119 protein-coding genes, 4 tRNA genes and 1 pseudogene (2 of these 124 running past the window's edge) are annotated in these 111,478 nt (G+C 67.7%); 85 read left to right on the plus strand and 39 right to left on the minus strand.

The features are described from left to right. From EV138_RS21500 to EV138_RS21535, 8 genes and pseudogenes are all read left to right on the plus strand, one after another. Positions 1–598 carry the 3' end of an RNA polymerase sigma factor gene (locus EV138_RS21500; RefSeq protein WP_133980635.1) on the plus strand. It extends 623 nt beyond the left edge of the window, so 598 of the gene's 1,221 nt are visible here — the last part of the coding sequence; its start codon lies off the left edge, out of view; its stop codon occupies positions 596–598. Positions 599–687: 89 nt separating this feature from the next. Then, on the plus strand, positions 688–1,449 hold the full coding sequence (locus EV138_RS21505; RefSeq protein WP_133980636.1) for a methylenetetrahydrofolate reductase: 762 nt from the start codon (positions 688–690) through the stop codon (positions 1,447–1,449). 340 nt (positions 1,450–1,789) lie between these two features. Beyond that, positions 1,790–2,005 (plus strand): annotated as a pseudogene (locus EV138_RS38150) (4Fe-4S binding protein); the annotation flags it as partial. Between the two features lie 179 nt (positions 2,006–2,184). Beyond that, complete coding sequence (locus EV138_RS21515) at positions 2,185–2,724, plus strand: NADH-quinone oxidoreductase subunit J family protein (RefSeq protein ID WP_133980638.1); 540 nt, start codon at positions 2,185–2,187, stop codon at positions 2,722–2,724. Continuing rightward, a complete protein-coding gene (nuoK, locus tag EV138_RS21520) occupies positions 2,724–3,056 on the plus strand; it encodes an NADH-quinone oxidoreductase subunit NuoK (protein ID WP_133980639.1) in 333 nt (110 codons plus the stop codon). The genes EV138_RS21515 and nuoK overlap by 1 nt, the downstream gene beginning before the upstream one ends. Further along, the gene (locus tag EV138_RS21525; RefSeq protein ID WP_133980640.1) at positions 3,053–4,819 is read left to right on the plus strand and encodes an NADH-quinone oxidoreductase subunit 5 family protein; all 1,767 of its coding nucleotides are present in this window, start codon (positions 3,053–3,055) and stop codon (positions 4,817–4,819) included. The genes nuoK and EV138_RS21525 overlap by 4 nt, the downstream gene beginning before the upstream one ends. Next, positions 4,816–6,354 (plus strand): complex I subunit 4 family protein, encoded by a 1,539-nt coding sequence (locus tag EV138_RS21530; protein ID WP_133980641.1) that lies wholly within the window; start codon positions 4,816–4,818, stop codon positions 6,352–6,354. Before EV138_RS21525 ends, EV138_RS21530 begins: the two co-directional genes overlap by 4 nt. Beyond that, entirely contained in the window at positions 6,351–7,802 is a 1,452-nt protein-coding gene (locus EV138_RS21535) for an NADH-quinone oxidoreductase subunit N (RefSeq protein ID WP_133980642.1), read from the plus strand. Before EV138_RS21530 ends, EV138_RS21535 begins: the two co-directional genes overlap by 4 nt. Here EV138_RS21535 and EV138_RS21540 read toward each other — a convergent pair. Next, the gene (locus EV138_RS21540; protein ID WP_202866785.1) at positions 7,795–8,295 is read right to left on the minus strand and encodes a nitroreductase/quinone reductase family protein; all 501 of its coding nucleotides are present in this window, start codon (positions 8,293–8,295) and stop codon (positions 7,795–7,797) included. The genes EV138_RS21535 and EV138_RS21540 overlap by 8 nt on opposite strands. Before the next feature lie 103 nt (positions 8,296–8,398). Beyond that, positions 8,399–9,016, minus strand: a complete 618-nt coding sequence (locus EV138_RS21545; RefSeq protein ID WP_133980643.1) for a hypothetical protein — start codon at positions 9,014–9,016, stop codon at positions 8,399–8,401. A gap of 93 nt (positions 9,017–9,109) precedes the next feature. On the opposite strand from EV138_RS21545, the gene EV138_RS21550 reads away from it, so the two are divergent. After that, positions 9,110–10,129 carry a lactonase family protein gene (locus EV138_RS21550; RefSeq protein ID WP_133980644.1) on the plus strand — a complete coding sequence of 340 codons (1,020 nt, stop codon included), beginning with the start codon at positions 9,110–9,112 and terminating at the stop codon, positions 10,127–10,129. 8 nt (positions 10,130–10,137) lie between these two features. On the opposite strand, the gene EV138_RS21555 is transcribed toward EV138_RS21550, so the two are convergent. Further along, positions 10,138–10,425, minus strand: coding sequence for a hypothetical protein (locus tag EV138_RS21555; protein WP_133980645.1), 288 nt, complete (start codon positions 10,423–10,425; stop codon positions 10,138–10,140). After that, positions 10,422–11,285: a phytanoyl-CoA dioxygenase family protein gene (locus EV138_RS21560; RefSeq protein WP_202866786.1), complete on the minus strand. Its 864-nt coding sequence runs from the start codon at positions 11,283–11,285 to the stop codon at positions 10,422–10,424. Before EV138_RS21560 ends, EV138_RS21555 begins: the two co-directional genes overlap by 4 nt. A gap of 111 nt (positions 11,286–11,396) precedes the next feature. Between EV138_RS21560 and EV138_RS21565 the strand changes: the two genes are divergently transcribed. Further along, positions 11,397–12,164 (plus strand): AraC family transcriptional regulator, encoded by a 768-nt coding sequence (locus EV138_RS21565; protein ID WP_112249052.1) that lies wholly within the window; start codon positions 11,397–11,399, stop codon positions 12,162–12,164. Positions 12,165–12,205: 41 nt separating this feature from the next. Next, positions 12,206–13,150 (plus strand): phosphotransferase enzyme family protein, encoded by a 945-nt coding sequence (locus EV138_RS21570; RefSeq protein WP_166678652.1) that lies wholly within the window; start codon positions 12,206–12,208, stop codon positions 13,148–13,150. 3 nt (positions 13,151–13,153) lie between these two features. Here EV138_RS21570 and EV138_RS21575 read toward each other — a convergent pair whose 3' ends face one another. Then, positions 13,154–13,891, minus strand: coding sequence for a hypothetical protein (locus EV138_RS21575; protein WP_133980647.1), 738 nt, complete (start codon positions 13,889–13,891; stop codon positions 13,154–13,156). An 88-nt stretch (positions 13,892–13,979) separates the two neighbouring features. On the opposite strand from EV138_RS21575, the gene EV138_RS21580 reads away from it, so the two are divergent. After that, complete coding sequence (locus EV138_RS21580) at positions 13,980–15,530, plus strand: ArnT family glycosyltransferase (protein WP_166678653.1); 1,551 nt, start codon at positions 13,980–13,982, stop codon at positions 15,528–15,530. Between the two features lie 335 nt (positions 15,531–15,865). Here EV138_RS21580 and EV138_RS21585 read toward each other — a convergent pair whose 3' ends face one another. Then, a complete protein-coding gene (locus tag EV138_RS21585) occupies positions 15,866–16,357 on the minus strand; it encodes a YajQ family cyclic di-GMP-binding protein (protein ID WP_133980649.1) in 492 nt (163 codons plus the stop codon). Positions 16,358–16,439: 82 nt separating this feature from the next. Between EV138_RS21585 and EV138_RS21590 the strand changes: the two genes are divergently transcribed. From EV138_RS21590 to EV138_RS38670, 15 genes are all read left to right on the plus strand, one after another. Further along, positions 16,440–16,522, plus strand: a tRNA-Tyr gene (locus tag EV138_RS21590). Between the two features lie 76 nt (positions 16,523–16,598). Further along, entirely contained in the window at positions 16,599–17,624 is a 1,026-nt protein-coding gene (locus EV138_RS21595) for an alpha/beta fold hydrolase (RefSeq protein ID WP_202866787.1), read from the plus strand. A gap of 54 nt (positions 17,625–17,678) precedes the next feature. Then, the gene (locus EV138_RS21600; protein WP_133980651.1) at positions 17,679–18,335 is read left to right on the plus strand and encodes a class I SAM-dependent methyltransferase; all 657 of its coding nucleotides are present in this window, start codon (positions 17,679–17,681) and stop codon (positions 18,333–18,335) included. Between the two features lie 119 nt (positions 18,336–18,454). After that, a complete protein-coding gene (locus tag EV138_RS21605; RefSeq protein WP_133980652.1) occupies positions 18,455–19,549 on the plus strand; it encodes a hypothetical protein in 1,095 nt (364 codons plus the stop codon). 102 nt (positions 19,550–19,651) lie between these two features. Further along, on the plus strand, positions 19,652–21,181 hold the full coding sequence (locus tag EV138_RS21610) for a ferredoxin reductase family protein (protein WP_133980653.1): 1,530 nt from the start codon (positions 19,652–19,654) through the stop codon (positions 21,179–21,181). Between the two features lie 4 nt (positions 21,182–21,185). After that, positions 21,186–21,671: an FMN-binding protein gene (locus EV138_RS21615; protein ID WP_133980654.1), complete on the plus strand. Its 486-nt coding sequence runs from the start codon at positions 21,186–21,188 to the stop codon at positions 21,669–21,671. Further along, positions 21,668–22,459, plus strand: a complete 792-nt coding sequence (locus EV138_RS21620) for an FAD:protein FMN transferase (RefSeq protein WP_238158272.1) — start codon at positions 21,668–21,670, stop codon at positions 22,457–22,459. The genes EV138_RS21615 and EV138_RS21620 overlap by 4 nt, the downstream gene beginning before the upstream one ends. Positions 22,460–22,489: 30 nt before the next feature. Next, entirely contained in the window at positions 22,490–23,116 is a 627-nt protein-coding gene (locus EV138_RS21625; protein WP_133980655.1) for a class I SAM-dependent methyltransferase, read from the plus strand. A 196-nt stretch (positions 23,117–23,312) separates the two neighbouring features. Further along, positions 23,313–23,906, plus strand: a complete 594-nt coding sequence (locus EV138_RS21630; protein WP_133980656.1) for a PadR family transcriptional regulator — start codon at positions 23,313–23,315, stop codon at positions 23,904–23,906. Positions 23,907–24,010: 104 nt separating this feature from the next. Further along, positions 24,011–24,964 (plus strand): ATP-binding cassette domain-containing protein, encoded by a 954-nt coding sequence (locus EV138_RS21635; protein ID WP_133980657.1) that lies wholly within the window; start codon positions 24,011–24,013, stop codon positions 24,962–24,964. Next, positions 24,961–25,806 (plus strand): ABC transporter permease, encoded by an 846-nt coding sequence (locus tag EV138_RS21640; protein ID WP_133980658.1) that lies wholly within the window; start codon positions 24,961–24,963, stop codon positions 25,804–25,806. The genes EV138_RS21635 and EV138_RS21640 overlap by 4 nt, the downstream gene beginning before the upstream one ends. Positions 25,807–25,909: 103 nt before the next feature. Then, complete coding sequence (locus tag EV138_RS21645; RefSeq protein ID WP_133980659.1) at positions 25,910–26,332, plus strand: DoxX family protein; 423 nt, start codon at positions 25,910–25,912, stop codon at positions 26,330–26,332. Positions 26,333–26,380: 48 nt separating this feature from the next. After that, entirely contained in the window at positions 26,381–27,193 is an 813-nt protein-coding gene (locus EV138_RS21650) for an alpha/beta fold hydrolase (RefSeq protein ID WP_238158273.1), read from the plus strand. A 15-nt stretch (positions 27,194–27,208) separates the two neighbouring features. Next, the gene (locus tag EV138_RS21655) at positions 27,209–27,463 is read left to right on the plus strand and encodes a hypothetical protein (protein ID WP_133980661.1); all 255 of its coding nucleotides are present in this window, start codon (positions 27,209–27,211) and stop codon (positions 27,461–27,463) included. 28 nt (positions 27,464–27,491) lie between these two features. After that, positions 27,492–27,734 (plus strand): ATP-binding protein, encoded by a 243-nt coding sequence (locus EV138_RS38670; protein WP_439648996.1) that lies wholly within the window; start codon positions 27,492–27,494, stop codon positions 27,732–27,734. 286 nt (positions 27,735–28,020) lie between these two features. Here EV138_RS38670 and EV138_RS21665 read toward each other — a convergent pair whose 3' ends face one another. Next, positions 28,021–28,461, minus strand: coding sequence for a MarR family winged helix-turn-helix transcriptional regulator (locus tag EV138_RS21665; RefSeq protein WP_238158274.1), 441 nt, complete (start codon positions 28,459–28,461; stop codon positions 28,021–28,023). 97 nt (positions 28,462–28,558) lie between these two features. On the opposite strand from EV138_RS21665, the gene EV138_RS21670 reads away from it, so the two are divergent. Next, positions 28,559–29,452, plus strand: a complete 894-nt coding sequence (locus EV138_RS21670) for an LLM class flavin-dependent oxidoreductase (RefSeq protein WP_133980662.1) — start codon at positions 28,559–28,561, stop codon at positions 29,450–29,452. 198 nt (positions 29,453–29,650) lie between these two features. Here EV138_RS21670 and EV138_RS21680 read toward each other — a convergent pair whose 3' ends face one another. From EV138_RS21680 to EV138_RS21695, 4 genes are all read right to left on the minus strand, one after another. Then, entirely contained in the window at positions 29,651–30,190 is a 540-nt protein-coding gene (locus EV138_RS21680) for a hypothetical protein (protein WP_133980663.1), read from the minus strand. 287 nt (positions 30,191–30,477) lie between these two features. Continuing rightward, positions 30,478–31,365: an aldo/keto reductase gene (locus EV138_RS21685; protein WP_133980664.1), complete on the minus strand. Its 888-nt coding sequence runs from the start codon at positions 31,363–31,365 to the stop codon at positions 30,478–30,480. Positions 31,366–31,400: 35 nt separating this feature from the next. Then, on the minus strand, positions 31,401–32,093 hold the full coding sequence (locus tag EV138_RS21690; protein ID WP_133980665.1) for an RraA family protein: 693 nt from the start codon (positions 32,091–32,093) through the stop codon (positions 31,401–31,403). A gap of 98 nt (positions 32,094–32,191) precedes the next feature. After that, a complete protein-coding gene (locus tag EV138_RS21695) occupies positions 32,192–32,728 on the minus strand; it encodes a P-loop nucleotide/nucleoside kinase family protein (protein ID WP_238158275.1) in 537 nt (178 codons plus the stop codon). 130 nt (positions 32,729–32,858) lie between these two features. On the opposite strand from EV138_RS21695, the gene EV138_RS21700 reads away from it, so the two are divergent. Further along, positions 32,859–34,187, plus strand: coding sequence for an AlkA N-terminal domain-containing protein (locus tag EV138_RS21700; protein ID WP_133980666.1), 1,329 nt, complete (start codon positions 32,859–32,861; stop codon positions 34,185–34,187). Positions 34,188–34,237: 50 nt separating this feature from the next. On the opposite strand, the gene EV138_RS21705 is transcribed toward EV138_RS21700, so the two are convergent. Both EV138_RS21705 and EV138_RS21710 read right to left on the minus strand, forming a co-directional pair. Then, entirely contained in the window at positions 34,238–35,038 is an 801-nt protein-coding gene (locus tag EV138_RS21705) for an isocitrate lyase/PEP mutase family protein (RefSeq protein ID WP_133980667.1), read from the minus strand. Next, positions 35,035–35,331: a putative quinol monooxygenase gene (locus EV138_RS21710; RefSeq protein WP_166678654.1), complete on the minus strand. Its 297-nt coding sequence runs from the start codon at positions 35,329–35,331 to the stop codon at positions 35,035–35,037. The genes EV138_RS21705 and EV138_RS21710 overlap by 4 nt, the downstream gene beginning before the upstream one ends. Positions 35,332–35,504: 173 nt before the next feature. On the opposite strand from EV138_RS21710, the gene EV138_RS21715 reads away from it, so the two are divergent. Further along, on the plus strand, positions 35,505–36,299 hold the full coding sequence (locus EV138_RS21715) for a class I SAM-dependent methyltransferase (RefSeq protein ID WP_133980669.1): 795 nt from the start codon (positions 35,505–35,507) through the stop codon (positions 36,297–36,299). A gap of 5 nt (positions 36,300–36,304) precedes the next feature. On the opposite strand, the gene EV138_RS21720 is transcribed toward EV138_RS21715, so the two are convergent. The 4 genes from EV138_RS21720 to EV138_RS21735 form a co-directional block, all read right to left on the minus strand. Then, a complete protein-coding gene (locus EV138_RS21720; RefSeq protein WP_238158276.1) occupies positions 36,305–36,694 on the minus strand; it encodes a VOC family protein in 390 nt (129 codons plus the stop codon). 9 nt (positions 36,695–36,703) lie between these two features. After that, positions 36,704–37,537 carry an RNA methyltransferase gene (locus EV138_RS21725; protein WP_238158277.1) on the minus strand — a complete coding sequence of 278 codons (834 nt, stop codon included), beginning with the start codon at positions 37,535–37,537 and terminating at the stop codon, positions 36,704–36,706. Positions 37,538–37,663: 126 nt separating this feature from the next. After that, positions 37,664–38,056: a VOC family protein gene (locus EV138_RS21730; RefSeq protein ID WP_202866788.1), complete on the minus strand. Its 393-nt coding sequence runs from the start codon at positions 38,054–38,056 to the stop codon at positions 37,664–37,666. Positions 38,057–38,106: 50 nt separating this feature from the next. Beyond that, entirely contained in the window at positions 38,107–38,970 is an 864-nt protein-coding gene (locus EV138_RS21735) for an alpha/beta fold hydrolase (RefSeq protein ID WP_202866789.1), read from the minus strand. Between the two features lie 70 nt (positions 38,971–39,040). Here EV138_RS21735 and EV138_RS21740 point away from each other — a divergent pair, with 70 nt between their 5' ends. After that, the gene (locus EV138_RS21740) at positions 39,041–39,517 is read left to right on the plus strand and encodes a CGNR zinc finger domain-containing protein (protein WP_133980673.1); all 477 of its coding nucleotides are present in this window, start codon (positions 39,041–39,043) and stop codon (positions 39,515–39,517) included. 30 nt (positions 39,518–39,547) lie between these two features. Here EV138_RS21740 and EV138_RS21745 read toward each other — a convergent pair whose 3' ends face one another. Next, complete coding sequence (locus tag EV138_RS21745) at positions 39,548–40,756, minus strand: TerC family protein (protein WP_133980674.1); 1,209 nt, start codon at positions 40,754–40,756, stop codon at positions 39,548–39,550. Positions 40,757–40,906: 150 nt separating this feature from the next. Between EV138_RS21745 and EV138_RS21750 the strand changes: the two genes are divergently transcribed. After that, entirely contained in the window at positions 40,907–41,521 is a 615-nt protein-coding gene (locus tag EV138_RS21750) for a TetR/AcrR family transcriptional regulator (protein ID WP_133980675.1), read from the plus strand. Positions 41,522–41,598: 77 nt separating this feature from the next. Next, complete coding sequence (locus EV138_RS21755) at positions 41,599–43,155, plus strand: FAD-dependent monooxygenase (protein ID WP_133980676.1); 1,557 nt, start codon at positions 41,599–41,601, stop codon at positions 43,153–43,155. Here the strand turns inward: EV138_RS21755 and EV138_RS21760 are convergent. Continuing rightward, positions 43,122–43,688 (minus strand): helix-turn-helix domain-containing protein, encoded by a 567-nt coding sequence (locus tag EV138_RS21760; RefSeq protein WP_133980677.1) that lies wholly within the window; start codon positions 43,686–43,688, stop codon positions 43,122–43,124. The genes EV138_RS21755 and EV138_RS21760 overlap by 34 nt on opposite strands. Before the next feature lie 39 nt (positions 43,689–43,727). Here EV138_RS21760 and EV138_RS21765 point away from each other — a divergent pair, with 39 nt between their 5' ends. Then, entirely contained in the window at positions 43,728–44,255 is a 528-nt protein-coding gene (locus tag EV138_RS21765) for a GNAT family N-acetyltransferase (protein WP_133980678.1), read from the plus strand. Positions 44,256–44,288: 33 nt separating this feature from the next. Here EV138_RS21765 and EV138_RS21770 read toward each other — a convergent pair whose 3' ends face one another. Continuing rightward, positions 44,289–45,119, minus strand: coding sequence for a M23 family metallopeptidase (locus EV138_RS21770; protein ID WP_133980679.1), 831 nt, complete (start codon positions 45,117–45,119; stop codon positions 44,289–44,291). 467 nt (positions 45,120–45,586) lie between these two features. On the opposite strand from EV138_RS21770, the gene EV138_RS21775 reads away from it, so the two are divergent. The 3 genes from EV138_RS21775 (at position 45,587) to rpmG (ending at position 46,018) form a co-directional block, all read left to right on the plus strand. After that, positions 45,587–45,659: transfer RNA gene (locus EV138_RS21775), tRNA-Thr, on the plus strand. Between the two features lie 50 nt (positions 45,660–45,709). Beyond that, positions 45,710–45,783 (plus strand) — tRNA-Met (locus EV138_RS21780). A 67-nt stretch (positions 45,784–45,850) separates the two neighbouring features. Beyond that, entirely contained in the window at positions 45,851–46,018 is a 168-nt protein-coding gene (gene rpmG, locus EV138_RS21785) for a 50S ribosomal protein L33 (protein WP_112249091.1), read from the plus strand. A gap of 244 nt (positions 46,019–46,262) precedes the next feature. On the opposite strand, the gene EV138_RS21790 is transcribed toward rpmG, so the two are convergent. Further along, on the minus strand, positions 46,263–47,021 hold the full coding sequence (locus tag EV138_RS21790) for a hypothetical protein (RefSeq protein ID WP_238158278.1): 759 nt from the start codon (positions 47,019–47,021) through the stop codon (positions 46,263–46,265). An 81-nt stretch (positions 47,022–47,102) separates the two neighbouring features. Here EV138_RS21790 and EV138_RS21795 point away from each other — a divergent pair, with 81 nt between their 5' ends. The 3 genes from EV138_RS21795 to EV138_RS21805 are packed head-to-tail and all read left to right on the plus strand — an operon-like array spanning position 47,103 to position 48,951. Beyond that, positions 47,103–47,525 (plus strand): FAS1-like dehydratase domain-containing protein, encoded by a 423-nt coding sequence (locus EV138_RS21795; RefSeq protein WP_112243332.1) that lies wholly within the window; start codon positions 47,103–47,105, stop codon positions 47,523–47,525. Continuing rightward, the gene (locus EV138_RS21800; RefSeq protein ID WP_133980680.1) at positions 47,522–47,929 is read left to right on the plus strand and encodes a MaoC family dehydratase; all 408 of its coding nucleotides are present in this window, start codon (positions 47,522–47,524) and stop codon (positions 47,927–47,929) included. Before EV138_RS21795 ends, EV138_RS21800 begins: the two co-directional genes overlap by 4 nt. Beyond that, on the plus strand, positions 47,926–48,951 hold the full coding sequence (locus EV138_RS21805; protein ID WP_238158279.1) for a UDP-N-acetylmuramate dehydrogenase: 1,026 nt from the start codon (positions 47,926–47,928) through the stop codon (positions 48,949–48,951). The genes EV138_RS21800 and EV138_RS21805 overlap by 4 nt, the downstream gene beginning before the upstream one ends. A 25-nt stretch (positions 48,952–48,976) precedes the next feature. On the opposite strand, the gene EV138_RS21810 is transcribed toward EV138_RS21805, so the two are convergent. The 5 genes from EV138_RS21810 to EV138_RS21830 form a co-directional block, all read right to left on the minus strand. After that, on the minus strand, positions 48,977–50,065 hold the full coding sequence (locus EV138_RS21810) for a cation diffusion facilitator family transporter (protein ID WP_133980681.1): 1,089 nt from the start codon (positions 50,063–50,065) through the stop codon (positions 48,977–48,979). Next, entirely contained in the window at positions 50,062–50,427 is a 366-nt protein-coding gene (locus EV138_RS21815) for an ArsR/SmtB family transcription factor (protein WP_369410811.1), read from the minus strand. Before EV138_RS21815 ends, EV138_RS21810 begins: the two co-directional genes overlap by 4 nt. 191 nt (positions 50,428–50,618) lie before the next feature. Beyond that, on the minus strand, positions 50,619–50,867 hold the full coding sequence (locus EV138_RS21820; RefSeq protein ID WP_133980683.1) for a hypothetical protein: 249 nt from the start codon (positions 50,865–50,867) through the stop codon (positions 50,619–50,621). A 309-nt stretch (positions 50,868–51,176) separates the two neighbouring features. Next, on the minus strand, positions 51,177–51,791 hold the full coding sequence (locus EV138_RS21825; protein ID WP_133980684.1) for a 2'-5' RNA ligase family protein: 615 nt from the start codon (positions 51,789–51,791) through the stop codon (positions 51,177–51,179). Continuing rightward, the gene (locus tag EV138_RS21830; RefSeq protein ID WP_238158281.1) at positions 51,781–53,121 is read right to left on the minus strand and encodes an NsdA family TPR-like regulatory protein; all 1,341 of its coding nucleotides are present in this window, start codon (positions 53,119–53,121) and stop codon (positions 51,781–51,783) included. Before EV138_RS21830 ends, EV138_RS21825 begins: the two co-directional genes overlap by 11 nt. Before the next feature lie 137 nt (positions 53,122–53,258). Between EV138_RS21830 and EV138_RS21835 the strand changes: the two genes are divergently transcribed. After that, positions 53,259–53,765, plus strand: coding sequence for a hypothetical protein (locus tag EV138_RS21835; protein ID WP_133980685.1), 507 nt, complete (start codon positions 53,259–53,261; stop codon positions 53,763–53,765). Here the strand turns inward: EV138_RS21835 and EV138_RS21840 are convergent. The 3 genes from EV138_RS21840 to EV138_RS21850 all read right to left on the minus strand — a co-directional run bounded on the left by EV138_RS21840 (position 53,762) and on the right by EV138_RS21850 (position 57,526). Further along, positions 53,762–55,129 (minus strand): TrpB-like pyridoxal phosphate-dependent enzyme, encoded by a 1,368-nt coding sequence (locus tag EV138_RS21840; protein WP_133980686.1) that lies wholly within the window; start codon positions 55,127–55,129, stop codon positions 53,762–53,764. The genes EV138_RS21835 and EV138_RS21840 overlap by 4 nt on opposite strands. An 87-nt stretch (positions 55,130–55,216) precedes the next feature. Further along, positions 55,217–56,257, minus strand: coding sequence for an adenosine deaminase (locus tag EV138_RS21845; protein WP_133980687.1), 1,041 nt, complete (start codon positions 56,255–56,257; stop codon positions 55,217–55,219). A 75-nt stretch (positions 56,258–56,332) separates the two neighbouring features. Then, complete coding sequence (locus tag EV138_RS21850) at positions 56,333–57,526, minus strand: pyridoxal phosphate-dependent aminotransferase (RefSeq protein WP_202866790.1); 1,194 nt, start codon at positions 57,524–57,526, stop codon at positions 56,333–56,335. Positions 57,527–57,880: 354 nt separating this feature from the next. Between EV138_RS21850 and EV138_RS21855 the strand changes: the two genes are divergently transcribed. From EV138_RS21855 to rplA, 5 genes are all read left to right on the plus strand, one after another. After that, positions 57,881–57,953 (plus strand) — tRNA-Trp (locus EV138_RS21855). A 56-nt stretch (positions 57,954–58,009) separates the two neighbouring features. Next, the gene (gene secE, locus EV138_RS21860; RefSeq protein WP_112243312.1) at positions 58,010–58,252 is read left to right on the plus strand and encodes a preprotein translocase subunit SecE; all 243 of its coding nucleotides are present in this window, start codon (positions 58,010–58,012) and stop codon (positions 58,250–58,252) included. 47 nt (positions 58,253–58,299) lie between these two features. Beyond that, complete coding sequence (gene nusG, locus EV138_RS21865) at positions 58,300–59,424, plus strand: transcription termination/antitermination protein NusG (RefSeq protein ID WP_202866791.1); 1,125 nt, start codon at positions 58,300–58,302, stop codon at positions 59,422–59,424. A 12-nt stretch (positions 59,425–59,436) separates the two neighbouring features. After that, on the plus strand, positions 59,437–59,868 hold the full coding sequence (rplK, locus tag EV138_RS21870; RefSeq protein WP_112243308.1) for a 50S ribosomal protein L11: 432 nt from the start codon (positions 59,437–59,439) through the stop codon (positions 59,866–59,868). A gap of 94 nt (positions 59,869–59,962) precedes the next feature. After that, positions 59,963–60,685, plus strand: coding sequence for a 50S ribosomal protein L1 (rplA, locus tag EV138_RS21875; protein WP_112243305.1), 723 nt, complete (start codon positions 59,963–59,965; stop codon positions 60,683–60,685). Positions 60,686–61,073: 388 nt separating this feature from the next. Here rplA and EV138_RS21880 read toward each other — a convergent pair whose 3' ends face one another. Then, on the minus strand, positions 61,074–62,099 hold the full coding sequence (locus EV138_RS21880) for an alpha-hydroxy acid oxidase (protein ID WP_133980689.1): 1,026 nt from the start codon (positions 62,097–62,099) through the stop codon (positions 61,074–61,076). Between the two features lie 244 nt (positions 62,100–62,343). Between EV138_RS21880 and srmL the strand changes: the two genes are divergently transcribed. Continuing rightward, positions 62,344–63,465 carry a PheS-related mystery ligase SrmL gene (srmL, locus tag EV138_RS21885; protein WP_133980690.1) on the plus strand — a complete coding sequence of 374 codons (1,122 nt, stop codon included), beginning with the start codon at positions 62,344–62,346 and terminating at the stop codon, positions 63,463–63,465. Between the two features lie 18 nt (positions 63,466–63,483). Here srmL and EV138_RS21890 read toward each other — a convergent pair whose 3' ends face one another. The 3 genes from EV138_RS21890 to EV138_RS21900 form a co-directional block, all read right to left on the minus strand. Next, positions 63,484–64,767, minus strand: a complete 1,284-nt coding sequence (locus EV138_RS21890; protein WP_133980691.1) for an RNA polymerase sigma factor — start codon at positions 64,765–64,767, stop codon at positions 63,484–63,486. 1 nt (position 64,768) lies between these two features. Further along, on the minus strand, positions 64,769–65,128 hold the full coding sequence (locus EV138_RS21895) for a YciI family protein (protein WP_133980692.1): 360 nt from the start codon (positions 65,126–65,128) through the stop codon (positions 64,769–64,771). Between the two features lie 142 nt (positions 65,129–65,270). Next, positions 65,271–65,813 (minus strand): hypothetical protein, encoded by a 543-nt coding sequence (locus EV138_RS21900; protein WP_202866792.1) that lies wholly within the window; start codon positions 65,811–65,813, stop codon positions 65,271–65,273. 189 nt (positions 65,814–66,002) lie between these two features. Here EV138_RS21900 and EV138_RS21905 point away from each other — a divergent pair, with 189 nt between their 5' ends. The 3 genes from EV138_RS21905 to EV138_RS21915 are packed head-to-tail and all read left to right on the plus strand — an operon-like array spanning position 66,003 to position 68,625. Beyond that, positions 66,003–67,283: a sensor histidine kinase gene (locus EV138_RS21905; protein ID WP_133980693.1), complete on the plus strand. Its 1,281-nt coding sequence runs from the start codon at positions 66,003–66,005 to the stop codon at positions 67,281–67,283. Further along, positions 67,274–67,918 carry a response regulator transcription factor gene (locus EV138_RS21910; protein ID WP_133980694.1) on the plus strand — a complete coding sequence of 215 codons (645 nt, stop codon included), beginning with the start codon at positions 67,274–67,276 and terminating at the stop codon, positions 67,916–67,918. Before EV138_RS21905 ends, EV138_RS21910 begins: the two co-directional genes overlap by 10 nt. After that, complete coding sequence (locus EV138_RS21915) at positions 67,918–68,625, plus strand: DUF4097 family beta strand repeat-containing protein (protein WP_133980695.1); 708 nt, start codon at positions 67,918–67,920, stop codon at positions 68,623–68,625. The genes EV138_RS21910 and EV138_RS21915 overlap by 1 nt, the downstream gene beginning before the upstream one ends. Positions 68,626–68,630: 5 nt before the next feature. On the opposite strand, the gene EV138_RS21920 is transcribed toward EV138_RS21915, so the two are convergent. From EV138_RS21920 to EV138_RS21935, 4 genes are all read right to left on the minus strand, one after another. Then, positions 68,631–70,031 (minus strand): GntP family permease, encoded by a 1,401-nt coding sequence (locus EV138_RS21920; RefSeq protein WP_133980696.1) that lies wholly within the window; start codon positions 70,029–70,031, stop codon positions 68,631–68,633. Positions 70,032–70,108: 77 nt separating this feature from the next. Then, complete coding sequence (locus tag EV138_RS21925; RefSeq protein ID WP_133980697.1) at positions 70,109–70,741, minus strand: bifunctional 4-hydroxy-2-oxoglutarate aldolase/2-dehydro-3-deoxy-phosphogluconate aldolase; 633 nt, start codon at positions 70,739–70,741, stop codon at positions 70,109–70,111. Next, a complete protein-coding gene (locus EV138_RS21930; RefSeq protein WP_133980698.1) occupies positions 70,741–72,342 on the minus strand; it encodes an N-acyl-D-amino-acid deacylase family protein in 1,602 nt (533 codons plus the stop codon). The genes EV138_RS21925 and EV138_RS21930 overlap by 1 nt, the downstream gene beginning before the upstream one ends. Then, positions 72,342–73,652 carry a type III PLP-dependent enzyme domain-containing protein gene (locus tag EV138_RS21935; protein WP_133980699.1) on the minus strand — a complete coding sequence of 437 codons (1,311 nt, stop codon included), beginning with the start codon at positions 73,650–73,652 and terminating at the stop codon, positions 72,342–72,344. The genes EV138_RS21930 and EV138_RS21935 overlap by 1 nt, the downstream gene beginning before the upstream one ends. 129 nt (positions 73,653–73,781) lie before the next feature. Between EV138_RS21935 and EV138_RS21940 the strand changes: the two genes are divergently transcribed. From EV138_RS21940 to rplL, 6 genes are all read left to right on the plus strand, one after another. Further along, the gene (locus tag EV138_RS21940; protein WP_133980700.1) at positions 73,782–74,801 is read left to right on the plus strand and encodes a sugar kinase; all 1,020 of its coding nucleotides are present in this window, start codon (positions 73,782–73,784) and stop codon (positions 74,799–74,801) included. Beyond that, the gene (locus EV138_RS21945) at positions 74,798–75,532 is read left to right on the plus strand and encodes an IclR family transcriptional regulator (RefSeq protein ID WP_133980701.1); all 735 of its coding nucleotides are present in this window, start codon (positions 74,798–74,800) and stop codon (positions 75,530–75,532) included. The genes EV138_RS21940 and EV138_RS21945 overlap by 4 nt, the downstream gene beginning before the upstream one ends. Positions 75,533–75,560: 28 nt before the next feature. Next, positions 75,561–75,965 carry a RidA family protein gene (locus tag EV138_RS21950; RefSeq protein ID WP_133980702.1) on the plus strand — a complete coding sequence of 135 codons (405 nt, stop codon included), beginning with the start codon at positions 75,561–75,563 and terminating at the stop codon, positions 75,963–75,965. A 57-nt stretch (positions 75,966–76,022) separates the two neighbouring features. Further along, the gene (locus tag EV138_RS21955; protein WP_238158282.1) at positions 76,023–77,210 is read left to right on the plus strand and encodes an MFS transporter; all 1,188 of its coding nucleotides are present in this window, start codon (positions 76,023–76,025) and stop codon (positions 77,208–77,210) included. Positions 77,211–77,451: 241 nt separating this feature from the next. Then, on the plus strand, positions 77,452–78,078 hold the full coding sequence (gene rplJ, locus EV138_RS21960; RefSeq protein ID WP_112243267.1) for a 50S ribosomal protein L10: 627 nt from the start codon (positions 77,452–77,454) through the stop codon (positions 78,076–78,078). Positions 78,079–78,145: 67 nt separating this feature from the next. After that, positions 78,146–78,535 carry a 50S ribosomal protein L7/L12 gene (gene rplL / locus EV138_RS21965; protein WP_133980704.1) on the plus strand — a complete coding sequence of 130 codons (390 nt, stop codon included), beginning with the start codon at positions 78,146–78,148 and terminating at the stop codon, positions 78,533–78,535. 83 nt (positions 78,536–78,618) lie between these two features. Here rplL and EV138_RS21970 read toward each other — a convergent pair whose 3' ends face one another. Beyond that, positions 78,619–79,632, minus strand: coding sequence for an acyltransferase family protein (locus EV138_RS21970; RefSeq protein WP_133980705.1), 1,014 nt, complete (start codon positions 79,630–79,632; stop codon positions 78,619–78,621). Beyond that, complete coding sequence (locus tag EV138_RS21975) at positions 79,629–80,768, minus strand: acyltransferase family protein (RefSeq protein ID WP_166678655.1); 1,140 nt, start codon at positions 80,766–80,768, stop codon at positions 79,629–79,631. The genes EV138_RS21970 and EV138_RS21975 overlap by 4 nt, the downstream gene beginning before the upstream one ends. 393 nt (positions 80,769–81,161) lie before the next feature. On the opposite strand from EV138_RS21975, the gene EV138_RS21980 reads away from it, so the two are divergent. From EV138_RS21980 to rpsQ, 29 genes are all read left to right on the plus strand, one after another. Continuing rightward, positions 81,162–82,109, plus strand: a complete 948-nt coding sequence (locus EV138_RS21980) for an ABC transporter ATP-binding protein (protein ID WP_133980707.1) — start codon at positions 81,162–81,164, stop codon at positions 82,107–82,109. Continuing rightward, entirely contained in the window at positions 82,106–82,879 is a 774-nt protein-coding gene (locus tag EV138_RS21985; RefSeq protein ID WP_112243257.1) for an MlaE family ABC transporter permease, read from the plus strand. Before EV138_RS21980 ends, EV138_RS21985 begins: the two co-directional genes overlap by 4 nt. 1 nt (position 82,880) lies before the next feature. After that, entirely contained in the window at positions 82,881–83,708 is an 828-nt protein-coding gene (locus EV138_RS21990) for an MlaE family ABC transporter permease (RefSeq protein ID WP_133980708.1), read from the plus strand. 4 nt (positions 83,709–83,712) lie between these two features. Beyond that, positions 83,713–85,029, plus strand: coding sequence for an MCE family protein (locus EV138_RS21995; protein ID WP_133980709.1), 1,317 nt, complete (start codon positions 83,713–83,715; stop codon positions 85,027–85,029). Next, positions 85,026–86,057: an MCE family protein gene (locus EV138_RS22000; RefSeq protein ID WP_133980710.1), complete on the plus strand. Its 1,032-nt coding sequence runs from the start codon at positions 85,026–85,028 to the stop codon at positions 86,055–86,057. The genes EV138_RS21995 and EV138_RS22000 overlap by 4 nt, the downstream gene beginning before the upstream one ends. Then, positions 86,054–87,064 (plus strand): MCE family protein, encoded by a 1,011-nt coding sequence (locus tag EV138_RS22005; RefSeq protein WP_133980711.1) that lies wholly within the window; start codon positions 86,054–86,056, stop codon positions 87,062–87,064. The genes EV138_RS22000 and EV138_RS22005 overlap by 4 nt, the downstream gene beginning before the upstream one ends. After that, on the plus strand, positions 87,061–88,251 hold the full coding sequence (locus EV138_RS22010) for an MCE family protein (protein WP_133980712.1): 1,191 nt from the start codon (positions 87,061–87,063) through the stop codon (positions 88,249–88,251). Before EV138_RS22005 ends, EV138_RS22010 begins: the two co-directional genes overlap by 4 nt. Then, entirely contained in the window at positions 88,248–89,483 is a 1,236-nt protein-coding gene (locus tag EV138_RS22015) for an MCE family protein (RefSeq protein ID WP_133980713.1), read from the plus strand. Before EV138_RS22010 ends, EV138_RS22015 begins: the two co-directional genes overlap by 4 nt. Beyond that, positions 89,480–90,769 carry an MCE family protein gene (locus EV138_RS22020; protein ID WP_133980714.1) on the plus strand — a complete coding sequence of 430 codons (1,290 nt, stop codon included), beginning with the start codon at positions 89,480–89,482 and terminating at the stop codon, positions 90,767–90,769. The genes EV138_RS22015 and EV138_RS22020 overlap by 4 nt, the downstream gene beginning before the upstream one ends. After that, positions 90,766–91,266 (plus strand): Rv1363c family protein, encoded by a 501-nt coding sequence (locus EV138_RS22025; protein WP_133980715.1) that lies wholly within the window; start codon positions 90,766–90,768, stop codon positions 91,264–91,266. Before EV138_RS22020 ends, EV138_RS22025 begins: the two co-directional genes overlap by 4 nt. Then, a complete protein-coding gene (locus EV138_RS22030; protein WP_133980716.1) occupies positions 91,266–92,012 on the plus strand; it encodes a hypothetical protein in 747 nt (248 codons plus the stop codon). The genes EV138_RS22025 and EV138_RS22030 overlap by 1 nt, the downstream gene beginning before the upstream one ends. A 262-nt stretch (positions 92,013–92,274) precedes the next feature. Beyond that, the gene (gene rpoB / locus EV138_RS22035; protein ID WP_112243237.1) at positions 92,275–95,757 is read left to right on the plus strand and encodes a DNA-directed RNA polymerase subunit beta; all 3,483 of its coding nucleotides are present in this window, start codon (positions 92,275–92,277) and stop codon (positions 95,755–95,757) included. 68 nt (positions 95,758–95,825) lie between these two features. Continuing rightward, positions 95,826–99,686: a DNA-directed RNA polymerase subunit beta' gene (locus EV138_RS22040; RefSeq protein ID WP_112243235.1), complete on the plus strand. Its 3,861-nt coding sequence runs from the start codon at positions 95,826–95,828 to the stop codon at positions 99,684–99,686. A gap of 251 nt (positions 99,687–99,937) precedes the next feature. Beyond that, positions 99,938–101,146: a nuclear transport factor 2 family protein gene (locus EV138_RS22045; RefSeq protein WP_238158283.1), complete on the plus strand. Its 1,209-nt coding sequence runs from the start codon at positions 99,938–99,940 to the stop codon at positions 101,144–101,146. 374 nt (positions 101,147–101,520) lie between these two features. Then, positions 101,521–101,895, plus strand: coding sequence for a 30S ribosomal protein S12 (rpsL, locus tag EV138_RS22050; protein WP_012923692.1), 375 nt, complete (start codon positions 101,521–101,523; stop codon positions 101,893–101,895). Then, positions 101,895–102,365 carry a 30S ribosomal protein S7 gene (gene rpsG, locus EV138_RS22055; RefSeq protein ID WP_112243231.1) on the plus strand — a complete coding sequence of 157 codons (471 nt, stop codon included), beginning with the start codon at positions 101,895–101,897 and terminating at the stop codon, positions 102,363–102,365. Before rpsL ends, rpsG begins: the two co-directional genes overlap by 1 nt. 74 nt (positions 102,366–102,439) lie before the next feature. Beyond that, positions 102,440–104,551 (plus strand): elongation factor G, encoded by a 2,112-nt coding sequence (gene fusA / locus EV138_RS22060; RefSeq protein ID WP_133980717.1) that lies wholly within the window; start codon positions 102,440–102,442, stop codon positions 104,549–104,551. Between the two features lie 72 nt (positions 104,552–104,623). Beyond that, positions 104,624–105,817 (plus strand): elongation factor Tu, encoded by a 1,194-nt coding sequence (gene tuf / locus EV138_RS22065; protein ID WP_133980718.1) that lies wholly within the window; start codon positions 104,624–104,626, stop codon positions 105,815–105,817. Between the two features lie 378 nt (positions 105,818–106,195). After that, entirely contained in the window at positions 106,196–106,504 is a 309-nt protein-coding gene (rpsJ, locus tag EV138_RS22070) for a 30S ribosomal protein S10 (protein WP_012923688.1), read from the plus strand. Positions 106,505–106,520: 16 nt separating this feature from the next. Next, the gene (gene rplC / locus EV138_RS22075; RefSeq protein ID WP_112243225.1) at positions 106,521–107,177 is read left to right on the plus strand and encodes a 50S ribosomal protein L3; all 657 of its coding nucleotides are present in this window, start codon (positions 106,521–106,523) and stop codon (positions 107,175–107,177) included. After that, positions 107,174–107,869, plus strand: a complete 696-nt coding sequence (gene rplD, locus EV138_RS22080; protein ID WP_133980719.1) for a 50S ribosomal protein L4 — start codon at positions 107,174–107,176, stop codon at positions 107,867–107,869. The genes rplC and rplD overlap by 4 nt, the downstream gene beginning before the upstream one ends. Further along, entirely contained in the window at positions 107,866–108,171 is a 306-nt protein-coding gene (gene rplW / locus EV138_RS22085) for a 50S ribosomal protein L23 (RefSeq protein WP_112243217.1), read from the plus strand. The genes rplD and rplW overlap by 4 nt, the downstream gene beginning before the upstream one ends. Further along, a complete protein-coding gene (rplB, locus tag EV138_RS22090) occupies positions 108,171–109,004 on the plus strand; it encodes a 50S ribosomal protein L2 (RefSeq protein WP_112243215.1) in 834 nt (277 codons plus the stop codon). The genes rplW and rplB overlap by 1 nt, the downstream gene beginning before the upstream one ends. Positions 109,005–109,019: 15 nt before the next feature. Beyond that, a complete protein-coding gene (gene rpsS / locus EV138_RS22095; RefSeq protein ID WP_112243213.1) occupies positions 109,020–109,301 on the plus strand; it encodes a 30S ribosomal protein S19 in 282 nt (93 codons plus the stop codon). 59 nt (positions 109,302–109,360) lie between these two features. Continuing rightward, entirely contained in the window at positions 109,361–109,882 is a 522-nt protein-coding gene (gene rplV, locus EV138_RS22100) for a 50S ribosomal protein L22 (protein ID WP_439648997.1), read from the plus strand. Next, complete coding sequence (rpsC, locus tag EV138_RS22105) at positions 109,882–110,736, plus strand: 30S ribosomal protein S3 (RefSeq protein WP_133980721.1); 855 nt, start codon at positions 109,882–109,884, stop codon at positions 110,734–110,736. The genes rplV and rpsC overlap by 1 nt, the downstream gene beginning before the upstream one ends. 3 nt (positions 110,737–110,739) lie before the next feature. Beyond that, on the plus strand, positions 110,740–111,159 hold the full coding sequence (gene rplP / locus EV138_RS22110) for a 50S ribosomal protein L16 (RefSeq protein ID WP_112243207.1): 420 nt from the start codon (positions 110,740–110,742) through the stop codon (positions 111,157–111,159). Then, complete coding sequence (gene rpmC, locus EV138_RS22115; protein ID WP_133980722.1) at positions 111,159–111,452, plus strand: 50S ribosomal protein L29; 294 nt, start codon at positions 111,159–111,161, stop codon at positions 111,450–111,452. The genes rplP and rpmC overlap by 1 nt, the downstream gene beginning before the upstream one ends. After that, on the plus strand, positions 111,449–111,478 hold the 5' end (the start) of the coding sequence (rpsQ, locus tag EV138_RS22120; RefSeq protein ID WP_112243203.1) for a 30S ribosomal protein S17. 273 nt of this gene lie beyond the right edge of the window; the window shows 30 of its 303 coding nt (coding positions 1–30); the start codon lies at positions 111,449–111,451; the stop codon falls past the right edge of the window. The genes rpmC and rpsQ overlap by 4 nt, the downstream gene beginning before the upstream one ends.

Raw genomic sequence — 111,478 nt, forward strand, 5'->3', positions numbered from 1 at the left:
CCTCGAGGCGATCCGGCTCGGCCGGCTGCTCGTCTCGCTGATGCCAGACGAGCCTGAGGCGGTCGGTCTGCTCGCGCTCATGCTGCTGCAGGAATCCCGCCGGCCGGCGCGGGTCGGGCCGGACGGTTCGCTGATCCCGCTGCCGCAACAGGACCGCTCACTGTGGGACCGGGGCTTGGTCTCGGAGGGTCAGGATCTCGTACGCCGTTGCCTTCGCCGAGGCGCGCCAGGTCCGTACCAACTGCAGGCAGCCATCAATGCCGTCCACAGCGACGCGACTTCGGCCTCCGACACAGCGTGGGACCAGATCGTCCAGCTCTACGACCACCTGCTGGCCCTCACCCCCACCCCAATCGTCGCCCTCAACCGAGCAGTCGCCGTCGCCGAGCTCGACGGCCCCCTCGCGGCCCTCGCCCTCATCGACGACCTAGACCTCGGCAACTACTACCTCTTCCACGCCATCCGAGCCGACCTCCTGACCCGCCTCCACCGCCTCCCCGAAGCCGTCGCCGCCTACGACACAGCCATCACCCTGACCACGAACACCACCGAAAAGGCCTTCCTCACCCATCAACGCGCGCAGGTGACCAATCCGTAGCAGCCGGCTCACCCTGCCCTTCCATCGCCCGGATCAACAGCTGATATATCGCCATCGGTCGAAGGTACGGGTCGCTACAGTCCGGTGGCATGGGTGACGGGTTTGAGGTGGTTTGTGAGGTGGAGCCGCCGACGCGGCCGGATTTGCGGAAGGTTCGGCATCAGATCGGGGTGATGAGCCCGATCGCGGATGCGTTCTTGATTCCGGACAATCACATCGGGCGGGCGACGGTGTCCAGCGTGGCGGTGGCCAACGAGGTGCAGGCGATGGGTGCGCGCGGTATCGCTTGCTTGAACTCGCGGGACCGGAACCTGCTCGGGTTCCGGCGCGACCTGTTGACGGCGGCGGCGTACGGCGTGGAGCAGTTCCTGTTCGTCCACGGTGACGAGCCGACAGCGGGGGCGCGGACCAGCCAGTTGACCGTCCGGACGATGATCGAGGAGGCCCGAGCCACCTCCTTCCCCGGCATCGCGCCCTTCCAGGTCGGCGCCGCCACCCGCCTCCGCCCGATCCCCGCCTGGAAGGCGGAGGCCGACTTCCTGTACGTCCAGGTCAGCTACTCCCTCGACGACCTCCTGCGCTGGCGTGACACCGTCACCGCCGATATCCCGATCTACGCGGGCGTGATGGTCCTCGCCAGCGCCAAAATGGCCCACAACCTGGCCGCCCTCCCACAGCTCACCATCCCGGACCACCTGATCGCCGCGGTAGAACAAGACCCGGACGCCGGCGTCGAGGCGGCCTGCGACCACATCCTCCAGATCAAGGAATCGGGCGCCTTCGACGGCGTACACCTCGTCCCCGTCAGCCGCTACCGCCAGGTGGCCGCCCGCCTCGAGCGCGAGCTCTGACCGGACCGCCACACCATCAGTGCCGCAGTTCGGCGGCGCCGCCTACGCTCAGGGCGATCCGACTTCCACCCCACTGACGGCCTGTCACGCAGCACTGATGGCCTGGCGGTCCGCACCGTTTGGGCGGAGTACGCGCCTGTTCGTGCTCTCCCGGGGTGGGAGCGACTAGTCTCAGCGTGCAGAACCGACTGACGGAGGAGGAGGCGTGGCCGTACCTGGCAAGGGTCTGATCGATGGCTTGAAGGTCACCGCGAAGACGCTGTCCCGCCGCTCCGTCACCGAGCAGTATCCGGATGTCCAGCCGGAGCTCCCGCCGCGGTCGCGCGGAGTGATCGCGCTGATGGAGGAGAACTGCACCTCCTGCATGCTCTGCGCGCGCGAGTGCCCGAGCTGGTGCATCTACATCGACTCGCACACCGAGACCGCGCCGTCGGTCGGTGAGCAGGCGCGCGAGCGGAGCCGGAACGTGCTGGACCGGTTCGCGATCGACTTCTCGCTCTGCATGTACTGCGGGATCTGCATCGAGGCGTGCCCGTTCGACGCGCTGTTCTGGTCGCCCGAGTTCGAGTACGCCGAGACGGACCTGCGCAACCTCACCCACGAGAAGGATCGCCTCCGCGACTGGATGTGGACCGTCCCGGCACCCCAACCGATCGACCCGGGACCCTCGGTGATCGAGCCCATCGACCCCGGACCGGGCGACGCCGCGCGAGTGGATGAGCCGAGGAGCGACGGGTGACCACTGCGCTCTTCTCCATCGCGGGGGCGGTGGCAGTGGTCGCGGCCGTGGTGGTCGTCACCACGCGCCGGATCGTGCACGCCGCGCTCTGGCTGGTGGTCGCACTGGGCGCGGTAGCGGGCTGCTTCGGCGCCCTGCACGCCGAGTTCGTCGCGCTGGTGCAGATCCTGGTGTACGTCGGCGCGATCGTCGTACTGGTCCTCTTCGCCCTCATGCTGACCAAGGCACCCACCAACCCGCTGCCTGCGTTGACGACCCGCCGCAGCCCCTTCGCCGCCGCCGTCGCCGGCGTACTGTTCCTGCTCCTCGGCACCGGCATAGTGATTGCCTTCGGCAACGAGAAGATCAAGCCCGTGCCCGCCGGCGCCGCGGCGGATGTCGGTACTGCGGTGTTCCGCGTCTGGGTGTTGCCGTTCGAGGTCCTGTCGGTGTTGTTGCTCGCGGCATTGATCGGCGCGATCGTGCTTTCCCAGCGGTCCGGCAAACTGTCGGAGCCTGATGAGACGGTGTCGTCCTCGGGGAAGGGGGACGACTGATGCCGTTGGTCCTGCCGCTGCTGCTGGCGGTGCTGCTGTTCTGCCTGGGCGTGTACGGCGTGCTCGCGCGCCGGAACGCGATCACGATGCTGATGTCGTTCGAGCTGATGCTGAACGCGGTGAACCTGAACCTGGTCGCCTTCGACGCCTGGCGTCTCGACGGCCTGGCGACCGGCCAGACGCTCGCGGTCTTCGTGATCACCTTGGCGGCCGCCGAGATCGGCCTCGGTCTGGCGATCGTGTTGCTGCTGTTCCGTGGTCACGGCCATGTCGACGCCGACCTGGCCCGTGATCTACGCGAGCAGCCCGAGCTCCAGGAGAACGAGCTGTGATCGCGACCGCCTGGCGGGTGATCGGCGTCGGCTTCTCCCTGCTGGTCATCCTGACCGCCGCCCTGCTGTACGGCGTGGATCCTCAGCAGGCCGATCTCGCCGGCAGCTACGCCGGAATCCACACCTACTTCACTTTCGGTGTCCGGACCGACGACCTGACCGTGCTGATGCTCGCCGTGGTCGGCGTCGTCTCGGCCTGCGTGCAGGTCTACTCGATCGGCTACCTGGAGAAACGCGTCGCGTCGTACACGGCGCTCGTCACGCTGTTCACCGCGGCGATGGTGACGGTGGTCGTCTCGGACAGCCTGTTCCTGCTGCTGATCGGGTGGGAGGTGATGGGTGCCTGCTCGTACCTGTTGATCGGCCACTACTGGGAGCGCCAGGACGCGCGCGCGGGCGCGATGAAGGCCTTCCTGATGACCCGGCTCGGCGATGTCGGCTTCCTGTTCGGCATCTTCGTGCTCGGTGTCGCCGGCGATACGTTCAAGATCTCCGACCTGCGCGCCGACGAGATGTCGTCGCCCGCACTGACCGCCGGGACGTTGCTGCTGCTCGTCGGCGTGGTCGGCAAGTCGGCGCAAGTGCCCTTGCAGACCTGGCTTCCGGACGCGATGCCGGGTCCGAGCCCGGTCAGTGCGCTGATCCACGCCGCCACGATGGTTGCCGCCGGCGTCTTCGTGATCGCCCGGCTGTTCGACCTGTTCACCGCCGCCGACGCGACGCTCACGGTGCTTGCGATCGTTGCCTGCGTGACCATGGTCTTCGCCGCACTCTGCGCGATGGCCGCGGTCGAGGTGAAGCGGGTGCTCGCCTGGTCGACCGTGAGCCAGTTGGCGATCATGTTCGCGGGGCTCTCGCTCGGCACCAAGGACGGTCGGCACGCCGCCCTGTTCCACCTGCTCACTCACGCGGCCTTCAAGGGCCTCCTCTTCCTCTGCGCCGGCGTTCTGCTGCACCAGATCGGCAGCGCGGCCTTCGTCGTACTCCGGCGCTACACCCGCCGCGGTGTGCTCAGGAAGGCGATGCCGGTCACCTTCGTCACGATGACGATCGGCCTCGGCGCGCTCGCCGGCGTACCAGGGCTGGCCGGATTCTTCTCCAAGGACTCCGTGGTCGAAGCAGCCTGGGACCACGCCCGGGACGGATCCACCCTCGGCTGGGTCGTCCTGATCTCGGTCTGCCTCACCGCCGCGATGACCGCCTTCTACTGCGTGCGCCTGTGGCTCTGGGTCTTCTTCCGTACTCCGGCGCTCGCGGGCGCGCTGGGAGCGTTCGAGGCCGACGATCCGATGGCGGATCTGGAGGACCCGGACACGTCCAAGCTGCACGACGGTTCCTGGCTGATGCTCGCTCCGCTGATCCTGCTCGCCATCGGTGCCGCTGGGCTCGGTTACGCCGACGGGGTGCACATCGACTGGCCGATCGCTCTGGTGACGACTGTGCTGGCGCTGTTCGGCGCACTCCCGGCGTACTCGTTGTGGCAGCGGGGTGCGGATCCACGGCCGGTGCTGCTGGAACGTGAGTTCGGCGTCGACTCGGCGTACCAGCGGCTGTTCGTCGTACCGGTGCGGTGGTTCGCCAAGCTTGCTGTCGGTGGCGACCGGGATGTGATCGGTGGTTATGTGCGGGCGACCGGCAAGGCCGGAACGCTCGCCTCCGAAGGCTTCCGGCGGCTGCAGACCGGCAATGTGCAGACGTATCTGACCGCGGCCGTGGTCGGTGTGGTCGCGCTCGCGATTCTCGCGGGGGTGATCGGCTCGTGAGTTGGTTGCTGATCGCCCTGCTCGCAGTTCCCGCGTTGACCGCTGCGTTGTTGTGGGCCTTGCCCGCCGGGACCGGCGAGCGGGTCGCCGCCGTCGTCGGGTCGGTGATCTCGGGCCTCGTGCTGATCGGCTCGGGCGTGCTCTGGTGGAAACTGGTCACGCCGGACGGACCGTCTCTGCTGACGGCGGGGCCGCTACCTCGGACGCTGCCCGGCAAGGTCCATGGGTACGCCGAAACCGACGTCTCCTGGATCCCATCGCTCGATGTGCGGTTCCATCTCGGCATCGACACGATCTCGATGCCGTTGATCGCGCTGACCGCCCTGCTGGTCTTCCTCTGCTGTCTGTACTCCCTGCGCATCACGCCGCGCGCGGGCCGGATGCGGTCGCTGATCGCACTGCTACTGGTGATCGAGACCGGCGTGATCGGCACGTTCTCGGCGCTCGACCTGGTGTTGTTCTTCCTGTTCTTCGAGGTCGTGCTGATCCCGATGTGGCTGGTGATCGACATCTGGGGCGACGACCACGACCCGGCCGGGCGGCGGCGCGCGGCGACCACCTTCGTGCTGATGACGGTGCTCGGGTCGGCGCTGATGCTGCTCGGTTTCCTGCTGGTGCATCGGCTGACCGGGTCGTTCGACATCGAGTACCTGAGCAGCCATCCGTGGCGGAGCAGCGGCGGCACCGGTCTCAAGGCCGCGCTGCTGATCGCGGTCGGCCTGGCGGTGAAGATGCCGCTCTGGCCGCTGCACATCTGGTTGCCCGATGCGCACGCCAAGGCTCCCACGGTCGGCTCGGTGCTGCTGGCGGGCGTCCTGCTGAAGCTCGGCAGTTACGGGATGATCCGGATCCTGCTGCCGGTGCTGCCCGGCGACTCGGCCACCATCGCGCCGTACCTCGGCGGTCTCTCCACCGTGGCGATCATCGCCGGGTCGCTGGCGTGCTTGGCCCAGACCGATGTGAAGCGGCTGATCGCCTACTCCAGCGTCGGTCACATGGGCTTCATCGGGCTCGGCATCGCGACCATGTCGCCAGAAGGGCTGACCGGCGCGCTGTTCGCCAACATCGCGCACGGCATCATCACCGGCCTGCTGTTCTTCCTGGCCGGCGCGATCAAGGACCGGCACGACACCAGCGACCTGCGCGCGATCGGCCGCGCGCTGTACGCGCGACTGCCGCGCATCGGTGGGCTGCTCACGTTCGCCTGCCTCGCCTCGCTCGGCCTGCCCGGGCTGGCCGGGTTCTGGGGCGAGATGCTGGTCCTCCTCGGCGCCTACCATCCCGGTGATCTGTTGCCTCGGACAACGTTCCTGGTGTTCATGGTGATCGCCGGAATCGGTACGGTGCTCACCGCGGCGTACTTCCTCCGCCTGGTCCGCAACCTCTGCCAGGGTGACCCGGCCGAGCATCCGGCCGCCGCCTTCGCGGTGGACCTGAGCCGGATCGAACTGATCGCCTGGGCGCCGCTGATCCTGCTCACCGTCTTCCTCGGCCTCTGGCCCTGGTTCCTGCTGCAGTACTGGACGTTCCTATGACGATGACCTGGACCGACTGGCAGGCGATCGCCGTACCGCTGGTGCTCGCCCTCGGCGCCGTCACCGTGCTGCTGGCCGACGCCTTGTGGCGGACCGGCAGCAAGCAGGTCAGGCATACGGTGATCACGCTGATCACCGGAGCCGCGATCCTGTTCGGGCTCGCGTTCATCGCGGTGCAGCGCAACAGCCTCAAGCCCGCGTTCTGTCGGCCGGCGGTCGAAGGGCCGGCGCAGTGCAGCCTGGTCTTCGAGCCACTCACGGTCGGCTTGTGGGCGGTGCTGCTGTTTGGCGGGCTCGGAGTCGTCGGCCTGTCGGCGTACCGGTTGCTCGACGTCGACATCCCGGTGGGGGAGTACCACTTCCTCCTGCTCAGCGCGTTGACCGGGGCAACCGTTCTGGCCGGTGCGCGGGATCTCGCGACCGTCGTGATCGCGCTCGAGGTGGTCTCGCTGCCGAGCTTCGCGATGGTTGCCCTACGGCGCGACCGGCGAGGCTCCGAAGGTGCGTTGAAGGCGTTCCTGGTCTCGGTGCTGTCGACGGCCGTGATGCTGTTCGGGATCTCCTACCTGTACGGCGTGACGGGGTCGCTCTATCTCCAGACGATCGTCACCCGGCTGCCCGCGATCGATCCGGACCTGCGCCGGGTGGCGTTCGCGGCCGGGTTGTTCGTGATCGTCGGGTTCGGGTTCAAGATCGCCGCGGTGCCCTTCCACGGCTGGCTGCCCGACACGTACGCCGGTGCGCCGGTCGAGGTCGCCGCCTTCCTCGCGGTCGTGTCGAAGTCGGCCGGCGTCGCCGGACTCCTGGTCCTCGTCACTTTCGGCGTGGCGCCGAGCGGGTCGTCGTTGCGGACAGTGGTCTGCATCCTCGCGGCGGTCACGATGACGGTGGGCAATTTGGCCGCGCTACGCCAGGTCGAGGCCGTCCGGCTGCTCGCCTGGTCGTCGATCGGTCAGGTCGGCTTCCTGCTCGCCCCACTCGCGGTCGGCGACGCGCAAGCGGTCGTCGGCTACCTCGCGGCGTACGTCGTGGTCACGCTCGGCGCCTTCGGTGCAGTGGCAGTCGTCCAGCGGCATCGCCCGGCCGGTCTGCTCACCGACTACCGCGGCATGGTTCGCTCCGAGCCGGGCCTCGGTGTCGCGCTCGTCTTCTTCCTCGTCGTCCTGGCAGGTCTTCCACCAGGCCTGGCGGGTCTCTTCACCAAGTTCGCCGCGTTCCAGGCAGTCCTCGACGCCCACATCGGCTGGCTGGCCGCGGTGATGGCCGTCAACGTGATGATCGGCCTGGCCGTCTACCTCCGCTGGATCGCAGAACTCTTCCGCCTCCCCGCCGACGACCCGTTCTCCGTCGACATCGAAAACCCCGCGGTCGCCGTCATCAGCACCTGCGCCGGCGCCGCTGTAGTCCTCTCCGTCCTCCCCAGCACCCTCTTCGCCCTGGTCACGTAGGCACGGAAGTGATCCGGAAGACCGGGAACTGCCCGGCGATCCGTTCGAACTCCGTCAACGGCGCGTGCCGGTCGACCGGCAGATGAGCCCGAGCTCCCGGAGCGCACTCCAGGTAGCGGCGAAGAATGGGTGGTCGAGCGCCGACCTCGACCTCCTCCAGTTGGACAGTCTCGCGGCGGCCGTGGCGCAGGAGCACGCGCCCGTTGGCCGCCTGGACGTTGCGTACCCAGTTCGTGTTCTCTCCGAGCATCGAAACCAGATAGCGCTCGCCCTGGTAGTCCGCGACGACAAGCGGGAAGGAGACGACGCGGCCCGTACGCCGTCCGGGCACCTCCAGGGTGACCCAGCTGCTCGGCGCGAGGCCACTCGCGAAGTGGACGGCCGAGATGCGGTTCATCGTTCGCGCCAGGCGATTCGGCCGCCCGCCGCGGTACAGCCAACGGTCGAACCGGTGCAGGCCCTTCGCCTCACCGGCATTCTTCTGAGTGCTCACGAACTCACGCTGACACCGACCCTGCCGCCCAACCAGGGCCGAAGGTCACCTCCACCGTGGACCGGCGGACGAGGCGAGTCGTTGAGGAAGCGTGTCCGCAGTATCAGCTGAGGCGTGGCGCATCCGGATGATAGGCGCGTTGACGCTCGAGCGAGGCGTCGGCGAAGTCGCCGGAACCGTTCACGACCTCGCCCACTCCGACGCTCAGCCCTCGTGCCTTGCCGAAACCTTTGAGAACTGCGCCGCGATGGTCAGGGTCCGGATGAGACCAGTCGGCACCGCCGGACAGTTGTACCTGCTGCGCGGTGATCTGACCGAGTACCTGGCATCCGTCACCGAGGTCGGCAGGCGCGACGATCACGGGTGAACTGCTGATGCGGGTGCGGTCGCCGACGGTCAATCGCGAACCGGGTTGCCCGGCGACGAGGCGAGCGCCGCCTTCGCCGATGCGGTTGTGGTCGCCGATGACGATCGAGCCGCCGCCAGATGCGGCGATGAAGGTGCCCGGGAGCAGCGTGTTTCCCGAACCGAGCTCGCAGGAACTCTCTGGATCACACTCGATCACGACCCCCGGGTAAAGGACATTTCCGTCACCCAGACGCACGCGGGTGCCCACCAGGACGGAGTACGGGTCGAGGATGATCGTGCCCGCCTCGGCCAGTTCCAGTAGCTCAGCAACGGTCCGGAGGCCGCGGGCGGTGCGCTGGTCGTCGATGATCACCCGCCGACATTACCTATCCGCAAGACCCGAGCACTCGCCTGAATGGTGGATTGGTGGGTGCTGGGGGTGCGGGGACCTGGCAGGGTAGGGGGTATGACTTCGGAGCGGATCTATGTCGGTGGGTACACCAGTCAGGCGGGCGGCGGGGAAGGGATCGGGTTCGGTCCGCTCGACGCGATGGGGGTTGCCGCGGTGACCGAGGATCCGTCGTTCCTGACTCGGTCGGCCGACGGCAGGTTCCTGTACGCGGCGAACGAGCTCGACGCCGGTCGGGTCAGTGCGTTCCGGATTCAGGACGACGGCTCGCTGGAGTTCCTCAACGACCAGCCGACCGGTGGTGCGCATCCCTGCCATGTCGAGCTCGACCCGACCGGCGCGTTCCTGTTGTCGGCGAACTACAGCTCGGGGTCGGTCGCGATCCACCCGATCTCGGCCGACGGTTCGCTCGGCGAGGCGACCCAGTTCCTGCAGCGCGAGGGCACCGGGCCGAACCAGGAGCGCCAGGAAGGTCCGCATGCTCACCAAGTGACGTTCGACCCGGCCGGCCAGTACGCGTTCGACGTCGACCTCGGCTCGGACTCGGTACACGTGTCGACGCTGACCCCCAAAGGCCAACTGGAGGCAGTGGACCGTCTGGCGGTCCACCCCGGCGCCGGCCCGCGGCACATCGCGTTCCACCCGGGCGGCGGCGCGGCGTACGTGATCAACGAGCTGGACTCCACGCTGTCGGTCTGCAGCTACGCCGACGGCGGGCTGACCGTAGTACAGACGGTGTCGACCCGGCCTGAGGGTGCTGAGGGGGAGAACGCACCGGCCGAGGTGCTGGTGTCGGCCGACGGGCGGTTCGTGTACGGGTCGAACCGCGGCGACGACACCATCGCGGTGTTCGAGACCGGTGCCGACGGGATCGACGTGGAACTGATCCAGACGATCCCCTCCGGTGGTTCCGGGCCGCGGCACCTTGCCTTCAGCAAGAATGGGACCGAGCTGTATGCGGCGAACGAGAAGTCGGACACCATTGCCGTCTTCGCCGTCGACCAGAGCAGCGGCGCCCTCACCGCAACGGGGACGCCGCTGAGCTGGCCCAAGCCGGTCTGCGTGCTGCCTGCCTGACCGAGGTCTCAGACGAGCTTCTCGAAGAAGAACTCGTGCTTGAGGAACGACACGTCGTACTCGTGACCCGGCTGCGGCGGCAGCAGCTGCGCGGCCTGGAACAGCCGCCAGCCGTCCTTCAAGGCGTCCAGCCCGGTCCCGTACGGCGGTTCGTCGCTGTCACCCGTCGTCGGCGTGGTCGCCCCGGTGCCGTCGTACGTCGACCAGCCGACCACGCGCGAGTCCAGCGCGGACGAGGCCAGGTACAGCACGAGCACCTGCTGGCGAACGGTTTGCTGGGCAGTTGTCGTGGTCATGCCATCTCCTTCTTCGCGGCGTGCGGGTTGACGCTGCGCTGCGCGACCACCCGCTGCGGGCGGTTCGACACCCGGGTGACCCAGTAGTCCGGGTCGAACGTGTCGTCACCGGTCAGTGCCTGCCACAGCTTGACCCGGTTGTAGATCTCGAGCCGGGCGGTGGCGTTCTCGTACCAGGGGAAGTACTGACCGAGCTCGGCCGCCACCTGCTCGTCGTACAGGTCGTCGGTGTTCCACAGCTGGACCTGGCGGACGGTCGGGTTGAAGCGGATCTTGAACATGTAGCGGTCGATGTCGCTGTCGTTCCTGCGGCCGCCGTGCCAGATGCCGTGGTGCAGGAACACCACGGTGCCGGGCGGGCAGGTGAGCCGCGTCTGGCCGAGCAGGTTCTGGTACCGGCCGGTGTCGGACTCGTTGGTCTTGCGCAGATGGCTGCCGGGCACGCTGAGGGTGCCGCCCATCTCGAGCGTCACCTCCTGCGGGTAGTACATGAGCTGTACGTCGAACGCGTCCGGGCGGACGTCGATGATCGCGTCGCCGTGCAGGTCCTGCGCCTCGCCCTCGTTGGCCTTGCGGATGTGGACGGCGTGGTGGTCGACCGTGGGCTCGGGGCCGACCAGGCTGTGGATGGCGCCGGCGATCTCCGGCAGCTGCACCAGCTTCTGGACGAACTCGCTGCCCTCGAACGCCTCCGACAGCGGGGTGCCGTACGGGACGCCCGGGATGCCGGCCTTCAGTACGTCGATCGCTTCGCGGTTCATCTCGTCGGGTACGACGGCGTCCATCCGGAACGCTCCGGTGGCGACGAAATGCGCCATCTGGACCGAGGTGAGCAGGTTCTTGCGATGTGGATGGGGCATGTCTCTCCCTCTCGGGGCGACTGGTCCGTGGTGGTTGGTACTCGTCCAGGCTAGGTATGGCGAGACTTGTTTCGCGTGGGTTGAGATCACCACTGGTGGTAATTTCTCACCATGGTCTTGTTGCACCTGGCCGAGCCGCCCGAGCGGGTGCACGCCGGCGTCGGGGTTCACGGCGTGCGCGGCCGGCGAGACACCTACTTGCTGCCCGACCTGTGGCAGTTCCACCTCTACGGGTACTCGGCGGATCTGACGGTCGACGGCACGGCGTACGAGGTCTCGCCCGGCTCGGTCAGTCTGGTGCCGGCCGGAGTGCAGGTGGAGTTCGCATACCGCGGTCGCTCGGAGCACCTCTACGCGCACTTCCGCCCGCGCCTCGTCGGCGAGCCGTCGTACGTTCCGGTGGTGCAGGACTCCGGTACTGCGGCGCCCGTACTGTCCGATCTGCTCCGCCAGGCGATCGAGGCGACCCCGTCCGGCACGGCCCGAGTCGCCGCCGAGGTGTGGACCGCGCTCTGGCGAGTCGCCCAGCTCAGCGCAGCACTCGGCGAAGGCGGCGGTACTGCGGGCCACCCGGCCGTCGCCGCAGCCATCGCCTACATCGAAGCAAACCTGGCGCGGCCACTAACGGTCCCCGCGCTGGCCCGAGCCGCCGGTGTCTCGCACAACCACCTGACCCGCCTCTTCCGGTCGGAGACCGGAACGACGGTCGTCGCCTACATCCGCCAACGCCGGATGGCTCGCGCTCGCCACCTGCTGGTCTCCTCGACTCTGTCCATCCCAGCCGTCGCTGCCTCGGTCGGCATTCCCGACCTGCACGCCTTCAACAAGTCCTGCCACCGAGAACTGGGCGGCTCCCCACGCTCGGTCCGCGCCGGGTAAGTGGGCTGCGGCCGACGAGTGTGCAGGGCATCGTTGGATCCGTGACAGACAAGCTGCGGCGCTGGCTGGCCGAGGACTTCGGGCTCGACGTACTGGACCTGGTGCAGGTGCACGAGGGTGCTGACGTCGCCGCTGAGGTGTGGCGAGCTGTCGGCGACGCGTCGTACGCGGTGAAGTGGTCCGGTGGCGGCACGGACGCCGGACCCCGCGCAACGGCGTACCTGGCAAGCAGGGGCGTCCAGGAAGTGCCTGGGCCGGTCCGGACTCTCACTGGTGGCTTGTGGAGTGAGCGCGAGGGCCGGCGGCTCTCGGTGATGCCATGGATCGCAGGAGAGCGCGCCTCCGAGACAGGGCTCACTCTTGAGCAGTGGACGTCGTACGGCGGTCTGTTGGCGGACGTACATCGCGCAGAGCCGCCCGCTGAGCTACGAGCCGTGCTGCCGCGGATCAACCCCATCAACGCTCGCATGCCCGCCCTGGCCCGCTCTGTCCGAGCCAGGCTCGCTACACCGGCCGACACTGTCGAGGAGGAGCTAGCGGCTGTCTGGGAAGCTCACGACGACCTCATCACCGCAGTGTTCGATCAGTGCGCGGACCTTGCTGCCCGCGACCTCGGCGGCACTGCTGTGCTCTGCCACGCCGACCCCCATCTCGCCAACGTGCTGGTCACTGCCGAGCAGCTGTACCTCATCGACTGGGACGACGTAGTACTGGCGCCGCCCGAGCAAGACCTCCTGTTCTTCCTGGGCGGCATGGGCTCGATCGGCCCGACCAGCCCCGCCGAACAGGACGCCTTCTTCACCGGCTACGGCAGCGTCGAGCTGGACCCGACCCGCCTCGCCTACTACCGCTCAGCCCGAGCCATCGAAGACTTCACGGGCTGGTCCGACTACGTCCTCAGTGGAGCCCTCGACCGCACACAACGCCTCGAGGTCGTCCGCTTCATCCTCAGCCCCGAAGGCCTCGCAGTACGTGCTCTCGCCTGACGGTCAGGCGTGGCGGAGCCAGATGTTGGGTTCTTGGTAGTGGCCGGTGTCCGCGTCGCGGTCGATGGTGAGGGTCGTCAGGCCGTCGGGGATGACGTAGGTGCCGGTGGCTGGGAGCGCCATGCCGGTCCACTTCTCCCAGTCAGCGACTGAGCCGGTCATCGTCTGGCTCGCCGGAGCCGGGGCGAGCAGGGTGGCGCCGAGCCGGACGTGAGTGCGCAGCCAGGGGTCGAGCGGGAGCCCGTCGTCGCGGGTCCAGGTCATGAACTCGGCGATGTCGATCAGCGGGTACTGCGACTTCAAGGTCGGCCGGACCGGCGCGATCATCTTGGTGAGACCGCGCGCGAGCGCCTGCTCCTTCACTGCGGTGATCACCCGGCCGGCGTGTCCCTTGCCCTGCTCGTCGTTCCGCACGGCCGCCGCCATCAGCACGAACGTGTCCGGGACCACCCCGGCCTCGTACGACTCGACCGAGCGGGCCAGCGAGTCCGTGAAGCCACCCGGAAGATCCGCGACCGTGCCGTCCCAGGCGATCGGCACCCCCCAGCAGCCCGCGATCAACCGCCGGTCATCGGCGTCGACGAGGTAGAACTCCCAGTCGCGGAAGTATTCGATCCGGCGCTCGCGGTACGGCGTCACGCCCTCGTCGTGAAAGATGAACTCCGGCCAGTCCTCTACGAACCGCCGCTCGGCTTCCTCGTCCAGCTCAGGTGCGGTGGCGACCGGGATCAGCTCGTACATGCCGCGAACGCTAGTCGCGACCGCCGCCTCCCGCCACGGAGTTTCGCGGTATGACAGCGGTATAGGCCGGAGCGCGAATCTCGGAAGCATGAGCTCCCCGGCGAACACCTTCGAGGCGACCGCCTTCGGCAAGAAGGAGGCGACCGGACCCGACAAGGTCCCCGCGCCGGTGCGCCGCGAGCCCAGCCGCAATCGCCCCTTGCTGGCCCTGCTCGGCTCACTGGCGACCGTACTGACCCTGGTCAGCAACCGCTACGGCTACTACCACGACGAGCTGTACTTCCTGGTCTCGGGCAAGCACCCGGCCTGGGGGTACCCCGACCAACCGCCCCTGACGCCACTGCTGGCCCGCCTCGGCGACGCGCTGGCACCTGGCGAGGTCTGGGCGCTGCGGGTTCCTGCGACGATCTGCACGGTACTGACGGTGCTCTTCGTCGCACTGCTCGTCCGTGAGCTGGGTGGCTCGCTGCGAGCCGAGTTGATCGCTGCGGGCGCGTTCTCTTGCTCGACGATGGTGCTGATCACTGGGCACGTGCTGGGAACCAGTACGACTGATCTCACATTCGTAGCGGCTCTGAGCTGGCTGCTGTGCCGACTGATCCGCACTGGCAACGACCGGCTCTGGCTGATCATCGGACTGGTGCTGGGCGTCGGCCTGCTCAACAAGATGACGCTGGCTCTGTGGGTGTTCGCAGTACTGGTGGCTCTGGTACTGGTCGGCCCTCGGCGGATCATGTACAGCCGGTGGTTCGTCGTCGCCGCTCTGGTGTCGCTGGCGCTGTGGACGCCGTACCTGCTGTGGCAGGCTCGACATGACTGGCCTCAGCTGACCATGGCCTCGGTACTGCGAGAGCAGGCGGCGCAGGGCGGCTCGCTGGGCCTCCTGCCGTACCAGGTCGTCGTCGGCCCACTACTGCTACCGCTGTGCGTCGCCGGCGGCGTCTGGCTGTGGCGTAGCTTTCGTGTCTTCGCAGTGACCTTCATAGTGTTCGCTGCGTTGCTGATGATCACCGGCGGCAAAGCGACCTACCTCGCCAGCGCCTACCCAGCCGTCTTCGCCGGAGCCGGCATCGCCGCCGACCGCTGGCTCCACTCTCGCCAGCGAGCGATCACCCTGTACGGCGTACTCGCTCTGTCCCTCCTCATCGCAGCGCCGCTCGGCCTGCCCCTGCTGCCGGAGCGGACGGCGGTCGCATACGGCAAGGCTCTGACCGTCGACCAGGCCCGCAGCCAGATCGGCTGGCCAGAGCTCGCCGACTCGGTCGCTCGCGCTATGAACCAACTATCCCCGGCAGAGCGTTCCCGTGCGGTCGTCTACACCTACAGCTACGGCCAGGCCGCGGCCCTCGAGCGCTTCGGGCCGGCTCGCGGACTGCCTCGGGCGTACAGCGGCCACAACGGCTTCGCCAACTGGGGCCCGCCCCCGGACTCGGCCGACATCGCCGTCGTGGTGGACGGCTTCCGGCGTACCGGACCTTCAGACATCCCGGAATGGACCTGGCAGGCCTGCCAGACCCTCACCCAGGCCGGCGTGGTCGAGGCACCGGCCGCCACACGCGAGCGCGGCAAACCAATCTGGATCTGCCAACTCCGCGACCCTTGGTCAACCGTCTGGCCCCACCTAACCCGCCTCGGCTGACCCCGTACTGCGGGAGCCCTCACGGTGTCGAGGCTGGTGAGACGGACCCCTCACGGTGTCGGGGCTAGTGAGACGGACCCCTCACGGTGTCGGGGCTAGTGAGACGGACCCCTCACGGTGTCGGGGCTGGTGAGATCAGTCACCCCGCGCGCCAGAAGGCTGGCCGGCAGGAAGGTCGGAGTCGGAGACAGGGGTCGCGGCGACCAGCCGGGGTACGGCCGATGCGCCGAGGCGGCGCTGCACCGGCGCGGTGCGCCGGGGCGGCGGCTGCCGTGCGGCGGGCGCCGGTCGAGCGTCGCCGCCGGCTCGGGCGGCCGGCGCGACGTTCGGGTGGGTCAGCGGTAGTTGACGAACTGGACGGCGAAGTCGAGGTCCTCGCCCTTGATGAGCGCCTGGACCGTCTGGAGGTCGTCGCGGCTCTTGCTGGAGACGCGGAGTTCGTCGCCCTGGATCTGTGCCTTGACGCCCTTCGGGCCCTCGTCGCGGATCAGCTTCGACAGCTTCTTCGCGTTCTCCTGGGTGATCCCGGCGTTGATCGAGGCGGTGATCTTGTAGACCTTCCCGGACAGCTTCGGCTCGTCGGCGTCCAGGCCCTTCAGCGAGATCTGCCGCTTGACCAGTTTGTCCTTGAGCACGTCGAGGACGGCGTTGACCCGCTCCTCGGTGTTCGCCTGCATGTCGATCGTCTCGCCGGTCAGCTTGATGGCCGCGTCGACGTTCTTGAAGTCGAACCGCTGGCTGATCTCCTTCGCCGCCTGGTTCACGGCGTTGTCCACCTCCTGGTGATCGACCTTGTTCACGATGTCGAAGGAGGACTCCGAAGCCATGGGCAGTTCCTTTCCGATTTGCTGTCAGGGGCACTGTCTGTTGTATCGTCTCTCACGCCGGTCCACGGATCAGCAGCGCCCTGGCGGGTTGCCCGAGCGGCCAAAGGGAGCAGACTGTAAATCTGTCGGCTTATGCCTACGCAGGTTCGAACCCTGCACCCGCCACAGGAGCTAAACAGCCCCTGACCTGGAGAGATTCGGGTTGGGGGCTGTTTCGTGGTGGGGGTGTCAGACTCTTGGGGTGGAGCAGAGGCTCGGCTCGGTGGTGTTGGGGGACGGGACTGCGATTCGGTTCGCGGTGGCCGGGGTGGGGCCGGTCGTGGTTTGTGTGCCGGGGTGGGTGTCGCATCTCGAACTGGGGTGGGCGATGCCTGCGGAGCGCCTGTTCTACGAGAGTCTCGCCAATGGCCGCACGGTCGTGCGGTACGACCGGCCCGGCTGCGGGCTGTCCGGGGCGACGGATCGTTCGGACGTCGTCGAGCTTGAACTCGAGGTCATCGAGGCAGTGACCAAGGCGGTCCGTGCCGACAGGTTCGACCTGGTGGGTACGTCGTTCGGAGCGCCGCTGGCGGTGAAGTTCGCGGCCCGTCGTCCCGAGTCGGTCGACCGGCTGGTGCTGTACGGCGGTTGGGTGCAGGGCGATCAAGTCTCTCCGCCTGCTCTTCGCCAGCACTTGCTCGGGCTGGTCGAGCAGCACTGGGGATTCGCCTCCGATGTCCTGGTCGAGATCTTCGCACCCGATGCCGACGCCGGATTCCGGGCCACCTTCTCGACGTACCAACGTCAGTCGGCGTCCCCCGCGACGGCCCGGCGGCTGCTGGCCGCTTGCTACGAGATCGACGTGAGCGAGGACCTTGCCCGGATCGGCGGCGTGCAAACCACCGTGATCCACCGTGCTGACGATCGCGCGGCGCCCGTGGCGGAGGGCAAGCGATTGGCGGCCGGGATCGCCGGCGCGACCCTGAAGCTGTTGCCGGGCCGCACGCACGTGCCGTTCGCCGGCGACGTGGAGACTCTCGTCGATGCGATCCGCGCCGGCCTCGGACTACCGCGGCTGCCGCGGACGGCCCGTCCCTCGCTGACTCCGCGACAGGCAGAGGTCGCGGCCCTCGTCGTCCGCGGGTGGTCGAATCGGCAGATCGCCGAGGAACTGGTCATCACCGAACGCTCGGCCGAGTCGCACATCGAGCGGATCCTCGTGCGGATGGGCTTCCGGTCGCGCGCACAGATCGCCGCCTGGTACGCCGCGACGCACCCGACGGGCTGAAGTGCCGTATTTCCACGGCTGCCCTGGCGCTCGCCGTACCCGCAGGATGACAGCATGACCAAGACGGCGACTCAACGTGACGGGTTCACTCTGCATCCCCTCCGCGGCCGGTTCAACTCGATGTTCTTCGCGGCGCTGGGCGGCTACCTCGATCTGCAGTTGCGCAAACGGAAGACCGCGGTATTCGCCGAGCTGCCACAGACCGTGGTCGAGCTGGGCTCGGGCGTCGGTGCGAACCTGCGCTACCTGGCTCCGGGTACGCACCTCATCGCGATCGAACCGAACCGCTACATGCACCCCCGGCTCCGGCGTGCAGCCACCAGGCACGGTGTGGAGGTCGAGGTCCGCGACGTCGTCGCTGAGCGCATCGACCTGCCGGACGGGAGCGCGGACGCCGTGATCTCGAGCCTTGTCCTTTGCAGCGTGAGTGATCCGGCCGCAGTACTCGCCGAGGTACGACGCGTACTGCGGCCAGGTGGCCGGTTCAGTTTCGCCGAGCACGTCGTCGCGAAGAAGAACACGCCGACCCGGTGGGCACAGCGTGCAGTACGCCGTCCGTGGGCGTGGGTGTTCGAGGGCTGCTCGTGCGAGCGAGATCTCGCGAGCGCGATCGAATCGGCGGGCTTCGCCGGCGTCGACCTCCAGCATCACCGGATCCGTTCGCCGTTCCTGCCGTTCAACACGCACATCGCAGGCACTGCCACCGCGTAGCTCACGAGCTACTGGGCGGCCGCTGCGGAACAGCCCGTCACCATGGGGAATAGTGGTGGGGCTGTCGCAGGTTGGTTGTCTAGTCGGTTCGGCTGAGTTCCAGGTAGGAGACGCGGGCTATGAAACCCACTGAGTTCGTCAAGGTGAATGGGCAGTTCTGGGGCGAGCACCTTCGGGGCGTGAGCGAGCATCTGACGGCCAGTCACTCCCGTGAGCTGCCGGGGCCGTTGCTGTTTCCGCGGGTGATGGTGCTGACGGAGACGCCGGACTGGAACATCCTGGAGTTCACCGGGATCAGCCGGGAGTACCGCTCGCTCGAAGTACGGCGGCAGAAGGCTGCCGGCATCGATCAGTACTTCGCGGATGCCGCCGGCTCCAAGCCGGTGGTGATCCTGCGCGAGGCCGATGTCTATCAGGACGCGACGATCGCCACCGAGACCGGGCGCAGCGCTCTGCGCAGCCGCTTCCCGGGTGCCGAGGGACTGATCGGGCGGGAGCTCGTCGGCACCGGTGACGGCAAGCTGCTGCAGTTCGCCCCGGGGAACTACTCCGTGCTCAACCGCGTACTGCTCGCCTCCGGCCAGCGTCTGCACTGGACCTTCCTGGCGATCGCGATCCACCGGTCCGAGCCGGCCGACAAGTACCGCGACTTCCTGCAGAACCTGGTCAACTCCGTGCCCCACCTGGACCCGGTCGGCACGTTCGCCGTACCGCGTGGTGAGCTCGACCAGCTGCTCAAGGCGGACCCGTTCGGAAGCACGTATCACCAGGGTCTGCACAAGACGACCGTCGGGGAGTTCCTTCAGCAGCACGAGGAGATCCTGCTGTCCGCGTTCGACGCGACCCAGCTGATCCGCGAGCCGGTACTCGAGGCAGAAGACGGTACTGCGGTCACGCCCGACTTCATCCTGGAGCGCTCCGACGGGACTCACATCGTCGGTGACTTCGCGCTGCCGTTGCTGGAGACGGCGAAGGACGGCAAGAAGCGGCGGCGCTCTACGACGGCGGCCGGCGACGGTACGCAGTACGGGGAGTTCTTCAAGAACGCCGAGAACCGGGCCTTCGCGAAGACCAAGTACGGCGTGGAGCTCAACGATCCGCGGCGGCTTCTGGTGACGACCAGCCAGGACGCGGTCGAGGTCGGTGAGGCGGAGGCCGTTGAGGTCGTCGACTACGACACCGTTCTTCGGCTGTATCTGGCGGCCAAGTCGTAACACCCCGTCGGCAGATCCACAGCAAGCTCCCAGCTTGCGTGGGTCGTCGTCTCAGCAAGTCCGTGAACCATCGAGGAATCACCACTCCGCCAGGGAGCCTCGATGGACACAACGACAGGCGTACGCCGCCCCGCCGCAGCCGACCGCGGTACTACGACGCCGCCGACCCACCCAAGCGCAGGCGCGACCCCGCGGCACCCGAGCGCTGAGCTCCAGCAGCACTCGGGTGCGGCAACCCAGTACGGGGTGGGTGGGCGCGAGGCTTGGCGGCACGTGCTGGGGCGGCGGGCGCGATTTGACGCGGGTGTGCGCGTTGTTGCGGGGGCTGCGCTTTGGGTAAGCCTGTTGGTGGTCGCCTATTGGTGGGTGGCCGGTCGGGGCATCCAGGCGCTGGGCGGGTGGGAGACCGGGCTTACCTCGCTCGGGCGGCTCGGCGGTCTGTTGGCTTCGGATCTACTGCTAGTGCAAGTCCTACTGATCGCACGCGTCCCGCTGCTGGAGCGTGCGTTCGGACAGGACCGGGTGCTGCGGGTCCACCGAGTAGTCGGCTTCACCTCGTTCAACCTGATGGTGGCCCACCTGGTGCTGATCACCTGGGGCTATGCCGCCGGTAGCGCCACAAAGATCCCAAGCACCTTCTGGGACCTCATCACCGACTACCCAGGAGTCCTGCTCGCACTAGCCGGTACTGCGTGCCTGGTGCTGAGCGTGGTGACCAGCGTGCGCGCAGCGCGTCGTCGGCTGCGCTACGAGTCGTGGCATCTCCTGCACCTCTACGCCTATCTAGGAGTGGGCCTAGCTCTTCCCCATCAGCTGTGGACAGGCCAGGAGTTCATCAGCTCGCCAGCAGCCACGGCGTACTGGTGGACGCTCTGGGCCGTCGCCGCAGCCGCAGTACTGGTCTGGCGCGTCGGAGCGCCGCTGGTCAACAGTGCTCGTCACCGCCTTCGCGTAGCTGCCGTTGCGGACGAGGGAGACGGCGTGGTGTCGGTGTACCTCACTGGGCGACACCTGGATCGACTGGGCGCCGAAGCAGGGCAGTTCCTCACCTGGCGGTTCATGGACCGCACTGGGTGGACCCGCGGCAACCCGTACTCGCTGTCCGCCGCACCCAGCAGTCAGAGCCTCCGGATCTCGGTCAAGGCGCTCGGTGACAACAGTGCGTCCCTCCGAAGCTTGCGACCCGGCACACCCGTGCTGATGGAAGGCCCGTACGGCCGGCTCTCCGCGCGAGCCCGCACCGGCCGCAAGGTCGCACTGATCGGTGCTGGAGTCGGGATCACTCCATTGCGCGCACTGGCCGAAGGACTCGACTACGGCCCCGGTGAAGCCGTCCTGATCCAGCGCTACACCCGTACGCCGCTCTTCGAGCGAGAGCTCCGGATGCTCGCTGCCGAACGCGGACTCCTCGTCGGCCTGCTGCCGGGCCACCGACGCGCTCCCGATTCATGGCTCGGCCACGGCGCGGACCACCTCGATGATGTGGCGGCCCTTCGTACGTGGATCCCTGACATTGCCGACCGGGACGTCTATCTGTGCGGACCTGATCCCTGGACCGCCTCCGTGCAACGCGCAGCCGCTGCAGCCGGCGTACCCGCAGACCGCATCCATCTCGAGAACTTCACGTGGTGACCCCATGAAACGCATCGCAACCTGGCTCCTCAGCACGATCACGGTCGTCGTCCTGCTCTTCGGTTACCACACCTCGACCTCCGGCAAAGCCGCCAGCGCTCCAGCCGTGATCGGCTCCGCAAACCCCACCACCAGCTCCGGCACAGGCGCCGCGGCTTCGCCGGGTTCGGGCGGTACGCCGGAGCCGAGCTCGACCGCCTCCACGTCCACCGCGGCGACCACGGTGCAAGGCGATGTCGCCGACACGCAATGGGGTCCGGTCCAGGTCCAAGTAATCGTTGCCAACGGCAAGATCACCGACGTGTCCGTCCTGCAGTACCCCAACGGCAATGGCAAGGACCAGCAGATCAACGCGTACGCGCTGCCGGTACTCATCAACGAGACGCTCGCCAAGCAGAGCGCCGCCATCGACATGATCAGCGGCGCCACAGTCACCAGCGACGGCTACACCCGATCCCTGCAATCCGCCCTCGACAAGGCCGGCCTGTGAACGCCCCGATCGCCCGGTACGTCGAGCAGGTGATGGGTATGCCGATCAGCCTCGCGCTTCGCGGCAAGCACACGAGGGACGCGAGCGCACGCAGTACGTGGGAAGCTGTTGTCGACGAGTTGCGAGAGGTCGATCGGGTGTTCAGCACGTACCGCGCGGATTCGTTCATCTCCCGCCTCGGACGCGACGAGCTCAGCTTGCCCGACTGCCCGCCCGAGGTGAGCGAAGTGCTCGAAATCGCCAACCAGGCGGTCGAAATCTCCGATGGTGCCTTCTCTGTCTACCTGCCCGATCCCGCGGGCGGGCTGGTGTTCGACCCGAGCGGCGTGGTCAAGGGCTGGGCGGTGGAACGCGCAGCTCGCCGCTATCTCGACGGCCTCGAGGACACCGACTACTGCCTCTCCGCGGGCGGCGACATGGTCGCTCGCACTCTCGACCCAACGACCGAGCCCTGGTGTATCGGCATCGAGGATCCGCTCGATCCGAACCGGCTCGTTGCCACCGTTCCCCTGCGCACAGGAGCCGTCGCGACCGCCGGAACCAGTCACCGCGGCACCCACATCATCGACCCGCGCACCGGGCGCCCGGCGTACGGGATCGCTTCGGTCACCGTCGTCGGCGATTCGCTCACCTGGGTGGACATCGAGGCCACGGCCGCTTTTGCGCAGGGGGCGCAGGCGCTCAGTTGGCTGCGCACCCGCCCTCGACGTACCGGGTTGATCGTCTGGGCGGATGGGCAAACGACCCTCTTCGACACGAGTCATCCGGTAGGCCAAGGGGCCGGGTGATTGTCGGCGGGGATGGGTAGTTTCGGTGGCATGACGACGGATTGGGAAGCCTGGCACGCCGCGTACGACGATCCTGGATCCGGGCTGTCCCGGCGGTTGCGGATCATCCAAGGGCTGATCGGGGAGTGGCTCGACCGCACGGCGCCGAACGACGTCCGCGTGGTCAGCGCGTGTGCCGGCGACGGCAGAGACCTCTTGGGCGTACTACGGAATCGCGGCGACTCGAATCGCGTCACGGCGACCTTGCTCGAGTACGACGAACGCAACGTCGCTCGGGCCCGCTCGGCCGCCGCGGAGTTTCCGGCGATCGCAGTACGCCAGGCTGATGCCGGCCAAGGCGCCTCCTATGCGGGCGCGATCCCGGCCGACTTGGTGTTGATGGTCGGTGTCTTCGGCAACATCAGCGATGACGACATCCGCAGGACCATCGAAGCTCTACCCGGTATGTGCAACCCAGGTGCCTTGGTGATCTGGACGCGCCATCGAGGTGCTCCCGATTTCACCCCGACGATCCGCGAATGGTTCGCCGCCAACGACTTCACCGAGGAGTCCTTCCACGCCCCCGACGACCTGGAAATCGGCGTAGGCTCCCACCGCTTCACCGGCACCCCACCCCACCAAAACCCCACCCAACACCTCTTCACCTTCACCCACTAACCCACCCGCCACTAACCCACCGGCTCCACCGCGCGCCCCTCGCCGAGTGGCTTTGGAGGTCTCCACCAGCACCGTTTGTAGGTCAGTGCTGACACCACCCGGACCAGGAGGGCACCTTAGTGTTGGTGGGAGTTGACAACACCCTGGCGGGCGCGCAAGCGGAGCGAGTCCGAGCAGATTGAGCGGAGGTGGGCGCATGTCGGCGACGAAGCTCCTGGTACTCGGTGTCGTGCACCTCTCCGGCGGCGCGCATGGCTACCAGGTGCGGTCCGAACTGCAGAGCTGGGGTGTGGAGATTTGGGCCAAGATCAAGCCCGGCTCGATTTATCATGCGCTGAAGAAGGCGGCGGCTGATGGCCTCCTCACCGAACACCCCGAGCCGGGCAACTCCGGGCCGGAGCGCGTTCTGTACCGCGCGACAGCTCGGGGACGTGACGAGATAGTCGAACTTGTCCGCGACGGTCTGCGGCGCACCCACGACCCGGCCATGCTCAACGCGGCCATCGCCATGTTGCCCATGCTGACCAGGACAGATGCCATCGCGCACGTCAACGAGCGGGTCGCGCGCCTGGAAGCGGAGCTCGTAGAGCAGGCCAAGTGGCGGGAGCACCCCAATCGGGACACCCCCGAGCACGTCCGCGATCAGGCCGAACTGTGGGCGGGACACGCACGCACCGAACTGGAGTGGGCGAAGAGCCTGAGCAAACGACTGGCTGAGGGCGCCTACACCATGGCCGATGATCCGGGTTCGTGGCGAACGGTCGCCGATCACCTCAAGATGCGCTTCTAATCAAACTTGACTAGACGTTCCTCTTCGTGCACTCTGGCCAAGTAACCAAACTTGACTAGTGCTCAACCAATCCGTTCGCAACACCGAGAGAAGGACTCGAACCCATGGGAAAGCTCGCGATCGAGACGAGAGGGTTGAAGAAAAGCTTCGGCAAGACCCACGCGGTCGCCGGTGTGGACCTGGCCGTGAGCGCCGGGGGCGTGTACGGCGTGCTCGGTCCGAACGGGGCGGGCAAGACCACCACGATCCGCATGCTGGCCACGCTCCTGCGCCCCGATGCCGGAGAGGCGCAAGTGCTCGGCTACGACGTCGTGCGTGACGCCCGGGCGGTGCAGAGCAGGGTGGGCCTCACCGGGCAGTTCGCGTCGGTCGACGAGGACCTCACCGGGGTGGAGAACCTGTTGCTGCTCGCCAGGTTGCTCGGCTACTCACGCCGCCGAGGCAGGGAGCGGGCGGCCGACCTGCTCGACGCGTTCGGTCTTGCCGAGGCGGCCGACCGGCAGGTGAAGAAGTACTCCGGCGGGATGCGCAGGCGCATCGACATCGCGGCGAGCCTGGTCGTCACCCCCGAACTGATCTTCCTCGACGAGCCCACGACCGGGCTCGACCCGCGCAGCAGGAACCAGGTCTGGGAGATCGTCAGGGGCATGGTCGCCGAGGGCGCCACCGTGTTGCTGACCACGCAGTACCTCGACGAGGCCGACCAGCTGGCCGACCGGATCGCGGTGATCGACCACGGGAAGGTGATCGCCGAGGGCTCGAGTGGCGAGCTCAAGGCATCGGTCGGTGCCGGCTCGCTGCACGTACGGCTACGTGCGCCCGAGCAGCGGGCCGAGGCCGAACGGGTCCTCGCCGGCGTCCTCGAGGTGCCGGCCGAGCCGTCCGCCGACCCGTCCGCGCTGTCCGCGCGGATCTCCGACCCCGAGCGGGTCGCCCGCGCCCTGGCCGAGCTGTCCCGCAGCGGCATCGACGTCACCGAGTTCGCGCTCGGTCAGCCGAGCCTGGACGAGGTGTTCCTCACCCTGACCGGACACGCCGCCGAGGAGGATGCCGCATGAATGCCACGACCGCGGAACAGGCGTCGGCGCCGGTCACCGAGGACGCGCTGCGCAGTGTGCTGTTGGCAGGCGAGCGGCCGTCGCGCCCCGGCCCGGTGCTCACCTCGCTGACGTTCGGCTGGCGCGCTTTGCTGAAGATCAAACACGTGCCCGAGCAGCTCGTCGACGTGACCATGTTCCCGATCATGTTCACGCTGATGTTCACCTACCTGTTCGGTGGCGCGCTCGCCGGGTCGACTCAGGAGTACCTGCAGTTCCTGCTGCCCGGCATCCTGGTGCAGGCGAACGTCATGATCACCATGAACACCGGCATCACGCTGAACACCGACATCCAGAAGGGGGTGTTCGACAGGTTCAGGTCACTTCCGGTGTGGCGACCGTCGCCGCTGGTCGGCGCCCTGCTCGGCGATCTGGTGCGCTACTCGATCGGGTCGGCGATCGTGATCACGCTCGGACTGGTCCTAGGGTTCCGGCCGGAGGGTGGCGCCGTCGGGGTGGTGCTCTCGGTGGTGCTGCTACTGGTGTTCTCGTTCTGCCTGTCGTGGCTGTGGACGATGCTCAGCCTGATCCTGCGCACGCCGAACTCGGTGGCGGGGGTCAGCATGATGGTGATGTTCCCGCTCACGTTCGTGAGCAACATCTTCGTGGACCCGAAGACGATGCCCGGGTGGATGCAGGCGGTCGTCGAGGTCAACCCGATCACCCACCTGGCGACCGTGGTACGCGGCCTGATGGACGGCTCGGTCCCGGCCGGGGAAATCGGCTGGGTGCTCGTCTCGTCCGTACTTCTCGTCGCGGTGTTCGGTCCCATCACCATGGTCCTCTACCGCAACAAGAAGTAGATGCCGCTACCGCGAGCACTTGGTCGAAATCAGCTCCGACAACCCGGCCCACTCGGCCAACGCCATCACCGGTACCAGGCCCGGACACGACAAGGAGAGCCGAATGAGCACCATCCCCAAGAACAACTTGGAAACCGTTGCGCACACGCCCGGGCGGGCGAGCAGCATCGGGGTCTGGATTCTGCAAGTCGTGCTGGCGGCGATCATCGCCGGCGGCGGAATCTCGAAGCTCGCCGGCGACCCGGTCATGGTGGACATGTTCGCCGACATCGGGGCTGGCCAGTGGCTCCGGTACCTGGTCGGAGCGCTGGAGGTCGCGGGAGGGGTTGGACTCCTGATCCCGGCTCTGGCGGGCCTGGCCAGTCTCGGGTTGGCGGCATTGCTGACCGGTGCTGTCATCACCGATCAGTTCGTGCTCGAGCAGAGCCCTTGGCTGCCGCTCGCCTGTCTCGCCGTGGCGGCCGTGATCGCAAGGGCGCGGTGGTCGCGCACCGAGGCCGTCGTCGGCACGCTGCTCAGGCGCTGAGACAAACCTCTCGAACGGAGATGTGAGATGAACGAGATGGACTTTCGCGTGACATCAAACGATGGCACCACCATCGCCTACGACCGGAAGGGAAGCGGCCCGGCTGTCGTCCTGGTAGGCGGCGCACAGGACGACGGAGCCGAGAACGCTCCCTTGGTACCTGCTCTCGCCGAGCACTTCACGGTTTACAACTATGCCCGTCGGGGACGCGGCGCGAGCGGCTTCACCGAGCCCTACGCCGTGGAAAGGGAGATCGAGGACCTGGATGCGTTGATCGCGGAGGCGGGCGGCTCGGCGCACCTGTTCGGGGCGTCCTCTGGTGGCGCTCTGGCGCTGGAAGCCGCCGCGGCCGGGTCAGCCATCGACACGATCGCCGTGTGGGAGGTGCCCTACGCGGTCGGAGACGACATACGCCCGCGATTCGAGGAGTACGTCGCGGACACCCGACGCGCCTTCGACGCCGGGCGAGACGAGGAGGTTCTCGAACTGTTCATGCGCATGACCGGCGCCTCCGACGACAACATCGCGGCCAGGAAAGCGGCAGGCAAGAAGACGGCGCATTGGGCGGATTCGGTCGCCCTCGCGCCCACGCTGGTCCACGACAGCGTCTTCGACAACCGCTACCAATTGCCGACCGATCGACTGGCAACGGTCACCCAACCGGTCCTGGTCACCACCGGAGGACCGATCACGGTCCCCTACATGGCAGGCCTGCCCTCGGACTTCTTCGACCGCGCAGCCGACGAGCTTGCAGACCTACTACCCCACGCTCAACGGGAGACCCTCGACGGGCCGGATCACGTCGTCGACCCACAGACCATCGGCCCACTGTTGCTACGGTTCTTCAGCAGCGAACACTGAGAGGCCCGCGAGGTGGTGCGGGAAGACCGATTAGGCACCGCGCAAGCAGATCTTCGTCGCGCCAGGGACACGGGGCGGACAGGTGGTGCCGAGGTTGATGTCGTCGGCGGCATCACAGGCCTGATCCTGGGCGTGCTCGTCACCAACGTCTTCGTCGCCGCGCAAGGCCGGGCCGTCGTACTGACCTGGGCTTCAGTGGGAGTCGACCTGGCCTACTCGCGGCTCATCGGCTCCGTCGTCGGTCGTACCCCGCACTCCGCGCCGACTTAGTACCGCCCACCGAACCCCTGCGCAGCACATGACCAGGCACCTCGGCAGGGCCAGTGATTCCGGGCTGTGGTCGCATGCGGTCACCATTCCCGGGCGGTGGCCCGGTGCCGAAAGTGCGTCCAATGAGTCCTTCGGCGGCTGGACCAAGACCTTCACCGACCCCCGGCTATGCGCAGCCATCGTCGACCGACTCACCTTCGGCGGCACCATCCTCGAGACCGGCACCGACTCCTACCGTCTGGCCCAAGCCACAAGGCAGCGGACAACCTGACACCCGTCGGGAGCGGAAGCGGTGTCGACGCAAACCAACATCCGCGGCACCGACACGTGCCCGGCGGTGTCAGAACTCGCCAACAAGCGGTGTCGGACGAAACCTCCGCAGCCAGCCGACAGACGGATCGGTCCCGCCGGCTGCTCCCCGCCCGTCAGCCGGTCCGACTGCCCGCACTTTCCCCCGCTCAGGCGTCCGTCCGACTGCCTGCCCTTCACCGACGAACGCACCCGCCCCACCGCGCGCTCTACGTCTCGTGCGCTTTCTCGGCGTTCTGCCCTTGGTTTTAGGGGTGTTTGGGGGTGGCGGCGGTGACTATGCGGTTGAGGGCTGCGAGGACGTGGGAGCGGTGGCTGGGAGTGAGGTCTGTGGTGAGGGCCTCGACTCGCCCCGCGTAGGCGTCGTGTGCCTGGTGGGCGAGGGTGCGGCCTTCGTCGGTGAGGGCGATCTGGCACGCGCGGCGGTCGGTGGGGTGGGCGGACCGCGCGACCAGCGAACGGCGTTCCAGCCGGTCGACCATGCTGGTGAGGCTGGAGCGCTCGATGCTCATGATCCGGCTCAGCTCGGTCATGCCGAGCGGTCCGTCGAGAAGCACGCAGATCAGGTGCGCCTGCTGAGGCGTCAAGCCGAGCGGCCGGCTCGTCTCGGCGTACAGGTCCTGGAGTACGTGCATCAAGGTCACCAGGGAGCCGACCAGCTCCGTGTCTCTCGCCGTCTTGGTTGCCACCCCTCCACTGTAGTCCGCAGACCGAACTGTTTGTGCTTCTAATAGTTCGTAGGGCTAGTATTTAGGTCTACGAAGTATCTACGGACGGAGACAGACAATGAACGTGCGCTTCGGCTACGGCTCACCCGCCGAACTCGGCGAGTTGAGCGAAATACTGCGCTTGGCCGAGCAGGCCGACCGGGACGGTCTCGACCACTTCTCGACCTCGGACCATCCGTACCTGGCTGAGCGCCTCGACGGCTACGCCATGGTCGGCTTCCTGCTCGGCCGGACCGAAAGGATTGCCGGCTTCGTCAACGTGACGAACCTGCCGCTCCGCCCGGCGCCCATCCTGGCGCGGACCGCGGCAACGCTGACCGCGATGTCCGAGGGCCGGTTCATCCTGGGGCTCGGCGCAGGGGGAGCGTGGGATCGGATCACCACGATGGGAGTGCCGCGCCTCACGCCCGCAGGGGCAGTCGAGGCCTTCGAGGAAGCGATGGTGCTGGTCCGCCAGCTGTCCGGCGGAGGACCGGCGGTTACGTCCGGGACTCACTACCCAGTCAAAGGTCTCGCGGCTTCTCCGGTCCGAGCGCCGGAGATCTGGACCGGCTCTGTCGGCCCCAAATCATTGGTGGCGACTGGTCGACAGGCCGACGGCTGGATCCCAGGCCACGCGGCCGACTGGTTGAGCGAGCCGTACCTGCGATCCCGCGCGATCATCGACGAGGCCGCGCTGGCGGTCGGACGAAAGCCCACCGAGATCGCGACGATCTACAACTTCCCCGGCGCTATCACCGCCCGGCCGCTACCCCGCACCCGCGACGACGACGGCCGCTGGATCGGCGGCTCCACAGACCAGTGGATCGAAGAACTCACCGGTGCCGTCCTCGAACACAGCGCCGCCGGCTTCACCCTCTTCCCCACCGGCCCCGACCCGTACGACACCACCCTCAAGCGCTGGTCCCAGGAAATCGCCCCCGCCGTCCGAGCCGCAACCGGATCACGCTAGTTCGCCGACGAGCAGCAGGGCACGCTAGTCCGCCGACCAGCCAGCAGCCGACCGGTAAGCAGACGACCGGTCAGCAGGCGACCGAGCCGAGGCCGACCGAGCAGCAGCCGACCGGGATGCAGCCGATCGAGCAGCAGGCGACTGGGCAGCAGGCGACCGGGCAGCCGATCGAGCAGCAGGGGGCCGAGCAGCAACAGGTCACGTTAGTTCGCCGACTGAGTACTCGCCGCCGAGCACTTGGCTGTGCTCTCGGAAGCCTCGCCGATAGCTGAATCGGACCCCTGACGAGATCAGCGGGCGTTGGGCGCTGCTGACCCGGAAATGCAGATAGATGACAGCGCCAAGGTCGGCATGCGCGCCGATCCGTTGTCCCGCGATCGGCGTGGACTTGTGCCGTGCGGGGTCGGCGCCCTCACCGCGGCCGGTCGCCCAGCACGCCGGAACACCGTCGAGGAACTCGGCCGTCTTGTACACCCTGGCTTCGACGAACTCGAGTCCGGCCGGCGTCTGATCGGGTGCGGCGGCGAGGAGTTCGAGTGCCCGGCCGGATCGATTGATCGGGGTCGGGGCCAGGAAGTAGACGTCAGCACCCTGCCGCACGTCATCCATGCGGATCCCCAGGCTGCCTCCGGACTCGTCCAGAGCCGCGCCGCTCCGGGCATCGAAGATCCAGGCCCCACCGAGCACGGCCAGCACCGCGACCACCGGTACGCCGAAACTCAGAAAGCGCTTCCGCATAGCTCCCCCTCGGAACGTGACCACTACGTCACCAACAGTAGGCATCGCAGGTGTCAGGCCGGCCGTCGTCGCGTTGGTCAATGCCGGGGGCTGGCCGCGGCGGCACCCGGTGGCGGGCGGCGGCTCGGCAGGCCAGTCGTCGAGCTGGCTGCGTCCAGGAGCTGTCCGCGGTGGCGCCGAGGCGGATGGTGTCTCGGCCGGCGACGCAGGTGGCGAGCGAAAGCTGACAACTCGTCTTCAGGTGAAAAGTGACAACTCGTCTTCAGTTGAAAGGTGATTGCTTGTCTTCAGTTGAGAGTGGCGAGTTCTTCGGGGGTGAGGTGGAGGGCGGCGGTGGCGATGTTCTGGGCCAGGTGGGTGGGGTTGCCGGTGCCGGGGATGGCTAGGACGTGGGGGCCTTGGTGGAGGGTCCAGGCGAGGCGGATCTGGGCGGGGGTCGCGTCGTGGGCGGCAGCTAAAGCCTCGATGGCCGCGGTGTGGTCGGTGGTCGGGCCGCCTTCGCGTTGCGAGCCGGCGATCGCGAAGAACGGGACGAAGGCGATGCCGCGTTCGCCGCAGAGACCGAGGAACTTGTCGTCCTCGCGGTGGGTGTCGATGCTGTAGCTGTTCTGGACGCAGACGACAGGTGCGATCGCCTGCGCCTCGTCGAGGTGAGCGGGGCTGACGTTGGAGATACCGAGGTGCCGGATCAACCCGGCGTCGCGCAGTTCGGTGAGCCAGCCGAAGCGGTCGGCGATCGATTCGCCGGGCCGGTTCATGATCCGCAGGTTGACCACGTCGAGGTGCTCGCGGCCGAGCTGGCGGAGGTTCTCCTCGACCTGGGTTCGCAGTTCGGCCGGCGTGGTCGCGTTGTAGAACCCGCGCTCGTCGACGCCCGGGCCGACCTTGGTGGTGATGACAAGACCTTCCGGGTACGGCGAGAGCGCCTCGCGGATCAGCTCGTTGGCAAACCGCTCCGGCCCCTCGCCGACTCCCAGGGTGCCGCCGGGCGAACGGTAGAACGCAGCCGTGTCGATGTGATTCACGCCCAGCTCGACCGCACGACGTAGTACCCGAATGGCCACTTCGCGATCCGGGTTCGCGGTGATGCGCATCGCGCCGAACCCGAGTCGGTTGACGGTGAGATCGCCCAGAGTCCACGTACCCGCGGCAGTCGCGGAAAGGTCAGCAGCCATTCCTCGACCCTAGTGCGCAGGTCCAACGGCGCAGGTCATTCCTCGATCGCGCCGCCGACGCCGCGGAGGTGCTCGCGGAACGTCAGCCCCGGCCGCTCGGCTCGGGCCGCGAGGTAAGCGTCGAAACCCAGCTGCTCGCGCAACGTAGTACCGGCTTTGATGAGTTCGGACTGACGGCGTTCGGTGTCGCGGATCGATTCGGCGAGGCCGAAGAGTTCGTCGACGCGATCGGCCGGGACGAAGGTGATGCCGTCTTCGTCGCCCAGTACTACGTCGTCGCGCGTGACTGTCCATTCGCCGACGGTCGCGAACTCCAGCGCGTCCGACGGCAGCGGGTCGAGGCGGAGCGGGCCGGTCGGCATCGCGCCGAGGCTGTAGACGGGCAGGCCGATCTCTTTGATGTCGACGGTGTCGCGGTGCAACCCCCACAGAACGAGACCGGAAAGACCGGCCGCCTTGGCCTCCGCGGCGACCAGGTCACCTGCACAGGCCTCGTCCCGTCGGGCAGCGTTGTCGACGACCAGTACGTCGCCTGGCGCTGCCGACCCGAATGCCTCCAGGAAGATGTCGACGCTACCCACGTGCTGAACCGGCAGCACCCGCCCGGCGATCCGGGCTGGGAACACGGCGGTCAGAGAAACCGTCCGGACCGGGATGTGCAACCGAAGACAGGCATCGGCGACGTGGGCACACGTCAGCTTTGCGAACCGCTCGTGAAGTTCCGCCATGACTCGTCCCCTTCGCTCGCTGATTGCCTGACCTTAGTCAGCGAATCGATACGGCACCACAGTTCCGCCGTACTGCGTCGCGGTCGCGAGCCGCGGGGCTAGTGGTCGAGGAAGGCGAGGATTTCGGCGAGGGGTGGTTGGTCGGTGGTGTCGACCGTGAGAGTGGGGACGGGCAGGGTGATCGGGTCGTAGGTCGTGTGGGTGCGGCGGTGGGCGTCGAGGTCGGGCGTGACTTCGTGGGCTCTGCGGAGCGGGTTGGCGGCGGCGCGGGTGGTGATTCGGTCCAGGGCGACGTCGGGGGAGACCGTGCACCGGATGATGCGGAGGTCGGCCGAGTCGAGGAGCGGGGTCAGGCCGGGGCGCCAGAGGCGGTCCTGGAAGGCGGCTTCGGCGACGACCGTCGTACCGCGGTCGATCAGCAGGCCGATCACGTCGAAGAACGTGGCGAGCGTGCGCAGGCTGAGCGGATCCGAGTCGCCCGGCGCGAAGTCGGTCGTCGCGTGGACCATGCCTTCCTTGATCTCGTCGCGGCAGATCGCCGGACAGCCGATCGCCCGCGCGACCTCGTGCGCCAGCGTCGTCTTCCCCGTCCCGGGCGGCCCACTGATCACCACAAGCATCGGCTTCGAACGCACCGCCGCACCCTAACGCGTGGAAGCCTTGCGAGTACGGCCGAACAGGTGGGAAGTGTCGGTGGGTTTGCCTAGTGTCAGGGATGCGGCCGGGTTGGTCGGGCGGTGGGGATCGGGTGGGTGGAGTGAAGGTGTGACTACGTATTCGGCGGTGCGGACGACCGGGATCTACTGTCGGCCCGGGTGTGGGGCGAAGCCGTTGGCGGAGAACGTGCGGACGTTCGAAGTGGCTGCCGCGGCTGAGGCCGAGGGGTATCGCGCGTGCTTGCGGTGCCGGCCGTACCGGGTAGCGGGGACCGTCGCGGACGACGCGCCCGAGTTGGTGTGCCGCGCGGTGCAGCTGATCATCTCGGGCGTCCTCGACGCCGCGGACGAGACCGCGCTCGGCGCGCAACTGGGGATGTCGGCGAGACATCTGCGGCGGCTGTTCAACGATCATCTCGGCGTGACGCCGGATCAGTTCGCGCGGTCCCGGCGGGCGCATTTCGCCAGGCGGTTGCTGGACGACTCGGAGTTGACGATCGCGGACATCGCCTTCGCCTCCGGATTCGGGAGTCTTCGGCAGTTCAATCGGGCGATGCGGGAGGTGTTCCGCGCGACGCCGCGGGAGCTGCGCGAACGGCGTCGCCGCTCGGACCGGCTGGCCGCGGACGGTGGTCTCGTACTGCGTATGCCGTACTCGCCGCCGTACGACTGGGACGCGATGACCGCGTTCCTCGCCAGGAACGCGGTGCCGGGAGTCGAGTCGGTCGTCGATGGTGTCTATCGCCGGACGATCGCGCTCGACGGCGACCTGGGGATGCTGGAGATCGGGCCCGGAGGTGTCGATCATCTGCTGCTGAAGGCTCATCTTCCTTACTGGGAAGGGGCGATCCACGTGGTCGAACGAGCCGGCTGCCTCGTCGGGCTGACCACCGAACCGATCCTCGCGACCGCTCAACTCGCCGGCGACCCCGTCATCGGCCCACTCATCAAGGCCCGCCCGGGGGTGCGAGTTCCCGGCGCTTGGGGTCCTTTTGAAGTCGCCATACAAGCAGTTGTCACGCACCATCCGGCGCTCATGACGCCGGCGATGGGGGCGGAAGTGCTCAGGCGGGTGGTTGAGGGGGCGGGGGTGGTGGTGAGTGGGCTGGGGTTCGGGTTGACGCATGCGTTTCCGTCGGCAGAGGCGGTGGCCGGGGCGGAGCTGTACGGCGTACCGGAGGAGGTGGGCCGGACGGTCAGGGCCCTCGCCGGTGAAGTTGCTGAGGGCAACTTGTCGTTGGCGGCGTGTGCGCCGTTGGAGGAGTTGACCGGCGCGTTGCTGGCGATCGACGGTGTGAGTGAGACGGCGGCTCAGTGGATCGCGTTGCGGCTCGGTGCTCGCGATGCTTCACCGAAGACGAAGGAGCCCAACGAGGAATGGCGCCCGTGGCGCGCGCTCGCCACGATGCAGTTGGAGGCCGCAGAACAAACCGCCTGACAGACAGACGGCCGCCGTCACCCGCGGTGGGTGGCGGCGGCCAGGTGCTGTCAGTGGAGGAGGTTGTTGTGTTTGGCGTAACCCGCGGCGGCTTTGAGGAGGTTGTAGGTGCCGTGGGTGAGGAGCTCTTCGGCAGCGCCCGCGGCCAGGCCGTAGGCGCCGGCGGTGATGGCTGGGCCGACGCTGATTCTGGTGACGCCGAGGTCGACGAGTTCTGCGACGGTGAGCGCACCCGGGCCGACCATCAGATTGAGCGGCCGGGCGAGTTGCGGGACGAGTTCGCGAATCGCTGCGGGATCGAGCAAGCCAGGAACGAACAGCACGTCCGCGCCGGCCTCGGTGTAGATTGCGGCGCGCTTGACCGTGTCCGCCGGATCGCCGAAGAAATACGTGTCGATCCGTGCGTTGATGCAGAGCTCGATACCGGCCGCGTCCGCGGCAGCCCGGGCGGCCGCGATCCGTTCCGCCTGTGCGGCCGGGTCGATCAGCGCACCGCCCGAGCTGTCTTCGAGATTGATGCCGACGGCACCGATCTCGATCACCTCGGCCACCGTCTCGCCGACCTCAGCCGGCGACCCGCCGTACCCGCCCTCGATGTCTGCCGTGACCGGCACCGAGACGACGGAGACGATCCGGCGCAGCGCCGAGAGGGCGGCCGTCCGGGTGAGTCCGCCGGCATCCGTGACACCGTCGGCCCACGAAACACCTGCGCTGGTCGTCGCGATCGCCTTCGCGCCCGCGGCCTCGATCGCCCGCGCCGAGCCCGGGTCCCAGGCGTTCGGCAGGACGAGCGGCGGCTGCCGATGCAGCGCCTGCAGTTCGCGTGCCTGCGCCAATCGATCGATGGTCACAAGCTCACCACCAGTTCGTGATCGATCTCGACGAACTCGACGATCAGGTCCGCGAACCGGCCCGCGATGAGCTCCTTGTACACCGCCGAACCGGTGTGCGCGTCGTACGCCGCCTGGTCGGCGAAGTGCTCCACGAACAGCAGGTAGTCCGGCTGCGCCGGGTCGCGGTACACGCGGAAGGACAGGGTGCCCTCCTCCTGCCCGGGGCCTTGCGGCGCGAACACCTGGACGAGTTCCTCGGCCTTCGCCTGGTTGCCGTCCTTCAACTTGATCGGAAATACCTTGGCAAGCACTTTCGTCCTCCTGGGGTGGTTGTTTCGCTGCCCCAAGCCTCGCCCGTGCGGGTACCTCCGGTCTGGCCATATTCGGTCATGGATGAAGTATCACTATGCAAGACGATATGTCTCACTAAGCAAGATCTTCGGTTAGTCTGAGGCGGTCAACGACGACGCGGAGAGGGCGAACCATGAACAACGTCTACACGCACGGCCACCACGAATCGGTCCTGCGTTCGCACCGCTGGCGGACCGCGGAGAACTCGGCCGGCTACCTGCTCACCCACCTTCGTCCCGGCATGTCCTTGCTCGACGTCGGCGCAGGTCCCGGCACCATCACCGCCGACCTCGCCCGTCTCATTCAGCCGGGCCCGACCACTGCCCTCGAAGCAAGCGAGTCGGCGCTCGACGTCACTCGATCGACCTTCGCCGAGCTCGACATCAAGGTCGAGTTCGTCGTGGGTGACGTGCACCAGCTGGACCTCCCGGACGACTCGTACGACGTGGTGCACGCGCACCAGGTCCTGCAGCACGTGGCCGATCCGGTCCAGGCGTTGCGGGAGATGCGCAGGGTCTGCAAGCCGGGCGGGATCGTCGCCGCGCGCGACTCGGACTACCGCGCCTTCGCCTGGTATCCGTTGCTGCCCGAGTTGGACGAGTGGATGGAGCTGTACCAGCGACTCGCGCGGGCCAACGGAGGCGAGCCCGATGCCGGTCGCCGGCTGCTGTCCTGGGCACTGGAAGCGGGCTTCGAGAACGTCGAGTCGACCGCGAGCAACTGGACCTTCGCGAACGACGAGGATCGCGCCTGGTGGGGCGGGATGTGGGCCGACCGGATCCTCGAGTCGGCGATGGCCCACCAGGCCCGCGCGGACGGCGTACCGGAGTCGACGCTGCAAAGGATCTCGGCCGCGTGGCAGACCTGGTCGACGACGCCCGACGCCTGGATCTCCTTGCTACACGGCGAAATCCTCGCTACGGCCTGAGCTGATCAGGCAGCGGGATCGGACAGTACTACGAGGAAGTGGTCCGGGTCGCGGAGCCAGAGCTCCTGGTGGCCTGCGTTCGGGTTGTGGTGGAGGTCGGTCTGGATCGTGAAACCGGCTGACCGGGCCCGAGCGGCTGCGGCTTCCAGGGAGTCGACCTCGAACCAGAGCGCCACACCGTTGCCCAGCGCAACCTCTGGGTCGCCGATCGCACCATGGTGATGGCCGACTTCGAGCTTGTGGAGTTGGAGGATGAGCTCCCCGTCGACCAGGAGCTGTTCGTACTCCGGTCCGCCGTGGCCGCTCGCCGCGCCCAGCAGTTCGCAGTACCAGGCGCTGCTCTTCTCCACGTCGGACACGGCGATCATCGGCTGGGGTCGTACGGATGCAGTCATGTGGTGAGGTTAGGTGTTGCCGCCGGCATCCGTCTTGGACGAATGGGCACGCTGCCGGGCAGCTTCGTAGAGGACGGCCGTCGCGGCGTTGGCCGCGTTGAGCGAACTCGCCGAACCGGTCATCGGGATCCGCACGAGCTGGTCCGCGAGGTCCTTCCAGGCGGCGCTCAGGCCGGAGGTCTCGTTGCCGATCAGCAGCAGCGTCGGCTGGGTGAGGTCGTGGTCGAAGATGTCGACCGTGCCGTGCTCGTCGGTGCCGACGATCACGAGCGGAACACCTTCCGTACGGCGCTTCGCCACCCACTCCATCACTTCGCGCTGCGACGGGACCCGGACCGACGGCAGGGCGAAGATCGAGCCCGTGCTCGCGCGCACGGACTTCGGGTCGTACACGTCGGCGGCGTGCCCGGTGACGATCAGCCCGTCGGCGCCGAACGCGTCGGCGGAGCGGATGATCGAACCGATGTTGCCCGGTCCTGTCGGCCGGTCGAAGACGACGCCGAGAAAGTCCTGGCCGACCTGGATCCGGTCGAGGTCGTCCGGTGGCATCTCCATCACCGCGATGACCTCGGGTGCGGCTTCGTCCTTCTCGCCGAGCTCGGCCAGCAGGTCCGCGGTCATGCCGACGCGCTCGGCGCCGCGCTGTTCGCGCAGCAGGTCCTGCGCCCAGCGCGACAACGGCCGGTCGGCGTCGTGGATCAGCGCCCGGATCGGCCAGCCGCGCTCGACGGCGACGCTGATCGGCCGGACCCCCTGCACCAGGAACTCACCGGCCCGCTGCCGTTTGTTCCGATTGCTGAGCAACGCCTGCCACACCTGAAACCGCGCGTTCCGGCTACTCACCCGCACACCTGCCATCACCCCACCCTACGAGCAACCCCGGCTGCGGAGGTCGACACCACGGATCAGACGACGGGAAGGAAGGCGGTGCGAAGCAGCCCGCCCGGGTGACCATGCCTTGGCGTGTGGTCAGGTGAGGTGTTGGAGGAGGCCTAGTTGGTTGTTGTCCGGGTCGGCGGTGGTCGCGAGGCGTTGGCGGCCCTGTGCGACTTCCGTGGGGTCGGTGGTGGTGATGCCTGCGGCCGAAAGGGTGGAGCGGGCGGTGTCGAGGTCGTCGACGAAGAAGTTGACGGCGGTCCGCCCGGCCTTGCCGGGGTCCTCGAAGACCTGGACGGTTGCTTGATCGCTCAGGTGCCATTCGGCCAGGCTGTCCATCGGCCGGCTGTCCGCGGGGCGTCCGAAGAACGACTCGTACCACTCGGTTGCCGGTCCGATCTCGGTGACCGGGAGCACTGCGAGTACGGCCTTGATCTCCATCGTCCATCGCCTCTTCTGGTCAGGGCGGCCGGAATGGCCGCTCACCTCTGCAACGTCGGTACCCAGGTCACCGTTTCGACATCAGCGCGGCACCTTCAGCCGAGGGTCCGGGTGAGGAAGCCGTCGATCAGGGTGGCGATCTCGGCGGCGTGGGTCTCCAGCGCGAAGTGGCCGGTGGGGAGGAGGTGGACCTCGGCGTCGGGGAGGTCACGTCGGAAAGCCTTGGCGCCGGCGGGTGGGAAGATCTCGTCGTTCTCGCCCCACACCGCGAGCAGCGGGACCTGGCTGGTGCGGAAGTACTCCTGGAACTTCGGGTACAGCGCGAAGTTCGTCAGATAGGTCCGGGCCAGGTCCACCTGCACCTGATCGGCGCCGGGCCGGCTCAGCAGGGAAAGATCGTGCTGCCAGGCGTCCGGGCTGAGCAGCGTCTGGTCCGGCACCCCGTGCTGGTACTGCCATTTCACCATCGCCTCACTGTGCATCCGGCCCACCGCGCCAGCGTTCTCCGGCGTCGGATCGGCGTCATAGGCAACGATGTCCGCCCACATCGCCTCGACGATGCCGTCCTCGTACGCGTTCCCGTTCTGCGTCACGATCGCCGTGATCCGCTCCGGATGCGCCAGCGCCATCCGCCACCCGATCGGCGCGCCATAGTCCTGCACATAAAGCCCGTACGCCGTGAGGCCGAGCTTCTCGGTGAAAGCCGTCGTGATCTCCGCGAGCCTGGCGAAGCTGTAGCCGAAAGCATCTGCCGGCGGCATCGCCGAATAGCCGAAGCCCAGGTGATCGGGCGCGATCACGTGGTACTTGTCCGCCAGCTTCGGGATCAGGTCGCGGAACATGTGCGAGCTGGTCGGAAACCCGTGCAACAGCAGCAGCACGGGCGCGTCGACGGGCCCCGCCTCGCGGTAGAAGATCTCGTGCCCCTCGACCTCGACGGTCCGGTGGTGAACGGTCATCACTAACCCCTTCAAGAGATTTATCTGGTTACGGCGGACAGCAAACACCGTGCCGGTGTAACCTGTCAACATGTCCAATCTGGTTAGCTCTGATGTGGGGCTGCTGCTGGAGCTGCTGAACTCGGCACCGATCGTCGACGGGGTGCCGACCGACGCGCTGCGTGGGTCGGGCGCGACCGGCTGGTTGCGCGAGCGTGGCATTCCGGGTCCGCCGGCGGCTGCGCGCGAAGTACGGGATGCCGTCGCCGCCGTAGTACGGGGGGAAGCGTCCGCTGGAAGTCTGCAGAAGTACGTGCGCGATGTGCGGCAGGTGGTGGTGGTATCAGCCGACGGGGTGCGGTGGCGGCTCGAGGGTGCGCGATTCCCGGCGAGAGCCGTGCTGGCGTGGGCTGAGGTGAAGGACAGGTTGCGGCCCTGTGAGAACGACGCGGAATGCAGGTTGTTCTTGATCGACCGCAGCAAGGCGAATGCGCGTCGCTGGTGCTCGATGTCGACCTGTGGCAACCGGCTCAAGGCGCGCCGCCACCAGGCGCGGCTGCACGACTAGCGCGGCCGCACGACTAGCGCGGCTGCGCGACTAGTGCCGGTGCGGCGTGCCCGTCGCCGCGGCCGAGGCTTCGTGGCTGGCCGAGGCGCGGGCGCAGAGTTCGAGGAGTTCGGGCTCGTTCTTGACGATCTGCTTGGCCTTCGGGCCGAGGGCGATGATGTGGTCGCGGGAGTCCAGGAGCCGGCGGTAGATGCGCTCGCGTTCGGCCGGATCGTCGGTGTACTCGGCGTCGAGGTAGGCGGTCGCGTCCCGGCGTACGTTGGCCATCGCGGTCTGGGTGCGGCCGCGGGTGCTGAAGAGCGAGCCGAAGATCGTGATCAGCAGCACGACCAGGATGACCACCAGCGACAGTCCGGTGCTGATCTCGACGACCTTGATCGGCTCGCCGTCGTTGACGAACGGCAGGTTGTTCTCGTGCAGTGCGTGCAGGATCAGCTTGGTGCCGATGAACGCCAGGATCGCGGCCAGTCCGTAGGACAGGTAGATCAGCCGGTCCAGCAGGCCGTCGAGCAGGAAGTACAACTGGCGCAGGCCGAGCAGGCTGAACGCGGTCGCGCTGAACACCACGAAGACGTTCTGGGTGAGCCCGAAGATCGCCGGGATCGAGTCCAGCGCGAACATCAGGTCGGTGCCGCCGATGGCCACCATCACCAGCAGCATCGGGGTCATCACCCGGCGGCCGTCGAGCCGGGTGAACAGCCGGTCGCCGTCGTAGCCGTCGGTGGTCGGGAACAGCCGGCGGGCGAACCTGACGATGATGTTCTGGGCCGAGTGCGACTCCTCGGTCTGCGGCCGGAACATGTTGCCGGCGGTGACCAGCAGGGCCAGCCCGAACAGGTAGAAGACCCAGGCGAACTGGTTGATCAACGCCGAGCCGAGCAGGATGAACGCCGTCCGGAAGACCAGTGAGATGACGATGCCGACCAGCAGCACCTTCTGCTGGTTCTCCCGCGGCACCCGGAAGCTGCCCATGATGATCAGGAACACGAACAGGTTGTCGACCGACAGTGCCTTCTCGGTGATGTAGCCGGCGAAGTACTCCGAGCCCATCGAGCTGCCGCCGAGGACCAGCGTCCCGACGCCGAAGAGCAGCGCGATCCCGACGTACAGGGCGGACCAGCCGGCCGCCTCCCGGGTGGTCGGGACGTGTGCGGTCCGGACGTGGAACACGTAGTCGAACACCAGCAGGGCCAGGATCGCCGCGACCGTCAGGATCCAGGCCAGCGGGGAAACGGTCATCGTCGAGGTTCCGATCACGAGGGGCCCGGGACGCGGGCTCGGCAGGACGGACACCAGCCAATCACGTGCCGACCGCGGATGAGGACTGCTCCAAGAAATTGCCTAAAAGGCATCTTTGCACTTTCGGCAAGTTTTGTTACGGTGAGGTGCATGGACGGTTTGCGGGAGCAGAAGAAGCGGGAGACGCGGATCGCGCTGAGCTGGGCGGCGATCCGGTTGACGGTGGAGCGCGGCTATCAGAATGTCCGGGTCGAGGACATCGCCGCCGAGGCCGGTGTCTCGCTGCGGACCTTCCGCAACTACTTCTCGAACAAGGCGGAGGCGATCGCCGCCCGCCAGGTCGACCGGATCACCCGGATCGCCGACGGGCTCCGGGCCCGTCCGGCCGACGAGCCGTTGTGGGTGGCGATCCGGGCAGCGGTCGAGGAGAACTACCTGCTCGGTCAGCCCGAGCAGGGGACCGCGCTGCCGCCCGATGATCAATGGCTCGCCGGGGTGCGGTTGATGGGGACCGAGCCGGCCCTGCGCGGCGAGTTGGCGAAGGCGCACGCGCAGGTGCAGGAGGACTTCGCCAAGGCGGTCGCCGACCGGACCGGATCCACCGGCCTGTATCCGCGGCTGGTCGCGGCCGCGTTCAGTGCGGCCGTCGCGACGGTGTCGGAGGAATGGCAGCGCGCCGATCCGCCGAGGCCGCTGGCCGAACTGCTCCATGAAGCTCTCGACCTGCTGACCGCCGGCCTCCCGGAGCCTCGGCCGCCGGCCTGACCTCCAGTACCACCAGCCACCCCGGGCGGTCCCCGGGGCGGTCAGCTACGCCCAAATCCTGGAAAGAAGGACCGATCATGGAACAAGTCGTCATCGCAGGTGCGGGACCGAACGGTCTGATGCTCGCCGGCGAACTCAAGTTGGCCGGCGTCGGCGCGATCGTGCTCGAGCGGCTGCCGGAACGCAGTACTGTCCCGCGGGCTAACGGCCTGGTCGGCCAGGTCGTCCGGATGCTCGACCGGCGAGGCCTGTACGAACGGCTGAACCCGGGCCAGCCGGTGCCGGTGCCGACGCCCCGGTTCGTTTTCGGCGCGCTGCCCCTGGAACTGAGCCGCCTCGCCGACAACCCGCTCTACCTGCTGCAGGCTCCCCAGGTCCGGATCGAGCAGGTGCTCCAGGAGCGAGCGCTGGAGCTGGGAGTCGAGATCCGTCGCGGTCACGAACTGGCCGGCTTCACCCAGGATGCCGACGCCGTCCGGATCCAGATCGACGGCCCGGACGGATCGTACGAACTCACCTCGCGCTTCCTGGTCGGCGCCGACGGCGGCCACAGCCTCACCCGCAAGCTCGCGGGCATCGACTTCCCGGGCGTCACTCACGACGACACGGTCTCCCGTACTGCGCATGCCACGGTCGCCGCCGAACTCGTCGACCCGCGCGGCGAGCTGAGCATCCCCGGCTACGGCAAGATCCCACCGTTCATGCATCACCGGACCGAGCGCGGTGTCTTCGTCTACGCACCCTTCCCGAGTGGGCCGCCGCTGATCAGTACTGCGGAACGGCGCGTTGCGCCGGGGGATGACCCGGTGACACTCGCCGAAGTACAGGAAAGTGCCGAGCGAATCCTCGGCGTCGAGCTGGAACTCAGTCCGCCGGAAGGCGACGGGCCGCACCAGTTGCGGCGGGTCGAAGGTGGGAACAGTCGGCTGGCCGACCGGTTCCGCGAGGGCCGGGTGCTACTGGTCGGTGACGCCGCGCACGTGCACTCGGCGATCGGTGGTCCGGGACTCAACCTGGGTCTGCAGGACACCGTCAACCTCGGCTGGAAGCTGGCCGCCGAGCTCCAGGGCTGGGCGCCCGAGGGTCTGCTCGACACCTACGAGTCCGAGCGGCGGCCGGTCGGCGAGCGGGTGGTGATGCACACCCAGGCGCAGAGCGCATTGATTGCCCCAGGCAAAGAAGTTACGGCGTTGCGGCAGTTGATGACGGAACTGCTCGACAATCCGGCCAACGTTCAGCACCTCGCGGACCTGATGTCGGGCGCGGACATCCGGTACGGCGGCGGCGGGCATCCGCTGGTCGGCCGGTGGGCGCCGGATCTGGTGATCTCCGAGGCTTCCGGTCGCTCCAGTCGGCTGGCCGAGTTGACCCGCAGTGCTCGGCCGTTGTTGATCGACCTCACCGAGAACGCGGGCTTCGCGGAGCTGCTTGCCGAAGCCGACCGGATCGAGGTCGTCGCCGGCCAAGGAGCGGGTCCCGGGCAGCCGGTGGCCTTGCTGATCAGGCCGGACGGGTATGTGGCCTGGGCTGCCGATGCCGACGGGCCGGCCGAGCGGGAGGCACTTGGCGACGCGCTCGAGCGCTGGTTCGCAGTACGGGTTCAGCCGCGGCCTTTGACCAAGGCGACCAGGTAGCGACAGTCCGCCGTACCGGGGTTCTCGAAGGTGGTCGGCGAGGGTTGGCCGAGTTGGAGGCAGTCGCCGGCCGCCAGGTCATGGACCACCGGGCCCTCGTGGAAGCGGAGGTGGCCGTCGAGGACCCAGATCTGCTGGTACTTGAAGATGTAGGCGTCGGCCGGGTAGGAGACGGAGGCGCCGGCCGGGAGTTCGACCTCGACCAGTTCGAGGGGGCCGTCGGTGACGGGGGAGACGGCCCGGCGCCGATAGCCGGTCGCCGGATCTGTCCACACCGGCTGGTCGGCGGCCCGGCGGAGCAGTTCGCCGGTACCTTCCTCGGCTCGGGCGACCAGCTCGGACAAGGTCATGCCGAGCGCACCGGAGAGACGTCCGAGCAGTACTGCGGTCGGCTGCGCCTCGCCGCGCTCGATCTTGCCGATCATCGCGCGGGAGACGCCGGATCGCTCGGCCAGGGCGTTCACCGACAGATCGAGCGCGACCCGGGCCTGCTGCACGGCGGACGCGAGCGAGGCGGACAGCGGATCTTCCATGCTTGCCACTATAGCGGCATCTATGGCTACTATCGTGACATGCAGACTTTGCTGATCAGGGATGCGACGGAACTGGACGCCGAAGCTTGTGCCGAGATCTACCGGCCGTATGTCCTCGAGACTGCCATCACCTTCGAGATCGAGCCGCCGACGGCGGCCGAGATGGCCGAGCGAATCGCCAGGTATCGCGAGACCCACGCCTGGCTGGTGCTGGAGGACAACGGCCGGGTCGTCGGGTATGCCTACGGAACTCCGATGAAGCCGCGCGCGGCGTACCGATGGTCCTGCGAGGTGAGCATCTACCTCGAACTCGGCCGGCGCCGGACCGGTGGCGGGCGGGCGTTGTACGAGGCGTTGTTCGAGCGGCTCACCGAACGCGGCTACCGGACCGCGGTCGCGGGGATGACGCTGCCGAACGACGCGAGCGTGGGACTGCACGCCGCGCTCGGCTTCGAGCCGATCGGCACCTACCGGAACATCGGCTGGAAACTCGACGCCTGGCACGACGTCGCCTGGACCCAACGCCCCCTGGCGACCTCACCCAACCCGCCGGCGGAACCGCGCTGACCTCAGCCCGCCGGCACTTCGCCGTACTGCGAATTACGGGTTGAGGCCGTGCTCGCGGAGCCAGGGCTCGGGGTCGATCGGGTCGCCGCCGCCGGGCAGGACCTCGAAGTGCACGTGCGGCCCGGTCGTGTTGCCGGTGACGCCGACCGCGCCGACCTGGTCGCCGGCCGCGACGCTGTCGCCGACCGACACGGTGAACTCGGACATGTGGCTGTACGACGTGACGGTGCCGTCGGCATGGCGAACCTTCACCTGCCGGCCGTAGGCACCCTCGAAGTCGGCCTGGATCACTTCGCCGGCCATCACCGAGACGATCGGCGTACCAATCGGCGCGGCGAAGTCGAGGCCGGTGTGGTTGTGCGCCCAGCGCCCGCCGCCTTGGCCGAAGCGGGCGGTCAGGTGGTAGCCGGTGGTCGGGAGGACGACCTTCGGCGCGGCCGCGGCCTTCGCTGCGGCGGCTGCCTTCGCGGCGGCAGCGGCCTTGGCCAGAGCGGCGGCCTTGGCAGCGGCCGCCTCCTTGGCTGCCCGGAGCGCGATCGCCCGGCGCGCGGTCAGCGTCTCTGTCGCGCTGAGCTTGGCTGCCCGGGCCGCGGCGAGCTGGGCGGCTGAGCTCTTGCTGGCCGCCGCCAGTGAGAGGTCGAAGCGGGACAGGTCTCGCGAGGCGAGCTGCCGGCGCTCGATCCGGGCGGCGGTCATCGACTCCAGCGAGGGATTCACGCTGGTGCTGCTGGTCGTGGTGGTGGCGTTCGAGGTCGAGCTGATGCCGACCGCAGTGGTGCCGGCGGCCGCGGCGAGCGCCGCGGTCAGACCGACGAGCTGAACACCGCGCACGGTGTTCCGCCGGGTCAGGCGGTGCTTCGCCACCCGACGCGAGCCGGACGAACGGCGAGGTGTCGCGCGTTCTGCTTCCGACACGTCATGGTGAGGGGACACGAGAGCCTTCCAGAGTCGAGTGGCCGCCAGGGTCGTCCCCAGCGGCTCATCGACCATAACGATGAGATCACGACGACCTCAAACGCGCACTGCGATCAGATCACCAATTCTGGTGACTTTCCGTAGTCGCTCGGTGGGCGGTCAGTGGCTCGTCAGGCGGGAGGCGGGTCGCCAAGTCGTTGAAAGTTGGCGTGACCGGGATCACGTGGGTCGGAGCTGCCGAAGACCCCTCGAACTGGCTATGGGCATCGTTTCGGAGGTCGTCGGGTCGACCCGAAAAGTGGTCGGCGCGGGGTTCGGGAACCGGTATGCTTCTCGGGTCGGAAGAGGGGCTCGCACGGCTCGGACTGCTCGATTTCGCATCGGGCTGCAGACCGTGTAATCTCTCTCCTCGGCCCGCCCCTTTAGCTCAGTCGGCAGAGCGTCTCCATGGTAAGGAGAAGGTCTACGGTTCGATTCCGTAAAGGGGCTCTGAGAATCACTGTCCCGTCCGGTCCGCCGGATGGGATGATGAACTCTCTGGCGGGGTAGCTCAGGTGGTTAGAGCACACGGCTCATAATCGTGGTGTCGCGGGTTCGACTCCCGCCCCCGCTACCCACCAACGCAGTATCTCGAGAGTGCGATCACCCAAGTTGCGCACTCCTGAAAAGAAGAGGCACCAGTGGCTAAGTCAACCGACGTCCGCCCCAAGATCACGCTGGCCTGCACGGTGTGCAAGGAGCGCAACTACATCACCAAGAAGAACCGGCGCAACGACCCGGACCGTCTTGAGCTGAAGAAGTACTGCGCCCGCTGCAACGACCACACCGACCACCGCGAAACCCGCTGACCCCAGCAGTTTCCGCTGGTTCCCCAGCACTCTGAAAGGGCCGCTCCACTGTGGAGCGGCCCTTTTCGCTGTGTCCGAGTCAGCTGTGCCGACCAGGTCTCGCCGTTGAACCACCCGCATCCGGCCTGCTCTCGAGGTTGATGCCAGCGCGCCGCCCAAGCAGTGAGTGAGGCGACGCGGGGGCGGGCGGGAGCGTCGACGTAGGAGGTACGTGGGGGATCTTTCCGCCGCAGTACCCGAAGGCCTAGACCGTGAGGATCGGTTTGCCGGCGTTGTAGGCAGCTAGCCGGTCGGCTCGTGGGGTTAGGCAGCAGGAGCCGCAGACGGTGCCGGCGCTGGTGGTGCTGGTGTAGTAGAGGCAGCAGGTGTTGCGGAGGTAGACGAGTCTGTTGGCGGCTGTGGTGACGTCGCCGAGGCGAGCGAGGCCGGCTGGGGCTCGGGTGATGAAGGTTTGCCAGCGTTCCAGGAGGAAGGCTGCGTCGATGGTGGTGTCCTCGCGGGTCGCGGCGCAGAACGCCATGGCGCAGCCGGCGGCTACGCCGCCGTGGAGTTGGCGGAGGCCGGCTCGGGTACGGCGGTGCAGCTCAAGCGACAGCGGTAGGAGGTGCTGAGCGAGCACCACGTCGTACAGGGTTTGCAGGCCTCCCGGGAGGAAGCGGGCTGAGCGGATGGCGACCGATGCGATGCCGTGGCCGTCGTGGGGGCGGACCCAGAGGTTGTGGGGGCGGATGTCCAGTACGCGGCCTTCGAGGGCCCAGAGCAGCAGGGCTGTGGCCGGGGCTCGGCCGGCGTAGAAGGACATCAGGCTGAGTGCGGCCGCGTGGTCGCTGACATGGCCGCCTGCGTCGTGGTCGCGTTTGAGCAGCTCGGTCAGTTCCGGGCCGTCCGGTTCGAGGATCCGGTCCACCCGTAGCCACTCGGAACCGGTCGGTTCGCCGAGCTCCACGCCGTAGCGAGGGGCGTATTGGGCCAGAGCGGCCACGCCCGCGCGTCCTGCCGTCACACGTCCTGCCTTCCCCAGAGAGTTCTCAGCAGAGTGGGTGGCGGCACTCGGTGTCCCAGTCTGCCAGTAGGGTTACTGGCCATGACGATCGACGCCACGATGGTCGGCCGGAGCTACACGGCCGCCGAGTCCTATCAGGTCGGCCGGGAGAAGATCCGCGAATTCGCCGAGGCGATCGGCGACCCCAACCCGGCGTACCGGGGTGACGACGCCGTCGCGCCGCCCACCTTCGCGTTCGTGCTCAGCGCGCCCGCGCTCGATCTGCTGCTGGCGGATCCGGAGCTCGGGCTGCGGCTGGACCGGATCGTGCACGGCGCGCAGAAGTTCAACTACGTCCGGCCGATCCGGGTCGGCGACGAGGTGGCCGCCACGGCGACCATCACCACCGTCCGCAAAGCAGGTGACGTCGAGGTGATCATGTACGAGACCGTCCTGACCGGTCGCGACGGCGAGCAGCTCGCCACCTCCACCGCGACCGTCTCGCACAACCGGGCGGACTCGTGAGCGCGGTCGAGGTCGGCACCGAGCTGCCGCCGCTGACGGTCACCGTCCGCCGCGAGAACCTCGTCCGGTACGCCGGTGCGAGTGGCGACTTCAACCCCATCCACTGGAACGACCGGATGGCCGTCGCGCTCGGCCTGCCCGGCGTGATCGCGCACGGGATGCTCACGATGGCCTCGGCCGCCCGCGTGGTGACCGACTGGCTGAGCGACCCGGCCGACCTGATCGAGTACGGCGTACGGTTCACCAAGCCGGTCGTCGTACCGGATGACGACAAGGGCGCCACGATCACCTTCTCGGCGAAGGTCGACAAGGTCGCCGACGGCCGGGCCGAGATCGACATCACCGCGGTCTGTGGCGACGAGAAGGTTCTCGGCCGGGCCAGGGCGGTAGTGCGCGTCTCGTGAAGACTGATGTGCGTCTGGCCGACCTGACCACCCTGCGGGTCGGGGGGCCGGCTGATCGCCTGATCGAGGCGACCACCGAGGAAGAACTGATCACCGCCGTACGGGATGCGGACGCCGCTGCCGAGCCGGTGTTGCTGCTGTCCGGTGGCAGCAACGTGGTGATCGCCGACGACGGGTTCCGGGGCACCGTGATCAAGGTCGCCAACCGCGGGATCCGGGTCGACGCGGACGCCTGTTCGGGCGCGATGATCCACGTCGCCGCCGGCGAGGACTGGGACGAGGTCGTCCAGCGTGCGATCGCGGAGGAGTGGTCCGGGCTCGAGTCGATGTCGGGCATCCCCGGCCTGGCCGGTTCGACACCGGTGCAGAACGTCGGCGCGTACGGGCACGAGGTGGCCGAGACGATCGCGTCCGTCCGGGTCTGGGACCGGGTCGACAACGCGGTCCGGACGATCTTCGCGGCCGACTGCGGGTTCAGCTACCGCACTTCGCGATTCAAGGCCGAACCTGCGCGGTACGTCGTACTGGAGGTCGCCTTCCAGTTGCCACTCGGTGATCTGTCCGCGCCGATCGGATACGCCGAACTCTCCCGGGTTCTCGGCGTCGAGCAGGGTCAGCGGGCGCCGATGACCGACGTCCGCGAGGCCGTCCTCGGGTTGCGCCGGAGCAAGGGGATGGTGCTGGACGAGGCGGACCACGACACGTGGAGCGCCGGGTCGTTCTTCACCAACCCGATGCTCGAGGCGACCGCCGACGTACCGGCGGGTGCGCCACAATGGCCGCAGCCGGACGGCCGCGTGAAGACGAGCGCGGCCTGGCTGATCGAGCACGCCGGCGTGGCCAAGGGATTCGCGATCGGCGGAGCGGCGGTGTCGTCCAAGCACACCCTCGCCCTCACCAACCGCGGCGACGCGACAGCCAAGGAAATCCTCGCCCTGGCCGCCCACGTCCGCGCCGAAGTCCACCAGGCCTTCGGCATCACCCTCACCAACGAACCAGTCCTGGTGAACTGCTCCCTCTGACCTTCCCCGTACTGCGTAGCTCGGGTCAGCGCTCGTCTGCCGGGTGATCGTGGGTTGCCGGATAAGCGTGCACCACGGCCGTTCGCAAACGCGGTACGGCGTGGGTCAGTTCGTGTTCGGCGTCGTGGGCCAGACAATGCGCCTGGGTGCTGTCGTCGGCATCGATGACCAGGTCGACGTCGGCGTGCAACTCGTGACCGATCCAGCGCATGCGGACGCGGCGTACTGAGCGAACTCCAGGGAGCGCAGCGAGCGCGCCTTCGGCGGTGTCGACGGTGGCTGGGTCGACGGCGTCCATCAGTCGACGGAAGACGTCGCGGCCCGCGGTACGCAGTACGGCGAGGATGGCGATCGTGATGACGAGGCCGATCAGGGGGTCGGCCAGGGGGAATCCGGCGGCGACTCCGGCTGCGCCTAGTACGACGGCCAGCGAGGTGAGGCCGTCGGTGCGGGCGTGCAGACCGTCGGCGACGAGCGCAGCCGAGCCGATCCTGCGGCCCACCCGGATGCGGTAGACGGCGACCGCTTCGTTGCCGGCGAAACCGATCACACCGGCAACGGCAACCCAGCCGACGTTGTGGACCGTCACCGGATCGATGAGCCTGCGGATCGATTCCCAGCCGGCGACGAGAGCTGACAGCCCGATCATCAGAACGACGAACAACCCGGCCAAGTCTTCGGCCCGGCCGAAGCCGTACGTGTAGCGGCGGGTCGCGGCCCGGCGGCCGAGGACGAACGCGATCCACAACGGCAGAGCGGTGAAGGCGTCGGACAGGTTGTGCACGGTGTCGGCCAGGAGCGCGACCGATCCCGAGACCGTCACGACCAGCAGTTGCAGGATGGCGGTCACGGCGAGCGCTACGAGGCTGACTTTGACAGCCCGGATCCCGGCGGCGCTGGATTCGATCGCGCTGTCGATCGAGTCCGCGGCGTCGTGAGAATGCGGCCGGATCGCGTGACGAATCCACTGCCGCCAACCCTTCGCCCCATGTCCGTGTCCGTGGCCGTGCCCGTGCTCGTGGCTTGGTTCGCTGCCTGGCCTACATCCGTGGTCATGTGCATGCCCCTGGTGGAAGGCGTCTTGATGATGGCTTTGCGGGCGCTGGTGCGTCATCGGGCTGCCTGTTCGTCGGGTGTGCTGAGGTCGCGGCCCGGGTGCAGTTGGGCCAGTTCCTCGTCGCCGAGGTGGTGAGCCGGGATGCCGGGTCCGGCGTGCTCGACGTTGTAGATCGCGTCCGCGACGAGCCGGCCGACGTGATCGTTCTCCAGCCGGTAGAAGACCTGCGTGCCTTCTCGCCGGGTTCGCACCAGCCGCGCCATCCGGAGCTTGGCGAGATGCTGTGACACCGACGGCGCCGGTTTCCCGACCTGGTTTGCGAGCTCGTTGACCGGCAGTTCGCCGCCCATCAACGCCCACAACACCTGAATCCGGGTCGCATCGGCCAGCATCCGGAAGACCTCGACCGCCAGATCCACCTGATCTTCAGGCAACCTCCGCCGACGCCCTCCACTATCTGCACGCATACGCAGATAATAGAACTCCACTGCCCCAAACCCCAACCGCGAGACGGCTGACATCGGGTATGCTGATGCTTGCTCGGGGCAATAGCTCTTGAGAAGTGAACCCGGCAGCCATCCGGACGGTTGGTGAGCCGGGTTCTGCGCGTCTAGACGCGATTGAGGACCCAAGGCGCCGTGATCAACTGACGCCACTCACCGCCCTTCGCCCAGGCCCAGACGACGGCATCCGGTACCCACAGCATGGGATCGAGGTGAGGTGCCAGGAGCTCGTACTGCAGGGTTTCCGCGCAGCCGAAGCTGCGTACAGCCTGGAAGAGAACCTGCCGATCGAACTCGAGCGTCGACTCGTCCCGTTCGATGACCAATCGTTCGGCGTTGGCGGACAGGTTGGCCACGATCGCGCAGGCAACGGGCGCGGCCGTCGGAGTTCACTTTGGGGGTCAGATACAGGTCGACGCTGAGGGGCAACTCGCCGATGGCTGAGAGGACTTTGCGTTGGCGAGCGGGGGATTCTTTCTGGAAGTGAATGCGTCGTTGGCGCGGCAGCAGGAGCTCGGAGATCGCTCGACGGCTGGCGTTGACGTGGTTGGCGGGACAAGTGGCGGCTGCCATCAGTAGGCCGCGGGCTTTGTTCTCGTCTACGAACGCATGCCGGGGAACGCCGCTGACTAGTGAAGGCACGGGTGGTTCTGTACGAGGGCGGGTCAGGTGAGGGGGAGGGTCTTGCGGGTGGTCCATTCGTACAATTGGTGGTCTCGGTGGAGGGTTATGAGGGAGATGGCCGAGATGGTGGTGGTTGCGGTGGCTGACGGGGCTTGGGCGAGGAGGGCTCGGAGGGGTGCGGCGGGGGCTGGGGTGTTCCAGTAGCCGAGGGAGATGTGGGGGTTGAGTTGGGGGAGCTCGGGGATCGCGTCGAGGCCCCAGACGTCGCCGATGGCGGCTCGGATGCGGTTGCGGAGGTCTTGCAGGGGAGCGACGGGGGTGACCGGGAGTTGGACCGTTTCGGGGTCGACGACGGCTGGGCCGACCGTCACCTGGAACGGGGATCGGCGGGCCAGCCGTGATTCGGCCGCCAGGACGATCTCGTCCAGGTCGGCGTCCGGGACCCGGTCGGTGAATCCGACGCCCTGCATGGTCAGGTGCAGCCACTGCTTCGGGACCGGGGTGACCTCGGGCATCCGGGCCAGCACGTCGGCGTACGAGTTGGCCAGGCCAACCACCGACGCGGACTCGGCGAAGGTGAGATGCCAGGTGTAGAAGGATCGGCCGACCCGCCAGCCGGGTCGCCAGTACCAGTGGTCGCGGACCTCATCGGTCATCGGTCACTCCAATCAGTCGATCCGGCCGCGTGTCGGCGGCCGGGCGTCGGACGAATTCACGGATGCCCTCGTACATCGCTTGGGCCTTGCTCTCCTCGGCGTAGCGCTCGCCCCGGGTGAGCGCGGCGACCTCGCTGATCCGGTGGATCAACGGCCGGACCCTGTACTCCGAGGGAATGGCGAGCACTGGTCTCAGGGCTTCCAGGGCACCGTCGAGCTCGCCGACCTCCAGTCGTCCCTTCACCTGCTGCAACCGGACCATCCGCTCGGATCCGTAGTTGCGCAGGGCGTGCGGAGCCGCCTCGAACAGCGCGACGCCACGATCGGCGTGCTGGAGCGTGTACTGCGCTTCGCCGAGGGTCAGGTGCGCGTCCGACCAGATCCCCTCCGCGCGTTCCGGCGTACAGCGGAAGGGGCCGCCGAGGTCGGTGACGGCCGGGTTGATCGTGGTCCGCTTCGCGGCGGCCAGCGCGTCGCGGGCGTCGTCCATCCGCCCCATCCGGCCCAGGTCGACCGCGGCCACGCTCGCGAGGAACAGGGCCGCCGTGCCCTCGGCGTACCGGAGTCCGTCCAGGGCGTAGTCGGCGGCGCGGGCGAAGTCGTCCTGCCAGAACGCGGCGGTGTGCTGGGTGGCGCGGACCCAGGCGCGGAGTTCGTCGAAGTCGGCGGCTTCGGCGCACGCCCAGGCGGTCCGGGTGTGGCTCTCGGCGACGTCGGGCCGGCCGAGGTCGACCGACATCCAGCCGAGCAATGTGATCGCCCAGCCGGCCGCGGCGTACAGGTCGCGGGTCTGGTGCGGTGGCTGCCGGCCGGACAGCAGTTTGAACGCGCGGTCGCGGACCACCTTGGTGCGCTGGAAGAGCGGCTTGGTCGGCACCTTGAGGTAGTTCAGCGCGATCCGCTCGATGTCGGCGTGCAGTTGTTCGACGGTGAGGTCGCCGACGTTGGACTCCTCGGCGAGGGCGAGCATCGTGATCGACTCGTCGCCGGCGTCGATCAGCTCGTCGGCCAGTCCGGCCGTCGAACAGTGCGTCAGGTCGGACTCGAAGGAGCCGGCCGGACCGGACTGGATGAAGCCGAGCTCGCTGTCGCTGCTGACGTTCAGCACGTGCCGCAGCCCCGATCGGTACGCCGCGCCCGGCCAGCGGACGGCACCGCGTTCGAGCTTGGCGATGTAGTGCCCGTCGAGGTCGTACTGCATCCCGGTCGTCTCCCACAACCAGCTGCAGACCGCCTCGGCGAGCTCGGCGCGGGACATGTACTCACCCGGCGCGCGCCGCGACGGTGTCCGCTCCCGCGCGGCTCGTAACAACCCGTTGGCCTCTGACATGGCGGTAACTGTAGGTGCCCAACCACGTTCTGCGACGGCCGAAACCGCCTCTGTGGATGACCTGCCCCACGATGCCCCGAGATGCCCCGAGATGCCCCGATTTCCTGCCCTGCTTGAGGGTCTCGTTAGGGTGAGGCGTGCCCGAAGAAGCTGTCACCACCCTGCGTGCGGAGCTTGGTTCGTTCGAGCGGGCCGAAGAGGCGTTCGCGTTGCTGGAGACGTTTCTCGAGGTGGCGCAGCCGCGGATCGGGTCGGCGGTGCTGGATCCGTCGCGGCTCCAATTGCCGGACGAGATGACGGACGACCGGTCGGTCGTTCGAGAGTTGATCGACGCGATGCCGGCGGCCGAGCCCAAGCGGGCGTGGTATTCCGCCGTACCGGAGCGCGAGTACGACCTGCGCGACGAGCAAGCGCGCTGGGATTACACGCGGCTCGCGTATTGCTCGCGGCTGGCGACGGTGTGGAGCAAGGGCCGGAGGACCACCTACTTCGAGGTCGCTGATCAAACCACAGCCACTTACTGGCTGCCCGACTCCCTCAAGGCCTTGTACTTCGACAGCATCAGCGCCAAGGGCTGGGAGATCCCGCCCGACTGGCTGGCCGCAGTACCGAAGTACAAGAAGCCCTGGTGGAAGCGGTTCTAGACGGCAGGGAGCTTTTCGAGCGCGCTGGCGACCGATGCCTGGAGGTCGGCGTCGTCCCAGGAGCGATCGGTCATCGCGCCGGACAGGTAGGCGTCGTACGCCGCCAGGTCGAGGTGCCCGTGTCCGCACAGCGCGGTCAGGATCACCTTCTCCTCGCCGAATTCCTTGCAGCGTTGGGCTTCCTCGATCGCGGCCGCGAGGGCGTGCGTCGGCTCCGGCGCCGGCACGATCCCCTCGGTCCGGGCGAACAGGACGCCGGCCGCGAAGCAGTCGGACTGGTTCTTCGCGATCGCCTCGATCTCGCCGGTCTCGTAGAGATGGCTGATCAGCGGGCTCATCCCGTGGTACCGCAACCCGCCGGCATGGATCGGGTCGGGCACGAAATCGTGCCCGAGCGTGTGCATCTTCATCAGCGGCGTCATCCCGAGCGTGTCGCCGAAGTCGTAGGCGTACGTCCCCTGGGTGAGCGACGGGCACGCGGTCGGCTCGACAGCCCGTACGACGGGCGCCATCCGGCCCGCCCATTTCTCCCGGAGGAACGGGAAGGCCAGGCCGCCGAAGTTCGACCCGCCGCCGGTGCAGCCGATCAGCAGGTCCGGTGTCTCACCGACCATCGCGAGCTGGATCAGCGCCTCCTCGCCGATGATCGTCTGGTGCAACAGGACGTGGTTCAGCACGCTGCCGAGCGCGTAGTGCACTGTCGGGTCCTGCACCGCCATCTCGACCGCTTCACTGATCGCGATCCCCAGGGAGCCGGTGGAGTCAGGGTTCTCGGCGAGGATCTTGCGTCCGGCCTCGGTCAGGTCCGAAGGGCTCGGGTGCACGGTCGCCCCGAACACCTCCATCATCGTGCGCCGGTACGGCTTCTGGTCGTACGACGCCCGCACCTGCCAGACCTCGCACTCCAGCCCGTACTGCGCGCACGCGAACGCCAGCGCCGTTCCCCATTGGCCGGCGCCCGTCTCCGTGGTGAGCTTCGTGACGCCCGACTTCGCGTTGTAGTACGCCTGCGGAACCGCCGTGTTCGGCTTGTGCGAGCCGGCCGGGGACACGCCTTCGTACTTGTAATAGATCCGCGCGGGCGTATCCAGCGCCTTCTCCAGCCGGTGCGCCCGGTAGAGCGGACTCGGCCGCCACAGGCGATAGACGTCGAGCACCTCACCAGGAATGTCGACGTACTGGTCCTGTGACACCTCTTGCATGATCAGGTCCATCGGGAACAGCGGCGCGAGATCGTCCGGCCCGACGGGCTGTCCGGTGCCGGGATGCAGCACCGGCGGCGGTGGCGTCGGCAGATCGTGCAGCACGTTGTACCAGCGGGTCGGCAGCTCGTCCTCGGGCAGCAGGATCTTCGTCGGGGTCATGCCGCAAAGTTAGGCCCGCGCCCAGCCCGCCGCAATGCCCTCGCAGTGTCCTCGTAAGGCACCCGCCGAGCACTCGGCCTGCACTGGCTAGGAAGCCACCGGCGCGGGCTGGTCGACACCGAGCCACTCGTCGATCTCCGCGAGCAGGCCCTTCTGTACGTCGGCCGGCGCGGTCGACGCGAGCACCGAGCCTCGGGCCAGCTCAGCCAGCTCGGTGTCGTTGAAGCCGTGCACATTCCGAGCCGTCTCGTATTGCTCTGCGAGCCGGGAACCGAACAGCAGCGGGTCATCCGCTCCGAGCGCGATCCGCGCACCGGCGTCGTACAGCTGCCGCAGCGGCACGTCCTCGGCGTGCTTATAGACACCCAGCGAAACGTTGGAGGCCGGGCAGACCTCCAGCGCAACCCCGGCGTCGACCACGCGCTTCAGCAGATCAGGGTTCTCGACTGTGCGCACCCCGTGGCCGATCCGGCCGGCGCCGAGCTCGTCCAGGCAGGTCCGCACCGTCGCCGGGCCGCACAGCTCACCACCGTGCGGTACTGCGAGGAGCCCCGCGTTCCGCGCGATCCGGAAGGCCGCGCCGAACTCCGACGTCGTCCCACGCCGCTCGTCGTTGGACAGCCCGAAGCCGACGACTCCACGGCCGACGTACTGCGCCGCGAGGCGCGCCAGCGTCCGCGCATCGAGGGGATGCCGGGTCCGGTTCGCCGCGATCACCACCTGCACGCCGATCCCCGTCGAGGCGGCGGCATCGCGCGCAGCGTCCAGGACCAGATCGGTGAACTCGGTGATGCCGTGGAAGCGGCCGGCGTACCCGGACGGGTCCACTTGGATCTCGAGCCAGCGAGAGCCGTCTGCCCGGTCGTCCTCGGCCGCCTCGCGGACGAGGCGGCGTACGTCGTCCTCGGTTCGCAGTACGGACCGGGCGATGTCGTACAAGCGCTGGAAGCGGAACCAGCCGCGCTCGTCGGCGGCGGACAGATCCGGCGGCCAGTCGGTGCGCAGCGCGTCGGGCAGCCTGACGCCGTGCTTGTCGGCCAGCTCGACCAGGGTCAGGTGCCGCATGGAGCCGGAGAAGTGCAGATGCAGGTGGGTCTTCGGCAGCAGCCGCAGGTCCCGACTCGTCATCACAGAAGGTTACCGACGATCAGTGTTCAGACAGAAATCGGCCCGTCCGGCCGGGAGCCGGACGGGCCGACGCAGTCAGCCGAGGAGCTTTTGGATGCGGGAGACGCCTTCGACCAGGTCGTCGTCGCCGAGCGCGTACGACAGGCGCAGGTAGCCGGGGGCGCCGAAGGCCTCGCCCGGTACGACGGCGACCTCGGCCTCGTCGAGGATGATCTCGGCCAGTTCGGTGGAGCTGGTCGGCGTACGGCCGTTGATCTCACGGCCGAACACACCCTTCACCGACGGGTAGGCGTAGAACGCGCCGGTCGGCTCGGGGCACTCGACGCCGGGAATCTCGTTCAGCATCGAGACCATCAACTTGCGGCGCCGGTCGAACGCCACCTTCATCTCGTCGACCGCGGTGAGGTCACCGGTCAGGGCGGCGATCGCGGCGCGCTGGGCGACATTGCAGACGTTCGACGTCTGGTGCGACTGCAGGTTGGTGGCGGCCTTGATGACGTCCTTCGGGCCGATCATCCAGCCGACCCGCCAGCCGGTCATCGCGTACGTCTTGGCGACACCGTTCAGTACGACGGTCCGGTCGGCCAGCTCCGGTACGACGACCGGCAGCGAGGTCGACTTCGTGTCGCCGTACGTCAGGTGTTCGTAGATCTCGTCGGTGATCACCCAGATGTCGTGCTCCAGCGCCCAGCTGCCGATCGCCTCGATCGCCTCGGGGGTGTCCACCGCGCCGGTCGGGTTCGACGGCGAGCAGAACAGCAGCGCCTTGGTCTTCTCGGTCCGGGCCGCTTCCAGTTGCTCGACGGTGACCAGGTAGTTCTGGGTCTCGTCGGCGAGCACCTCGACCGGTACGCCGCCGGCCAGCTGGATCGTCTCGGGATAAGTGGTCCAGTACGGCGCCGGCAGCAGCACCTCGTCGCCCGGGTCCAGCAGCGTCGCGAACGTGTTGTAGACCGCGTGCTTGCCACCGTTGGTGACGAGCACCTGGCTCGCCTCGATCTCGTAGCCGGAATCCCGCTTCGTCTTGTCGACGATGGCCTGCTTGAGCTCCGGCAGACCACCCGCCGGGCTGTAGCGGTGGTTCTTCGGATCGCGGGCGGCCGCGACGGCCGCCTCGACGATGTAGTCCGGGGTGGGGAAGTCCGGTTCGCCGGCGCCGAAGCCGATCACCGGGCGGCCGGCGGCCTTGAGCGCCTTCGCCTTCGCGTCCACCGCGAGCGTGGCCGATTCACTGATTGCACCGATCCGTGCAGAAATACGGGAGACCATGCGGCCCATCCTGGCACTGCTGCCAGGTACGTCACACCTCGGTATCGCCCACTGGCACAGCCCCGGACCGCTGCGGCGGCGACCGGCAGGCAACCGCGACGAGTACCGGCCGACGGGTGTGGTGCGGAACTCATCCCCACCCCGCGCCGTTGTCGGATGGTGGAGAAGGTATGGTTCTGCCCGCGGTACGGCGTCCGGAGTGGGGCGTGGCGGGCGCTCGGAGCCTCACCTGGGCTCAGTTCGACCAGGTGGCCCCGACCCCGTACACTCTTCTAGTCCGGGCGTTGATGGCCCTGATCCGGCATGCCCTGGATCAGGTCCGGCGGCGTCTGGGAAGCAGTACCAGATTTGCAGAGGGCACTAGCTCAACTGGCAGAGCATCGGTCTCCAAAACCGAAGGTTGGGGGTTCAAGTCCCTCGTGCCCTGCAAATCCTGACCGGCGCAGGGCCGGCCAGGGACGCCGCTAGCGAAAGAGGTAGGTCGTGACGGAGACGCGCACCCCGGCACCGTCCGGCGCCGGCAAGCCGGCGGAGAGCAAGTCGGGCAACCGGCTGCTGCGCTTCTATCGCCAGGTCGTCGCCGAGCTTCGCAAGGTGGTCTGGCCGACCCGCAAGCAGCTGTCCACCTACTTCATGGTCGTGCTGACCTTCGTGGTTTTCGTCATCGCGATCGTGTCGGTGCTCGACCTGGTCTTCGGCTGGGCGATGTTCAAGATCTTCGGCTGATCGACCAGAGCCAGCCGGCACCAGCCTGACCCACCCCCGATGCACAGATGACGGAGTACAACGTGCCCGACCAGCGTGACGACGAGGTCCTCGAGGTAGAGGACGAGTTCGACGTATCCGCTGACTCCGGCGTCGACCTCGGCTTCGACCTGGACGACGAGGACGACGACGACCTGTTCGCCGATCTCGACGTCGAGATCGCCGACGACGACGAGGACGATGTCGAGGTCGACGCGGACAGTGAGTACGCCGCCGACGACGAGGCCGAAGCGGGCACGCCCGACGAGGACGACTCCGACGACGAGCCGGTCGTGGTGGTCGACGCAGCCGACGACGCGGAGGACGACGAGGTCGTCACCGCCGCCGATGTCGACGACGCCGCGGACGAGCTGGCCGAGGAGACCGCCGAGACCACGCTCGACGACACCGACGAGGAGCTCGCCGCGCCCGACGCGGTCGTCTTCTCCAGTGCCGGCGACGACGAGTCCGGCGAAGACACCTCCGACGAGGACGACGACGAAGAAGCCGAGGAAGCGGAGCCGGCCGAGCCGGTCGACCCGCTGGAGGAGCTGCGCAACACGCTGCGCTCCCAGATCGGCGACTGGTACGTGGTGCACACGTACTCAGGGATGGAGAACCGGGTCAAGGGCAACCTGGAGAACCGGATCAACTCCCTGAACATGGAGGACTACATCTTCGAGATCATCGTGCCGACCGAAGAGGTCGCCGAGATCAAGAACGGGCAGCGCCGGATGGTGAAGCGCACCGTGCTCCCCGGGTACGTGCTGGTCCGGATGGACCTGACGGACGAGTCCTGGTCGACCGTGCGGCACACGCCGTCGGTCACCGGCTTCGTCGGGAACAGCCAGAAGCCCGTCCCGCTCAGCCTCGAAGAGGTCGAGAAGATGCTCGCTCCGGCCGTCGTGGCGGCGGCCGAGGCGGCGGCAGCCGAAACCGGCGCCGCACCCACCAAGACCGCGGCCAAGAAGAAGGTCGAGGTCGCCGACTTCGGCGTCGGTGACTCGGTCATGGTGGTCGACGGGCCGTTCGCGACCCTGCACGCCACGATCACGGAGATCAATGCCGACGCCCAGCGGATCAAGGCGCTGGTGGAGATCTTCGGCCGGGAGACCCCGGTGGAACTCAGCTTCAGCCAGATCCAGAAAGTCTAAGGACCCGAGAGAATGCCTCCCAAGAAGAAGATCGCTGCCCTCGTGAAGGTGCAGCTCCAGGCCGGTGCCGCGACGCCGGCCCCGCCGGTCGGTACCGCGCTCGGTCCGCACGGCGTCAACATCATGGAGTTCTGCAAGGCGTACAACGCCCAGACGGAATCCATGCGTGGCAACGTCGTGCCGGTCGAGATCACCATCTACGAAGACCGCTCCTTCACGTTCATCACCAAGACGCCGCCGGCGCCGGAGATGATCAAGAAGGCCGCGGGCCTGCAGAAGGGTTCGGCCGTCCCGCAGAAGGACAAGGTCGGCAAGATCACCGCTGACCAGGTCCGCGAGATCGCCACCACCAAGATGCCGGACCTGAACGCCCGCGACATCGATGCCGCGATGAAGATCATCGAAGGCACCGCGCGGTCGATGGGTGTCGTCGTCGAGAAGTGACCCGACGGCCCCGGCCGACGGAACGTAGTACGCAACAGCAGTTGTGGCAGGGCGAAGCGCCGCCCGTGACACCACATCCCAGAGAGGAACAAACATGACTCAGCGCAGCAAGAGCTACCGCGCCATCGCGGAGAAGATCGACTTCGACAAGCTGTACACGCCGCTGGAGGCCGTCAAGCTGGCCAAGGAAGCGGCGGCCGGCAAGAAGCTGAACTCCACCGTCGACGTCGCGATGCGCCTCGGGGTCGACCCCCGCAAGGCCGACCAGATGGTGCGCGGCACCGTCATCCTTCCGCACGGCACCGGCAAGACGGCACGGGTCCTCGTCTTCGCCACCGGTGAGAAGGCCGAGGCCGCCAAGGCCGCCGGCGCCGACTTCGTCGGCGACGACGACATGATCAAGAAGGTGACCGACGGCTGGCTCGACTTCGACGCCGTCGTCGCCACCCCCGACCTGATGGGCAAGGTCGGCCGGCTCGGTCGCGTGCTCGGACCGCGTGGTCTGATGCCGAACCCGAAGACCGGCACCGTCACCCCCGACGTGACGAAGGCTGTCAACGAGATCAAGGGTGGCAAGATCGAGTTCCGGGTCGACCGGCACGCGAACCTGCACTTCATCATCGGCAAGGCCTCCTTCGACGAGGCCCAGCTGGTGGAGAACTACGGCGCCGCACTGGAGGAGATTCTCCGGCTGAAGCCCTCCAGCTCCAAGGGCCGCTACATCAAGAAGACCGTCTTCTCGACCACGATGGGTCCGGGCGTCCAGGTGGACCCCAACATCACCCGCAACCTGCTCGAGGAGCCGGCCGAGGCCTGAGCCTCACCGCTCCAACCGAAAGACCCCGGTCAGTTGGCCGGGGTCTTTCGCGTACTACGACCCCGCTTCGCACCTCCTGCGTCGGCGAGGAGACCGCCTTCGCGGGATGTGAGTGCTCCGCGTCCGCGTGCATCACCTGATCGTCCGCAGGCTGAGAGTTCGCCAACGTGGCGCCCGTCGCCGAGAACCTCAGCGGAGACGGACCACCGGAGTGGGCAGGTTGAGCGACTAGCGCAGTGCCCGCGAAGGTGCACGCACTGAGTAGCCACACCAGCCAGTCAGCTCTGCGACCCGGACACCTCGCCGACTCTCGGCCGCAACCGAGGAGCGGCGTACCGGGGCGGGTGGGTAGAGCGCCGACGGAGGAGGCGCGAAGCGGGCGGAGTGCTCAGAGATCAAGCAGGTCAGGTGAAAGACCAGCGAGAGTTGGTACGCCGATCAGGCGCATCGCGTGGTCGAGTTCGTCGGCGAGGTCGCCGAGCAGGCGGGTTACTCCCGCGGAGCCCCCGACCGTGAGGGCCCACAGCGCAGGTCGGCCGACGAAGACGGCACGGGCGCCGACGGACAGCGCCGCGAGGACGTGTTCGCCTCGCCGGATGCCGCCGTCGACGTACAGTTCGGTGCTGGAACCGCTGAGTGCCTCGGCCACCTCCGGCAGAGCGCGTGCGGTGGAGATCGAACCGTCGAGTTGGCGGCCGCCGTGGTTCGACACGATCACGCCGGCGGCGCCCGCGTCGGCGCAGCGCTTGGCGTCGTCGCCGCGGAGTACGCCCTTGACGACCACCGGGAGTCCGGTGCGTTCGGCGAGCCAGCCGATGACATCCGGCGTGAGGTCGTCCGCCTTGCCGAGATCCTCGTCGGAGTACTCGTCCAGGTTCGCCAGCAAGTGCCCCTCCGGGATCACGTCCCAAACGGTCGGCCCCTCGTCCTCCTTCCGCCCGACGACCGGTGTATCGGCAGTCAGTACTACGGCTCGCGCGCCCGCCGCCACCGCCTTGTCGAGCATCCGGAGCGTCACGTCGCGGTTCTTCACCACGTAGATCTGCAGCCACCAGGGTGCGCCGACAGCACCGATGTCGGCGAACGTCGTACCGGCGTTGCTGGAAATGCCAAGGACCGAGTTGGCCGCGGCGACTCCGGCTGCCATCGCCGCCTCGCCGTCCGGGTCGGCCTGTCGCTGGAGCGTGGTCGGAGCAACCATCACCGGTACGTCGATCGGCGTGCCGAGCACGGTGGTCCGCAGCTCGACAGTGGACACGTCGGTCAGCACGTGTGGCCGGAACCGGTACGCCGCCCAGGCCGCAGTGGCCTCCGCGGCGCTGACTCCGGCGGCCGAGCCTTGCCGGAAGTACCGGTGCACAGGTTCGGGGAGCTTCTCGGCAGCAGCCGCTTCCAGGGAGTCGATCCATCGCATGGCAGTGATCGTGCCATCAAGCGGTCGGCCACCGCGCGCGAATTCGGCCGATATGCACGGACCCGCACTGGACCCGGCCAGGTACAGTGGATGACGTGAAGCAGCACGGGCAGCGATTTCTGCGCCCCGGCCGGCACTGCGGTGCCGACGGGGTGAGTCGCTGCTGCGCTCTCTCCTGAGGTGACCGCGGCCGGTCGGGGTGTCTTCTCCTCCGAACCCGCTGCTCACCCTGGAGTGAAACCTCATGTCTGTCCTGACCATTGAAGAACTGCACACTGCTCTGTCTCTGCGCGACCTTGCCGACCCGGCCCAGGGCCCGCACGCGATCCAGTTGATCGTCGACTCGATCCGTACCGCGCTCAGCCAGGCCTGGCCGTACACCGAGATCTGGACCAGGCGGGACCATCCCGTGGTCTCGCTCGCCGACAACTACGACAATCTCGGGTACGCCGCCGACGCGGTGACTCGGGAGGAGCGCTACACCCGATACGCCTCGCCGGGTCAGGTACTGCGGAGCCACACGTCCGCCATGATCCCGCCGGCGCTACGCGAGCTGGCCGGCTCCGAAGCGTCCGACGTACTGATGGTCTGCGCGGGCATCTGCTATCGCCGCGACTCCGTCGACTGGCAGCACACCGGTACGCCGCATCAGCTCGACCTGTGGCGGCTCAGCCGCAACGTCACTCTTGGAGAGGCCGAGTTGGAGGACATGATCGCTCGCCTCGTCGAGACCGTGTTGCCGGGCCAGACGTATCGCACGGTTCCGGCCGTGCATCCGTACACGATTCACGGCCGGCAGATCGACGTACTGCTCGACGACCAGTGGATCGAGATCGGCGAATGCGGCGTCGCGGCACCCGCCGTACTGCGGCGCGCCGGGCTCGACGATCGCTGGACCGGCCTGGCGATGGGGCCTGGTCTGGACCGATTGCTCATGCTGCGCAAGGGCATCCCGGACATTCGGTTGCTTCGGGCAACAGATCCACGAGTCGCCGGGCAGATGCTCGACCTCACGCCGTACAAGCCGGTCTCGTCGATGCCACCGATCCGGCGAGACCTGTCGCTCGTGGTCGGTGAGTCGGCAGATCTGTCGGACGAGGTGCTGGGTGACCGCGTTCGGCAGGCTTTGGGTGCTGACGCGGAGGCCGCGGAATCCGTCGAGGTACTGGGCGAAACGTCGTACGCCGACCTGCCGGAGGCGGCGCGGAACCGGCTCCGGCTTCGCCCGGGTCAACGCAACGTGCTGCTCAGGCTCATCCTCAGATCCCTCGACCGGACCTTGACCGACTACGAGGCCAATGTCCTTCGCGACAAGGTGTACTCCGCCTTGCACGAAGGGCCGGTCCTGGAGTTGATCGTCAGCTGAGCGAGCCGAACCGACGGGCTACTCCTGACCGAGTTGGGCTAGGCGCTCGGTCAGGAAGGCCCGTTCGGCTTCGTTGCCGGTCAGTTCGAGAGCTCGGCGGTAGGCGGTCGCGGCCTCGTCGCGGCGACCTGAACGCTCGAGCAGGTCCGCTTTGATGGCCGGCAAGTACTGGTACCGGTCGAGCCGGCCGTCCTTTTCCAGTTCCTCGAGCTCGTCCAGCGCCTGAGCCGGGCCGGCGACCATCGAGACTGCGACGACGCGGTTCAACGCGACCACCGGTGACGGCCAGACCGTCAGCAGTTCGTCGTAGAGGGTGACGATCTGCGGCCAGTCGGTCTGGTCGTAGGCCGGCGCCTCGGCATACAGGGACGCGATCGCTGCCTGCAGGATGTAGCGGCCCGGTCGGCCGCCGCGAAGACCGGTGACGATCAGTTCGTGTGCTTCGGCGATTGCTGAACGGTCCCACCGGGATCGATCCTGTTCCTCCAGTCGCAGCAACCGTCCCGCGGCATCGACCCGCGTGGCGCGGCGCGCGTCGGTGACCAGCAGCAGTGCGAGCAGACCGCGCACCTCCCGCTCGTCGGGCATCAGCTCGCGCAGCATTCGCGCCAGGCGCAGCGCCTGCTCGACCAGGTCGGTACGCAGCAGCGAATCGCCTGATGGGGCAGTGTGCCCGGTGGTGAACAGCAGGTGGATCACGGCGAGCACGCTGCGCAGCCGATCCGGCAGCTCGGCGGCGGCCGGGACGCGGTACGGGATCCGGGCGGTCGAGATCTTCTTCTTCGCCCGCGTCATCCGGGCGGCCATCGTCGACTCCGAGACCAGGAACATCCGGGCGATGTCGCTGGTGGACACTCCGCACACGAGTCGCAGGGTGAGCGCCAGTTGCGCGTCTTCGGCCAGGGCCGGGTGGCAGCACAGGAAGATCAGCCTGAGCCGCTCGTCCGGTACGACGTCCACGGCTTCCTCCTCGACCGATCCGGCCGGTCCGACTGGTCCGACCGGTTCGTCGTCGGCAACCTCGTCGGGCTCCAGCAGGAGCGGCAGCTTCGAGCGCAGCACCCGCTCCCGCCGTACCCCGTCCATCGCACGGCGCTTGGCCGTCGTGGTCAGCCAGGCGATCGGCTGCCTGGGGACACCGTCGCGCGGCCATCCCACCAACGCCGCCGCATAGGCCTCCTGCACGCACTCCTCGGCGAGATCCAGATCCCGCGTCACCCGCGCGGTCGCGGCCAGCACCAGGCCCCAGCCGCGACGATGGGCGTCCGCGACAGCTGACTCGACCTCGCCCGGAGTCGTCATCTCATTCCTCGGCCGGCTGGGCCACCACGCCGCCACTGTGGACGGGACGCACCTCCACCCCACCGCCCTGCTGCGTGGCAGGGTTGCGGCGAGCGATCTCCAGGGCGGCGTCCAGGTCGGGGGCTTCGATCACATAGAAGCCCGCCACGACCTCCTTGGCCTCCACGAACGGTCCGTCCGTGACGACATCGCCCCGGATCGACGTCGCCATCTCCCGAGGCGTCAGGGCGAACGCGGCCACCATGGCGCCGGTCTCCGTCAGCTCGTCGGCGTGCGTGTCATGGGTCTTGAGGTCTTCGGCGGTGGCGTCCAGAGCGTGCGCGGAGTCGTTCGCGTAGATCAAGATCGCGTACTGAGCCATGGTGTCTCTCCTTCATCGATCGGCTGTCGTTCTACTCCTCTGTCGAACGGCCGAACCGGAATCGACAACCGCCGGCAACATTCGTGCTGATCAGATCCTGCCGTAGTGGACCCGGGATCCGCCGAACACGGCGCGGAACAGCCTAGGTCTGCGGTCGCAAGGCGCGCCCGGCGACGACGAAGGCGCAGATCGCCAGCGGAACCTCGAGCAGAACGGCCTCGGCCAGGGAGAGGGCGTGATCGGCACCGGCCGCCGAGGTGCTCACGTCGAACCAGGCGTCGGCGAGCAGGAGCGTGCCGGTCGCGACGGCGGTCAGGGCGGCTCGAGCGTCCTGCTTGCGCAGCAGGTACGCCGTGAGGCCGGCAGCCACCGCGGTGCCGCAGTCGAGGCCGATCCAGGTGAGCTTCCAGTGGTCGGCCTGGTACGTCGACGGCAGCGTGGCCGCGAGGATCAGACACCAGGGCAGCAGTACCGCGGCGACTCCGGCGGCCACCAGAGCGGCGAGGCCGCCGGGTGAGCGGCGCGGGCGGATCCGTCCGTCGAGCCGGCCCTCGGCCAGGTAGTCGTCCAAGGCCTCGGCCACCCGGTCGTCGATCGCGTCGCCGAGCGGGCCCGGCAGTGTGCCGGACAGTGCGCCGTCCTTGCGGAGCAGACGGTCGGGGCGGGAAAGCGCGGTGGTCGTCATGGCTACGAGACTTCCGAAGATCGGTGCCCGGCACAGTGCGGCCAGCCCACGAAGGCGACGGGGGGATAACCCCCGGTCGAATCGGTGGTTTCCCTCATCCCGCCGCACCGCACGGACCAGTAAATTGTTGCCTGCGGCCACACGCCAGCCCGATCCGACGGCGGCCACCAGACAAGGAGGTGCCGAGCGATGGCGACCAGCGCCGTGAGTCCTGTTCCTCGCGCACCCTGGCGGCTCTGGCGTTCGCCGTACCTGTGGCTCGCCACTGTTCACCTGCTCGGCGACGCCGTCGTCGTCCTGGTCGTAGGTCTGCTGGTCCTGGTGACGCTGGTCGTGGCTGTGCTCGCACTGCCCCTGGCCTACTTCGGCATTCGGCTGACGGTCAGCGCGACCAGGGTCGTGTACCACGCCGGCAGCTGGGAACGCAGCCGGGCAAGGATCACCCGCAACCAGGTGATCCCTCCGGTGTTCCCACCGGCTCGTTCGGCATCGGCTGTTCAGGATTGCTGGATCGCTCTGACCGACCGTGTTTTGTGGCGGCAGTTCGGCTACTTCGTCCTCCTGTTCGGCATGGCGTGTGCCGGCATCCCGGCGATCGTGCTGGCCTGGTCCGTGCCGCCGGTGCTGATCGCGTTGCCGTTCTACTACTCGGGCTGGGCGGCTGAACGGTCGCAGCTCGGACCGTTCGAGATCGACAGCTTGACCAAGGCCGGCGTGGTCGGCGTGCTCGCGCTCCTCTTCCTGCTCTTCGTGTCACCACTGCTGATCCGCGGCCTGTCCGCGGTCGACGGCCTCCTGGTCCGCAACCTGCTCGGCGCCTCGGCCACCGGCGCACTGGCCAAGCGGGTCGATCAGCTGGTCGAGAGCCGGCAACAGGTGGTCAACTCGGTGGAGGCCGAGCGGCGCCGGATGGAACGCGATCTGCACGACGGCGCCCAGCAACGGCTGGTCTCGCTGGCGATGACGCTGGGCCGCGCCCGCAGTCGGCTGGGCAAGTCGAACCCCGGCGTGCTGGAGCTGATCGAACAAGCGCATGCCGAGGCGATGCAGGCGATCACCGAGCTGCGGGATCTCACCCGCGGACTGCATCCGCCGGTGCTGACCGACCGAGGGCTGGATGCGGCCATCTCCGCGGTGGCGGCTCGGGCGCCCTTCCCGGTCCGCGTCGACATCCGCGTCCCGGTCAGGCCGTCGCTGACGATCGAGTCGATCGTGTACTTCGTCGTCACCGAGTCGCTCACCAACATCGCCAAACATGCCCAGGCGGCTCGGGCCGCGATCCGGATCATCCGGGTGGGTGACCGCCTTCGGCTGGTGGTGACCGACGACGGCCGCGGTGGCGCCGATCCGGATCGGGGCACCGGCCTGCAAGGCCTGATCGATCGCGTTTCCGGCGTGGACGGGGATTTCTCGGTGGTCAGCCCGATCGGCGGGCCGACCGTGGTGACGGTGGAGGTGCCATGCGGGTAGTGATCGCGGAGGACTCGGTGCTGCTGCGCGAGGGGATCGTCCGCCTGCTCGAGGAGCAGGAGTGCGAAGTGGTGGCCGCCGTCGGCGACGCCGACCAACTCCTCAAGGCCGTGGACGAGTACCAGCCCGACGTCTGCGTGGTCGACGTCCGGATGCCGCCGAGCTTCACCGACGAAGGGCTGCGCGCCGCGCTCGTGATCCGGCAGCAGTCGCCGCAGATCGGGGTGCTCGTGCTCTCGCAGTACGTTGAAGAGCGGTATGCGAGCGAGCTGATCGGCAACAACCCCGGTGGGGTGGGCTACCTGCTCAAGGACCGGGTCGGGGACGTCGACCAGTTCATCGAGGGCCTGCGCCGGGTCGCCGAGGGTGGGGCCGCGCTCGACCCGGAGGTGATCTCGCAACTGCTCGTCCGCTCCCGCAGAGCCGACCCGCTGGCGGTGCTCAGTCCACGCGAGCAGGACGTATTGCGGGCGATGGCCGAAGGGCGCTCCAACACGGGCATCGCGAAAGAGCTGGTGGTCGGCGAAGGGGCGGTCGAGAAGCACATCAGCAACATCTTCGCCAAGCTCGGCCTGGCTGCGGCCGACGGCGAACACCGCAGGGTCCTGGCCGTGCTCAAGTTCCTGGAGTCCTGATGAGGAAGGCACAGCGGAGAATGCTGCAACTGGGCCTGATCCCGGTGCTCGCCCTGGTGCTCGGCGGTGCCGCGGTCACGGTCTCAACGATCCGCGGCAAGCTCGACTACAACTACGCCACAACCTACGACCAGCCGCTCGACGCGGTGACCATCACGGCGAACGTGGTGACCGCAGTCGCTCCCAGCGCCGACGGCAAGGTGCACATCGCGCTGAGCGGGACGTACACGGGCGCGCCACCGACGATCGCCGTACGGAAGCCGGAGCCGGGCTCGCACGGGTTGGAGATCAGCGCGGACTGCGAAGGCTCCGGTTGCCGCCTGGCCCTGGCCGTCGAGTTGCCGAGCGCCACCCGACTGTCCGTCGGCGCGTCAGGAACGTCGGTCGAGCTGCGTCAGCTGACGGGCGCCGTCCACGTCACTGTCGACGACGGGTCGGTGAACGGGACACGGCTGGGCAGCGACTCGGTCTCGGTCAGCGCGCAGAGCGGCTCAGTGGACCTCGGGTTCGACCGGGCGCCGAGCAACGTCGAGGTGACCAGCAGCAACGGTTCCATCCAGGTGCTACTGCCGCGGACAGCGACGTACGCGATCGACGCCGCCGCTGACTACGGCTCCACCGAGCTCAACGTGAACAACGACCTGAGTTCGCCCAACCAGCTTCACCTTCGCAGCAGCAACGGCAGCATCACCGTCGACTCCCGCTGACGTGGTCAGATGATTGCCCAGAGCAACGATGCCATTCCGAAACCGACCAGGGACAGGACGGTTTCCAGGACCGACCAGGTCAGCAGGGTCTCCTTGACCGTCATGTTGAAGTACTTCGCGACGATCCAGAAACCGCCGTCGTTCACGTGGCTGAGGATGATCGAGCCGGCGCAGATCGCGGCGGCGATCAGCGCCAGGTGAGCCTGGGAGTAACCATCGGCGGTGAGCAACGGGCCGACGATCCCGCCGGTGGTGACGATGGCGACGGTCGCCGAGCCCTGCGCGATCCGCAGACCGCACGAGATCACGTAAGCCAGCAGCAGCACCGGCAGCCCCGCGCTCGACAAGCTCGTGGCCAACGCGGCACCGACGCCGGTAGCCGAGATGACCGCGCCGAAGAACGCGCCCGCGCCGACGACCAGCAGGATCATGCCGACCGGCTTCAGCGAGTTGCTCGACAGTTCGCTGAACTCGGCGTTGGTCATCCCACGGCGTACGCCGAGCAGGTAGTAGGCCAGCAGGACGGCGAGCAGCAGCGCGACGGCCGGGTTGCCGAGGAAGGTCAGCACACTGAGCAGATCGCGGTGCGGGTCGAGGATCAGCGTGCCGAAGGTCGCGCCGAGGATCAGCACCAGCGGCAGCAGGATCACCGCGAGTACCAGGCCGAGCGACGGTTCCGGCTTCTCGGCACCGTCCTGCGTCTTCTCGGCGATGACGAACTCGTCCGGCACAGACACCGGGACGCGCGGGGCGATGTAGAGCGGCCAGAGGACGCCGGCCACCGCGAAGGCGGGCAGCCCGCAGGCGAGTCCGATGATGATCAGCCAGCCCATGTCCACATGCAGCAACCCGGCGACGGCCGTCGGACCGGGGTGCGGCGGCAGGAACGCGTGCGTCATCGAGAGACCCGCGAGCACCGGCAACGCGTAGAGCACGAGCGACTTGCCACCACGCTTCGCCGCGACGTACACGAGTGGAGCGAGCACGAAGATGCCGATGTCGAAGAAGACCGGGATGCCGAAGATCAGGCCGACCAGACCCATCGCGACCGGCGTACCCTTCGGGCCGAACAGCCGCAGCAGCCGGCGGCTGAGCACGTCCGCGCCGCCGGACCGCTCCAGCAGGGCGCCGAGCACGGTGCCCAGGCCGATGATCACGGCGATGTGGCCGAGGATGCCGCCGAAGCCCTTCTCCAGCACGGAATCACTCGACTTGAGTGCCGTACCGACGATCTGCCGGACGTTCAGGCCGGCCGCCAGCGCCAGGAACAGGCCGGTGGCGAGCAGCGAGATGAACGGTTCGAGCTTGATCTTGATGATCAGGAACAACAGCAGCGCGATGGCCACCAGACACAGCAGCAACAGGCCTGCCGTGTCGTGGTGCAGCCAGTCGATGGCACCGGACATGGGGACACTCCAGGGGCTAGCAGGGGCGGGGGCAAGTCAGCAAGGAGGCAGCGGGGAACTACAGGCAGCGCGGGGAGCTATAGGGCGGCGCAGAAGGTCGTGGCCTTTGCGGTGATGTCCGACCAGCGGGCGGCCTCCACGTCGGCGGGGGACACGACGTCCGTACCGGCGCTGACCGCGAGCGCGCCGGCATCGAGGAACTGCCGGGCGTTACCGGCGTTCACCCCGCCGGACGGAACCAGCGGTACGCCGGGGAACGGCCCGCCGAGGTCTTTCAGATATTTCGGTCCCAGTTGGTGCGCCGGGAAGATCTTGACCGCGTCCGAGCCCAGCGCCAGCGCCGTCATCACTTCGGACGGCGTGAACGCACCGAGGACGACCGGGATCCCCGCGGCGTGCGCGGCCGCCGCGATCGCGGAGGCCTCAAGCCCTTGACCCGGCGTCACGATGAACTGGGCGCCCGAATCGACCGCCTGCTTGGCCTGCGCAGCCGTCTGCACAGTCCCGGCACCCACCACCGCGCCGGTCTCGGCCGCGGTCGACGCCGCCCGCTCCAGATGCCGGGGGAGGTCCGGCGTGGTGAAGGTCAGCTCGATCACATGGATGCCGCCGGCAACCAGAGCCTCGCAGAGGTCGCGCGCATCGTCGATCGCCGGCGCGCGGACGACGCTCAGTACGCGGTCTTGGCGGAGCAGGTCCAGAGTGCTCATCAGTTTCCTTCGCTAGGGGTACGACGGATGGCGCGGCCGGGCAGTTCGCCGGTACGCCGTCCGCCGGCGATGACGGGGACACCGTTGACCAGGACCCAGGGAATCCCTTCGGCCTGCTGGCGCGGGTTGTCGAAGGTCGCGGCGTCGCGGACAGCCAGCGGATCGAAGAGCACCAGATCGGCGTGGTACCCCGGCCGGACCAGTCCTCGATCGGCAAGCCGTAACCGCCGGGCCGGCCGCCCGGTCAGGTGGTGAATGCAGTCGGCCAGCTCGAGAACACCCAGCTCACGGACGTAGTACGCGAGATAGCGCGGGAACGTCCCCCAGGCCCGTGGATGCGGTTTGCCGCCGACCAGGATCCCGTCCGAACCACCCGTGTGGGTGGGATGCCGCATGATCGCCTGCACGTTCTCCTCGTGGCCGACGTGCTGCAGGATCGTGGTCGCCAGGTTGTCCCTGATCAGCAGATCGAAGAACACCCAGGACGGCGGCTTGCCGATCCCGGCCGCGATCTCGGCGATCGTGTTGCCGACCGCACCGGACAGCGTCTCGTTCTTCACCCCGCCGATCTCGATCGTGTTCCAGTCGGTCACGCAGCCATGGCACCCATCGGTCCCGACCTGCTCCAACTCGAAGGTGATCCGCTCCCGATCAGCCGGGTCGGCGAGCCGCGCCAGCAGCGCGTCCGGGCCGCCCTCGGCGGTCCAGCTCGGCAGGATCGCGGCCAGAGTGGTTGCCCCCGGCAAGTAGGGATAGGTGTCGGTGGTGATGTCCACGCCGTCGGCCAGGCCCGCATCGATCAGTGCGAGCAGGTCGGCTCCGCGGCCCCGGTTCGGCTCGAAGTTCATCGTCGCGTGGGTGAGATGCAGCGCGCAGCCGGCCTCTTGGGCGACGTCGATCATTTCGCCGTACGCCTCCAGTGCTCCCTTGCCGTACGAGCGCTGGTGCGGGCTGTAGTAGCCGCCGTACGACGCGACCACGCGGCAGAGCTCCACCAGTTCGGCGGTGTCGGCGAACATCCCCGGCGTATAGGTGAGGCCACTGCTCATGCCGGTGGCGCCCTCCTCCAGACCGATAGCCAGGAGACGTTTCATCTCGTCGAGCTCGACGCGGGTGGCCGGGCGGTTCGCCGTACCGACGACCATCATCCGCAGGGTGCCCTGCGGGACCAGGTACGCCGCGTTGCATGCGATCCCCTGGTCGAGGCGGTCCAGATACCCGCCGACCGTGAACCAGGAGAAGTCGAAGTCGTCCGGTTCGCCGTTCCAGCCGGCGATCTGGCGGCGCACTGCGGCCCGGGTCGGATCGTCGATCGGGGCGAACGACAGGCCGTCCTGGCCGAGCACCTCCAGGGTGACGCCCTGAGAAACCTTGGCCAGATGGTCCGGGTTCGCGAGGATCTGCAGGTCGGAGTGCGCGTGCATGTCGATGAAGCCGGGCGACAAGGCCAACCCGTCGGCGTCGATCGTCGTCCGGGCCGCTGCGGGCAAGTCGTTGCCGACGGCTACGATCCGGCCGGCGTCGATGGCGACGTCCGCGCGGACCCCGGGGGCGCCGGTGCCGTCGTACACCGTCGCGCCGGTGATCAGCAACTCGGCCATCAGAAGAAGGTGCGGATCAGGTCGACCACGACGGGGTCGTCGGCATCCGGGTCGTCGATGACCGGGATCAGGCCCCACTTGTCGAACGCCGTACAGGGGTGGGACAGGCCGACTCGCAGTTCGTCGCCGATCTGCACGGCGTCCGCGCCGAAGGTGAGGAACCCGTGCTGGTCGTTCATCTTGGTGACGGTCATCCCCTCGACCCGGCGGACCGCGTCGCCCGGCTGGCGCGGGCGAAGGAGCTGCGGCTCGGGCAGGTTCTCGTCGAAGGGCAGGTCGCGCTTGCCGGCGTCGAAGATCGCCAACCCTGGTTCGGGTTGCGAGGTGATCCGGATCCAGCCGTGCATCGCCGGCACGAGCCGTTCGCCGTCGGTCCGGGGCGCTTCTCCGAGCGGGGAGATCTCGCGGTAGTACCCGTCGTCGTGCGCGATGTACGCGCCGGAGCGGATCACCACGCGGGCGCCGGTCGAGGTGAGTGGGCTGAGCACCTGGGCCACCTGCTCGAAGTACGCGCTTCCGCCCGCGCTGACCACCGGCACCAGGCCGTCGTCGTACCGGCCCTCCTCCTGCAGGCGGGTGTGGACCGCGGCGAGGTCGCGCAGGTACGCCCGGACGTGTTCGAGCCCGGCCTCGTCCGCGCCGTGAGCGATCGCGCCCTCATATCCGGCGACACCGGCAAGCCGAAGGGTTGGCGAAGCCTCGATGGCGGCGGCGACTTCAAGCGCTGTCTCCGCACCTCGTGCCCCTGTACGGCCGCCGACGCCACCGACCTCGACCAGTACGTCGAGCCGGCGCGCGCCCGCTTCGACGTACGCCGACCGGGCCGCCTCCATGATCTCGACGGTGCGGACCGAGTCGGCCCACACCATCACCTCGAACGCTTCGTCGGCGGCGAGCTCGTCGGCGATCCAGCGCAACTGCAGCGGGGAGATCACGGCATTCGCGATCATCACCCGGCTGACCCCGAAGGCCCGAGCGACGCTCAGCTGGAATGCGTTGGCGAACGTCATACCCCAGGCGCCGGCCTCGAGCTGGGTGGCCCAGAGTGCGGGGGACATCGTCGTTTTGCCGTGCGGCGCGATCTCGACGCCGTGCGCTGAGCACCAGCGAGCCATCGTCTCGACGTTGTGCCGCAGGCCAGGCGCGGACAGAGTGAGCAGGGGAGTCGGCAGGTCGGACAGCCGCGGTTTGCCGGCCACTACTTCGGCGACGGTCCGGCCCCAGAACGCCGGCGGCAGAGCTTTGTCCCGCCAGCTCACCGGCTTGTCGGCCAGGGCTGCGACGGCGGCGGCATCGTACGAAGCTGACATGGCTTCCCTCTGATCGGTAGTGCAGAATCCATGTTGCGCATGTTGCAACGATCGTTGCGCATTCTGACGTATCGGTTGTAGCATCGCGATGGAACTTCCGTCAACGACAGCTGCCCGAGAGGACTGCCGATGGTCGAGGTGGTACCTCGGGCGATCTGCCTCGGCGAGGCGATGATCATGCTCGCCGGCGAGACCGGTGCCCCGCTGGAGGATGTCGAGACGTTCCGGCGCTCCGTCGGTGGTGCCGAGTGCAACGTCGCGGGCGGGCTGGCGGCGCTCGGTGTCCCGACCGGCTGGGTCTCGCGACTCGGAGTCGACGGCTTCGGTCGTCACGTTCTGCGCGACCTGCAGACCCGCGGCGTCGAGGTCGGTGGAGTCGAGGACGACCCAGTGCGGCCTACTGGGCTCTACGTGAAGCACACCATCGGCGGCCGCACCCGCATGCACTACTACCGCTCCGGCTCGGCCGCCGCCGCAATGGATGCGACCTTCCTCGACCGACCGGCAGTGCGCAACAGGCTGGTCGGTGCGGAGCTCGTGCACACCACTGGGATCACCGCCGCCATCTCCACGACAGCGGCCGAGTTGCTGGACCGGCTGGCTGCACTGCGGGATTCGCTCGGTTTCACGCTGAGCGTCGACCTGAACTGGCGTCCGGCGCTGTGGCGCGACACGGACCCCGCGCCGCTCTGGCGGTTGCTGCGGGCTGCCGATGTGGTGCTGATCGGCGCGGACGAGGCGATGCTCTTCGCAGGGACCAGCGATCCCGCAGAGCTTCGGCAGTTGCTCGGTCCGCGCTCGACGCTCGTGGTGAAGTCCGATGCGCACGTAGCACTCGCGCTGGAGCCGAGCGGTCGTAGCACTACGGTTCCGGCGCTCACTGTCGACGTGGTGGAGCCGGTCGGAGCAGGGGACGCCTTCGCTGCTGGGTACTTGGCCGGCACGCTGCAGCGGTTGCCGATGGAGCAGAGGCTTCGCCTGGGGCACCTGAGCGCAGCGGCCGTTCTTGCGGTGCCGGACGATCACGCTGCGCCGCCGGAGTCCGTAGTACGGGATGCTTTGCTGCGCTGTTCCGATGAGGACTGGGCGCGTACTGAGGTTGGTGCTGCGGGCATCAGTTCGCCGGCGTTGGTGGGAGGGGCCGTATGAGTCAGAGCCTGGCCAGAGCGCTGCAGATCCTGGTGAGCCTCGGAGAAGGCGACCGCTCGCTGGACGAGCTGGCCACCGAGCTGGACGTGCACAAGACGACGGTGCTGCGACTGCTGCGGACGATGGAGGTCGAGCGCTTCGTACGCCGTGACCGGGCCCACCGGTATCGGTTGGGCTCGCGCCTGTTCTCCTTGGCCGACACGGCGCGCGAGCAACACGTCGTACGGGCTGTTGCCGCACCTCACCTGCGCCAGCTGAACCAGAAGACCGGGCAGACGGTGCACCTGGCGGCGTACGAGAACGGGCAGGTCATCTACATCGACAAGCTCGACAGCGTGCAGTCGGTCCGGATGTACTCGCAGGTCGGCGTACCAGCGGCACTGCACTGTACGGCGGTCGGCAAGGTGCTCCTGGCAGCTCAGCCGAAGCGGCAGCGGGAGGCTCTGCTGACCACCATCGAGTACAGGCAGTTCACCCCCAACACGATCACCGACCCGGACGCGCTACGCGACGAACTCGACCTGGTCCGGGCGCAAGGCTGGGCGCACGACCGCGCCGAACACGAGTCGTTCATCAACTGCATCGGGGCACCGATCAAGGAACGGTCCGGCCGGGTGGTCGGGGCGGTCTCCGTGTCGGTGCCGGACGTTCTGCTCAACTACGAGCAGGTGCTGGAACTGTTGCCGGACCTGCTCGCCACGACGGCCGCCATCGCCGCCGACTACAACTGACAACTCACCGAGGAAAGGCTGTTTCCAGATGTCCTCCAAGACCGTCATCTCCACGCCCGACGCCCCCACGCCGATGCCCGTGTTCTCCCAGGGGGTGCGCAAGGGCGGCATCCTGCAGGTGTCCGGCCAGGGTTCGGTCGACCCGGCCAGCGGCGAGTTCGTCTTCGAAGGTGACGTGAAGGCGCAGACCACCCGGGTCCTGCAGAACATCGAGGCGATCCTGAAGGCCGGCGGCGCCACCTTCGACGACGTCGTGATGCTGCGCGTCTACCTCACCACCCGCGAGCACTTCGCTCCCATGAACGAGGCGTACGCCGAGTTCGTCGGCGCCCGCACCCCCAGCGGCGTCCTCCCGTCCCGCACCACCGTCTTCACCGGCCTCCCGCTGGAACAAATGCTGGTAGAAATCGACGCCCTCGCCGCCCTGGACTGATTGATGGTGTGAGATCACCTGTCCTGCCGGGTAGTTGCGGGTGGGAGCATGGGCGGGATGGGTGAGTCCCCGGGGTTGTTGAGGATTGCTCCTGCTGTCTATTTGCCGGCGTTGTTGTACGGCATCGGGCAAGGGGCGATTGCGCCGGTGGTGGCGTTGTCGGCGCGGGATCTCGGGGCCGCGGTGGCGACCGCTGGGTTGGTGGTGGCGGCGGCCGGGCTGGGGCAGGTGGTCGGGGACATTCCGGCCGGCGCGCTGACGACCCGGATCGGGGAGCGGCGGGCGATGCTCGGGGCGACCGGGCTGGTGTCGGTGGCGCTGGTCGCGTGTCTGGTCGTGCCCAACGTGTGGGGCCTCGCAGCGGCGATCTTCACGACCGGTCTCGCCGGAGCCGTCTGGGGATTGGCGCGCCAGGCGTATCTCAGCGAAGCCGTGCCGATCGAGCTCCGGGCTCGGGCCCTGTCCACCCTGGGTGGCGTCCAACGGATCGGGTCGTTCATCGGCCCGTTCCTGGGCGCCTTCGCGATGCGGTTTCTGGGCACCGACGGCGCCTACTGGGTCCACCTGGCCGGCGCGTTGCTGGCTTGCGTTGTCCTGCTCAGCCTCCCCGACATCGAGTCCGTACGCCGTGCGCGCACCGGCCGGCCGATCGTCGTACAGTCCACCCGCGCCGTCATCCGCGAGCACCTTCCCGTACTACGAACGCTCGGCGTCGGCGCACTTCTTGTCGGTGCCGTTCGCGCGTCCCGGCAAGTCGTCATCCCGCTCTGGGCCGAGCACATCGGCCTGGATCCGCAGACGACCAGCCTGATCTTCGGCGTCTCCGGCGCGGTCGACATGCTGCTCTTCTATCCAGCCGGCTCGGTGATGGACCGTTTCGGCCGCAAGTGGGTCGCCGTACCGTCGATGGCCGTCCTCGGCCTCGCCCATCTCCTGCTGCCGTTGACCCACTCGGCCGGAGCGTTGACCGCCGTCGCCTTGCTGATGGGCATCGGCAACGGCCTCGGCGCCGGCGTGATCATGACGCTCGGCGCGGACGCGTCCCCTCCGATCGGCCGGGCCCAGTTCCTCGGTGCCTTCCGCCTCTTCGCTGACACAGGCAATGGCGCCGGGCCGCTCCTGATCGCCGCCGTGACCGCACTGGCCGGCCTGGCCCCCGCAGTACTGGTCATGGGCCTGACCGGCTGGGCAGCAGCAACAGCCATGAGCCGCTGGATCCCACCCCATCCCGTCCGCCCCGACTGAGGCTGTGGAACCGATTTGGTACGTGGGTCACCGGCGGTTACTCTGGAGGCTGCCAAAGACCGCTGGTCGTTGCTCCCGGAGCAACTGAAGGTCCCACAAGCTCGTGGGCGGCCCGCGTAGGTGACAAGTCAGTGGAAGTCTCACGCCCTTGCGCCTGCGCAGGGGCGTTTTCGATGTTGAGGGTCCTGGCCGGTGTGGCAAAGAAGCCCAACCCTGATTTACGCAGGGCGGAAGGAGACCCATGGCGAGGCCGGACAAGGCTGCCGACGTCGCAGAGCTCACTGAGAACTTCAAGAGCTCCGCCGGCGCCGTGCTGACCGAGTACCGCGGACTCACCGTGGCGCAGTTGCGGCAGTTGCGCACTACGCTCGGTGACGACGTGAACTACGCCGTGGTGAAGAACACGCTGACCAAGATCGCGGCCAAGGACGCGGGAGTGGAGTCGTTCGACTCGCTGCTGCAGGGTCCGTCGGCCATCGCCTTCATCAAGGGCGACCCGGTGGTCGCGGCCAAGGGGCTGCGTGACTTCGCCAAGGCCAATCCCCTTCTCGTCATCAAGGGTGGTGTGCTGGATGGCAAGGCACTCAACTCTGACGAGATCAACAAGCTCGCTGACCTGGAGTCGCGTGAGGTCCTCCTCTCGAAGCTCGCAGGTGCGATGAAGGCGGCTCCGCAGCAAGCGGTGTCGCTGTTCGCTGCTCCGCTCGCGCAGGCTGCCCGCCTGTTCGCGGCGCTGCAGGACAAGCTGCCGGCCGAGGACGCCCCCGTGGCGGACGAGGCTCCGGCTGCCGAGGCCGTGCAGGACGCACCGGCCGACGCACCTGCCGAGGAGACGAGCACCGAGGAGACCGCGTCAGCCGACAGCTGACCCGTTCACTTCACGCAGGACCCCATTCAGTAATCACCTAGCTACACGTTAAGGAAGGACCGCCAAAATGGCGAAGCTCAGCACCGAAGAGCTGCTCGGTCAGTTCAAGGACCTCACCCTGCTCGAGCTCTCTGAGTTCGTGAAGGCCTTCGAGGAGGAGTTCGGCGTGACCGCCGCTGCTCCGGTTGCGGTTGCCGCGGCTCCGGCCGCCGGCGGCGGCGCGGCGGCCGAAGAGGCTGTCGAGCAGGACGAGTTCGACGTCGTCCTGGAGTCGGCCGGCGACAAGAAGATCCAGGTCATCAAGGAGGTGCGCGGTCTCACGAGCCTCGGCCTGAAGGAGGCCAAGGACCTCGTCGAGGGTGCGCCGAAGGCCATCCTGGAGAAGGTCGACAAGGCTGCCGCGGAGAAGGCCAAGGAGGCCCTCGAGGGCGCCGGCGCCACCGTCACCCTGAAGTGACCCGTGCGGCCCAGCCGCACACGTAGTACCTGAGAAGGGCGGTCCCGCAAGGGGCCGCCCTTCTTTGCGTGCAACGGTGAAGTTCAGGCGCGGACAGCCGTACGCCGGACGAGTTGCAGCAGCCAGTGGCGTCCGGGGGCACCTATATATCTGTGCGCCCCCTCCGCGATCAGCACGGTGAAGCCGATCCAGCCGAGGGCGAGCAACGCGTCGGACAGAGTGCCGGCATGGACCGGCCCGAATCCTTGGATCACCACAGTCTTCAAGAGGAACATGGCGTAGCCGAGCACCCCGAGCCGGACCAGCACCGGCCCGGCCAGCACTGCCGAGACGCGAGTGCGGGTGAGCACGCTGAGAATCAGCAGCCCGAGCGGCACCGACCAGAGCACGCTGTACCGCACTGCGCTGCTGGAGCCGAACGCGAGCACGACCGCCACTGCATAGACGACGACAGCGCCCTGCACGAAGTACGCCGTACGCCGGCTCAGCCGGAACCCGTTGACCGCCAGGCCGGCCAGCACCATCCCCAGCACCAGGTCAGGGATCCACACCAGTGGATTGCGGTAGAGCCAGTCGTCGGAGCCAGTGCCGAGCCGTAACGCCAGTACGACGAGTTGCACGGCCAGTGCGCAGACCGCGGCCCTGGCTGGGTCGGCAGCGACGACTCGGGTCAGCGCGGGATACACGGCGTACAGGACGAGCGCAGTACCGAGGTACCAGGTTTGTGGGCCGAGAACGGATCGGGCCCATTCGCCACCGTTCAATCTGCTCAGGACGAGCACCCCGGCGCCGATCACGACGAACAGCGGTCCCAGTCGGGCGATCCTGGCAACCGCATAGCGGCTCAGCGAACGCCCAGGACTCAGTGTCGGGTAGTTGTAGAAGAGAACGAAGCCGGACAGTAGGAAGAAGAACGGCACCCCCAGTGAGCCTGCGGCGACCAGGTGATGCAGCCACGGGGGAGCGGTCCGCCACACGCCTACCTGAGAGGCGACGACGCCCAGTGCGGCGAGCCCTCGTAACCCTGTCAGCGCGAGGATCTCGGGCCGCGGGTGACGCAGTACCGCGCCCTGTTCGACCGATGTGAGACCTGTCACGCCGACACCTCGGACGGCGTACGCTCTGTGACCAGTTGCCGAGTGGTGTGCCGCTGGACGACCCGTAGTACAGCCCGCCGAGCCGGTACTTCGACCAGCCGGTGCGCGCCTTCCCCGACGAGCAGGCAAAGACCGACGACGACGGCCACCGACGCGTACGTGGCCCAGCCGGACGGATTGGTCAGCAGATCGAACCGGTCCTTCCCCAGATACGGCAGCAACGGCCGGTGGGTCAGGTAGACGGCGTAACTCGCAGTACCGAGCGTCACCAGGGCACGGGTGGAGAAGAACCGCGACAGCCACGCGTCAGGCGCTGCCGCCAGTGACAGCAGCAGTACTGCGAACGGCACGGACCACATCGCCCCGTAGAACGCAGGCAGCTCCCAGTCGGCGTGGCCAGGGCCCAGCGCTGCGACGACGAACACGACGACAACGCACGCGACCTGCAACCAACCAGCGATCCGGGTTCGCAGCCGAAGACCACGCAGCAGCAGGAAAGCGAGCGACAGCCCGATCACGAACTCGGACAGCCTCGGCAACGGATTCCGGTAGAGCCAGCGGTGTCCGGAGGAAGGGTCCTCCACCGACAGATGCGCCCAGCCCTCCGCGGTGAACAACACGACCAACAGCACCTGTACTGCGAACGCGAACGCGATCACCGCGACCAGCCCGACCGCGCCGAATCGCTTGGAAACAAGGGCGATCACCGGGATCAGCAGCGGGAACAGCGCGTACAGGAACACCTCTACGCAGATCGACCAGCCCGGCGGGTTGTAGCTCGCCTGGCCGATCGCGTAGTCACCCGACCAGCTCTGGATCGCCAGGACGTGCCGCCACAGTGCCTCCTGCGGTACGCCGCGAGCCGCTCGCTGCAGGACAAGGAAGAGCAGCACTGCCCAGTACAGCGGCATCACGCGGGCGATCCGGGCCAGGTAGAACCGCCACAGACGGGTGCCCGACAGCACCGTCAGCGACGAGTAGTTCCAGCCGAGTACCAGCCCGGACAGCATGAAGAACAGCGGTACGCCGATGTAGCCCGACGCGGCCAGATTGCGCAGCGGCTCCGGCGCGGTCGCCGGTAACCCGATGTGATGGATCACCACCGCGAGGGCGGCGGCGGCCCGGACACCGGTCAACGCTAAGATCTCCGAGCGCGGATGCGGGAGCTGGTCACCGTGCTGCGGCGAGGCGATGCCTTGCGGCAGGGCGTCAGGCAAGCGCGGCCGCAGGCGGTTCAACCAAGTCGCTGGCCGCGGCACTGTTCCTCCGGCAAATCGGGCTCTTCGCCACCTCGAAGGGCAGACGCGCAGGACTGTACCCGACCGGGCCGGTCCAGACCGGTGGCCGGGCCGGAGGCGCCGTGATCGGCCGGACGGAGCGTGATCAGAGCGTGACTCATCGGTCACCGACACTTGACATCCGGGGGTTACGTAATAAGTGACTCGTGCGTAACCTAGGGCACCGCGCCCTCGTTGGACCGTCGAAAGCGTCGTCGGTCGGGGCCGAGAAGTACCCGTTGAGGAGGACCGGTGGGCGTAGAAGTCCGCGTCGAAGGGCTGACCAAGTCCTTCGGAAGTCAGCTGATCTGGGGCGACGTGTCCCTGACGCTGCCTGCCGGCGAGATCTGCGTGATGCTCGGCCCTTCCGGTACCGGTAAGTCCGTTTTCCTGAAGACGCTGATCGGTCTGCTCAAGCCGGACCAGGGCCACGTCTTCATCGAGGGCACCGACATCGCCACCTGCAGCGAGCGCGAGCTGTACGAGATCCGCCGCCTGTTCGGCGTGCTGTTCCAGGACGGCGCGATGTTCGGCTCGATGAACCTCTACGACAACGTCGCCTTCCCGCTCCGCGAGCACACCAAGAAGTCCGAGTCCGACATCCGTTCCATCGTGATGGAGAAGATGGAGATGGTCGGCCTGGTCGGCGCGGAGAAGAAGCTGCCCGGCGAGATCTCCGGCGGGATGCGCAAGCGGGCCGGGCTGGCCCGCGCGCTGGTCCTCGACCCGCAGATCCTGCTCGTCGACGAGCCCGACTCCGGCCTCGACCCGGTCCGCACCTCGTTCCTGAACCAGGTGATGATCGACCTGAACGAGGCCTTCGGCGCCACCTTCCTGATCGTCACCCACGACGTGAACACCGCTCGCACGGTGCCGGACAACATCGGGATGCTCTACCACAAGCACCTGGCGATGTTCGGGCCGCGCGAGATGCTGCTGTCCAGCGAGGAGCCGGTGATCCGGCAGTTCCTGAACGCGCAGATGATCGGCCCGATCGGGATGTCCGAGGAGAAGGACGCCGAGGAGCTCGCCGCCGAGGCCGACCAGGAGCTGCCACCGCTGCCGCCGATCCCGCTCCAGCAGCTGCCGAGCAGCGGGATGCTCCGGCCGAACCAGCGGCCGCCGGGTCAGTGGTGTGCGGAGAACGGCGTGACTCCGCCGCCCGGATCCTTCGCGACCGCCACGGTGGGGGCCACGTGACCGTCAGCGCCACCGCCCCGCTGAAGCACGCCGGCAACCTGTTCGCCTTCGCGCTGGACACCGCCCGGGCTTCGGTCCGCCGGCCGTTCCAGCTGCGCGAGTTCCTGCAGCAGGCCTGGTTCGTCGCCAGCGTGACGATCATCCCGACCGCACTGGTCGCGATCCCGTTCGGCGCGGTGATCGCGCTGCAGGTCGGCGGGCTGATCAAGCAGTTCGGCGCCCAGGCGTTCACCGGCTCGGCCGCCGTCCTGGCCGTCGTCCGGGAGGCCTCGCCGATCGCGACCGCGCTGCTGATCGCGGGTGCGGGTGGCTCGGCGATCTGCGCCGATCTGGGTTCGCGCAAGATCCGCGAGGAGCTCGACGCGATGATGGTGCTCGGGATCGACCCGATCCAGCGCCTCGTCGTACCGCGCGTGCTGGCCACGATGCTGGTCGCGTTCTTCCTGAACGGCTTCGTCAGCGTGGTCGGCGTGATGGGCGGCTACGTCTTCAACGTGGTCCTGCAGGACGGGACGCCGGGCAGCTACATCGCCTCGTTCACCGCGCTCGCCCATCTGCCCGACCTGTGGCAGGGCCAGGCGAAGGCGCTCGTGTTCGGGTTCCTGGCCGCGGTCGTTGCCTCGTACAAGGGCATGAACGCCGGTGGTGGCCCGAAGGGCGTCGGTGACGCCGTGAACCAGTCGGTCGTCATCACCTTCATGCTGCTGTTCGTCGCGAACTTCTCGATGACGGCGATCTACTTCCAGCTCGTTCCGCCGAAGGGGGCCTGACATGTCGGCCCTGGACTACCTGGTCAAGAAGCCGCTGAACTCGCTCGACCACCTCGGTGAGCAGCTGGCCTTCTACATCAAGGCCTTGGCCTGGTCGGGCAAGTCGGTCACCCGGTACCGCCGGGAGATCCTCCGCCTGCTGGCCGAGGTGACGCTCGGCACCGGCGCGCTCGCCGTCATCGGCGGCACGGTCGGCGTGATCACCTTCCTCGCCTTCTTCACCGGCACCGAGGTCGGCCTGCAGGGCTACTCGGCGCTGAACCAGATCGGCACGTCCGCCTTCGCCGGCTTCGTCAGCGCCTACATCAACACCCGCGAGATCGGCCCGCTGATCGCCGGGATCGCGCTCGCCGCGACCGTCGGCTGCGGCTTCACCGCCCAGCTCGGCGCGATGCGGATCAGCGAGGAGATCGACGCGCTCGAGGTGATGGCGATCCCGTCGCTGCCGTTCCTGGTCACCACCCGGATCATCGCCGGCCTGGTCGCCGTCATTCCCTTGTACGTCGTGGGGCTGCTCGCCTCGTACTTCGCCACCCGGCTGACCGTGACCACGTTCTACGGCCAGAGCACCGGGACGTACGACCATTACTTCCATCTGTTCCTGCCACCCGGCGACGTGCTCTGGTCCTTCGGCAAGGTGCTGGTCTTCGCCGTCCTGGTGATCCTGGTGCACTGCTACCACGGCTACCACGCGACCGGCGGCCCCGCGGGCGTCGGCGTCGCCGTGGGCCGCGCAGTACGGACGTCCATCGTCGTCATCAACGTGGTCGACCTGCTGCTGTCGATGGCGATCTGGGGTACGACGACCACGGTCAGGCTGGCGGGGTAGGCACATGACCAAACGCGTCCTCGGCACCGCCTTCATCGGGTTGCTCTGTTTCCTGCTCTGGCTCACCTACGCCTTCTACGCGAAGGTCTTCACCGACACGGTGACGGTCGAGCTGAAGACCAGCCACATCGGCCTGCAGCTGAACCGGCACGCGGACGTGAAGCTGCGCGGCATCATCGTCGGCGAGGTGAAGAAGGTCTCCACCGACGGTGACGAGGCGACGGTCGAGCTGGCCCTCAAGCCGGACCAGGTCAGCGAGATCTCCAGCCAGGTCAGCGCGCGGATCCTGCCGAAGACGCTGTTCGGCGAGAAGTACGTCGCGCTGGTGCCGCCGCAGGGCAGCGAGGGCCGGGCGATCCGGGCCGGCGACGTGATCTCCCGGGACAAGACCGCGGTCGGCATCGAGATCGAGAAGGTGCTGAACGACGCGTTGCCGCTGCTGCAGGCGGTCGACCCGGCCGATCTGAACGCGACGCTGAACACGCTGGCGACCGCGCTCGAGGGCCGGGGCACCGAGATCGCCAAGACGCTCACCCAGCTCGACGGGTACCTGAAGAAGCTGAACCCGAACGTGCCGAACCTGATCGCCGCGCTGACCAAGCTCACCCAGGTCTCGCAGATCTACGGCGACGTGACGCCGGACCTGGTCCGGGCCCTGCGCAACCTGACCATCACCGGCAACACCGTGGTGGAGAAGGAGCAGCAGTTGCAGAAGTTCTTCACCGACGTCCAGGCGCTGTCGACCACCGGCGACGGGTTCCTCAGGGAGAACGAGGACCGGGTGATCCGCCTCGGCGAGGTGAGCCGGCCGGTGCTGGACCTGCTGGAGCGATACTCACCGGAGTTCCCGTGTTTCCTCAAGGTGATGACCGACACCGCGCCGGTGCTGAACGACACGTTCCGCGACGGGGCGCTGCACATCAATCTGGAGCTGATCACCAACCAGCCCACGCCTTACCAGCCGAACGAGCTGCCGGCGTACAAGGATCACCGTGGGCCGACCTGCGTCGGCAAGAACTACAGCCACCCGGGATCGAAGCCCGGTCCCTACACGCAGGAGAACCCGGCGCCGTACATCACCGGTGACGACGGCGTGATCGGCGACCACAACAAGACCACCCGCTTCCCGCTGAACCTGACGCTGAACCGGGCGGCACCCGGCTTCGCGATGGACACCGGCGGCGCCGGTACGCCGGCCGAGCAGAAGGTGATCGACTCCTTCGCCGGCCCGGTGCTCGGGATGCCGGCCGACGACGTACCGGATCTGACCACCCTGATGATCGGCCCCCTCGTCCGTGGCGGGCAGGTGAACCTCAAATGAAGCTGTTCGACAAGAAGACGTCGTTGGACACCGTGCGGCTGGGGATCTTCGTGGTCGTCACGACGATCGCGACCGCCCTGCTGGCGGTCACCATCGGCAACATCAGCTTCAACGCGACCACGAAGTACCGGGCCGTGTTCACGGATGTGGTCGGGCTGAACAAGGGTGACGACATCCGGATCGCCGGGGTCCGGGTCGGCCAGGTCGACAAGATCGCCATCTACCAGGACAAGTACGCGATGGTGACCTTCAGCGTCGACTCCGACCAGTCGGTCGACACCACCACCCGGGCGACGCTGCGCTACCGCAACCTGGTCGGCAACCGCTACATCGCACTCACCGAGGGCGTCGGCGGCGGCACCCGGATGAAGAAGAACGGGATCATCGACAAGGACCGGACCGCGCCGGCGCTGGACCTGTCGGTGCTGTTCAACGGGTTCAAGCCGCTGTTCACCGCGCTCACCCCCGCCGACGTGAACCAGTTCGCCTTCGAGGTGATCAAGGTGCTGCAGGGCGAGGGCGGCACGATCGAGAGCCTGCTCGCCCGGACCGCGTCGCTGACCAGCACGCTGGCCGACTCCGACCAGGTGATCGGCGACCTGATCACCAACCTGACCTCGACCCTTCAGATCGTCTCGCAGCGCCAGCAGAACTTCTCCCAATTGCTGGTCAACCTGCAGCAGTTCATCACCGGCCTGAGCCAGGACATCAATCCGATCCTCGGCTCGCTCGGCTCGATCAACTCGCTGAACACCAAGACGGCCGGCCTGCTGCAGCAGACCCGGGTGCCGCTGAAGGCGGACCTGGACCGGCTCCGGACGGTGTCGACGACGCTGGACGACACCCAGGCGATCTGGGTGAAGACGCTGCAGTTCATGCCCGAGAAGCTGCAGACGATGACGCGGACCGCGCAGTACGGATCCTGGTTCAACTTCTTCCTCTGCGGCTTCGACGGCAACGTGACGCTGCCGCTCGGCACCCGGATCCCGGTGAGCTACGACAACAACTCGGCGAGGTGTGCCAAGTGAAGCCGTTCAGGGAACAGAACCAGGTCACGATCGGCGTGGTCGGGCTGACGATCATCGGGCTGATCATGCTGGCCGCCTTCAAGGCCCAGGACCTGCCGCTGATCGGCGGCGGCACCAAGTACTCCGCGCAGTTCTCCGAGGCCGGCGGGCTGAAGCCGAACGACGAGATCCGGGTCGCCGGCGTCCGGGTCGGCCAGGTCCGCAAGGTGGAACTGGAAGGCACCCACGTCCGGGTCGACTTCGTGGTGGACAAGGGCGTCAAGCTCGGCGACCGGACCGGTGCCGAGATGAAGATCAAGACCCTGCTCGGCCAGAAGTACCTCAAGCTGAACCCGGCGGGCGACGGCCAGCTCAAGGAGGGCACCGAGATCCCGCTGGACCGGACCATCTCGGCGTACGACGTGGTCGACGCGTTCACCGACCTCGCCAACACGACCGAGCGGATCGACACGGCCCAGCTGGCCAAGGCGCTCGACACCTTGTCCGCGACCTTCAAGAACACCCCCGAGGAGGTCCGTGCCTCGCTGGACGGGCTGTCCCGGTTGTCCCGCAACGTCGCCAAGCGCGACGAGGATCTGAAGAAGCTGCTGCAGCACTCCGACGTCGTCACGAAGATCCTTGCCGATCGCAACCAGCAGCTGATCAAGCTGCTGAAGGACGGCAACACGGTGTTCCAGGCGGTCCAGGCGCGGCGGGCGCTGATCCACGAGTTGCTGGTCTCGACGCAGAAGCTGGCCGCTCAGGTCAGCGCGCTGGTCCGGGAGAACCGCAAGGATCTGACCCCGACGCTGCAGAAGGTCAACGCCGTCCTGGCGATCCTGCTGAAGAACCAGAACGCTCTGGACGCCAGCATCCGGGGCCTCGCGCCGTACGCCCGGGTGTTCACGAACACGCTCGGCACCGGGCCGTGGTTCGACACCTACGTGCAGAACCTGGTGCCGGTGCCCGAGATCCCGCTGCCGAAGGTGCCGATCCCCGGCCTGCCGATCCTGGGAGGTGGCCGATGACGAAGGTGGCCGGCTTCTCCCGGCTGATCGCGATCGGTGTGGTGCTGGTGGTGATCGCCGTCAGCGCGATCGCGCTCTGGCCGCATCCGAAGCGAGTCAGCGCGACGGCGTACTTCCCGCGCGCGGTCAGCGTCTATCCGGGCTCGGACGTCCGGATCCTCGGCATCAAGGTCGGCGAGGTCGAGAGCGTCACGCCGGCCGGTCGCTCGGTCCGGGTGAAGTTCTGGTGGGAGGTCAAGCACAAGGTCCCCGCCGACGCGAAGGCCGTGATCGCCTCACCGTCGATCGTTGCCGACCGCTACATCCAGCTCACCCCGGCGTACTCCAAGGGCGCGGTGATGGCCGATGGCGCGCAGATCCCGCAGGAGCGCACCGCCGTACCGCTGGAGCTCGACCAGATCTACCAGAGCCTGAACGACCTGTCCGTCGCGCTCGGCCCGAAGGGTGCGAACGACCAGGGCGCGCTGTCACGCCTGCTCGATGTCTCCGCGGCGAACCTGAACGGCCAGGGCGCCAAGCTGAACCAGACCATCACCGATGTCTCGACGCTGACCCAGACCCTGGCCGGGAACTCCAAGAGCCTGTTCAGCACGGTCCGGCAGTTGCAGACCTTCGTCTCCGCGCTGGCCGCGAACGACACCCTGGTGAAGCAGTTCAACACCAACTTCGCCGCCACCTCGACCACGCTGGCGGGGGAGCGCAAGGATCTCGGCGCCGCGCTGTCCACGCTGGCGACGGCGCTCGGCGAGGTCGCGTCGTTCGTGAAGGACAACCGGGCGTTGCTCAAGACCACGATCTCCGGTGCCACCGACATCTCCCAGATCCTGGTTAAGGAGAAGGCGGCGCTGGCCGAGATCATGGACACCGCGCCACTCGGCCTGGGCAACCTGGCCCGGGTCTACAACCCCCAGTTCGGCACCCTGGACCAGCGGATCAACCTGGCCCAGCTGGACGATCCCGCCTCCTTCATCTGCTCGATCCTGCTCCAGGCGAACCAGCCGCTGTCGACCTGTTCGGCCCTGAAGGGGATCATCGACCTGCTGCCGAAGCTGCCACTGCTCGGCTCGATCACCGGCTCCGGCGGCCCGGCCGGTACGCCGTGGGCGCCGCCGCCACCGAAGAAGCTGCCGAGCCCGGACAACGTCGACGAGACCCTCGGCGGCCTGGTCCCGGGAGGCTCGCGATGAGGCGCCGTACTGCGGTAGTGGCGGGTGTGGTCGCGATGGCGACCCTGCTGACCGGCTGCGACTTCAGCGTCTACTCGCTGCCGTTGCCGGGTGGCGCCAAGATCAAGGGCCCGTCGTACACGGTCACGGTCGAGTTCGCCGACGTCCTGGACCTGGTGCCCAAGTCGTCGGTGAAGGTCGACGACGTCACCGTCGGCACCGTGCAGAAGGTCTGGCTCGAGGGCTATGTCGCCAAGGTCAAGATCAAGCTGCCGAAGAGCCTGGACCTGCCGGACAACACGCACGCGACGATCCGGCAGACCAGCCTGCTCGGCGAGAAGTTCGTCTCGCTGGCTCCGCCCACCGGGGACGAGAAGCCGCGCGGCAAGCTGGACAACGGTGAGCTGATCCCGCTGTCGCGGACCACCAGCAACGTCGAGGTCGAGGAAGTACTGTCCGCGCTCTCGCTGCTGCTGAACGGCGGTGGCGTCGCGCAACTGCAGATCATCACCCAGGAGCTGAACAAGGCGCTGACCGGCAACGAGCCGGCCATCAAGAGCGTGCTCACCCAGCTGAACACCTTCGTCGGCACGCTCGACCAGAACAAGCAGAAGATCGTCACCGCGATCACCGCAGTCGACGCGCTGGCCAAGAAGCTGAACGCGCAGAAGACGACGCTGGCGACCGCGATCGACTCGCTGCCGAAGTCGATCGCCACCTTGGACAAGCAACGCGCCGCCCTGGTCAAAACCCTGCAGGCGTTGAGCAAGCTGGGCAGCACCGCGACCCGGGTGATCACGGCCTCACAGAAGGATCTGGTCGCCAACCTGCAGTCCCTCTACCCGGTGCTGACCAAGCTGGCCGAGGCGGGGCAGAACCTGCCCAAGTCGCTCGAGCTGCTGCTCACCTATCCGTTCCCGGACGGGGCCGCGAAGGCGGTCAAGGGCGACTTCACCAACCTGGACATCACCCTCGACGTGAACACCCAGAAGGCGCTCAAGGGCCTGCTCGGACTCGGTCTGCCCACCACGGGGATCACGCTGCCGACGGTCGGGCTCAGCCTGCCGGTGCACAACTCGCCGCAGTTCCCGACGGGCAAGGGCACGGCCGGCCTGCCCCCGCTGCCGTTGCCGACCGGGACGGCGACCAGCTGCATCACGCTGCTCGGCCTGCCCGTCTGTACGCCGACGCTGAATCGGCCGGCCTTCGATCCTGAGCTGGCCAAGGTCCTGATGCCGGGGGTGGCCAAGTGATCACCAGAGGTGTCCGGATCCAGCTGATGGTGTTCCTGCTGATCACCGTCGTCGGTGTCGCCTTCGTCGGCGCGAAGTACGCGCAGGTCGACCGGCTGTTCTTCGACGACAGCTACACGGTCAGCGCCAGCTTCGCCGAGTCGGGCGGCATCTTCACCGGCGCCGAGGTGACGTACCGCGGCCAGCCGGTCGGCCGGGTCGGCCGGCTGAAGCTGCTGTCGGACGGCGTCGAGGTCGACCTCGACATCGACAAGAAGACGAAGATCCCGAACGACCTGCTCGCCGTGGTGGCGAACCGGTCCGCGATCGGCGAGCAGTACGTCGATCTGCAGCCGCGTCGCGAGGGTTCGCCGTACCTGAAGGACCACTCGAAGATCGCCCGCGCCGACACTGCGCTGCCGATCGACACCACCGAGCTGCTGCTGAACCTCGACCAACTGGTGAACTCGGTCGACAAGAACAGCCTCAAGACCACGGTCAAGGAGCTCGGCGACGCGCTGCGCGGCAAGGGCAGCGACCTGCAGAAGATCATCGACAGCTCCGGGCTGCTGATCAACGACGCCGACGCGAACATCCTGCAGACGATCAAGCTGATCAACGACGGCAACACCGTGCTCGCCACCCAGGTGGCCAGCGGTGACGCGATCAAGACCTGGGCGAAGAACCTGGCCCTGCTCTCCGACACGCTGGTCAGCTCGGACGCCAACCTGCGCAAGGTGATCGATCAGGGCTCGGGTGCCTCCGAGCAGCTCACCGCGCTCATCTCGGAGAACCGCGGCGACATCGCCGTACTGCTCGGGAACCTGCTGACCACGAGCGAGATGACCGCCGTCCGGCTTGACGCGGTGGAGCAGTTGCTGGTGGTCTACCCGGCCGTGGCGATGGGCGGCTACGTGGTACCGGCCAAGGACGAGGGGACCGGGCACTACGACGCCCACTTCGGGCTGGTGCTCGGTTTCAGCCCGCCCGCCTGCCGGGCCGGCTACGGCGGCACCGACTGGCGGGTTCCGCAAGACACCACCAGCAAGGCCGCGAACACCAAGGCCGGCTGTACGGCGTCGCCGGGCTCCGGCATCAACGTCCGCGGCTCGCAGAACAAGCCGTCGCCGTCGTCGCGCAACCTCAACCGCACCGGCTACGGGGTCGGCTACGATCCGGCGACCGGTGCCGCGGGCGGGACCGCAGGGATGCCGGATCTGGTCCTCGGCTCCACCGGCGGTCAGGCGGACCTGCTCGGCGCCGACTCCTGGAAGGCTCTTATCCTCGGTCCGGTGAGTGGAAAGTGACTTCTCGTACTTCCCGGCGCGGTCCGGTGATTCTGGCCTGGGCGCTCAGCGTGCTGCTCGTGGTCGCGCTCGGCGCGGCCGTTCTGTCCGGCGTGGCGCTCAGCCGTCAGCACAGCCGGGACAGTGAGCGGACCAGCGCGATGCAGGCCGCGCGGCAGTTGACGCTCGACTTCACGACGTACAAGTACAGCTCCTGGGACGCCGACGCGCAGCGGGTGCTGGACGGCTCGACCGGGCAGTTCAAGGAGGAGTTCGCGGCCGGCGCGAACCAGGTGAAGACCGAGGTGGTGACGAACCAGGCCACCTCGACCGGCGAAGTGGTGGAGGCCGCGGTGGTGTCGAACGACAAGGACTCGGCCCAGGTGCTGGTGATCGCGAACGCGGTCGTCACCAACACGGCCGCCAAGGACGGCGTCCAGCGGCGCTACCGGATCAAGCTCGACATGGTCCGGGAGAAGAACCGCTGGCTGACCGCCGACTTCCAGGTCGTGGGCTGATGCCGGACCGCTCGAGGAACCGCCCGCGGATCGCCGGCCAACGCCGTACCGGCGAGCCCCGCACCGGCGAGCCCCGTACTGCGGGCGCCACGCAGCTTCCGGTGGCCGACGACGCCGCGCCGGAGGCGCCGGAAGAGACCGTTTCCGACGTGGTAAGCGACACGATTGAAACGCCTGAAAGCGGGGTAGTCGCCGACTCCGACAGCGAACCGGTAACTACTGTCAGTGAGATCGAGGCCGCCGAAGAGCCTGCCGCGGCGAAGCGGCCGCTCGGTGCGGTGCTGTCCGCGCTGCTCGCCGTGGTGATCGTGCTGGTGCTCGCCGTGGCCGGGATCGTCGGGGTGAAGGCGCTCAAGGCCAAGCAGGCCGAGGACGCGCGCGGCCAGGCCGCGGCGGCCGGCCGGAAGGCCGCCGAGGTCGCCCTGAGCTACGACTACCGCTCGTTGGACAAGAGTTTCGCGGCGGCCCGGGCGACGATGACCCCCGATTTCGCGACCAAGTTCGACGCGACCGCGAAGGTGGCCGGCGAGCTGGCGACCAAGACCAAGGCGACCGTGCGGGCCGAGGTCCGCGAGGTCGGCGTACGGGACGGCAACGCCGACCGGGTGACGCTGGTGATCTTCGTGAACCAGACGACCACCAGCACGATCACGCAGGGTAAGCCCCGGGTCGACCTCAACCGGACCCGTTTCACGATGGTCCGAAACGGCGGCCAATGGCTGGTCCAGGAGATCGCCGGACTGTAGTCTCTTGCTGACTCCGGACAGGTCGTGCCGGGCGGCTCGCGGATGGATCTATCCGCTGGAGAACCCGGGTCGATCCTTGACGGAGTGGGTGGTCCGAAGGCATAGTATCGGACCCCATTGGACAGGCTTGCCCTGATCGGGTAGCCTATTGCTTTGCGCTGCCTTTAACCCCACCCTGGCTCGGGTCAAAACTTGACTAGGGCGGTTCGGCGTGCGCTCCCAGCACCGAAGTGATTTCTGCGAGCCCGTGGAAGGACGCCCCTTGGTCGCCTCGCGCAACCCCCAGTCCGACAGTATTACCGACGTTTCCGGCTCCCGCCGCATCTCCTTCGCAAAGATCTCCGAGCCTCTCGAGGTTCCGGATCTGCTTGCGCTGCAGGTGGACAGTTTCGACTGGCTGGTCGGGAACGAAACCTGGCAGGCCCGGGTGGCCGCCGCCGAGGCGGAGGGTCGAACCGACCTCTCCTCCCCGTCCGGCCTGGAGGAGATCTTCGAAGAGATCTCCCCGATCGAGGACTTCAGCGGCACCATGTCGCTGTCGTTCCGCGATCACCGGTTCGAGCCCCCGAAGAACACGGTCGACGAGTGCAAGGAACGTGACGTCACCTATTCGGCGCCGCTGTTCGTCACCGCCGAGTTCATGAACAACGAGACCGGCGAGATCAAGAGCCAGACCGTCTTCATGGGTGACTTCCCGTTGATGACGCGCAAGGGCACGTTCGTGATCAACGGCACCGAGCGTGTCGTCGTGTCCCAGCTGGTCCGCTCGCCCGGTGTGTACTTCGAGCGCACGCCGGACAAGACGTCGGACAAGGACATCTTCACCGCCAAGATCATCCCGTCGCGCGGTGCGTGGCTGGAGTTCGAGGTCGACAAGCGCGACATGGTGGGCGTGCGGCTGGACCGCAAGCGCAAGCAGAACGTCACCGTGCTGCTCAAGGCGCTCGGCTGGACCGACGCGCAGATTCTCGAGGAGTTCGGCGAGTACGAGTCGATCCGGCTCACCCTGGAGAAGGACCACACCTCCGGGCAGGACGACGCGCTGCTCGACATCTACCGCAAGCTGCGCCCCGGCGAACCGCCGACGCGCGAGGCTGCCCAGGCGCTGCTGGACAACTACTACTTCAACGGCAAGCGCTACGACCTGGCCAAGGTTGGTCGCTACAAGATCAACAAGAAGCTGGGCCGCGACGAGGCCCACGACACGGCCGTCCTGACGATCAACGACATCGTCGCGACGATCAAGTACCTGGTCGCGCTGCACGAGGGCAAGACCGAGCTGGCCGCGCCGCAGGGCGAGATCGTCGTCGAAGAGGACGACATCGACCACTTCGGCAACCGCCGGCTGCGCACCGTCGGTGAGCTGATCCAGAACCAGCTGCGCACCGGCCTGGCCCGGATGGAGCGCGTGGTCCGGGAGCGGATGACGACCCAGGACGTCGAGGCGATCACGCCGCAGACCCTGATCAACATCCGTCCGGTGGTGGCGGCGCTGAAGGAGTTCTTCGGCACCTCCCAGCTGTCGCAGTTCATGGACCAGACCAACCCGATCGCAGGACTCACCCACAAGCGCCGTCTGTCGGCCCTTGGCCCGGGTGGTCTGAGCCGCGAGCGGGCCGGCTTCGAGGTTCGCGACGTGCACCCGTCCCACTACGGCCGGATGTGCCCGATCGAGACCCCGGAAGGCCCGAACATCGGTCTGATCGGCTCGCTCGCGACGTACGGCCGGGTGAACCCGTTCGGCTTCGTCGAGACGCCGTACCGCAAGGTCGTCGACGGCCGGGTCACCGACCAGGTCGACTACCTGACCGCGGACGAGGAGGACCGGTTCGTCATCGCGCAGGCCAACGCGGCGCTGACCCCGGACAACGTGTTCGCCGAGGACCGGGTGCTGGTCCGCCGGCGCCACGGTGAGGTCGAGCTCGTGCTGGTCGACGACGTGGACTACATGGACGTCTCCCCGCGCCAGATGGTGTCGGTCGCGACGGCGATGATCCCGTTCCTCGAGCACGACGACGCCAACCGCGCCCTGATGGGCTCCAACATGCAGCGCCAGGCCGTTCCGCTGATCACCGCGGACGCACCCCTGGTCGGTACCGGCATGGAGTTCCGCGGTGCGGTCGACGCCGGTGACGTGCTGGTGTCGGAGAAGGGCGGTGTGATCAAGGAGGTCTCGGCCGACCTGATCGAGGTCGCCGCCGACGACGGCACCTACCAGACGTACCGGCTGGCCAAGTTCCGTCGCTCGAACCAGGGCACCTGCATCAACCAGCGCCCGCTGGTCGACGCCGGTCAGCGGGTCGAGGTCGGTACGCCGCTGGCGGACGGTCCGTGCACCGACGAGGGCGAGATGGCTCTCGGCCGGAACCTGCTCGTGGCGTTCATGCCGTGGGAAGGGCACAACTACGAGGACGCGATCATCCTCAGCCAGCGCGTCGTGCAGCAGGACCTGCTCACCTCGATCCACATCGAGGAGCACGAGGTCGACGCCCGCGACACCAAGCTCGGTCCGGAGGAGATCACCCGGGACATCCCGAACGTCTCCGACGAGATGCTGGCCGACCTGGACGAGCGCGGCATCATCCGGATCGGCGCGGAGGTCACCACCGGTGACATCCTGGTCGGCAAGGTCACGCCCAAGGGTGAGACCGAGCTGACCCCGGAGGAGCGGCTGCTCCGGGCGATCTTCGGTGAGAAGGCCCGTGAGGTCCGCGACACCTCGCTGAAGGTGCCGCACGGTGAGAACGGAACCGTCATCGGGGTCCGCGTCTTCGACCGCGACAACGGCGACGAGCTGCCGCCGGGCGTGAACCAGCTGGTCCGCGTGTACGTCGCGCAGAAGCGCAAGATCTCCGTCGGTGACAAGCTCGCCGGACGCCACGGCAACAAGGGCGTCATCTCGAAGATCCTGCCGGTCGAGGACATGCCGTTCATGGAGGACGGCACCCAGGTCGACATCATCTTGAACCCGCTGGGCGTGCCCGGCCGGATGAACGTCGGTCAGGTGCTCGAGACCCACCTCGGCTGGGTGGCCAGCCGCGGCTGGAAGGTCGACCCGGACAGCACCGAAGAGTGGGCCCAGCGACTGATCAAGATCGGTGCCGGCGAAGCCGCCCCGTTCACGAACGTCGCCACCCCCGTCTTCGACGGCGCGCGCGAGGAAGAGGTCACCGGCCTGCTCGGCTCGACCCTGCCGAACCGCGACGGCGACCGGATGGTCGACAGCACCGGCAAGGCCAACCTGTTCGACGGCCGCTCGGGTGAGCCTTTCCCGCAGCCGGTCGGCGTCGGCTACATGTACATGCTGAAGCTGCACCACCTGGTGGACGACAAGATCCACGCCCGCTCGACCGGTCCGTACTCGATGATCACGCAGCAGCCGCTGGGTGGTAAGGCGCAGTTCGGTGGTCAGCGGTTCGGCGAGATGGAGGTGTGGGCCCTGGAGGCCTACGGTGCCGCCTTCGCGCTGCAGGAGTTGCTGACGATCAAGTCGGACGATGTGGTCGGTCGCGTCAAGGTCTACGAAGCGATCGTCAAGGGCGAGAACATCCCGGAGCCGGGTATCCCGGAGTCCTTCAAGGTTCTGGTCAAGGAAATGCAGTCCCTGTGTCTGAATGTCGAGGTGCTCTCGTCCGACGGAAGCCGGGTCGAGATGCGCGACAGCGAAGAGGACGTCTTCCGCGCTGCGGAAGAACTGGGAATCGACCTGTCCCGGCGTGAGCCGAACAGCGTCGAGGAGGTCTGAGCGGGTTGCCGCTTGAGATCAACAACCAACTCACTCAGACCATCTTTACTAGTGGGAGATAACACATCGTGCTCGACGTGAACTTCTTCGACGAGCTTCGGATCGGCCTGGCGACTGCGGATGAGATCCGCCAGTGGTCGCACGGCGAGGTCAAGAAGCCCGAGACGATCAACTACCGGACGCTCAAGCCCGAGCGTGACGGTCTGTTCTGCGAGAAGATCTTCGGTCCCACCCGGGACTGGGAGTGCTACTGCGGTAAGTACAAGCGCGTTCGCTTCAAGGGCATCATCTGCGAGCGGTGTGGCGTCGAGGTCACCCGTTCCAAGGTGCGCCGCGAGCGGATGGGCCACATCGAGCTGGCCGCGCCGGTCACCCACATCTGGTACTTCAAGGGTGTCCCGTCGCGACTCGGCTACCTGCTCGACCTCGCCCCGAAGGACCTCGAGAAGGTCATCTACTTCGCGGCGTACATGATCACCGACGTCGACGAGGAGGCTCGCCACCGCGACCTCTCGTCGTTGGAGGGCCGGACCGATGTCGAGCGCAAGCAGCTCGAGGGCCGGCGCGACAACGACATCGAGACCCGGATGAAGAAGCTCGAGGAGGACCTCGCCCAGCTCGAGGCCGAGGGCGCGAAGGCCGACGTTCGCCGCAAGGTGAAGGAAGGCGCCGAGCGTGAGGTCAAGCAGCTGCGCGACCGTGCGCAGCGCGAGATCGACCGCCTCGACGAGGTCTGGAGCCGGTTCAAGAACCTCAAGGTCCAGGACCTGGAGGGCGACGAGATCCTGTACCGCGCCATGAAGGAGCGGTTCGGCAAGTACTTCGAGGGTGCGATGGGCGCCGCCGCGATCCAGCGGCGCCTGGAGACCTTCGACCTCAAGGCCGAGGCGGACAGCCTGCGCGAGACGATCAAGACCGGTAAGGGCCAGCGCAAGACCCGCGCCCTGAAGCGGCTCAAGGTCGTCACCGCGTTCCTGGCCACCAACAACAGCCCGATGGGCATGGTGCTCGACTGCGTTCCGGTGATCCCGCCGGACCTGCGGCCGATGGTCCAGCTCGACGGTGGCCGGTTCGCCACCTCCGACCTGAACGACCTGTACCGCCGGGTGATCAACCGGAACAACCGGCTCAAGCGGCTGCTCGACCTGGGCGCGCCCGAGATCATCGTCAACAACGAGAAGCGGATGCTGCAGGAGGCCGTCGACGCACTGTTCGACAACGGCCGCCGTGGGCGTCCGGTCACCGGCCCGGGCAACCGGCCGCTGAAGTCGCTGTCCGACATGCTCAAGGGCAAGCAGGGTCGCTTCCGTCAGAACCTGCTGGGCAAGCGCGTCGACTACTCCGGCCGTTCGGTCATCGTGGTCGGCCCGCAGCTCAAGCTGCACCAGTGCGGTCTGCCGAAGGCGATGGCGCTGGAGCTGTTCAAGCCGTTCGTGATGAAGCGGCTGGTCGACCTCAACCACGCGCAGAACATCAAGTCCGCCAAGCGGATGGTCGAGCGTCAGCGCGCCCAGGTCTGGGACGTGCTGGAAGAGGTCATCACCGAGCACCCGGTCCTGCTCAACCGTGCACCAACCCTGCACCGGCTGGGCATCCAGGCGTTCGAGCCGCAGCTGATCGAGGGCAAGGCGATCCAGATCCACCCGCTCGTCTGCTCCGCGTTCAACGCGGACTTCGACGGTGACCAGATGGCGGTGCACCTGCCGCTGTCGGCCGAGGCGCAGGCCGAGGCCCGGATCCTGATGCTGTCGACGAACAACATCCTGAAGCCTGCTGACGGCCGTCCGGTCACGATGCCGACCCAGGACATGATCATCGGCATCTACTTCCTGACGATGCTGAAGGAAGGTGCTCTCGGTGAGGGCCGCGCCTTCAGCTCGCTGGCCGAGGCGCTGATGGCCTTCGACCGCAAGGAACTGTCCCTGCAGGCGAAGATCACGCTGCGGTTGACCGAAGCCGGCGCGCCGGCCGGGTCGACCGAGCGGCCGGACGGTGGGTTCTCGCTGGAGACCACGCTGGGTCGCGCCCTGTTCAACGAGGCGCTGCCGAGCGACTACACCTTCGTGGACGCCGAGGTCGGCAAGAAGCAGCTGGGCTCGATCGTCAACGACCTGGCCGAGCGCTACTCCAAGGTCCAGGTGGCGAACTGCCTGGACGCGCTGAAGGACCTCGGTTTCCGCTGGGCCACCCGTTCGGGTGTCACGGTGTCGATCGACGACTTCAGCACGCCGCCGAGCAAGCCCGAGATCATGGCTCGCTACGAGTCGCAGGCCGAGAAGGTCCAGAAGCAGTTCGAGCGTGGTCTGATCACCGCGTCCGAGCGGCGGCAGGAACTGATCGAGATCTGGACCGGGGCGAACGCCGAGGTCGGTAAGGCCATGGAGGAGAACTTCGAGAAGGCCAACCCGATCTGGATGATGGTCCACTCGGGTGCCCGAGGCAACATGATGCAGATCCGGCAGATCGCCGGTATGCGTGGTCTGGTGGCCAACCCGAAGGGCGAGATCATCGCCCGTCCGATCAAGGCCAACTTCCGTGAGGGCCTGTCGGTGGTCGAGTACTTCATCGCCACCCACGGTGCTCGTAAGGGTCTTGCCGACACCGCGCTGCGGACCGCCGACTCCGGGTACCTGACCCGTCGTCTGGTGGACGTCTCGCAGGACGTCATCATCCGCGAGGAGGACTGCGGCACCGAGCGTGGTCTGCCCAAGCAGATCGGCCAGCAGGGTCCGGACGGCAAGGTCGTGCACGCCGAGAACGTGGAGACCAGCGCGTACGCGCGGACTCTGGCGACCGACGTGTCCGACGCCAAGGGCAACGTGGTGCTGACCGCGGGCAGCGACCTGGGCGACGTGTCCATCGCCGCCCTGGTCGAGGCCGGGATCGAGACCGTCAAGGTCCGCTCCGTGCTGACCTGCGACGCCAAGACCGGTACCTGCGCCAAGTGCTACGGCCGGTCGCTGGCGACCGGCAAGCCGGTCGACATCGGTGAGGCCGTCGGCATCATCGCGGCGCAGTCCATCGGTGAGCCGGGTACGCAGCTGACCATGCGTACCTTCCACACCGGTGGTGTCGCGGGTGATGACATCACCCACGGTCTGCCGCGTGTTGTCGAGCTCTTCGAGGCTCGCCAGCCCAAGGGCAAGGCGCCGATCGCCGAGGCCGCGGGCCGGATCTCGATCGAGGACACCGACAAGACCCGGAAGCTGGTGCTCACCCCGGACGACGGTTCCGAGGAGGTCGCCTACCCGGTGTCCAAGCGTGGCCGCCTGCTGATCGAAGAGGGTCAGCACGTCGAGGTCGGTCAGCAGCTGACGCAGGGTACGCCGGACCCGCAGGAGGTACTGCGGATCCTCGGTGTGCGCAAGGCGCAGGAGCACCTGGTGGACGAGGTCCAGGAGGTGTACCGGTCGCAGGGTGTGGCCATCCACGACAAGCACATCGAGATCATCGTCCGGCAGATGCTGCGCCGGGTCACGGTGATCGAGTCCGGCGAGGCGAACCTGCTGCCGGGCGAGCTGGCGGACCGCCTGATGTTCGAGGCGGAGAACCGTCGGGTGGTGGCCGAGGGCGGTACACCGGCCTCTGGTCGCCCGGTGCTGATGGGTATCACCAAGGCGTCGCTCGCGACCGAGTCGTGGCTGTCGGCCGCCTCCTTCCAGGAGACGACCCGGGTCCTGACCGAGGCCGCGATCCACGGCAAGTCCGACTCGCTGGTCGGTCTGAAGGAGAACGTCATCATCGGAAAGCTGATCCCGGCGGGTACCGGCATGGACCGTTACCGCAACATCCGGGTGGAGCCCACCGAGGAGGCGAAGGCCGCGATGTACTCGATGGTCGGCTACGAGTCGTACGACTACGACTTCGGCCCGTCCACCGGTCAGTCGGTCCCGCTGGACGACTTCGACCTCGGTTCCTACCAGAACTGAGTCAGTCAGTACGCAGTACGCCCGAGGGCGGCACTCCCACCAGGGGGTGCCGCCCTCGCGGCGTTGCGGCCACCCCCGCCGACGTACCGAAGTACGGTGAAGTTGCCTAGAGCAATTAATGGTTCGGTGGTGGATCGCTCGGTCCAGCAGGGGTTCTGAAGCCGGCGGCCGTGGTGACATGCCGAGGGTGGTCGGGCGGCTGCAGAGTGTCGCGAGGGGTCGGCGTGGAAGTGTCGGCGGGATGCGCGAAGATGACGCACATGCCGGATCTCCCGCCGTACCTGCGACCGTTCGTGCTGGACGTCGAGGAGGTGGCCGGACAACGCAGCGACCGCGTCGGCGAGCTGGACTTCTACCGTCCCGCGAGTACGGCGCGGACGGGCGCGATCCTGTTGGTTCACGGGGGTCCGGGGCCCGCCGATCTCACCGTGTCGCCACGTGACTGGCCGGTGTATCAGGGCTATGCCACGGCGATCGCTCAGCGCGGCCTGGTGGCCGCCGTGGTCGACCACAGCCTCATTCGTGGCCTCGACCAGCTGACCGCCGCTGCCGACGACGTGGAGGCCGCTGTCGGCCTGCTGCGGGCCGATCCGCAGGTGGACCCGGAGCGCGTGCTGCTCTGGTTCTTCTCCGGCGCCGGCCTGCTGGCGGGGGAGTGGCTGGACAGCCGCCCCGGCTGGCTGCGTGGCATCGCCCTGACCTATCCCCGCCTCGCCACCCCGCCCGGTGTCGACGAACTGGTTTCCGCCGCCGAGGTCATCGGCAAAAACAAGAACCTGCCGGTGCTGCTGACGAGGGTCGGCCGCGAGCGCGACGAGCTCGCTGGTCCGGTGGCGGAGTTCGTCTCCGCCGGTGGCGCCGCGCTGGACATCATCGACGTACCGAAAGGGCAACACGGCTTCGACATGCTCGACCACACCGACGAATCCCGCGCCGCGGTGACCAAGGCCCTCGACTGGGCCATCGCCCACCTGGGTGAAGACCCCACCAACCAACCCCCTATCCCGGCCCCCACCAGCACTCGAACTCCGCTTCCGGCCGCCGGAGCCACCGTCACGACAGAGAAGCCGAAAGCTGTCGTGGTGGATAAGCCGGTAGCTGTCGCGCCACCAAGTGCGCCTGCTGTCTCCGCAGAGACGCCGGCGTCGCGCGTGGTGGGGCGCGAGCATTCGGCGTACGAGGCGCATGATCTGGAAGCGTTTCTGGCGATGTATTCGCCGACCGCACAGCTCCAGACGGCCGACGGTTCCGTACTGCGGGGTCGCCGGTCACTGCGGGAGTACTACCGGCCCCGGTTCGAGGCCGGCCAGTGCAAGACCGAGCTGATCCACCGGATGACCCAGGGGGAGTGGGTGGTGGACCAGGCGATCGTCCACGATCCCGACCAGGGCCCGGTGCCGATGATCAGCTTCTACCGTGTCCAGGAAGGCCTCATCACCGAGGTCCGCATCCTCGGCTGAGGCGTCGCGACTGTTGCCCCGGCTGGGAGACCGGCCGGGGCAACAGCCCGTTCAGGCGGGAAATGCGCCGCGCGAGCCGCCGATGCCAGGGTTACGGCGAACACCCTGTAAACTGGTCTAGCGGCTGCGCCTCAACGCCGTACGGTCTTCTGTTTTGACCGTGCATGAGGCAGCCGCTAGTCTTAACGATCGTGCCCGGGTCATCCTGGGCCGTCATGCGTGCCCCTCGTACTTTTCGGGTCAGCGCGTGGCACGGGACTTCTGCCGACAGTCAGAAAGTTTATGACTCCGGCGTGTCCGTGCCCTCGCGACACACCCGACCGCGGGGGTCAGGTGCGCAGCAACCGACCGGACGACAGAAAGAGACCTACGCGGTGCCCACCATCCAGCAGTTGGTCCGCAAGGGCCGCCAGGACAAGGTGTCCAAGAACAAGACGCCGGCCCTGAAGGGTTCCCCTCAGCGTCGTGGTGTGTGCACGCGCGTGTACACGACCACCCCGAAGAAGCCGAACTCGGCCCTTCGGAAGGTCGCTCGCGTCCGCCTCACCAGCGGCATCGAGGTCACCGCCTACATCCCGGGCGTCGGCCACAACCTGCAGGAGCACTCGATCGTGCTCGTGCGTGGCGGCCGGGTGAAGGACCTTCCGGGTGTCCGGTACAAGATCATCCGCGGTTCGCTCGACACCCAGGGTGTGAAGAACCGGAAGCAGGCTCGCAGCCGGTACGGCGCGAAGAAGGAGAAGAGCTAATGCCGCGCAAGGGTCCCGCCCCGAAGCGGCCGGTCATCATCGACCCGGTCTACAGTTCGCCGCTGGTCACCCAGTTGATCTCCAAGATCCTGGTGGACGGCAAGAAGCAGATCGCGCAGAGCATCGTCTACACCGCCCTCGAGGGCACCCGGACGAAGACCGGCACCGACCCGGTCATCACGCTCAAGCGCGCCCTGGACAACGTGAAGCCCAGCATCGAGGTGAAGAGCCGCCGCGTCGGTGGTGCCACCTACCAGGTGCCGATCGAGGTCAAGCCCGGTCGCTCGACCACGCTCGCCCTGCGCTGGCTCACGTCCTACTCCCGGGCCCGCCGCGAGAAGACCATGTCCGAGCGCCTGATGAACGAGATCCTGGACGCGTCCAACGGTCTCGGTGCGTCGGTGAAGCGTCGCGAGGACACGCACAAGATGGCCGAAGCCAACAAGGCTTTCGCCCACTACCGCTGGTGATCGCGGGGTCCGGTCCCGGACCCCACCCGATCACCGTTTTGAAGCTAGACAGAAGCGAGAGGTAGACCACCGAGGTGGCCGTACAAATCACCACCGACCTGAGCATGGTGCGCAACATCGGCATCATGGCCCACATCGACGCCGGTAAGACGACGACGACCGAGCGGATCCTCTTCTACACCGGTATCACCTACAAGATCGGTGAGGTCCACGACGGCGCCGCCACGATGGACTGGATGGAGCAGGAGCAGGAGCGCGGCATCACGATCACGTCCGCCGCGACGACCTGCACCTGGAAAGACCACACCATCAACATCATCGACACCCCGGGCCACGTCGACTTCACCGTCGAGGTGGAGCGCTCGCTGCGCGTCCTCGACGGCGCGGTCGCCGTGTTCGACGGTGTCGCGGGCGTCGAGCCGCAGTCCGAGACCGTGTGGCGTCAGGCGGACCGGTACGGCGTACCGCGGATCTGCTTCGTCAACAAGCTGGACCGTACCGGCGCCGAGTTCATGCGCTGCGTCGACATGATCGTCGACCGGCTGGCCGCGGTGCCGCTGGTGCTGCAGCTGCCGATCGGTTCCGAGGCCGACTTCATCGGTGTCGTCGACCTGATCGGGATGCGCGCGCTGACCTGGCGCGGCGAGACCACGATGGGTGAGGACTACACCGTCGAGGAGATCCCGGCCAGCCACACCGAGATCGCCGCCGAGTGGCGCGACAAGCTGATCGAGACGCTGGCCGAGGCCGACGACGAGATCATGGAGCAGTACCTGGAAGGCGAGGAGCCGACCCAGGAGCAGATCATGGCCGGCATCCGGCGCGCGACCATCGCGAGCAAGCTGACCCCGGTGCTGACCGGTACCGCGTTCAAGAACAAGGGCGTCCAGCCCCTGCTCGACGCGATCAACGCCTTCCTGCCGAGCCCGCTCGACGTGCCCGACATCGAGGGCCACGACGTGAAGGACGCCTCGGTCGTCGTCACCCGCAAGCCGGACGACAGCGAGCCGTTCTCGGCGCTGGCGTACAAGATCGCGGCCGACCCGCACCTGGGCAAGCTGACCTTCATCCGGGTGTACTCGGGCAAGCTCGAGACCGGCACCCAGGTCCTGAACCCCACCAAGGGGCGCAAGGAGCGGATCGGCAAGATCTACCGGATGCACGCGAACAAGCGTGAGGAGATCGCGTCGGTCGGCGCCGGCCACATCGTCGCCGTGATGGGTCTGAAGGACACCACCACCGGTGAGACGCTGTGCGACCCGGCCAAGCCGGTCGTGCTGGAGTCGATGACCTTCCCGGCCCCGGTGATCTCGGTCGCCATCGAGCCGAAGTCGAAGGGCGACCAGGAGAAGCTGGGCGTCGCGATCCAGCGGCTCGCCGAGGAGGACCCGACCTTCCAGGTCCGGACCGACGAGGACACGGGCCAGACGATCATCGCCGGTATGGGCGAGCTGCACCTGGAGATCCTGGTCGACCGGATGAAGCGCGAGTTCCGCGTCGAGGCCAACGTCGGCAAGCCCCAGGTCGCCTACCGCGAGACCATCAAGAAGAAGGTCGAGAAGGTCGACTACACGCACAAGAAGCAGACCGGTGGTTCGGGTCAGTTCGCGCGCGTGATCATCAACGTCGAGCCGACGTCGGCCGAGGTCGGTGGCGAGGGCGGCTACGAGTTCGTCAACGCCGTCACCGGTGGTCGCATCCCGCGGGAGTACATCCCGTCGGTGGACGAGGGTGCGCAGGAAGCCATGGAGTTCGGCGTCCTGGCCGGTTACCCGATGGTGGACGTCAAGGTCACCCTGACCGACGGCGCCTACCACGATGTCGACTCCTCCGAGCTCGCCTTCAAGATCGCCGGTTCGATGGCCTTCAAGGACGCCGCCCGCCGGGCGAGTCCGGTCATCCTCGAGCCGATGTTCTCGGTCGAGGTCACCACCCCTGAGGACTACATGGGTGAAGTGATCGGCGACCTCAACTCACGCCGCGGCCAGATCCAGTCGATGGACGAAGGCCCCGGTGGCAGCCGGGTCATCAAGGCCCTGGTGCCGTTGTCCGAGATGTTCGGGTATGTCGGTGACCTACGGTCGAAGACCCAGGGCCGCGCGTCGTACTCGATGCAGTTCGATTCCTACGCCGAGGTTCCGAAGAACGTGGCGGAAGAGATCATCAAGAAGGCCCGCGGCGAGTAGTCTCGCCCCGGACCAACCAACCCACAGCGCGTCGGCGTACGGCGTAAGTCAACACTTTCCAGGAGGGCCCCAGTGGCTAAGGCGAAGTTCGAGCGGACTAAGCCGCACGTCAACATCGGCACCATCGGTCACATCGACCACGGTAAGACGACTCTTACCGCGGCGATCACCAAGGTGCTGCACGACAAGTACCCGACGCTGAACGAGGCGTCGGCCTTCGATCAGATCGACAAGGCGCCGGAAGAGCGCCAGCGCGGTATCACGATCTCGATCGCGCACGTCGAGTACCAGACCGAGGCCCGGCACTACGCCCACGTCGACTGCCCGGGTCACGCGGACTACATCAAGAACATGATCACCGGTGCGGCCCAGATGGACGGCGCGATCCTGGTCGTCGCCGCCACCGACGGCCCGATGCCGCAGACGCGCGAGCACGTGCTGCTCGCCCGTCAGGTCGGCGTGCCGGCGATGGTCGTCGCCCTGAACAAGTGCGACATGGTCGACGACGAGGAGATCCTGGAGCTCGTCGAGCTCGAGGTTCGCGAGCTGCTGAGCGACCAGGAGTTCGACGGGGACAACGTCCCGGTCGTGAAGGTCGCGGCGCACCCGGCACTGCAGGGTGACGCCAAGTGGGGCGAGTCGATCATGGAGCTGATGGACGCCGTCGACTCCTACATCCCGCAGCCGGAGCGCGAGATCGACAAGCCGTTCCTGATGCCGGTCGAGGACGTCTTCACCATCACCGGTCGCGGTACCGTCATCACGGGCCGGATCGAGCGGGGCGTCATCAAGGTCAACGAGACCGTCGACATCGTCGGTATCCGGCCGGAGAAGCAGACCTCGACCGTCACCGGTATCGAGATGTTCCGCAAGCTGCTCGACGAGGGCCAGGCCGGTGAGAACGTCGGTCTGCTGCTTCGTGGCACCAAGCGCGAGGACGTCGAGCGCGGCATGGTCGTCATCAAGCCGGGCACCACGACCCCGCACACCAACTTCGACGCTTCGGTCTACATCCTGTCGAAGGAGGAGGGCGGCCGTCACACGCCGTTCTTCCAGAACTACCGGCCCCAGTTCTACTTCCGCACCACGGACGTCACCGGCGTCGTCACGCTGCCCGAGGGCACCGAGATGGTCATGCCGGGCGACAACACCGACATGTCGGTCGAGCTGATCCAGCCGATCGCCATGGAAGAGGGCCTGAAGTTCGCGATCCGTGAAGGTGGCCGCACCGTCGGCGCCGGCCGGGTCACCAAGATCCTCAAGTGATTTCATGAGGTCCGCAAGGGCTCGCTCACTGAGCCCTTGCGGACCTCTGCTTTGCGCCTGATCCAGGGCAAGTCGGGGTCGGTGACCCCGGAACGGTCCCGGATCGAGGCGTGAAGCCACCACGATTGGCATTCCGATGCCGATCTCTGGCACAATATTCAGGTTGCTCAGGCTAGGTTGCCGGGGCGCGCCGCAGACGGTTGTCTGGCGGCTGCGCCGGACCGGAGACCATGCCGAGGTTCTCGGTCCGAGACCGAACCCCGATCACCATCCCAGGGTCGAAAGTGTGTGGTGACGCGCGTGCCGCGTCCACGACACACCCGACCGCGGGGGTCGGAGCAGCAAAGACGAAGACGAAGAGAAGGACGTAGCGAAGCGATGGCGGGACAAAAGATCCGCATCCGGCTGAAGGCCTACGACCACGAGGTCATCGACAGCTCGGCGCGCAAGATCGTCGACACGGTGACGCGTACTGGTGCGAAGGTTGCTGGCCCGGTGCCGTTGCCGACGGAAAAGAACGTGTTCTGCGTCATCCGCTCGCCGCACAAGTACAAGGACAGCCGCGAGCACTTCGAGATGCGCACCCACAAGCGGCTCATCGACATCATCGACCCCACGCCGAAGACCGTCGACTCGCTGATGCGTCTCGACCTGCCGGCCGGTGTCGACATCGAGATCAAGCTCTGAGGGAAACGCGAAACCAATGAGCAATCAAAAAACCACGCGCGGTCTGCTGGGCACGAAGCTCGGCATGACCCAGACCTGGGACGAGAACAACCGAGTCGTCCCCGTCACCGTGATCCAGGCCGGTCCCTGTGTGGTCACCGAGGTGCGTACCTCGGCCAGCCACGGCTACGACGGCGTCCAGATCGCGTTCGGCGACATCGACCCCCGCAAGGTGAACTCGCCGATGCGCGGCCACTTCGAGAAGGCCGGAGTGACCCCGCGTCGCCACCTGCTCGAGCTGCGCACCGCTGACGCCAGCGAGTACACGCTGGGCCAGGAGATCAAGGCCGAGGCGTTCGCCGCGGGCGAGATCGTCGACGTGTCCGCCACCAGCAAGGGCAAGGGCTTCGCCGGTGTGATGAAGCGGCACGGCTTCCACGGTCTTCGCGCCACCCACGGTGTGCACAAGAAGCACCGTTCGCCGGGCTCCATCGGCGGTTGCGCGACCCCGGGCCGGGTCTTCAAGGGCCTCAAGATGGCCGGCCGGATGGGCAACGAGAAGGTCACCACGCAGAACGTGACGGTCCACGCGATCGACGCCGAGCGCGGCCTGGTCCTGCTCAAGGGTGCCGTCCCCGGCCCCAAGGGCGGCCTCGTGCTGATCCGCAACGCCGCGAAGGGAGCTACCAAATGAGCACCGTTGACGTAGTCGCTGTGAAGGGCGACAAGGTCAGCAAGAAGGGCTCCGCGGAGCTCCCGGCCGAGCTGTTCGACGTACAGGCCAACATCCCGCTGATCCACCAGGTCGTCGTGGCCCAGCTGGCCGCGGCCCGCCAGGGCACGCACAAGGTGAAGTCCCGCGGTGAGGTCTCCGGTGGTGGCGCCAAGCCGTACCGGCAGAAGGGCACCGGCCGCGCCCGGCAGGGTTCGACCCGCGCACCGCAGTTCACCGGTGGTGGCGTCGTGCACGGCCCGACCCCGCGCGACTACAGCCAGCGGACCCCGAAGAAGATGATCGCCGCCGCGCTCCGCGGTGCGTTGTCCGACCGGGCCCGTGACGGCCGCGTGCACGTGGTCGAGAAGTTCGTGGACGGCGACAAGCCGTCGACCAAGGCAGCCCTCAAGGTGCTGGCCGAGGTCACCGAGTACCTCAAGGTGCTGGTGGTCGTGGCGCGCGCCGACGAGCAGACCTGGCTGAGCCTGCGCAACGTGCCGACCGTGCACCTGCTCGCGGCCGACCAGCTGAACGCGTACGACGTGCTGTGCAGCGACGCGGTGGTCTTCACCACCGAGGCGCTGGAGGCCTTCGTCGCCGGTTCGCCGAAGGGCAAGTCCGTCAAGGCCGTCGCTACGTCGACCGAGGCCGAGCAGGAGGTAGAAGCATGAGTCACGGAGTCAACAAAGACCCGCGGGACGTGCTGCTGCGGCCGGTCGTGAGCGAGAAGAGCTACGGCCTGCTGGACGAGCAGAAGTACACGTTCGAGGTCGCCCCGGACGCCAACAAGACCGAGATCAAGCTCGCGGTCCAGAAGGTGTTCAAGGTGCGGGTCACCAGCGTCAACACGATCAACCGCAAGGGCAAGCGCCGCCGTACCCGTACGGGCTGGGGCAAGCGTCCTGACACCAAGCGAGCGATCGTCAGCCTTGCCGGCGACGACCGCATCGACATCTTCGGAGGCCAGTCGTAATGGGTATCCGCAAATACAAGCCGACGACGCCGGGCCGCCGTGGCTCGAGCGTGGCCGACTTCGTCGAGCTCACCCGTTCGACCCCTGAGAAGTCCCTGCTCCGCCCGCTGCCGAAGAAGGGTGGCCGGAACAACTCCGGCAAGATCACCACTCGGCACCACGGTGGTGGCCACAAGCGCGCGTACCGCCTGATCGACTTCAAGCGCTACGACAAGGACGGCGTACCGGCCAAGGTCGCGGAGATCGAGTACGACCCGAACCGCACCGCCCGGATCGCACTGCTGCACTACGTCGACGGCGAGAAGCGCTACATCCTCGCCCCGGCCAACCTGAAGCAGGGCACGATCATCGAGAACGGTCCGGCCGCGGACATCAAGGTCGGCAACAACCTGCCGCTGCGCAACATCCCGGTCGGCTCCACGGTGCACGCCGTCGAGCTGCGCCCGGGCGGTGGCGCCAAGATGGCCCGCTCCGCCGGTGCCAGCGTTCAGCTGGTCGCCAAGGAGGGCCGGATGGCCACCCTGCGGATGCCGTCGGGCGAGGTCCGGATGGTCGACGTGCGCTGCCGCGCCACCCTCGGTGAGGTCGGCAACGGCGAGCAGTCGAACATCAACTGGGGCAAGGCCGGCCGGATGCGCTGGAAGGGCAAGCGCCCGACCGTCCGTGGTGTCGCCATGAACCCGGTCGACCACCCGCACGGTGGTGGTGAGGGCAAGACCTCGGGTGGACGTCACCCGGTGTCCCCGTGGGGCAAGCCTGAGGGCCGCACCCGCGGTCACAAGGAAAGCGACCGCATGATCGTCCGGCGCCGCAAGGCCGGCAAGAAGCGCTGATAGGGAGCCGGACAGATGCCACGCAGCCTCAAGAAGGGCCCGTTCGTCGACCACCACCTGTTGAAGAAGGTGGAGGTGCAGAACGAAAAGGGCACCAAGAACGTGATCAAGACCTGGTCGCGCCGATCCATGATCATCCCGACCATGATCGGTCACACCCTCGCGGTGCACGACGGCCGCAAGCACGTCCCCGTGTTCGTGACGGACGCGATGGTCGGGCACAAGCTCGGCGAGTTCGCCCCGACCCGGACGTTCAAGGGCCACGAAAAAGACGACCGCAAGGCACGGCGTCGCTGACCTAGGTCAGTGACGAAGCGCAGAGCAACCTACGGAGAGATTCGAACATCATGAGCGTAATGGAGCGTAGGGCAGTCAGTGCCCGTCGCGAGGGCCTGCTGGGCGACGAGCCCGGGGCCTTTGCGGTCGCGCGCTTCGTCCGCGTGACGCCGATGAAGGCGCGTCGCGTGGTCGACCTGGTGCGCGGCATGGGCGTCGACGACGCACTCGCCACTCTGAAGTTCGCCCCGCAGGCCGCTGCCGAGACCGTGTACAAGGTCGTCGACAGCGCCGTGGCGAACGCCGAAAGCACCGAGCACCTGAGCCGCGCCGACCTGGTCGTGGTGAAGGCCTATGTGGACGAGGGCCCGACGCTGAAGCGTCACCGCCCCCGTGCCCAGGGTCGCGCGACCCGGATCGACAAGCGGACCAGCCACATCACTGTTGTGGTCGGCCCGAAGGTCGAGGCCGAGGCGCCGGCGAAGAAGGCCGATGCCAAGAAGGCGGAAGCCAAGAAGGACGACGCCAAGAAGGCTCCGGCCAAGAAGGCGCCCGCCAAGAAGGCAACCGCCAAAAAGGCTGAGAAGAAGGAGACCCGATAGTGGGCCAGAAGGTAAACCCGCACGGGTTCCGACTCGGCATCAGCACGGACCACAAGAGCCGGTGGTACGCGGACAAGCTGTACAAGGACTACGTGGGCGAGGACGTCAAGATCCGTCGCCTGCTGAGCAAGGGCATGGAGCGCGCCGGCATCTCCCGCGTGGAGATCGAGCGCACCCGTGACCGCGTCCGCGTCGACATCCACACCGCCCGTCCGGGCATCGTCATCGGTCGCCGCGGCGCCGAGGCGGACCGGATTCGGGGCAGCCTGGAGGAGCTCACCGGCAAGCAGGTGCAGCTGAACATCCTCGAGGTGAAGAACGCCGAGGTCGACGCGCAGCTCGTCGCCCAGGGCGTTGCCGAGCAGCTGTCCGGCCGCGTGGCGTTCCGCCGCGCGATGCGCAAGGCGATGCAGACCACCATGCGTGGCGGCGCCCTGGGCATCCGGATCCAGTGCTCCGGCCGTCTCGGTGGCGCGGAGATGTCGCGTTCGGAGTTCTACCGCGAAGGCCGGGTGCCGCTGCACACCCTTCGCGCGGACATCGACTACGGCTTCTACGAGGCCCGCACGACCTTCGGCCGGATCGGCGTGAAGGTCTGGATCTACAAGGGCGATGTCGCCGGCACCCGCGCGGAGCGCGAGGCGCAGGCCGCGGCCCGGGCCGCTACCCAGCAGCGTGGCCGTCCGGCCCGTCGCGACGGTGGCGACCGCGGTGACCGTGGTGGCCGCGGTGGTGACCGTGGCGGTCGTAACGACCGTCGTGACGGTGGCGCCCGCAATGACGCTCCCAAGGCTGACGCCGCGGCGGCTCCGGCTGCCGAGAAGCCGGCCGAGACGACCGGAACGGAGAGCTGAACCATGCTCATCCCCCGCAAGGTCAAGCACCGCAAGCAGCACCACCCGAAGCGCTCCGGCGCTGCCAAGGGCGGTACCACGCTGGCGTTCGGCGACTTCGGCATCCAGGCCGTCGAGAGCCACTACGTCACGAACCGGCAGATCGAGTCCGCTCGTATCGCGATGACCCGGCACATCAAGCGTGGCGGAAAGGTCTGGATCAACATCTACCCGGACCGCCCGCTGACCAAGAAGCCTGCCGAGACCCGGATGGGTTCCGGTAAGGGTTCCCCCGAGTGGTGGATCGCGAACGTCAAGTCCGGCCGGGTGATGTTCGAACTGTCCGGTGTGGACGAGGACGTCGCTCGCGAGGCCATGCGCCGCGCGATCCACAAGTTGCCGATGAAGTGCCGCTTCATCACCCGAGAGTCAGGTGAGAACTGATGGCCATCCTGACCGCCGCCGAACTGCGGAACCTCGGTAAGGACGAGCTTCTGGAGAAGCTCGGAAACGCCAAGGAGGAGCTGTTCAACCTCCGGTTCCAGGCTGCCACGGGTCAGCTGGAGTCCCACGGCCGGCTGCGTGCCGTCCGCAAGGACATCGCCCGCATCTACACGGTGCTGACCGAGCGTGCGCTCGGCATCACCGAAGAGGTCGACTCTGCACCCGCGGCTGAGGCCGATGAGGTTGCCGCCGAGACCGCGGACGACAGCGAGAAGGCTGGGAGCAAGGCATGACCGAGAATGCAGCGAAGGACGACACC

The sequence above is a fragment of the Kribbella voronezhensis genome, from assembly GCF_004365175.1.
In the GTDB taxonomy this organism is placed as follows: Bacteria; Actinomycetota; Actinomycetes; order Propionibacteriales; family Kribbellaceae; genus Kribbella; species Kribbella voronezhensis.

What these genes read in the sequence shown, in the direction of transcription:
- EV138_RS21505 (WP_133980636.1), top strand. Translation starts at nt 688, where the DNA reads ATGGGTGACGGGTTTGAGGTGGTTTGTGAGGTGGAGCCGCCGACGCGG.
- nuoK (WP_133980639.1), top strand. Translation starts at nt 2,724, where the DNA reads ATGCCGTTGGTCCTGCCGCTGCTGCTGGCGGTGCTGCTGTTCTGCCTG.
- EV138_RS21535 (WP_133980642.1), top strand. Translation starts at nt 6,351, where the DNA reads ATGACGATGACCTGGACCGACTGGCAGGCGATCGCCGTACCGCTGGTG.
- EV138_RS21550 (WP_133980644.1), top strand. Translation starts at nt 9,110, where the DNA reads ATGACTTCGGAGCGGATCTATGTCGGTGGGTACACCAGTCAGGCGGGC.
- EV138_RS21555 (WP_133980645.1), bottom strand. Translation starts at nt 10,425, where the DNA reads ATGACCACGACAACTGCCCAGCAAACCGTTCGCCAGCAGGTGCTCGTG.
- EV138_RS21560 (WP_202866786.1), bottom strand. Translation starts at nt 11,285, where the DNA reads ATGCCCCATCCACATCGCAAGAACCTGCTCACCTCGGTCCAGATGGCG.
- EV138_RS21565 (WP_112249052.1), top strand. Translation starts at nt 11,397, where the DNA reads ATGGTCTTGTTGCACCTGGCCGAGCCGCCCGAGCGGGTGCACGCCGGC.
- EV138_RS21575 (WP_133980647.1), bottom strand. Translation starts at nt 13,891, where the DNA reads ATGTACGAGCTGATCCCGGTCGCCACCGCACCTGAGCTGGACGAGGAA.
- EV138_RS21580 (WP_166678653.1), top strand. Translation starts at nt 13,980, where the DNA reads ATGAGCTCCCCGGCGAACACCTTCGAGGCGACCGCCTTCGGCAAGAAG.
- EV138_RS21585 (WP_133980649.1), bottom strand. Translation starts at nt 16,357, where the DNA reads ATGGCTTCGGAGTCCTCCTTCGACATCGTGAACAAGGTCGATCACCAG.
- EV138_RS21600 (WP_133980651.1), top strand. Translation starts at nt 17,679, where the DNA reads ATGACCAAGACGGCGACTCAACGTGACGGGTTCACTCTGCATCCCCTC.
- EV138_RS21605 (WP_133980652.1), top strand. Translation starts at nt 18,455, where the DNA reads ATGAAACCCACTGAGTTCGTCAAGGTGAATGGGCAGTTCTGGGGCGAG.
- EV138_RS21610 (WP_133980653.1), top strand. Translation starts at nt 19,652, where the DNA reads ATGGACACAACGACAGGCGTACGCCGCCCCGCCGCAGCCGACCGCGGT.
- EV138_RS21615 (WP_133980654.1), top strand. Translation starts at nt 21,186, where the DNA reads ATGAAACGCATCGCAACCTGGCTCCTCAGCACGATCACGGTCGTCGTC.
- EV138_RS21625 (WP_133980655.1), top strand. Translation starts at nt 22,490, where the DNA reads ATGACGACGGATTGGGAAGCCTGGCACGCCGCGTACGACGATCCTGGA.
- EV138_RS21630 (WP_133980656.1), top strand. Translation starts at nt 23,313, where the DNA reads ATGTCGGCGACGAAGCTCCTGGTACTCGGTGTCGTGCACCTCTCCGGC.
- EV138_RS21635 (WP_133980657.1), top strand. Translation starts at nt 24,011, where the DNA reads ATGGGAAAGCTCGCGATCGAGACGAGAGGGTTGAAGAAAAGCTTCGGC.
- EV138_RS21640 (WP_133980658.1), top strand. Translation starts at nt 24,961, where the DNA reads ATGAATGCCACGACCGCGGAACAGGCGTCGGCGCCGGTCACCGAGGAC.
- EV138_RS21645 (WP_133980659.1), top strand. Translation starts at nt 25,910, where the DNA reads ATGAGCACCATCCCCAAGAACAACTTGGAAACCGTTGCGCACACGCCC.
- EV138_RS38670 (WP_439648996.1), top strand. Translation starts at nt 27,492, where the DNA reads ATGACCAGGCACCTCGGCAGGGCCAGTGATTCCGGGCTGTGGTCGCAT.
- EV138_RS21670 (WP_133980662.1), top strand. Translation starts at nt 28,559, where the DNA reads ATGAACGTGCGCTTCGGCTACGGCTCACCCGCCGAACTCGGCGAGTTG.
- EV138_RS21680 (WP_133980663.1), bottom strand. Translation starts at nt 30,190, where the DNA reads ATGCGGAAGCGCTTTCTGAGTTTCGGCGTACCGGTGGTCGCGGTGCTG.
- EV138_RS21685 (WP_133980664.1), bottom strand. Translation starts at nt 31,365, where the DNA reads ATGGCTGCTGACCTTTCCGCGACTGCCGCGGGTACGTGGACTCTGGGC.
- EV138_RS21690 (WP_133980665.1), bottom strand. Translation starts at nt 32,093, where the DNA reads ATGGCGGAACTTCACGAGCGGTTCGCAAAGCTGACGTGTGCCCACGTC.
- EV138_RS21715 (WP_133980669.1), top strand. Translation starts at nt 35,505, where the DNA reads ATGAACAACGTCTACACGCACGGCCACCACGAATCGGTCCTGCGTTCG.
- EV138_RS21720 (WP_238158276.1), bottom strand. Translation starts at nt 36,694, where the DNA reads ATGACTGCATCCGTACGACCCCAGCCGATGATCGCCGTGTCCGACGTG.
- EV138_RS21735 (WP_202866789.1), bottom strand. Translation starts at nt 38,970, where the DNA reads ATGACCGTTCACCACCGGACCGTCGAGGTCGAGGGGCACGAGATCTTC.
- EV138_RS21740 (WP_133980673.1), top strand. Translation starts at nt 39,041, where the DNA reads ATGTCCAATCTGGTTAGCTCTGATGTGGGGCTGCTGCTGGAGCTGCTG.
- EV138_RS21745 (WP_133980674.1), bottom strand. Translation starts at nt 40,756, where the DNA reads ATGACCGTTTCCCCGCTGGCCTGGATCCTGACGGTCGCGGCGATCCTG.
- EV138_RS21750 (WP_133980675.1), top strand. Translation starts at nt 40,907, where the DNA reads ATGGACGGTTTGCGGGAGCAGAAGAAGCGGGAGACGCGGATCGCGCTG.
- EV138_RS21755 (WP_133980676.1), top strand. Translation starts at nt 41,599, where the DNA reads ATGGAACAAGTCGTCATCGCAGGTGCGGGACCGAACGGTCTGATGCTC.
- EV138_RS21760 (WP_133980677.1), bottom strand. Translation starts at nt 43,688, where the DNA reads ATGGAAGATCCGCTGTCCGCCTCGCTCGCGTCCGCCGTGCAGCAGGCC.
- EV138_RS21765 (WP_133980678.1), top strand. Translation starts at nt 43,728, where the DNA reads ATGCAGACTTTGCTGATCAGGGATGCGACGGAACTGGACGCCGAAGCT.
- EV138_RS21795 (WP_112243332.1), top strand. Translation starts at nt 47,103, where the DNA reads ATGACGATCGACGCCACGATGGTCGGCCGGAGCTACACGGCCGCCGAG.
- EV138_RS21810 (WP_133980681.1), bottom strand. Translation starts at nt 50,065, where the DNA reads ATGACGCACCAGCGCCCGCAAAGCCATCATCAAGACGCCTTCCACCAG.
- EV138_RS21825 (WP_133980684.1), bottom strand. Translation starts at nt 51,791, where the DNA reads ATGACCGATGAGGTCCGCGACCACTGGTACTGGCGACCCGGCTGGCGG.
- EV138_RS21830 (WP_238158281.1), bottom strand. Translation starts at nt 53,121, where the DNA reads ATGTCAGAGGCCAACGGGTTGTTACGAGCCGCGCGGGAGCGGACACCG.
- EV138_RS21840 (WP_133980686.1), bottom strand. Translation starts at nt 55,129, where the DNA reads ATGACCCCGACGAAGATCCTGCTGCCCGAGGACGAGCTGCCGACCCGC.
- EV138_RS21845 (WP_133980687.1), bottom strand. Translation starts at nt 56,257, where the DNA reads ATGACGAGTCGGGACCTGCGGCTGCTGCCGAAGACCCACCTGCATCTG.
- EV138_RS21850 (WP_202866790.1), bottom strand. Translation starts at nt 57,526, where the DNA reads ATGGTCTCCCGTATTTCTGCACGGATCGGTGCAATCAGTGAATCGGCC.
- nusG (WP_202866791.1), top strand. Translation starts at nt 58,300, where the DNA reads ATGACGGAGTACAACGTGCCCGACCAGCGTGACGACGAGGTCCTCGAG.
- rplK (WP_112243308.1), top strand. Translation starts at nt 59,437, where the DNA reads ATGCCTCCCAAGAAGAAGATCGCTGCCCTCGTGAAGGTGCAGCTCCAG.
- rplA (WP_112243305.1), top strand. Translation starts at nt 59,963, where the DNA reads ATGACTCAGCGCAGCAAGAGCTACCGCGCCATCGCGGAGAAGATCGAC.
- EV138_RS21880 (WP_133980689.1), bottom strand. Translation starts at nt 62,099, where the DNA reads ATGCGATGGATCGACTCCCTGGAAGCGGCTGCTGCCGAGAAGCTCCCC.
- srmL (WP_133980690.1), top strand. Translation starts at nt 62,344, where the DNA reads ATGTCTGTCCTGACCATTGAAGAACTGCACACTGCTCTGTCTCTGCGC.
- EV138_RS21890 (WP_133980691.1), bottom strand. Translation starts at nt 64,767, where the DNA reads ATGACGACTCCGGGCGAGGTCGAGTCAGCTGTCGCGGACGCCCATCGT.
- EV138_RS21895 (WP_133980692.1), bottom strand. Translation starts at nt 65,128, where the DNA reads ATGGCTCAGTACGCGATCTTGATCTACGCGAACGACTCCGCGCACGCT.
- EV138_RS21900 (WP_202866792.1), bottom strand. Translation starts at nt 65,813, where the DNA reads ATGACGACCACCGCGCTTTCCCGCCCCGACCGTCTGCTCCGCAAGGAC.
- EV138_RS21905 (WP_133980693.1), top strand. Translation starts at nt 66,003, where the DNA reads ATGGCGACCAGCGCCGTGAGTCCTGTTCCTCGCGCACCCTGGCGGCTC.
- EV138_RS21910 (WP_133980694.1), top strand. Translation starts at nt 67,274, where the DNA reads ATGCGGGTAGTGATCGCGGAGGACTCGGTGCTGCTGCGCGAGGGGATC.
- EV138_RS21915 (WP_133980695.1), top strand. Translation starts at nt 67,918, where the DNA reads ATGAGGAAGGCACAGCGGAGAATGCTGCAACTGGGCCTGATCCCGGTG.
- EV138_RS21920 (WP_133980696.1), bottom strand. Translation starts at nt 70,031, where the DNA reads ATGTCCGGTGCCATCGACTGGCTGCACCACGACACGGCAGGCCTGTTG.
- EV138_RS21925 (WP_133980697.1), bottom strand. Translation starts at nt 70,741, where the DNA reads ATGAGCACTCTGGACCTGCTCCGCCAAGACCGCGTACTGAGCGTCGTC.
- EV138_RS21930 (WP_133980698.1), bottom strand. Translation starts at nt 72,342, where the DNA reads ATGGCCGAGTTGCTGATCACCGGCGCGACGGTGTACGACGGCACCGGC.
- EV138_RS21935 (WP_133980699.1), bottom strand. Translation starts at nt 73,652, where the DNA reads ATGTCAGCTTCGTACGATGCCGCCGCCGTCGCAGCCCTGGCCGACAAG.
- EV138_RS21940 (WP_133980700.1), top strand. Translation starts at nt 73,782, where the DNA reads ATGGTCGAGGTGGTACCTCGGGCGATCTGCCTCGGCGAGGCGATGATC.
- EV138_RS21945 (WP_133980701.1), top strand. Translation starts at nt 74,798, where the DNA reads ATGAGTCAGAGCCTGGCCAGAGCGCTGCAGATCCTGGTGAGCCTCGGA.
- EV138_RS21950 (WP_133980702.1), top strand. Translation starts at nt 75,561, where the DNA reads ATGTCCTCCAAGACCGTCATCTCCACGCCCGACGCCCCCACGCCGATG.
- EV138_RS21955 (WP_238158282.1), top strand. Translation starts at nt 76,023, where the DNA reads ATGGGTGAGTCCCCGGGGTTGTTGAGGATTGCTCCTGCTGTCTATTTG.
- rplJ (WP_112243267.1), top strand. Translation starts at nt 77,452, where the DNA reads ATGGCGAGGCCGGACAAGGCTGCCGACGTCGCAGAGCTCACTGAGAAC.
- rplL (WP_133980704.1), top strand. Translation starts at nt 78,146, where the DNA reads ATGGCGAAGCTCAGCACCGAAGAGCTGCTCGGTCAGTTCAAGGACCTC.
- EV138_RS21990 (WP_133980708.1), top strand. Translation starts at nt 82,881, where the DNA reads ATGTCGGCCCTGGACTACCTGGTCAAGAAGCCGCTGAACTCGCTCGAC.
- EV138_RS21995 (WP_133980709.1), top strand. Translation starts at nt 83,713, where the DNA reads ATGACCAAACGCGTCCTCGGCACCGCCTTCATCGGGTTGCTCTGTTTC.
- EV138_RS22000 (WP_133980710.1), top strand. Translation starts at nt 85,026, where the DNA reads ATGAAGCTGTTCGACAAGAAGACGTCGTTGGACACCGTGCGGCTGGGG.
- EV138_RS22010 (WP_133980712.1), top strand. Translation starts at nt 87,061, where the DNA reads ATGACGAAGGTGGCCGGCTTCTCCCGGCTGATCGCGATCGGTGTGGTG.
- EV138_RS22015 (WP_133980713.1), top strand. Translation starts at nt 88,248, where the DNA reads ATGAGGCGCCGTACTGCGGTAGTGGCGGGTGTGGTCGCGATGGCGACC.
- EV138_RS22030 (WP_133980716.1), top strand. Translation starts at nt 91,266, where the DNA reads ATGCCGGACCGCTCGAGGAACCGCCCGCGGATCGCCGGCCAACGCCGT.
- EV138_RS22045 (WP_238158283.1), top strand. Translation starts at nt 99,938, where the DNA reads ATGACGCACATGCCGGATCTCCCGCCGTACCTGCGACCGTTCGTGCTG.
- rpsG (WP_112243231.1), top strand. Translation starts at nt 101,895, where the DNA reads ATGCCGCGCAAGGGTCCCGCCCCGAAGCGGCCGGTCATCATCGACCCG.
- rpsJ (WP_012923688.1), top strand. Translation starts at nt 106,196, where the DNA reads ATGGCGGGACAAAAGATCCGCATCCGGCTGAAGGCCTACGACCACGAG.
- rplC (WP_112243225.1), top strand. Translation starts at nt 106,521, where the DNA reads ATGAGCAATCAAAAAACCACGCGCGGTCTGCTGGGCACGAAGCTCGGC.
- rplD (WP_133980719.1), top strand. Translation starts at nt 107,174, where the DNA reads ATGAGCACCGTTGACGTAGTCGCTGTGAAGGGCGACAAGGTCAGCAAG.
- rplW (WP_112243217.1), top strand. Translation starts at nt 107,866, where the DNA reads ATGAGTCACGGAGTCAACAAAGACCCGCGGGACGTGCTGCTGCGGCCG.
- rplB (WP_112243215.1), top strand. Translation starts at nt 108,171, where the DNA reads ATGGGTATCCGCAAATACAAGCCGACGACGCCGGGCCGCCGTGGCTCG.
- rpsS (WP_112243213.1), top strand. Translation starts at nt 109,020, where the DNA reads ATGCCACGCAGCCTCAAGAAGGGCCCGTTCGTCGACCACCACCTGTTG.
- rplV (WP_439648997.1), top strand. Translation starts at nt 109,361, where the DNA reads ATGGAGCGTAGGGCAGTCAGTGCCCGTCGCGAGGGCCTGCTGGGCGAC.
- rplP (WP_112243207.1), top strand. Translation starts at nt 110,740, where the DNA reads ATGCTCATCCCCCGCAAGGTCAAGCACCGCAAGCAGCACCACCCGAAG.
- rpmC (WP_133980722.1), top strand. Translation starts at nt 111,159, where the DNA reads ATGGCCATCCTGACCGCCGCCGAACTGCGGAACCTCGGTAAGGACGAG.